The following is a 111,957-nucleotide window of genomic DNA, read 5'->3' as shown; positions in this document are numbered from 1 at the left end:
CGGCCTCCAGATACCCCTGCGTGTCGGTGACCAGGCGGTCCCAGAGCCGCCGGGCGAGGTCGCCGCCCTCGTTCAGCGTCCGCATCACGTAGGGGACGAGCGGCGCCAGGTGGGGCGTCCGATTGATCAGGTCCAGGGTGTCGCCGGCCCCCAGGTTCTGCGCGGCCTCCCGGGTCAGGACCTCCATCAGGTCGGTGACATACGCGTCGCAGGACTCGCGCAGGCCGTCCTTGGAGCCGAAGTGATGGATGACCAGGGCCGGGGAAACCTCGGCGTCGGCGGCGATCGCCCGCAGGGTCGCCGTGCGGAAACCGTGCCGGCCGAAGTACACGATGGCCGAATCCCGGATCCGGGCCCGGGCCGTCAGGTCGTCCTGGGCCACCCGCGCTGAACGCATGGTTAACATACTAAACACGTGTTCAGTCGGCGGGCAAGAGGTGGGTCGCGGGCCGCGAACCCCGGCCGGGGTCGGGCCTACTCGCCGGGGTAGGTGACGCCGACCTGGCGGCGGATCTCGTCGATGGTGCGCAGGGTCCGCACCGTCTCGTCCAGCGGTAGCAGCGGCGACTCGGTGGCGCCGTCGGCGATCAGCTGGGCGAGGTGGGCGGCCTCGTGACAGAGCCCCAGATGCCCCGCGATCGGGTCGGGCGGCCGGACCGACCGACCGTCCGCGGTGGTCAGCGCCAGCGTGGCGGGCGCGTAGAACGGCCCGGAGATCTCCAGCGAACCGGTGGTTCCCGAGATGGAGGCGGTGGTCGGCGTCCTGGCCAGCAGCGTGGTGTTCAGGCACGCCTGCGCGGACCCGGTGACCAGGGTCATCGACACCTGCGCGTCCACCCCGGCGTCGGTGAGCGAACCGGTCGCCACCACCGCATCCGGCGCGCCGAGCACGAATGAAGCGAAGGAGATCGGGTACACCCCGAGGTCCAGCAACGCGCCGCCGGCCAGTGCCGGGGCGAACAGCCGGCTCTGCGGATCGTGGGTGAAGTACTGGCCATGGTCCGCGAGCACGGTCGTCACCTCGCCGAGCGCCCCGTCGGCGAGCAGCTGGGCGATGACGTCGGTCTGCGGCAGGAAGCGGGTCCACATCGCCTCCATCGCCGGCACGCCTGCGTCGCGGGCGGCGGCCGCCACCCGCTGAGCCTCGGCGGCGTTGCGGGCGAACGCCTTCTCGACCAGGACGGGCTTGCCGGCGGAGATGGCCAGCTGCGCCTGCGTGGCGTGCTCGCTGTGCGGCGACGCGATGTACACCACGTCCACCGCCGGGTCGTCGACGAGCGCGGCGTACGACCCGACGGCCCGTTCGATGCCGTGCGCGGCCGCGAACGACTGCGCCCGGTCGAGCGAACGGGACCCCACCGCCACCACCCGCTGCCGGGTGTACCGGGACACCGCCGTCACGAACGCGGCGGCGATCCGGCCGGGCGCCAGCACGCCCCAGCGCAGCGGCGGCGCGTCCAGCGGGTTCGGGGTTCGGGCCGTCGGGAACGCGGGCGTCATGCCCGGAATCGTGTCATGCCCGGGCAGACTGAACCGCGTGCAGCACCTCACGTTCGCGTCGTTCGGGCCGTCTACCTGACGTGTCCACGGCCCCGTTCGAGCGCATCGTGGTGGAACACGGCCCCACCGTGCTCCGCGTGTGCCGGGCTTTGCTGCGCCCGGAGGACGCCCAGGACGCTTGGGCGGAAACCTTTCTCGCCGCGCTCCGGGCCTATCCCGAGTTGCCCGGGGACGCGAATGTGCAGGCCTGGTTGGTGACCATCGCCCATCGCAAGGCGATCGATCTGCTGCGGGGCAGCGCCCGGCGGGCGGTCCCGGTCGGCGACCTGCCCGAGCGGACGTCCACCCTCGGGCTACCCACCGAACCCGCGGACGACCTGTGGGCCGCGGTCCGGGCCCTGCCGGACCGGCAGCGGCACGCCGTCATCCACCACCACGTGGCCGGGCTGCCGTACCGGGAGGTCGCCGAGATCCTCGGGGGTACCCCCGAGGCCGTGCGCCGGGCCGCCGCCGACGGGATCAGGTCGTTGCGGCGCACCCTGTCGGATCAACTGCCGGCCGTACCCCAAGGAGTTCGATGATGACCGTCGACGTGGAATCGGCCCTGGCCGGCGCCGGCCCCACCGACCGGGCGATCCTGGCCGAGTTGCACGGCCGGCTGGCCACCGCAGCACGCGACCGGGGGCTGCTCGACATCTCGTACCGGACGCTGGAGAGCCCGCTGGGCAGCCTGCTGCTGGCCGCGACCCCGGTCGGCCTGATCCGGATCGCTTTCGCGGTCCAGGGGCACGAGCAGGCACTGGACGAGCTGGCCCAGCGGGTGGGACCGCGGATCCTGGCCGACGCCCGGCCGCTGGACGGCGCGGCCCACGAACTCGATGAGTACTTCGCCGGCCGCCGCCGTGCCTTCGACCTGCCCCTGGACCACCGGCTGACCAGCGGATTCCGCGCGGACGTGCTGGCCCAGCTGCCACGCATCGGGTACGGCACCACGGCCAGCTACGCCGACGTCGCTCGCGCCGCGGGTCACCCGCGGGCGGTCCGGGCCGTCGGCTCGGCGTGCGGGGCGAACCCGCTGCCCATCGTCGTGCCGTGCCACCGGGTGGTGCGGTCCGACGGCACCCCCGGTGGCTATGCCGGTGGCGCCGAGGCGAAGCGGATGCTGCTCAGATTGGAGGCCGGGCCGGCGTAGCGCCTGGACGCCGGCAGGCCTGGCCTCCGTCGACCGGCGTCGGGTCAGACCGGATCCTCAGCCCTCGATCGGGCCGATCGTCAAGCGGAACGTGTGCTCGCCGCCCGGCGGCAAGGTGATCAGGTCCACCCCGGAATTGAACGCGTCCGGTGGGCAGGTCATCGGTTCGACCGCCAGGGACTGCCGGGTCATCGTCGGGTTGTGCTCGTCCGGGATGCACAGCTGAACCCATGGGGCGCCGCGGTCCCACGTCAGCGCGACCCCACGGCCGCCGGGGCCGACCAGCCGCAGCGCCACGGTGCCCGCTTCGTCGAAGGTCAGGTCGGTGAACGCGTGATCGACCTCGATCCCGCGCAGGGAGGTGGGGGACCGGAAGTCGTAGCCGGCCGGCCCGACCGGCGCCGTTCCGACCGGCAGGAGCCGGTCCGGATCGACGGCCAGGTAGGTGGCGGCCGGGAGCTGCACGGTCCAATCGTCGACCCGCCCGCCGCCGGCGATCAGATAGGGATGGAACGACGCGCCGTAGGGCGCCGGGGCATCACCGGAATTCACCGCGGTGAGGGTGAACGTCAGTCCGTGGTCCGACAGCTCGTAGCGCGCGCGCAGGTCCAGCGGGAAGGGGTACCCGCGTTGCGGCCAGAGCCGATGGGTGAGCGTGACCGATTCGGCGTCGCGGTCGGCCACCTGCCAGGGGGCGAAACACACCAGGCCGTGTAGGGCGTTGAGTCGTTCGGGTTCGGAGAGCGGGAGCCGGTAATCGTCATCACCCCACCGGTATCGGCCGCCGGCCAGGCGATTCGGCCAGGGGGCGAGCACGGCGCCCTGGTAGGCGTGCGGGAGATCGTGCCGCCCGAAACCGGCAACGAGTGGTCGACCCTGCCAGCTCAGCTCGCGCAACGTCGCGCCGACCTCGGTGACGATGGCGGTCAGTCCGCGGCCGTGCAGGACGATCTGGGTACCGGTGGGGATCACCGGACCAGAATGACCGATCAGCCGACTCCGGCAACCGGGGCGCGTCGATGCCGGCGGACCGGCGCCTTGGTTTCCACCATCCGCGTCAGGTGCGCGGGCGCGGTCCGGCTCGGTCGCTCGGCGAGTGCGTCGGCGGCCGACAGCACCAGGTCGGTCACTTTGCGTTTGCCCTTGCGCAGCGAGGCGACCTGTTCCTTGGTGACCACCTGATCGCCGAGATACAGCACCGCCCACATGACCCCGTCGGCGTCACGCTCGACCTGGCCCACGTAGCTCGCCGCTGACAGTCGTTCGTTCACCTCGACTCCGTTCGGGTCGGACTGCCGGGATCGGACGGACGGCAGGTCACGAAATTGCCAAGCCGACGCCGGGCGTTGTGGAGCGTCTTCTACTCCATTCGGCCTAGGCCAATTGTCCGGGATCCTGCATAACGACGCCAGGGTCCGATGGGATGCACCTTCCGATACCGGCGTGACACGCAGTGGTGGGATTCTGGCCAATCCGCCCACCGAACGCATGGCGACAGGGTGCCCGCCCGCCGTCTGCGCCGTTTCGGTGACGGTGCGACAAGATCGCCTGGTCCGGCCATACCGGCACGATGGGCGGCGGGGCGGCCCTGTCCCCGGCGCCGACCGCGACCTAGAGTTGGCCGAGCTTGCGAGGCCGCCATGTCGGCAGTAGGACCGGGCGCAGGCAATCTGGCGACGCAGGAGCCTGATTGTCCAGCGCGGTCCTACACTCGCCGAGGTCATGGGTTCCGGAGCGGCCGAGCCCGTTCGACGACGGGAGCAGCGGCGTGCAGCGATGTAGCGGCTGAGCGATCTGCACAGTCCCTCGAACCCCCTCGAAACCCTCCGACCGTCATCGACCCACCCAGGAGATATACCCCAATGTCCGCACCGCTATCCGCCCAGTGGTCCTTCGAGACCCGCCAGATCCACGCCGGTCAGACCCCGGATCCGACCACCAAGGCCCGGGCGCTGCCGATCTACCAGACCACGTCCTATGCCTTCGACTCGTCCGAGCACGGGCGCAAGCTGTTCGCCCTGGAAGAGCTCGGCAACATCTACACCCGGATCATGAATCCCACCCAGGCCGTGGTGGAGGACCGGATCAACTCACTGGAGGGCGGCGTCGGCGCCCTTTTGGTGGCGTCCGGCCAGTCGGCGGAGACCCTGGCCATCCTGACCCTGGCCGAGGCCGGCGACCAGATCGTGTCCTCACCCCGGCTGTACGGCGGCACCTACAACCTCTTCCACTACACCCTGCCCAAGCTGGGCATCACGGTGGACTTCGTGGAAGATCCGGACGACCCCGAGTCGTGGCGGGCGGCGGCCAAGCCGAACACCAAGGCCTTCTACGGCGAATCCATCTCCAACCCGGCGCTGGATGTGCTGGACTTCGCCGCGGTGTCCGCGGTCGCGCACGAGGTCGGCGTGCCGCTGATCGTCGACAACACGGTGCCATCGCCCTACCTGATCCGCCCGATCGAGCACGGCGCCGACATCGTCGTGCACTCGGCAACCAAGTACCTGGGCGGGCACGGCACCGCCATCGGCGGCGTCATCGTCGACTCCGGCCGGTTCGACTGGGTGGGCCACGCCGACCGGTTCCCCAGCTTCAACACCCCCGACCCGAGCTACAACAACCTGACCTGGGGCGTCGACCTCGGTCCGGAGGGGCTGTTCAAGACCAATGTCGCCTACATCTTCAAGGCTCGGCTGCAGGGGCTGCGCGACATCGGGCCGGCGATCAGCCCGTTCAACGCCTTCCTGATCTCCCAGGGCATCGAGACGCTCTCCCTGCGGGTCCAGCGGCACAACGACAACGCCGGCCGGGTGGCCGAGTTCCTGGCCGGGCGCGACGAGGTCGAGTCGGTGTCGTACCCGGGTCTGGCCACCAGCGCGTGGCACCCCCTGCAGGAGAAGTACTCCCCGCTCGGCGGCGGCCCGCTCGTCTGCTTCGAGATCAAGGGCGGCGTCGAGGCCGGGCAGACGTTCACCGACGCGCTGGAGTTGTTCACCAACCTCGCCAACATCGGTGACGTGCGGTCGCTGGTGATCCACCCGGCGTCGACCACCCACGCGCAGCTGGCGCCGGCCGAACAACTGACCACGGGCGTGACGCCCGGGTTGATCCGGCTGGCCGTCGGCATCGAGCACATCGACGACATCCTGGCCGACCTGGAGGCCGGATTCCGGGCCGCGAAGGGGCAGTGACCGCCCTGGCGGGGTCGCCGGTCGGGACCGACGCCCGGGTCGATCCACGGCGGTACGTCGACATCGGGTCGTTGACGACCGAGTCCGGTGCGCGGCTGGACTCGGTCACCCTGGCCTACGAGAGCTGGGGCACCCTCAACGAGGCCGGCGACAACGCGGTGCTGGTGCTGCACGCGCTGACCGGTGACGCGCACGTGGTCGGTCCCGCCGGGCCGCACCAACCCACCCCGGGCTGGTGGGACGGGCTGATCGGGCCCGGCGCCCCGGTGGACACCGATCGGTACTTCGCCGTCGCCGCCAACGTCCTCGGCGGCTGCCGGGGGTCGACCGGGCCGTCGTCGCGGGCGCCGGACGGCCGGCCCTACGGATCCCGGTTCCCGCGGGTGACGATCCGCGACCAGGTCGCCGCCGAGGCGGCGCTCGCCGACGCGCTGGGCATCGCCCGGTTCGCCGCGGTCGTCGGCGGGTCGATGGGCGGCATGCGGGCCCTGGAATGGGCGGTCGGTCTTCCCGACCGGGTGGACCGGTGCCTGGCCCTGGCCACCTGCGCGTTCTTCACCGCCGACCAGATCGCTTGGGGCGCTGCACAACTCGCGGCGATCCGGGGCGATCCGGACTTCCGGGGCGGGGACTTCTACGACGGGCCGGCCCCGCTCGCCGGGATGGCGATCGCCCGGCAGATCGCGCACACCACCTACCGGTCGGCGCTGGAACTGAACACCAGGTTCGGCCGGGCACCGCAGGGTGACGAGGACCCGCTGCGGGGTGGCCGGTTCGCGGTGGAGTCGTACCTGCAGCATCACGGCCGCAAGCTGGGTGCCCGGTTCGACCCCAATTCCTACCTGGTGCTGACCGAGGCCATGCATACGCACGACATCGGCCGTGGCCGGGGCGGGGTCGACGCCGCGCTGCACCGGATGACGGCCGAGTTGACCGTGTCCGTGGTCGACTCGGACCGGCTGTTCCTCCCCGCCCAGGGCGAGCTGATCGCCACCGCACCGACCGCTCGGCCGCTGGTCGTCATGCACAGCGACTACGGGCACGACGGCTTTCTGATCGAGGCCGACGCGATCGCCGGTGTGGTTCGGGAGGCGCTGGCCCGGCCGGTCGGTCGGCCGGGGCCGGGACCAAAGTCCTGATTGTCATTGCGTCGGGACGGCCGATCGGCCCTCCACCTGCGGTAACTCCGGAGATCGGTCGACGGGCCACGATCGCGGGGCGAGTCCGACGCGACCGCGTCGGCGTTCGCCTCTAGGCTTGATGCGGCTCGGATGCCGGCCTCGCCGTGCGCCCGGCCGGCCCTACGTAGTTCCGTATCCGCAAGCGAAGGGATGTGCCCAGTGGCGGCCATCGAACTCATCGGTGCACGCGAGATTCTCGATTCCCGGGGTAACCCCACCGTCGAGGTGGAGGTCGCGCTCGACGACGGGTCGCTGGCCCGCGCGGCGGTGCCCTCCGGCGCGTCGACGGGTGAGCATGAGGCGGTCGAGCTGCGGGACGGCGATTCGGCCCGCTACCTCGGCAAGGGCGTGCTCAAGGCCGTCGACGCCGTGCTGGAGGAGATCGGTCCGGCCCTGATCGGGTACGACGCGATCGAGCAGCGCGTGATCGACCAGAAGCTGATCGACCTGGACGGCACCCCGGACAAGGGGCGGATCGGCGCCAACGCGATCCTGGGCGTCTCCCTGGCCGTCGCCAAGGCCGCCGCCGAGTCGGCCGAGCTGGAGCTGTTCCGCTACGTGGGCGGCCCCAACGCGCACATCCTCCCGGTGCCGATGATGAACATCGTCAACGGCGGTGCGCATGCCGACAGCGGCGTCGACGTCCAGGAATTCATGATCGCGCCGATCGGTGCGCCGACGTTCCGCGAATCGCTGCGCTGGGGTGCCGAGGTCTACCACTCGCTCAAGTCGGTCCTGAAGAAGGCCGGCTTCTCCACCGCGCTCGGCGACGAGGGCGGGTTCGCGCCGGCCGCATCGTCCAGCAAGGCCGCGCTCGACCTGATCTCCGAGGCGATCACCAAGGCCGGTTTCGGCTTCGGCACCGACGTCGTGCTGGCCATGGATGTGGCCGCCACCGAGTTCCACAACGACGGCGCCTACACCTACGAGGGCGGCCAGAAGAGCTCCGACGAGATGATCGCCATCTACGCCGATCTGATCGCCAACTACCCGATCGTCTCCATCGAGGACCCGCTGTCCGAGGATGACTGGGACGGCTGGATCTCGATGACCACCCAGCTCGGGTCGAAGATCCAGATCGTCGGCGACGACCTGTTCGTCACCAACCCGGAGCGGCTGGAGGACGGCATCGCCCGCGGCGCCGCGAACGCCCTGCTGGTCAAGGTCAACCAGATCGGCACCCTGTCCGAGACCCTGGACGCGGTCACCCTGGCGCACAACGCCGGTTACCGCTGCATGATGAGCCACCGCTCCGGCGAGACGGAGGACGTCACCATCGCCGACCTGGCCGTGGCCACCGGTTGTGGGCAGATCAAGACCGGCGCGCCGGCCCGGTCCGAGCGGGTCGCCAAGTACAACCAGTTGCTGCGCATCGAGGAGAACCTCGGCGACGCGGCGCGGTACCTCGGTGAGCTCGCCTTCCCGCGGTACTCTGCCGGTTCCTGAGGCCGGTGGTTTCGCCGGTTCCCGACTGGAGGAATCTGCGAACGAATGAGTGAAACACCGCAGCGGCGACCGGGTTCCGGGTCACGTCCGACCGGGAACCGGTCGTCCGCCGCGGGGGCCAAGGGCCGGACCGGGCGGTCGCGCTCCGGTTCGTCCCGCCCGTCGGCCTCGCGGCCCGGTACCGCCCCGACCTCGGCGGCGCCGGGTACCGCGCGCCGGTCCAGCCGGAGCTGGCGGACTGCCGTGTTGCCGGGGCGCAGTCTCATGCCGCAGTCGGCGTTGGCCCGGCAGGTCGCCATCCTGGGTCTGGTGCTCTGCGCGGTGGCCCTGTCCGTCGCGTTCCCGCTGCGCAACTACCTGGAGCAGCGGGCGGACCTGGCGTCGGCCGTGGCCTCCCAGCAGGATCTTGAACAGCAGCGGGCCGAGCTGCAGGCCCGCAAGAACGCGCTGCTGGACAACGACTACGTCGCCGCCGAGGCGCGTCGCCGCCTGCAATTCGTCACCCCGGGGGACGTCGTGTTCGTGGTGCACGCCCCACCGCTGGCCGCCGCCGACGACGGCTCGGCCGTTGCCCCGGCGAACACCGGCCCCTGGTACGGCGGGCTGTGGGACACGCTGACCGAGGAGGGGCAGTAGCGCTGCGCATCGCGCCGGCGACGGACGACGATGTCGCCCTGCTGACGCGCGAACTGGGCCGGCCCCCGCGCGGGCTGCTGGGTGTCGCCTACCGCTGCGACCACGGCGTGCCCGCGGTGGTGCAGACCGCGCCGCGGCTGCCGGACGGTACCCCGTTTCCCACCCTGTTCTACCTGTGCTGCTCGGTGCTGAATTCGGCGATCGGGCGGATGGAGGCCGGGGGACTGATGCGGGAGATGACCGACGAACTCGCGGTCGACCCGGACCTGGCCACGGACTACCGGGCGGCGCACGAGCAGTACCTCGCCCTGCGCAACGGGATCGACGATCTCGGCATCGCCGTCACCGCCGGTGGGATGCCCGACCGGGTCAAATGCCTGCACGTGCTGGTGGCGCACTCGCTGGCCGTCGGCCGCGGCGTCAACCCCCTGGGCGACCGGGCCGTCGACATGCTGGGTGACTACTTCCGCGGGGCCGTGCCGTGTGCCCGGCTCGATCCGATCGATACTCGTCAGCTGCGCTGATCGTGACGTCGATCGTGCCCCGACCTTCTTGGTTTCCCGATGTGGAGCCGGCTTTCGTTGCCGAACTCGGCTCAGCCGGTCGACGGCGTGATGGCCTCCACGATTCTCCTGGTCGGGTAGCCGGCGGGTAGTTCCCCGAAGACCCGGTCGCCGGTCCAGCCGAGCCGGGTGACGCAGTACAGGTCCGCGACGTCCGGCGGGGCCTGCCGGATCAGCAGACCGGCGGCGAAGGTGCGCGCGGCGAGCGAGCACAACCGGCGCGCCGCCGCGGGATCCGGCTCCTGCCGCAGCGCAGCGGTCAATGCGGTGACGCTCGCGTCGTAGTCCGGGTGACCGCCCCCGGCGGCGGCCAGGTCGGAGAGCAGCGCCGCGGCGCTCTCCGGGTTGCGCTGCACGGCGCGGACGGCGTCCAGCGCGGTGACGGTGCCGGAACCTTCCCAGATGCCGTTCAGCGGTGATTCGCGCAGTAGCCGGGCCATCGGGAACGTCTCCAGGTATCCGTTGCCGCCGAAACACTCGAGCGCTTCGGCCGTGACCGGAACGGCCCGCTTGCAGGTCCAGAACTTCGCCGCGGGCAGCGCGATCCGCAGCAGCGCCGCGGCCTCCCGCGAGCCGGCGGTGGAGCCGTCGACCAGGTCGGCCAGCCGGAGCGCGGTCAGCGTCGCGGACCACGATTCCACCGCCAGGTCGGCCAGCACCGCGGCCATCGGCGCGTGGTCGGCCAGCGGCCGACCGAACGCGTGGCGGCGCGCGGCGTAGAACGCGGCCTGAGACAGGCCGGCCCGGATCTGGCCGGCCGAGCCGAGCACGCAGTCCATCCGGGTCATCGTCACCATCTCGAGAATGGTGGCCACACCGCGTCCCTCGTCGCCCAGCCGCCAGCCGAAGGCACCGTCGTACTCGAGCTCGGCGGAGGCATTGGAACGGTTGCCGAGCTTGTCCTTGAGCCGAACCAGGGTGATTCCGTTGCGGGCGCCGTCGGGCAGCACCCGCGGCACGACGAAGCAGGTGACGCCGCCCGGTGCCTGCGCCAGGGTCAGGAACAGGTCGTTCATCGGGGCGGAGGTGAACCACTTGTGCCCGGTCAGCCGGTACTCACCGTCCGGCCCGGCCGGGACCGCCGCGGTGCTGATGGCCCGCACGTCCGACCCGCCCTGCTTCTCGGTCATCGACATGCCCGCCAGCAGGCCCTGTTTCGCGGCCGCCGGCCGAAGTCGTAGGTCCGGGACCGTAGGCCGGGCTCGAACATCCCGGCCAGCGCCGGGTCGTGACGTAGCGCCGGCACCGCGGCGTAGGTCATCGACAGCGGGCACATCTGGCCCGAGTCCGTCTGCGTCCACAGGTAGAAGCCGGCGGCCCGATTCAGGTGCGGGTGCACACCCGCGTCCGGCGCCCACGGCGCGGCCTGCAGGCCGGCACCGACCGCCCGGGTCAGCAACGCGTGCCACGACGGGTGGTACTCGACCTCGTCGATCCGGTGGCCGGCCCGGTCGTGGGTGTGCAGCACCGGCGGGTACGTGTCGGCCAGCCGAGCGTGCTCGTTCCACTCGGCAGAGCCGGCATCGACGGCCAGCGCTTGCAGCTCAGCGGTCGGCCCGGCCCCGGCCGCGGCCAACCCGGCGGCCAGCGCGGGGTCAGGTGCGGCGGCGTCGAACCCGACCAACGGATCCACGGTGTTGGTGACGACGTGAGTGGGCGGCACCCGACCAGTTCTACCCGCCCGCCGGGCCGCCCCTTCGGTCCAGCGCCCCCCATCGGCACGGACCCGGTTCCGCGGCGACCAAGGTGCTCGGTCCCGGGATGTGGGGTCATTTGCGGAAAGTTGGCCGGGCTCGGGGCGTCCGTTGTTCCGCGGGCGACGCGCCGGGCGCTGCCTGGCCGGGTGTGGAGTGCGGGAGCCCGCGGCGAGGGGTACTCGCAGAAGGGTGGTCGGGCTCGGGGCGTCCGGCGTTCCGCGGGGAGGGGCGTGGGTGCGGGGCTTCGGGGTCGGATCAGCGGCGGGTACCGTCCGGTCCGTGACGACGACCGGTGGGAGCGGCATGACCGGTGAACGGGGCATGCGGGTCGCCGCGATCGACTGCGGCACCAACTCGATCCGGCTGCTGGTCGCCGACGTCGCCCCGGAAGTGGACGGCCGGCTCCGACTGACCGATGTGCACCGGGAGATGCGGGTCGTTCGGCTGGGCCAGGGGGTGGATGCCACCGGTCGGCTGTCCGAGGATGCGCTGGACCGGACGTGGCGCGCGCTGGCCGATTACGCGGCGGTCATCAGGACATCGGGTGCGGTGCGGACGCGGATGGTCGCCACGTCGGCCACCCGGGACGCGCAGAACCGGGGAGACTTCGTCGAGATGGTCCGGTCCACCCTCGGCCAGGACCCGGAGGTGATCTCCGGGCAGGAGGAGGCCGAGCTCTCCTTCGCCGGGGCCGTCGGCGACCTCGAACCGTCGACCGGTCCGTTCCTGGTCGTCGACATCGGCGGCGGCTCCACCGAGTTGGTCGTCGGCGAGCGTGACGGGGCCACCAACCGGTTGGCCGGCGGCACCAGCCTGGACATCGGCTGCGTGCGGATCACCGAACGGATCCTGCGCGGCGATCCGCCGACGGCCGCCGAGCGGGACGAAGCTCGCCGGTGGGCCCGGCAGATCCTGGGCGACGGACTCGATCGCCTCCCGATCGAGCGGGTGCGCCGACTGGTGCCGGTGTCCGGCACCGCGACCACCGTGGCCGCGGCCGCGTTGCGGTTGCCGACCTATGACCCGGCCCGGATCCACCTGTCCGAGATCGCTGTCGACCGGGTGCACGCCGTCGCCGACACGCTGCTCGGGGCCACCCGGGCGCACCGGGCCGCCCTCGGGTACATGCATCCGGGCCGGGTCGACGTCATCGGTGGTGGAGCGTTGATCCTGTCCACGATGGTGGCGCTGGTCGCCCACCGGGTCCGGCACCCGCTGGCATCGGTGACGGTCTCCGAGCACGACATCCTGGACGGCATCGCCCTGTCCGTCGGCTGAGTCCATGGACCACCGGGCCCGGGCTCTAGGCTCCTTCCGGGCGCCCCCGTAGCCCAATCGGCAGAGGCAGACCACTTAAAATGGTTGCAGTGTGGGTTCGAGTCCCACCGGGGGCACCATTGGTCAGCATCGCTCGGCCAGGATCGTGACACCCCTCGCCCGTGAGATCGGGGCAGCACGCCGGCCGGTCATCGGCCAGAGCTCACGATCGTTCGTCATCATCAGGTCCGCGCCACGCGGCCCGGACGCTCCTCGACCTGCCGTCGGGGCAGAACCCGTCGCTCGGGAACCAACGGGCCGTTGCCTGCGTTGGACTCGTGGGAAGCCCGAGTCGTCACCGCACGGTGATGTTCGTCGGTTAGGTTCCCAGGAAGTTCGCTCACAGATTGTTCCCATCGCCTCATCGGAGGGCAGCGTGCAAGGCTCCAGCAATCCCGCCTTCAGAAACATGGAGAAGGTGATCGGCTCGCAGCAGCAGGCGGCACCCAGTGCCCAGTACCTCGACCAGATGTACAACCAGCCTGCGTACCAGGCGCCTGCCCGCGAGCGCGGTCATTCTGGTCCTGGCCGTCGTCGCCGGCTTCGCCACCGCCTGGTTCCAGGCCTACTACCTGGCTCTGCCCGGCGCACTCATCGGCTTCGTGCTGGCCCTGGTCATCATCTTCAAGCGGATGATCAGCCCGCCGCTGATCCTTGCCTATGCCGTCGCTGAAGGCGTCTTCCTCGGCGCCATCACCGGCGTGTTCAACCAGTGGTATCCGGGGATCGCCGCGCAGGCGATCGTCGGCACGCTCGGTGTGTTCGGCGGCATGCTGGTGATCTACAAGACCGGCGCCATCAAGGTGACCCCGCGCTTCACCAAGATGATCATCGGCGGCGTCATCGGCGTCGCCGTACTGATGCTGTTCAACCTGGTCATGGGCCTGTTCGGATTCGACGTGGGGCTGCGCAGCGGCGGGCCGGTGGCGATCATCTTCTCGATCGTCTGCATCGCCCTGGCCGCGTTCAGCTTCCTCATCGACTTCGACGCGATCGACGCGGCGATCAAGCAGGGTGCGCCGGCCAACACCGCCTGGTACTTCGCGTTCGGTCTGATGGTGACCCTGGTCTGGCTGTACCTGGAGATCCTGCGACTGCTGGGTTACGCCAGACAGTAGGGACTCCGCGCGGTCCTGACGGACGAAACGGCCCCGACCGGGATTGGCCCGGTCGGGGCCGTTGCACGTGAGCGTCAGGCCGACAGCGGGCGGACGAACCCGGCGTCGGGTGGATCCAGGTCCGCCAGCTCGGCGATCGCGGCCGGCACGAGGACCTGCATGGCCCGGCCGTAGCCGGCGCCCGATGGATGGAAACGGTCGGCGGCGAACAGATCGGGCTGCCCGACGAACTGTGGACTCACCAGGCGGGCCAGGGCGACCGGCCGTCCACCCGCGGCGTCGACGGCGCGTTCCTGCATCGCCGCCAGCCGCAGCGACCAGGTGCTCAGCACACTGCGCAGCGGCTGCGGGATCGCGGTGATGACGCCGAAGTCCGGGCAGGTGCCGACGACCACCGGGATGCCCCGGCCGGTCAGGGTGGCCGCGGCCTGTCCGAGCTGCGCGGCCGACCGCCACGGCGGGACCCGGTCCCGCAGATCATTGCCGCCGATCAGGATGACCACGATGTCCGGGCGATCGGCGAAGCAGAGCTCCAACTGACGGGGCAGGTCCGCCGTCCGCGCGCCGGTCAGGCCGTGCGACCGCAACCGCACCGGACGGTCCAGATGGGCGGCCAGTCCGCGAGCGATGATCACGCCCGGCAACTCGTCGGCGGTCCGGACGCCGTACCCCACGGATGTCGAGTCGCCCAACATGACCAGGGTCAGCGGTGGCTCGAACGGATCGTCGTCACCGGCTGCGCTTCCGTCGGGTCGGTAGACGTCCGCGCCCTGGGGCAGCCGGACGTGCACCAGATGGTCGGCGACCTGCTGCTGGGCGACGGTCGCACCGGGAACGGGTGGCGGGACCAGGGTGCCGTCGGCCAGGGCCGCGGCCAATGCCGCCTTCTCGATGGAACGGGTGGTGGTCCAGGCCTGCCCGATCAGGCCGACCAGGGCGCTGCTGAGGCCGGCGAGCACGCTCAGCCCGGCCACGGCGGCCACGCCTCGGCCGGGGACACCTCTGGGCGCAATGGATCGTGACGGTGCGAAGTTCTCGGCCGATCCCGACGCCCTTGTCGGGAAGATGCTCATCAATCCCCCTCTCCCGTGCGGTTGGCCCGGCGCGCTCCTTGTCGATCTGAGACTTCTTCCGGTATGAACACCGGTCAGCGTCTCGATGTTTCCCGTCGTTCACATTTCAACTTCTATTTTGCGCCGCGATGGCCTCGTCGCGCTGCTCCACGAAATGACGAGAATGTGTGGGGGAGCAGTCGCTGCGACGAGCGCGGATGCACATTCTTCACCCTTATGGGTGAAAGATACGGTGACTCTGCGTGCTCGATCGGTGGTGAGCGATCCCCCAGGAACCCCCCGCTCATGAGAGCCATGTCCGTTCCGTGCTGATACCGGACGGCGCGATCACCGTCCTCCCCGGCCGAACGGCTCCTGTGTCGCCGAATCGCCCCCAGGTGCCCTCCTGCTGTGCTCGATGGTGGCCTCGCAGGCTCGGCCGATCAGGACGGCACCGGGTGGCGATCCGGCTCCTGTGTCGCCGAATCGCCCCCAGGTGCCCTCCTGCTGTGCTCGATGGTGGCCTCGCAGGCTCGGCCAACTAGCCTGACGGGCGTGCGCTACGCCCAGTCCGTCGTGGACCTCATCGGCAACACCCCACTCGTCAAGCTCGGCCCGCTGGCCGCCGGCGTCGCCCCGTTGGTGCTGGCCAAGGTCGAGTACGTCAACCCCGGTGGGTCGGTCAAGGACCGGATCGCGGTCCGCATGATCGATGCGGCCGAGCAGTCGGGCGCACTTCCGCCCGGCGGCACGATCGTCGAGCCGACCAGCGGGAACACGGGCGTCGGCCTGGCCCTGGTGGCCCAACAACGGGGCTACCGCTGCATCTTCGTCTGCCCGGACAAGGTCAGCGAGGACAAGCGGAACGTGCTGCGTGCCTACGGGGCGGAGGTGGTGGTCTGCCCGACCTCGGTGGCCCCGGAGGACCCGACGTCGTACTACTCGGTGTCCGACCGGCTGGTCCGGGAAACCGCGGGCGCCTGGAAGCCGGATCAGTACTCCAACCCGCAGAACCCGGCCAGCCATTACGAGTCGACGGGCCCCGAGATCTGGCGGGACACCGACGGGCGGATCACCCATTTCGTCACCGGGGTCGGGACCGGCGGCACCATCTCCGGCACCGGTCGCTACCTCAAGGACGTCTCGGCCGGGCGGGTGCAGGTGATCGGGGCCGACCCCGAAGGCTCGGTCTACTCCGGCGGAACCGGCCGGCCCTACCTCGTCGAAGGCGTCGGTGAGGACTTCTGGCCGAGCGCCTACGACCGGACGGTCGCCGACGAGATCATCGCGGTCTCCGACGCCGAGTCGTTCGCCCTCACCCGTCGCCTCGCCCGGGAGGAGGGCCTGCTGGTCGGCGGCTCCTGCGGGATGGCGGTCGCCGCGGCGCTGCGGCTGGCGCAGCGGCTGACCACCGACGACGTCGTGGTGGTCCTGCTACCGGACGGCGGCCGCGGTTACCTGTCCAAGATCTTCTCCGACCCGTGGATGGCCTCCTACGGGTTCCTGGCTCGGGAGGGCGCGGCGACGGTCGGGCAGGTGCTGCGCGGCAAGAGCGGTGAACTCCCTGCCTTGGTGCACACGCATCCCAACGAGACGGTGCGGGACGCCGTCGAGATCATGCATGAGTACGGGGTGTCCCAGATGCCAGTGGTCAATGCCGAGCCGCCCGTGATGTCCGGTGAGGTCGTCGGCTCGGTCTCCGAACGCGAACTGCTCGACGCGCTGTTCGCCGGTACTGCCTCGCTCGCCGACGCCGTCGCCAAGCACATGGCCCCGCCGTTCCCGCTGGTCGGCTCCGGGGAGGACGTGCCCACCCTGCGGACCGCGTTGCAGGAACGGGACGCCGTCATGGTGATCGACGACGGCAAACCGGTGGGCGTGCTGACCCGGGCCGACCTGCTCGCGTTCGTCGCCTCGGCCTGACCAACCCGGGCCGACCTGCGGACATCGCCCCGGCCCGACGGCACCCGTGATCGCTTGGCGCGGCCTACCATCGGTAGCGGTGACCGGTTCGGCCGAGCGCGGAAGTCGTCCGTCCGGCATGTCCGGGCGCCGGCAATCCGGTGACGATGGACCGGATTGGTCAGTGCGGTCCTCAGGAGGCGTCGTGACGTACCTTCCCGCTCCGTACGAGACGCCCCAGCAGGACGATCTGGTGGCGACGCTGGCGGCCGTCCTGACCACCACCGTGGCCGGGCTGACCTCCTGGCTGCTGGGCTCCTGGGCGTACACGACGATTCGATCGCTGTACGACGTCTTCACGGTGAACGATCCGCCGGACGCGTCGACCGGCCAGGTCGAGTCGGCGGTCGTGGCAGCCGGCTGGGGTGTCGCGGCGGTGTTCCTTGGTCTGGGTGCCCTGTTCGTGCTGTTCCGGCGGGGCCGGAAGGCGGCCGTGCTCGGCGGGCTGATCGCCGTCGGCACCACGGCGTTGGCCCAGTTCGGCTTCGGATACGGGGATGTCGGCGCCGCGGTGCCGATCCACAACTGGCCGCTGTACTGGGGTGGCATCGTGGTGGTCGTTCTGGCCCTACTGCCGGCCACCGGGCGGTGGCTGGGTCGCCGCCGACGGACGCGCAGGTCCCCGGAGGTCCTGGGCACCACTGCGTCCGGGGCGATCCTGTGGCCGGGTACCTGACCGCGCCCCGGCCGGCCGAACCGGCCAGGCCAGGGGTATACCGAGCCTCCTAGGGTGACGGTATGACTGACGCCGCCGGACCTCGCGCCGCGCATCTCCCGGGCTTTGCCACCCGCGCCATTCACGCCGGCCAGGAACCCGACCCGCTGACCGGTGCGGTCGTGGTGCCGATCTATCAGACGTCGACGTTCGCGCAGGACGTGGTGGGCGAAACCCGGGCCGGCTACGACTACTCGCGCGCCGGGAATCCCACCCGGACCGCGCTCGAGCAGGCGATGGCCGCGCTGGAAGGCGGCCGTTCGGGGTTCGCGTTCGCCTCCGGAATGGCCGCGGCGGACACCTACATCCGAGCGGTGCTGCGTCCGGGTGACCACCTGATCTTGCCCGACGACGCGTACGGCGGTACCTTCCGGTTGATCGACAAGATCTGCGTGCCTTGGGGTCTGACCTATTCGACGGTGCCGCTGGGCGACCTCGACGCGGTCCGGGCCGCGATGCGCCCGGCCACCCGGGTGATCTGGTGCGAGACCCCGACGAATCCGTTGCTGAACATCGCCGACATCGCCGGGCTCGCCGAGATCGCCCACGGCACGGGGGCACAGCTGGTGGTGGACAACACCTTCGCCTCGCCGTACCTGCAGCAGCCGATATCCCTCGGCGCTGACGTGGTGCTGCATTCGACCACCAAATACGTCGGCGGGCATTCCGACGTGGTCGGCGGCGCGCTGGTGACCGACCGCGCCGATCTGGCGGAAGCCCTTGCCTTCCACAACAAGTCGATGGGTGCCGTGGCCGGTCCGTTCGACTCCTGGTTGACCTTGCGCGGGCTCAAGACGCTGGCGGTGCGGATGGACCGGCACTGCGACAACGCCGAACGCGTCGTCGAACTACTGGCCGGGCATCCGCGGGTGAGTCGGGTGTACTACCCGGGCCTGCCCGGGCACCCCGGGCATCAGGTGGCGGCGCGGCAGATGCGTCGTTTCGGCGGCATGGTGTCGTTCAGCGTGCGTGACGGCCAGGAAGAGGCACTCAAGGTCTGCCGGCGCACCCAGCTGTTCACCCTGGGCGAGTCCCTGGGCGGGGTGGAATCGCTGATCGAGCACCCCGGGCTGATGACGCATGCCAGCGTCGCCGGTTCGGCTCTGCAGGTGCCGGACGACCTCATCCGGCTCTCCGTCGGCATCGAGGACGCGGACGATCTGCTCGCCGACCTGCGCGACGCCCTGGACTGACCGCGTTCGGCCCGACCGCGCGCTCTCGACCCGCGCGGATCAACTGCGCGGGCGCGGATGAAGTCGCCAACTTCGGTCCCACCCGTCTCAAACGGCGCCAGTTGATCCGCGCGGTGGTAGTTGATCCGCGCGGGGACCCGACCACCGCGCCGGAACTTGATCAGCGCGGCGCCGGGCGCGGCCGGGGCGGCGGGTCCGCGACCGCTGGGGCAGGATGCACGGCATGGAGCGGGTCGATGTGGCGCAGGTCCGGGCGGCCGCGCGGGCGCTGCAGCCGATCGTGCGGTACACGCCGGTGGAGACGTCCCGGCCGCTGCAGGAAGCCGTCGGCGGCCCGGTGTTCCTCAAATGTGAGAATCTGCAGCGGACCGGCTCGTTCAAGATTCGCGGCGCCTACCTGCGGATCTCCCGGCTGTCCGCGGCGGAGAAGGCGGCCGGGGTGGTCGCCGCCTCGGCCGGCAACCATGCCCAAGGCGTCGCATTGGCCGCGTCCCTGGTGGGCGCCTCGGCCACGGTCTTCATGCCGGTCGGCGCGTCGATCGCGAAACTGACCGCGACCCGCGCCTACGGCGCGCACGTCGAACTGGCCGGTCAGACCCTGGATGAGGCTCTGGACGCCGCGTTGGAGTTCGCGGCCCGCACCGGAGCCGTGATGGTGCACCCGTTCGACCATCTGGACGTTTTGCTCGGGCAGGCCACGGTGGGGCTGGAGATCGCCGAGCAGGTGCCGGACGTCGCGACCGTCGTGGTGGCCGCCGGCGGCGGCGGGCTGATCTCGGGAGTCGCCGCGGTCCTCAAGGAACTCAAGCCGGATGTGCGGGTGGTCGGCGTGCAGGCCGAGCAGGCGGCCGCCTGGCCGGGATCACTCGCCGCCGGGCAACCGCTGCGGCTGCGGGAGATGTCCACGCTCGCGGACGGCATTGCCGTCGGGGAACCGTCCGCGCTCACGTTCGCGCACGTGGTCGACCTGGTCGACGAGATCGTCATGGTCACCGAGGACGAACTGTCCCGGGCCATGCTGCTGTGCCTGGAACGGGCGAAGCTGGTGGTCGAGGCCGCCGGCTGCGCGGCCGTCGCCGCGATCATGGCCCGCCCGGAGATGTTCACCCCACCGGTCGTCGCCGTGTTGTCCGGCGGAAACATCGACCCGCTGGTGTTGTTGCACGTCACCCAGCACGGCTTGGTGGCGGCGGGGCGGTTCCTGTCCCTGCGGGTGGACATCGTCGACCGTCCGGGTTCGCTGGCCGCACTGCTCGGGTTGGTCGGCGACCTCGGCGGCAACGTGCTGGACGTCGAACACTCCCGGGTGGGCTCGTCGCTGTCCCTGGGTGATGTCGAGGTCGCGCTCCGCCTGGAGACCCGGGGCGCCGAGCACTGCGACACGATCGTCGAGGCGCTCGGCAACGCCGGGTTCCGGGTGTTGGAAAGGCGGTGAAAGTGCAGGTCAGCCGCTGAACGGCGTGGCCTCGACCACGCTGACCTTCTGCGTCCGCCCGTTGGGCAGGATGTACTCGCGGGACTCGCCCCGGCTGGCGCCGAGGATGGCCTGGCCGAGCGGCGACTGCGGTGAGTACACGGGCAGCGAGCCGTGCACGCCCTCCTCGCGGGAGCCGAGCAGGAAGGTCTCGCGGTCATCGTCGTCGCCGTCGTAGGCGATGGTGACGACCATGCCGGGCTCGACGACGCCGTCGTCGGCCGGGGCTACGCCGACCTCGGCGTCGCGCAACAGTTCCTGCAGGTGGCGGATGCGGGCCTCCTGCTTGGCCTGTTCGTCCCGCGCGGCGTGATAACCACCGTTCTCCTTGAGATCGCCTTCTTCGCGCCGCTCGTTGATCTCGGCGGCGAGCACGGGGCGATGCGCCACGAGCTCGTCCAGCTCGTGCTTGAGACGGTCGTGGGCCTCCTGGGTCAACCAGGTCACGCCGGTGCCGGTCATGGCAACTCCTTTACTACAGATAGCCGTCTGTACCGCCGAATTCCGGTGGTACGTACGCGGGTGCCGCGAGCCGGTCGCGACGCGCGTGCCCGCACTCGATTTGGCACAAAAACACCTCACGGCCCCCTCGGGGGCCGCTTTGTTGAACCCATGGTAACACGACCGGCCGGGCCGGTGTCCGATTCCGCCGACCGGGCGGGCCGGGATCGCCGACGTCGTAGGCGACGATCCGGTGATCAATTCGAGCCCTCCCACCTGCGGCGATGCCGGATCGGTCGGTCGGCCGGGCGGTCCCGGCGGGGATGTCGGTGCGGCCGTGGACAATGGGGTCGTCCGCGGACGGCCGTGCTCCTGGACCGTGCCTCCGGCCGCGGACGGGAAAGGGAAGGAAGAACAGATGGTGAGCGATGCGATCCCCGCGCCCGAGGCGCTGGATGCGGAACATCCGGTCGCGCACACCGACTCGGAGGAACTGATCGCCACGGGGGCCGATGCGGCCATGGTCGACGCCGCGCAGGCCCGCGACGAGGCGGCGTTGGTCGCTCCGCTGCGGCTGATGGCGGTGCACGCCCACCCGGACGACGAATCCAGCAAGGGCGCGGCCACGCTGGCCAAGTACGCCGCCGACGGCGTCGGGGTCGTGGTGGTCTCCTGCACCGGCGGTGAGCGTGGCGACGTGCTGAACAAGAAGCTGTCCATCGACAGCGCGGAGATCCCCGCGTTGCGGGTCCGGGAGATGGCGCGGGCGGCGGAGATCCTCGGGGTCGCGCACGTGTGGCTCGGTTTCCACGACACCGGGTACCACGAGGGCCCGCCGGAGTCGTGGGACCTGCCGGCGGATTCGTTCGGGGTGATCGACCCCGACCTGGAGATCGAGGCGCTGGTCCGGGTGGTGCGCCGGTACCGGCCGCACGTCATGACCACCTACGACGAGAACGGCGGGTACCCGCATCCGGACCACATCCGGTGCCACGTCGTGTCGGTCGGCGCGTTCGAGGCGGCCGGCGACCCCGAGGCCTACCCCGACGCCGGCGAGCCCTGGCAGCCGTTGAAGTTGTACTACAACATCGGGTTCACCCGATCGCGCATCGTCGCGATCAACGAGGCGGTCCGGGCCCGCACGGGTGAAGGCCCGTACGACGAGTGGATCAAGCGGTTCGCCGATAACCAACGGCCGGACAACAGCACTCGGATCACCACCCAGGTCACCGTCGACGATTACTTCCATGTCCGGGACGCGGCCCTGCGCGCGCACGAGACGCAGATCGACCCCGACTCGGTCTGGTTCGCCGTGCCCCGGGATCTCGAGGCGCAGGTGTGGGCGACCGAGGACTACGAGCTGGCGCGCTCCTTGGTGGACACGACGCTGCCGGAAGTCGACCTGTTTGCTGGTGTCCGGGAGCGGGTGGCGCAATGAGCACGGTGATCGCCTCGATGCTGCTGGCCGCCCCGCAGCCGGGGGATTACGACCCCAGCACGGGCAAGGGCTCCGAGTGGGGCAAGGCCGCACCGATCGGCCTGCTGGTGATCCTGCTGCTCGGGGTCGCCATGTTTTTCCTGCTCCGCTCGTTCACCCGCCAACTGAAGAAGGTGCCGGCCACCTTCGACCCGCCCGAGCCGACCGACACCGGGCAGGCCGAGAACGGAGTGAGCCGGACCGCCGGTGCCGCCCGCGTGCCGGCGTCGCCGGTCGACCGGTCGACGACGCCGGATGACGGGCCGGGGCCCGGCGAAGGGCGACGGGGCGGCGCCGACAAGCCTCCCGGCTGAGACGGCGGTCCTCGGCGACCTGGCCGGCGGGCCTTGTCCCACGGACGTGGCTCAGATCGCCCCGGTCCGCCGTCCGATTCGTTCAGTACATGAATCGGCCCCACCGGACGTCTTGCGATGCCAGCACCAGGATGTCGCCGGTGCCGGTTTGCCACTCGGTTAGCTCACCGTGGCCGCGATTGCGGCGCTTGGTCGGCCGGCGAAGCTCGGGTGGTCCGGTCCGGACGAACTCTGCCTGGTCAGCGGCTGCGAACCAGTTCATGTCGCAGTATCCGAGGCAGCCGCAAGAGTCCCAGGCCACGATGGCGCCCGCGGCGACCAGGTCAACGGCCTCGGCGGGTGCCAGGCTGCGCCCCGTACGGAAGAAGCGATTGCCGTCGGGGGCGACCAACGACGGCGGCGGAGGCGATGGCAACGAGGCGGCGATCTTTGCCTCGATGACGAGGTCGGCGAAAACAGGTCGCGCTCGCCTGTCTCGCTTGTTCATGGGGTGAGTGTGACCGGCGATGGCCGTCGGCGCAGGTGCTTTCCTGAGCCACCCTGGGCTGGTCCGGCGGCACTATCGGTCCCGGGCTCGGGACGGCAGTGCCGCGTGCGCCGTATTCGTTGGCCGGAAAATGAACGCGTCGAGGACGCGGGGCCGGCTGGAGCGGCCGATCATCGTCACCCCCGTCCACGGCTCAGGACATGAGCTAGTTGATCATGACTCGGCCACGCCGGACATCACGCCCACAGGACCTACCGACAGGGACTCCCACCCTGGATCACTGCGCTGGTGGGGACTGACCCCATTGCCGCAGGGGCGCTGCCATCTGGCTGGCGTCGGTGAACATGGACAGTGACACAGGTCACAATCGCTTGATGGAATCATTCGGGCTCCCGGTGCGTAGTAAGCTTTGTAACGTTGTAATCAACAACGTCAAGAACGAAGGAGGAGATCCCATGAGAGGGAACTTCGCAGCGTGGGCCGAGGGCGAATCGTCCGACGGCCCCGAACAACGTGGCCCGCACGGACGCGGGCGTGGCGGCCGAGGCGGCCCCGGTGGACGGGGACGCGGGCCGGGTGGTCCGGGATTCGGCCCGGGCCGCGGCATGGGCCCGCGCGGACGCGGGCGGGGCGGCTATCCCGAGGCGCCGGACGCCTCGGAGGCGCCGGGCTGGTTCGCCGGCCGGTTGCCGGACGACTGGTTCGTCGGTGCCCCGGACGTGCGGACCGACCGCGACGAGATCATCGTCGTCGGGCAGCTACCCGAGCTGACCGAGGAATTCGCCGATGACGCGGCTCGTGCGGCCGCCGAGTCCGGTCGGATCTCCCGGTTCCGGGAGGAGACGCGCGAGCAGCGGATCGAGATCGCCCGGCAGGCTCAGCACCGGTACGGCCGGGAGATCTCCTGGGGTGCCCGGCTGGGCGCCACCGAGGAGCTGTTCACGACGCTGTCCGCCCCGGTGATGACCCGGCTCCGGCAGCCCGAGCGGCAGGTGCTCGACACCCTCGTCGATGCCGGCGTCGCCCGCAGCCGGTCCGACGCGCTGGCCTGGGCGGTGCGGCTCGTCGGCGAGAACGCCGAGAACTGGCTCGGCGACCTGCGCCAGGCGATGCAGGAGGTCAACCGCCTCCGGGAGTCCGGCCCCGACCTGGGCTGACCCGCTGCCGGCCGTTCTGAACCGCCGCCTCCCGACAGATGCCCGCTGCGCGGCTGAACGCGCGCGGCGCGCATCGAGGTGGAAGGCGGCGGAGTGGACGGACAGTGAACCGGTTCGTCCGCGCGGATTCCGCACGGATGAACGTGCACCGAATGTGACGGGTGGGACGCAAGTCGGCCATGTCGGCCGCGCCGGCCCAGATGATCCGCGCGGTCAGGTGAGACGCGAGTCGGATGCGCCGCGAGTCGGGTGCACCGCGGGGTCAGCTGACGCGGAACAGGACCAGCCAGATCGCCACGCAGTGGCAGAGGGCGGCGAGCGACACGCAGGCGTGGAAGTACTCGTGGTAGCCGAACGTGGCGGGCCAGGTGTTGGGACGGCGCGTCGCGTAGAAGATCGCGCCCATCGAGTACAAGAGTCCACCGATCACCAGCAACACCAGTACCGCGACCCCGCCGCTGGCCAGCAGGTCGGGCAGCACGAACACTGCGACCCACCCCAGGGCCAGGTAGAACGGCACCCCCACCCAGGCCGGGGCGTGCGGCCAGAACATCTTCAGCGCGACCCCACCGGCCGCACCGATCCACACCGCCGTCAGCACGATCGTGCTGGTCGGCGGCTGGATCGCCAGCACCGTCAGCGGGGTGTAGGTGCCGGCGATGAACAGGAAGATCATCGAATGGTCCGCCCGGCGCATCCACGTCCGCGTCCGCTTCGATTTCCAGGTGTGCCGGTGGTAGGTCGCGCTGACCGTGAACATGCCGATCAACGTGACGGCATAGATGGAGCAGGCGAACGCGGGGCCGGCGCCGGCGAACACGCCGGCCAATGGAATCAGGGCCAGGCTCATCGCCGTGGCGATGAATGCCGAATACACGTGGATCCAACCCCGGGCCCGGGGCCTGACCGGGACCGAGGCGGCGGCAGGCACCGTCACACTCATGAGGCCATCTTCCTCCACGAACGTGGTGGCGCACCCGTCGAACGGGCGTGATCCTTTCGCGGGAACCGGCGTAGCGCGCGACGCAACCGGCCCGACCGGCCCGACCGGCCCGACCGGCCCGACCGGCCCGCCCGGCCGACCGGCCCGCCCGACCGACCGGGCCGGTCGCGGGCTCGCGGGCTCGCGGACTCGCGGACTCGCGGACTCGCGGACTCGCGGACTCGCGGACTCGCGGACTCGCCCGACGGTGTCGATCGCGGGCCGCGCTGGTTCCCCCCGACTAGGGTCGAACCTCGTGAGGCTGCCCGCTCTGGTCTATCGCGTCTACGAGCGCAGATTGACCCGGGAACTGGTCGGGGCGCAGATCCCGCACCACGTCGGCGTCATGCTCGACGGCAATCGTCGATGGGCCCGCAAGGCGGGCTTTTCCAACCCGACCGAGGGGCATCGGGCCGGCGCCGCGCACATCGCCGACCTGCTCGAATGGTGCCAGGAGACGGGCATCGGGATGGTCACCCTGTGGCTGCTGTCGACCGACAACCTGCGCCGGCACGACGACGAGCTGCAGCCACTACTGGCGATCATCACCGACGTCGTCGACGAACTGGCCGCCCCCGATCGGCCCTGGAAGCTGCGCATCGTGGGCGCCCTGGACCTGCTCCCGGAGGTCATGACCACCCGCCTCCGCGCCGCCGAGATGCGGACCGAGCACCGCGCCGGCCTGCAGGTCAACATCGCCGTCGGCTACGGCGGGCGGCAGGAGATCGTCGACGCCGTCAAGTCGATGCTCGAGGCCGGCATCGAACAGGGTCACGGCATCCAGGAGGTCATCGACTCGCTGGACGTGGACACCATCGGCGAGCATCTGTACACCTCCGGCCAGCCCGACCCGGATCTGGTGATCCGGACGTCCGGGGAGCAGCGGCTGTCCGGGTTCCTGCTCTGGCAGAGCGCGCATTCGGAGTTCTGGTTCTGCGAGGCCTACTGGCCCGATTTTCGCCGGGTCGACTTCCTGCGCGCCCTGCGCGACTACGCCGCCCGGCACCGCCGGTACGGGGAGTAGCGGCGTCACCAGCGGTAGTCGGCCAGCCCCAGATCGCCGATGGTGCCGGTGCTCGTCCGGACCCGCGCGGCCGGGATCAGTTCGCTGGTTACCAGGCCCCGTTCGCTGGTCAGCTCGTCGATGATCGGGAACACCGCCGCGATCCGGTCCGGAGTGTCGATCACCACGGTCAAGGTCGGCACCCGCCGACCGAGCTGGAACGGTCGATCACCGTGCGGCGGGCTGTCCCCGTGGAAGCCCCACACCCCCCGCAGGGTGGTGGAGCCGCTGGCCCCGGCCTGGCGCAGCCACCGGGTGAGCTGCCGGTGGATGGGCCGACCCTGGTAGGTCGCGTCCTCCGAGGTGAAGATCATGATCTTCTGGAACAGCGGCCGTCCCTGACCGTCGGTGGCCGGCAGCATCTGCATTCGACCCCGCAGCTGCCCGTCCCGTTTGCAGATGCGGAGCCGCTCCAGGGTCAGCAGCGGTTGCCCCAGCATCCGATCCAGTTCGGGGAGCACGGCCGCGATGCGGTCGCCGCTGCCAACGGCCAGGATCATCACCGGCACGTCGGAATTGCGGTGGAAGAACTGCGCCCGCTGCCGACGTCCCCGGACCGTGCCGTCGACGCCGAGCAGCACGGTGGCGCCGTCGATGCCCCGGCTGTGCAGCAGGTCGCAGACCGCGACGAAGCCGGGCACCCGGCCGACCCGCTGCGCTCGCCCCAGGTAGATGGTCAGCCGGGTGGCCTCGGCGAGGTCGTCCGGCAGCGGCATCCGCGCCCCCCCGTCCTCGAGCAGCCGGGCCCGTTCGAGGGTGATCAGGCCGATCGTCGGGATCGCGGCGACCTCGTCGACGACGGCTTCGATCCGCGGGCGGACGTCGACCGCGATGGCCACGGCGGGAAGATCCTCGGACAGGGTCAGCGAGGTGTCACTGCGCAGGCGGTGCTTGAGGCCGAAGCCCTCGACGCCGCGCATCATGATGCTGGTGGCCAGTTCGCCCCGGCCGAACACGTCCAGCAGCTGGTCGGCGACGAACCCGGACGCGGTGCGATGCCGCTCGCCGAAGTAACAGGTCAGCTTCAGGCATTCGGAGTTCACAGGGCGGCCCCCACGGCCTGACCGAGGGCGGCGGCGGCCACCCCGAGCACCAGGCTCACGATGATGTTCAGGGACGCGTTGCGGACCTGCCGTTCCTCGGTCAGTCGTTGCGATTCCAACATCCACGTGGAGAACGTGGTGTACGAGCCGACGGCCGCGGTCCCGGCGAGCAGCGCGGCGTCCCCGGCCAGCGCCAGGCCGGTGAGCAGGCCCAGCACCACGGCACCGCTGATGTTGACCACCATCGTCCCGTACGGGAACGCGCGCCCGGTGCGGGCGGAGACCATGCCGTCGACCAGGAACCGCAGCACCGACCCGGCGCCGCCGATCAGCACCACCCCGGCCCACACCAGCACGTTCATCCGCGGACCCGGACGCGACGGACCGCGGCGGTCGTCAGATGGATGCCGGCGTACCCGCAGACGACGCTGGCCACCGTGTACCCCGCGGCCAGCAGGAACGCCCCGGCCTCGAGCATCTTCAGGATCTCCACCTGCATCGTGGAGAAGGTGGACAGACCACCGCAGACGCCGGTGCCCAGGAGCGGGCGACGGTAGCTGGACAGCGGCAGCCGTTCCTGCAGCCGCGTCACGAAGTAGCCCAGCAGCACGACGGCGACGATGTTGACGATGAACGTCGCCCATGGCCATTCGGTCGGTGAGTGCGGCAGCGCCTGGGCCAGGCCGGCTCGGGCCAGAGTGCCGATCGCCCCGCCGGCGAAGATCGCCGCGAGCTCGCGCCGGTCCAGTGTGGGCAGCAGGCGACCGTGGCGCGGGGCCCCGACGACGGCCGTCGACGGCGCGCGGACGGCCGCCGGGTCATCCGGGGGCTGGGCAACCGGGCTCACGCGCAGCCTCCTCCGAGTCGTGCGGGCGGGTCGGCGCCGTTCATGATGCAGCACCACGACGCTTCCGGCTTGGATCCGTCGACCAGGCCGGCCACCTGCGTCGTCCGGCCTCGCCCGGGCCCGACTCGCCATCTTCCGCCTCGACCGCCACCGCAGTGGGCCGATCGGGGTCCGGGCACCTGCCCGTTCGGTCCCCGCCGCGCCACGGCGCCGACCGGACGCGCCGTCCCTGACCTACGGTGGACCACCATGAGCAGGGACAACGACGCCGACGTGACCGCCGACCAAGCGGTCACCGACTATCTCAAGCTCGGCCTGCGGTTCGGCCGGGTGGTCGACGGCTTCGTCGACGCGTTCACCGGTGACGAGGACCTCAAACGGCAGGTCGACGACGAGCCGGCACCCGACCCGAGCGAGCTGTCCCGGCAGGCCGCCGCGTTGTCCGCCCGGGTGCCGCAGGCCGGGCTGAGCCCGACCCGCACCGACTACCTCACCGCGCACCTGGACGCCCTCGTCGTGGCCGGCCGGCGGCTGGCCGGCGAGCCGATGTCGTTCGTCGACGAGGTGCGCAGCTACTTCCAGGTGGACATCGACCTGGTCGACACCGACGTGTACGCCGCCGCGCACGACGAGATCTCCGCGCTGCTCGGCGGCGCCGGCTCGCTGGCGGACCAGCTGCGCGCGGTGCGGGAGGCCGAGGCGTGCCCGCCCGATCTCGTCGAGACCGTCGTGCGGACGGTCGCCGCGGCGCTGCGGGAACGGGTCGCCGGGCCGACCGGCATCGCCGAGGTCTCCGAGCACATCGACTTCGAGATCGCCCGCGACGTCGCCTGGAGCGGGTTCAACTACTACCTGGGCGACTTCCGGTCACGGGTGGCGGTGAACGCCGACATCGGGCATCGGATGAGCCAGTTCGGCGTGCTGGTGGCCCACGAGTGCTACCCGGGGCATCACACCGAGCACTGCCGCAAGGAGGACCTGCTGGTCAACCGGGGTGGTGCGCGGGAGCACCAGATCTTCCTGGTGAACACGCCGCAGTGCGTGATGGCGGAGGGCCTGGGTGACCTGGCCTTGACCGCGGCCGTGGGCCCGGGCTGGGGCCGGTGGCTCGCGGAGGTGCTGGACGGCCTCGGCCCGTCGTTCGACCCGGACCTGGTGGAGGCACTGGAAGTCGCGTCCCGACCGTTGAACACGGTCCGGCAGAACGCGGCGATCCTGCTGCACGACCGCGGGGCCGATCCCGAGGAGATCGTTGCCTACCAGCAGCGGTGGGGGCTGGCCGACGAGAAGCAGGCCCGGCAACGGCTACGGTTCCTGACCGATCCGCTCTGGCGCGCCTACACCTCCACCTACGTCGAGGGCGACCGGCTGCTGCGGCCCTGGCTGGCCGCGCGCCCGCCCGGCCAGTCACCCCTGGACCGGTTCCGGCGACTGCTGGACGAGCCGCTGACCCCGCGGGAGATCCGTCGTGAACTCACCCTCGTCGGATAGGCCGCACGTGCCCGTTCCCGTGTCCCTCACATGAGATTCTTGCGCTCTGTCGGGTGCGGGTGCGATCAACTGGAGCCGCCGGCCGTGCCCGTCGCGGCGGCCGTTGACGAGGGGAAACCGTAGACATGAGTAGTGCGGCCAGGCTGCTGGTGGTCGATGACGAGCCGTCGCTGCAGGACATCGTGGCGACGTCCATGCGGTTCCTGGGCTACCAGGTCGCGGTCGCCGGGACCGGTCGGGAGGCGGTACGCATTGCCACCGACAGTCACCCGGACCTGATCATCCTGGACGTCATGTTGCCCGACTTCGACGGTCTCGAGGTGATGAAGCGGGTGCGGGCTGCCGGCGTCGAGTCCGGCGTCGTCTTCCTGTCCGCCCGGGACACCCCGGCCGACAAGATCGCCGGTCTGACCGCCGGCGGCGACGACTACGTCACCAAGCCGTTCGGGCTCGAGGAGCTCGCCGCCCGGGTCGCCGCCGTGCTGCGCCGGATCAAGCCCGATCCGAGCGACGACGGAGTGCTGCGGGTGGCCGACCTGGAGCTGGACCCGGAGACCTACCAGGTCACCCGGGCCGGGGCGCCGATCGAGCTGGCCCCCACCGAGTACAAGCTGCTGCGGCACCTGATGGTCAACGCCAACGTCGTGCTGTCCCGGCAGCAGTTGCTGGACGCAGTCTGGGGTACCGACTTCTACGGCGACGATTCCGTCGTCGCCACCTACATCTCCTACCTGCGGCGCAAGGTCGACGCGACCGGGGAGCCGCTGATCCACACCCACCGGGGCTTCGGCTACGTGTTGCGCGGCCCGCGGACCTGACCGTCAAGGGCTGACGATGGACCCGACGCTGCAGTCCGCGGCGCAATCACCGCCGGCGCCCGGTGCCCCCGTCCACCCGGGGGAGGCGGGGGACGGCGGACCGGTCGACCCCGGCCGGGAGCCGCCCAAGGAGCGAACGGGCCACCGGCGTCCCGACCCCACCGGCCAGCCGCGGCGTCGCTGGACGTTGCGCGCGCGGCTGATCGCCTTGGTCGTGGCCACCGCCGCGGTGGCCCTCGTCGCGGTGGACATCGTCGTGCCGCTGGTGGTGCGGTCGGAATCGATCAACTCCAAGGACGTCACCCTGGCCGCGGCCAACTCGCAGGCCCGACAGGGGTTGACCGCCAACGACCTGCCCCCGGCGATGCTCAACGACGACTCCGGACTCAAGGGCGAGGTCGGCTGGTCGTTCGTGACGCTCGGCGGTGTGAGCCGCGTCCTGCTGGCGCCGGCCAGCGACGAGGGCGCCAACCCCGACATGAGCAGCGGAGCCTGGCTGTACGAACCCAGCACCGTCGGCAGCGCATCCAACACCGACCGGCGGTACCGGGCCCTTGGGTTCTCCGGGGTCACCTACAACCAGCAGCCCGGCTACCTGGTCGCCTGGATCCCCATGAGCGACCTGGACGAACAGCTGCGCCGGTTGGTGCTGGCCGAGCTGCTCATCACCGCGGGACTGTTGGTGCTGCTCGGGGCGACCGCCGGGCTGGTCATCCGCCGAGAACTCCGGCCGTTGGAGTCGATCGCCTCCGCGGCCGATGCGATCGCCCGGGGCGACCTGACCCGCCGGGTGCGGGAATCGGACCCGTCCACCGAGATCGGACGCCTCGGCTACGCGTTCAACGACATGCTGGACGGAATCTCGTCCCTGCTCGACGAGCGGCGACGCAACGAGGACAAGCTGCGCCGGTTCATCGCCGACGCCTCCCACGAATTGCGCACACCGGTGGCCGCGGTGCGCGGGTACACCGACCTGTACCGGGCCGGCGCGCTGCCCGACGAGAGTTCGGTCGACCGGGCGATGGAGCGCATGGGGTTCGAGTCCCGCCGGATGGGCGCCCTGGTCGACGACCTGCTCACGCTGATCCAGGCCGACGCGGAGCACGCCGTCGGGCACGAGCTGGTCGACCTGAACGTGCTGCTGACCGGCGTGGTCGACGACGCCGCGGTGATCGATCCGGCCCGCACCTGGCGATTGATCTCCGGCAACCAGCCGGTGGACGTCGTCGGTGACCGGCTGCGCCTGCACCAGGTGTTCGCAAACCTGCTCTCCAACATCCGCACGCACACGCCGGAGGGAACGACCGCCACCACCTCGGTGCTGCCGGGCTCCGGGGAGATCGCGGTCAGCGTCAGCGACAACGGTCCGGGCGTGAGCGACGACGACCTGGACCGGCTGTTCGACCGGTTCTACCGGGTGGATCCGTCCCGCAGCCGGGAGCGCGGCGGGACCGGCCTGGGGCTGTCCATCGTCGCGGCCATCGTGCGCGGTCACGGCGGACGGATCGCGGCCTCGCACGCCCCCGGCGGCGGCTTGACGATCACCGTGGTGCTGCCGCGGGCGTCCGGGACGGCGGCCGTGCGGGCGACCCCCTTGGCAGTGGCCGAGGACGACCCGCGAACCGTGGGGTGATGTCCGCGAAACCTGATGTTCACCGGGTTGTTTTGCGTGTTTGACGGGACCCGGACGGGGGTCGGGGTACCGTCCGAATTGTGGGCAGCGTGCCGAGCGCTCCCGCACGGGAGGCCCCGAAACGTGCGTGCCGCGAATGCAGCGCCGAGCACGAGGGGGCCGGTCCGGGCCCTCGTGCCCGCCGGCGCAGCGCCGGTCCGGGTTTTCGGGGAACCGCCGGTCCGCCTCGAGAAGCCGGATGTGGTGGTCCGCATCCGCCAGGGAGCCGTCCGTGGTCACACACAGGTCTGCCCGAGCGAACGCCGCTGCTGAACCGGCGCCGGAATCCGGTGCGGGGGAGGGGGCGCGCTGCACCTATGTCATCGACACCTCCGTCCTGCTGTCCGATCCGTGGGCGCTGAATAGGTTCGACGAACACGAGGTGGTGTTGCCCCTGGTCGTGATCGGTGAGCTGGAGGCCAAGCGGCACCATCCCGAGCTCGGATATTTCGCCCGGCAGGCGCTGCGGCTGCTGGATCAGCTGCGGATCGAGCACGGCCGGCTGGACGCCCCGGTGCCGGTCGGCACCGCGGGGGGCACCCTGCACGTGGAGCTGAACCACACCGACGCCACCGTGCTGCCGGCCGGGTTCCGCAACGACAGCAACGACTCGCGCATCCTGGCGTGCGCGTTGAATCTGGCCAAGGAACGGCCGGCCGGCCGGGTCACCCTGGTCTCCAAGGACATGCCGTTGCGGGTGAAGGCGTCCGCGGTCGGCCTGGCCGCCGACGAGTACCGGGCGCAGGACATCGTGCCGTCCGGCTGGACCGGGATGGCGGAGGTGCCGGTCGGCGCCGAGCAGGTGGACACGTTGTTCCACGCGGGCCTGGCCGACATCGACGAGGCGCGCGAACTGCCCTGCCACACCGGGGTCAAGCTGGTCGGGCCGTCCAGTTCGGCGCTCGGCCGGGTGACCGCCGGCAAGCAGGTCCGGCTGGTCCGCGGCGAACGGGAGGCGTTCGGTCTGCGCGGCCGGTCCGCGGAGCAGCGGATCGCGCTGGACCTGCTGATGGACGACGAGGTGGGCATCGTCTCGCTCGGCGGCCGGGCCGGCACCGGCAAGTCGGCGCTGGCGCTGTGTGCCGGTCTGGAGCTGGTGATGGAGCGCCGGGCGCATCGCAAGGTGGTGGTCTTCCGGCCGCTGTACGCGGTCGGCGGGCAGGAGCTGGGCTACCTGCCGGGCAGCGAGAACGACAAGATGCAGCCCTGGGCGCAGGCGGTGTTCGACACGCTGTCCGCGGTGGCCTCGCCGGCCGTCATCGACGAGGTCATCGAACGCGGCATGCTCGAAGTGTTGCCGCTGACCCACATCCGCGGCCGCTCGCTGCACGACTCGTTCGTCATCGTCGACGAGGCCCAGTCGCTGGAACGCAATGTGCTGCTCACCGTGCTGTCCCGGCTCGGCACCAACTCGCGGGTGGTGCTCACCCACGACGTCGCCCAGCGGGACAACCTGCGGGTCGGCCGGCACGACGGGGTGGCCGCCGTCATCGAGACGCTCAAGGGACATCCACTGTTTGCACACGTCACGCTCACCCGGTCGGAACGGTCGCCGATCGCCGCGTTGGTCACCGAGCTGCTGGAGCTCCCCGAACACGGGTGACCGAACGCCTGAGGACGGTCCGCCGGCCGGAGGCGGGATGCCTCCGCGGACGGTTGAGCGGCGGCACACTGCGGTGCGGGGCGGGATGGCGAGGTGAGGGACGCGCCCGGTGCCAGAATGAACCCGGCGCCACCGAGACGGGTGCCGGTGGCGAAGGGACGCAGCACGTTGCCAGCAGGTCGGACGGCGGACGACGACGCCCCGGGACGGTTCAGCGCGTGGCGGGAGCGGCACCTGTTCGGCGACCGGCCGCCGTACGGGCTCATCCTGATCGCGTTCGTCGTGATCAGCGTCGTGTTAACGGCGGCGGTGACCATTGCCGGAAAGTCAACCGCTCTCCCGGCAGTTCTGTCCGGACCGGCCTGGCTGGACAGTTGGTTCGGGTTCGACGCCGGCTGGTATTACCGGATCGCCACAGAAGGCTATTCCTACACCCCTGACGGCCAGTCCAGCATCGCCTTCTTTCCGACGTATCCCGTTCTGGTTCACCTGCTCGGCTCGCTCATCGGTGACTACCAGATTGCCGGCACGATCATTGCGGTCGCCGGTGGAATGGTCGCCGTCTGCCTCTTTGCCGCATGGGTCTGGCCGCGCCTGCCCAGGCCGGCGGCCGTCGTCGCCGTCGCTTTCATGATGCTCTATCCGTACTCGTTCTTCCTGTACGGGCCGATGTATTCCGATTCGACCTTCCTGGTGGCCGTCTTCGGATCGTTCCTGCTGCTGGAAAGGCGCCTCTACTGGCTGGCCGGGCTGGTCGGTATTCTCGCCACTGCGGGTCGTCCGGTGGGGATAGCAGTGACGATCGGGCTGGTGGTGCGCATGCTCGAGCTCCGCGCCCGGGACCGCCAGGATCTGGAACAGTCGGATTCTCGGGGCGGCGAACGACGAATCACGTTCGGCCAATTGGTCCAGGCGATTCCCACCGTTCGTTGGCGGGAAATGGGCGTACTCGTCTCCGGTTTGGGCCTGGCCGGATGGTGTGCGTACTTGTGGATCGTTTTCGGCGACCCGCTGATCTGGATCGAGGCGCAGGCCGCCTGGGGTCAGGGAAGTGGGCCCAGCACGTGGTTCAAGTTGCAGTACTTCGACACTCTGTTCCACGGCGGCCCATGGTGGAAGTGGGCGCTGACCGGGCAATTGATCATGTGCGGCATCGCCGTGGCGATGTTGCCGGCGGTTCGCCGCCGTTTCGGCCTGGGCTACCTGTTCTACGCGGTGACGACACTGGCGATTCCGTTGATCGGCACGAAGGACTTTTACGGAGTGGGGCGATACGTCCTCGCCGCCTTCCCGGTCGTCGCCGCGGGATCCGTCTGGCTGGTGGAGAGCCACCGGCGATGGGTGATTCCGCTCCTGGTCGCATCAGCATTGGGCATGGTGTTCTGTGCCTGCCTGTTCGCCATGGGTCTGCCCGTTTCCTGATCGATCACCGGCCCGGCGGATGTCGCGGGCTCGAGCTCGAATGATCGAGGCGCGGCCGGCCGGTCGCGCTCCGGGTCGGTCAGCCGATCGGCAAGGTCGCGGGCTCCTCGCGGCCGTCCGCGCCGGCCTCCGGGGCGCCGAACCGGGCCAACGCCAGTGCACCGACCAGCACCAGGGCGAACCCGGCGGCGGCGGGGACACCGAGCCCGGGGCCGGGTCGGTCCCCACAGACCAGCATGCCGAGCACCGAGCCCAGCACCGTTTCGACCGCCACCATGGCCGCGGTGACGCTGACCACGGACGCCCGTTGCAGCGCCAACGCACCGCAGAGCAGGCCGAGCGCGCCCGCGCCGGCCATCGCCCAGGCGGCCGGGTCGGCCAGCAGCGCGCCCGGGTCGAAGCCGCGCAGGATCCGCGCACCGAGGGCCAGCAGTCCGAAGCCGGTGCCGGCGAGCACCGCCAGGAGCAGGCCGGACCGGGGCAGGTCGCGCATCCGCAGCAGCATCGCGGCCACCGGCAGCATCGCGACCACGGCGGCCAGCAGGACAAGGCGACCGGCCGTGCCGACATCAGCGGATGCCTGCTCGCCGGCCGTCCAGCCGACGACGACCAGGCCCGCGCCGATCGACAGCACGGCGACCAGTTCGGCCCGACGCAACCGCACGCGCAGGATCAGCACCGACAGCACCGCGGTCACCGCCAGGCTGGACGCCCGCCCGGCCTGCACCACGAACAGCGGCAGGCTGCGCAGGGCCACGAACGACAGGCCGAAGCCGATCACGATGAGCCCGAGCGCGGCGAGGTAGCGGGGGCTGCGGGCCAGCCGCACCACGAAGGTCCCGCTGACCGACGTGGTCCGGGGCAGATGGGCGACGGCGGACGCCTGCAGCACGGCGGCCGTGCCCGAGCAGAGCGCGGCGCCGGCGACCGCCACCAACGAAAGGTTCATCGCCGACATGGTTTCATGTTCGAAATCGGATCGAGGGGAACGAATCGATATGCAGCAGGGACCTGGCCGACGATGACGCTGCCGCTGGTGCCGGAACGGTTCGGCAAGCTGTCGATCTTCTTTCCGATGTGGAACGAGGAGCAGTACATCCATCGGGCTGTCCGGGCGGCCAAGGAGATCTGCGATCAGCTGGTGGCGGACAAGGAGGTCGGCGACTACGAGCTGATCATCGTCGACGACGCGTCCACCGACCGGACCGGCGAGTATGCCGACGAGCTGGTCGAGGCCGATCACCGGATCCGGGTGGTGCATCACGACCGCAACCGCAAGCTCGGCGGCAGCATCAAGAGCGGTCTCGCCGCGGCCACCGGCGACGTCGTGCTGTACACCGACGCCGACCTGCCGTTCGAGATGATCGAGCTGGTCCGGGCCCTGCGGGTGCTGCGGAACTACGAGGCCGACATGGTCAGCGCCTACCGGCTGGACCGCACCGGCGAGGGGCTGCGCCGGGCGGTCTATTCCTGGATCTACAACTGGCTCATCCAGCTCTCCTTCGGCACCCGGCTGCGGGACATCAATTTTGCGTTCAAGCTCTGCCGGCGGCGGGTGCTGGACGCCGTCACGCTGTCCAGTGAGGGGTCGTTCATCGACGCCGAGCTGGTCATCCGGGCGCAGAACGCGGGTTTCACCATCTTGCAGATCGGCGTCGACTACTTCCCCCGCACCCGCGGGGTGTCGACGCTGTCGTCCCCCGCGGTGATCCGCACGATGCTCGGCGAGATGACCCGGCTGCGGTCGGAACTCAAGGCCGGTCCGGCGGCGTGAGCGATGGGATGGGTCGGGCGAGCGGCCCGGGTCTGAGTGGTCCGCGCCTGGCCGGCCGGTCCGCGGGTGACCGGCCCGGCGGGGCTGATCAACTCGGCAAGTGGGGCCCGAATCGCCGGTGTCGACGCCGAGTTGATCAGCGTGCGATGTCGTCCGGGCCGAACGGTTCGTCGTGACCGCGCTGCTGATCGTCTCGGCCGACGACTTCGGCCTGACCGACGGGGTCTGCCGGGCGGTGCTGCGTGGCCATCGCGAGGGGCTGGTGACGGCCACGTCGCTGCTGGCGGTGGGCCGCTCGTTCGACCTGGCCGCGCGCATGCTGGTCGATCACCCCGGCCTGGACGTCGGCGCGCACCTGGCGATCGTCGGCGAGGACCCGCCACTGCTCACCGCCGCGGAGATTCCGACGCTGGTCGACCGGCGGGGCGCCTTCCCGCTGTCGTATCGGACAGTGGTGGCCCGCGGCGCGACCGGCCGGCTCGACCCGGACGACGTACGGCGCGAGTTCACCGCCCAGCTGGACCGGATCGCCGGGGCCGGCGTCGGGGTCTCACATCTGGACACCCACCAGCACACCCACCTGTGGCCGTCGGTGGCGGCCGTGGTCGTCGAGTTGGCGGTCGAGCGAGGGGTGCCGGGTGTCCGGACCCCGAGCAGCGCCGGGCTGCTGCCGGTCGGCGCGCCGGTCAACCTGCTCTCGGCCCGGCTGCGCCGCCGCATCGCCCGGGCCGGGCTGGTGACGACCACCGGCTACGCGGGCCTGGACGAGGCCGGTGCGATGGATCTGCTCGCCTTCCGAGCCGCGGTCACCGGGCTGACCGGGTCGCTGCCGGCCACCGGCGGCTCGGTGGAGATCAACACACACCCGGGCGAGGCCGGCGACCCCGATCTGTCCCGATTCGACTGGGGCGGGTACCGCTGGTCCGACGAGCTGGACATGCTGGGCGACCCGGTCGCCCGGGCGCTGGCGACCAGCCTGGGCTACCGGCCGGGTTCGTTCCGGGACCTGACCGGCGGTGCGGCACAGTGATCCCGTGCTGCTGATCGATCGCCGACCCACCGGGGCGGGCCGCGCCGCGCTCCGTGCGTTTCGCGGACTGCCCGCATCGGCCCGCGGGCACGCCGCCGTCCGCTGGTGGAGCGCGCCGCTCCCGCGGGTCGCGCAGGCCCTGCCGGCGACCGGGCGGGTGCTGGAGATCGGCTGCGGGCACGGGTTGTTCAGCGCCTTCGCGGCGCTGTCCGGGGCACGGTCGGTGGTCGGGGTGGACATCGACGCGGACAAGATCGCCCTGGCCCAGCGGGTGGCGGCCAACCTGCCCGCGGCCGACCTGACGTTCCGGGTCGCCGAGTCCGGGGCCGTGCCGACCGGCCCATGGGACGCGATCGTCGTCGTCGACGTGCTCTACCTGCTGCCCGCGGCCGCGCAGCGGTCGCTGCTCGCCGATGCCGTCGCGCAACTCGCCCCCGACGGGGTGCTGCTGGTGAAGGAGATGAGCCCGACGCCCCGGTGGAAGGCCCGCTGGAACCGGTGGCAGGAGACCATGGCCGTGTCGGTGCTGGGCATCACCGAACGGGCAACTGCCCGCGACGACACCGCGTCGGGCGAACCCTTCACCTTCGTCGACCCGTCGACGATGGCGGGTTGGCTGGGGGACGCGGGGTTGTGGACGGCGCAACAGCGGCTGGACCGGCGTCGTCTGCACCCGCATCACCTGCTGCTCGCGCGGGCTTCCGACCCGGCGATCCCGTGACGGCGGGTCGAGGTGCGGCGACCCCGACGGGCAGGCACAGTGTGCGCGGGGAATCACCGGGGCCGGCCGCCCCGGCCGGTGGAGCGATCAAGGGATGTCGATGATGCGGGCACGATTCGGTGCGTTCGGACTGGCCGTCGCGGCCGCCGGCACGCTGGCGGTCACCGTCGCGCTCGTGCCCGCGCAGGCCACCACCGCTCCCGGTGCCGTTCAGCGAGTTGCCGCGGCCCCGGTGACCAGCAGCAACGGGGCCGCCAAGCTGGTCGTGGACCCCACCACGGACCTGCCCGACGGTGGAGCCACCATCACCGCCAAGGGGTCGGGTTACCCCGCGGACACCAAGATGTACGTCGCGATCTGCCCGTCGGGGGAGCGGGCGCCGGCCAACCTGACCGGGTGCATCGGCGGCCCGGCCAGCGGCGAGCCCGCGAGCGGGCCCTGGGTGGTGGCCCAGAGCGACGACAAGGGGGCGTTCACCGCCACGCTGAGCCTGCCGTCGGACGCCTCCGCGTCCGCGGCCTGCGTGCCCGACAAGTGCGCCCTGTACACCGTGAAGACGGATGGTCAGGCGGGCGCCGACATGAAGGTGCCGGTGGCGTTCAAGACGCCGGCCTCGACGAGTTCGGTGCCGTCGACCCCGTCCAGCGCGATCGTCCAACAGGTCGCATCCGCGACCATCGCCCCCGGCGCCACCCAGCAGGTCATCTTCTCCGGGTTCAAGGGCGGAGAACAGGTCAACCTGACCCTGTTCTCCGAGCCCGTGACGTTGTCACCGGTGACTGCCGACCCGACCGGCGTCGCCCGGGTGGACTTCGTGGTGCCCGCCGACTTCGTCGACGGCGCTCACCGGCTCGAGGCAATCGGGGCCCAGTCCGGGACCGTCGGCGTGGCTACCTTCCAGGTGGTCGTCCCGACCCCGACCCCCTCGCCCACGCCCACCCCGTCACCGACTCCGTCCCCGACGCCCTCGCCGACCAGCGTCAGCTCCTCGGCGTCCAGCGTGGCCCCGACCACGGCCGTCACCACCACGTCGGCGGCGGCCGGCGGGGACAGCGGCAGCAGCACCTGGTGGATCTGGCTGATCCTGGCCCTGATCGTGCTGGCCGGGCTGATCACCTGGTTCGTGGTCTACCGCCGCAACAAGGAGGTGGCCCGGGCCGAGCAGGAGCAGCAGTTGGCCACTGCCGCGTCCCGCGAGCAGGCCTACGACCCGAACGCCGACGCGCCGACGATGGTCCTGCCGCCGACCAACCCGCCGCTCGGCGGCCCGCCGCCCGGTGCCGACCCCTACGGGCTGCTGTCCGGTCGCAACCATCCCTACGGTGTCGATCCGAACGCCCCGACCCGATACGACCCGCCGCCGCCCGGTCCGACGCAGTTCATCCCGCCGGGCCCGACGCAGTTCATCCCGCCGGGTTCCCGCGGGCCCGGTACCCCCGGCGGCCCCGGTACCCCCGGCGGCCCCGGTGCTTCCGGCGGCCCCGGTGCTTCTGGCGGCCCCGGCGGGCCGGGGCGGACCAACCCGCCGACCCGGCCGAACCCGCAGCAGGGTGCCCCGGGCCAGGCCGGTGGTGGGCCGCAGAACTGGAATGTGCCGCCCGAGTTCGCCGGCGACGCCGGCAGCGGGCCGGGTCAGGGCCCGGGCGGTCCGGCCGAGCCGCCGAGGACGCAACAGTTCAGGCCGGACTTCGGTGATGAGGAGGACGATCCGGGCACCACCCCGCGCTCCTGACGCCGGCCCGGGTCAGGTGTCGGCGAGTGGCGCGTGGCCGGTCTACTTGCGCCGGTGGTGTGCCGGTCGCCCGGGGAGCTGGGTGGCCGCGGGAACGCCGGCCCGGGTCGGTGTCGACGAGTGGCGCGTGGCGCGGTCGACATTCCCGGCCACGCGCCCGCCCGATCGAGCCGCAAACCCTACGGGTGCGTCATGGACAGCACGTCGAGTGCCGCGTCGAGTTGCTCGGCCGTCAGCGTGCCGTTGTCCACATGGCCACGCTCGAGCACGACCTGCTTGATCGTCTTGCTCTCCTTCAGGGCGAGTTTGGCGATCTTCGCGGCTTCTTCGTAGCCGATGTACTTGTTCAGCGGCGTCACGATGGAGGGCGACGACTCCGCGTAGGCCCGGCACTTCTCGACGTTCGCCACGATGCCTTCGACGCACCGGTCGGCCAGCACCCGGCTCGCGTTGGCCAGCAAGGTGATCGACTCGAGCAGGTTCCGGCCGATGACCGGGAACATGACATTGAGCTCGAAATTGCCCTGCGAGCCGGCGAAGGCGACCGTCGCGTCGTTGCCGATCACCTGCGCGCAGACCATCAGTGTGGCCTCGGGCAGGACCGGGTTGACCTTGCCGGGCATGATCGACGATCCCGGCTGGAGGTCGGGCAGGGCGATCTCACCCAGCCCCGCGGTCGGACCCGAGCCCATCCACCGCAGGTCGTTGCAGATCTTCGTCAGGCTGACCGCGATGGTGCGCAACTGCCCGGAGGTTTCCACCAGTCCGTCCCGGGAGGACTGCGCCTCGAAATGGTTCCGTGCCTCGGTGAACGGCAGTGACGTCGACTTGGACAGCTCGGCGATCACCGCGGCGGAAAAGCCGGGCGGTGTGTTGATCCCGGTGCCGACCGCGGTGCCGCCCAGCGGCAGCTCCACCAGGCGGGGCAGCGATGACTTGAGCCGTTCCTGGCCCAACCGGATCTGCGCCGCGTAACCGCCGAACTCCTGGCCGAGAGTCACCGGGGTGGCATCCATCAGATGGGTGCGGCCCGACTTGACGACGTCGGCCCATTCGTCGGCCTTGCGCTGCAACGCCGCCTCGAGGTGGGCGAGGGCCGGCAGGAGCCGGTAGACGACCGACTCGGCGGCCGCCACATGGATGGACGTCGGGAAGACGTCGTTGGACGACTGCGAAGCATTGACGTGGTCGTTGGGATGCACCTTGCGGCCCAGCGATTCGGTGGCCAGCGTCGAGATGACCTCGTTGGTGTTCATGTTCGAGCTCGTGCCGGAACCGGTCTGGAAAACGTCCAGCGGGAAGTCCTCGTAGTGAGCGCCCCCGGCGATCCGGGTCGCCGCCTGCTGGATGGCGTCGCCGATGTCGGCCGGGATGACCCCGAGCCCGGCATTCACCTTGGCCGCCGCCGCCTTGATCAGGGCCAACGCCCGCACCTGGGTGCGATCCAGGGCGCGACCGGAGATGGGGAAGTTCTCCACCGCCCGTTGGGTCTGGGCCTGGTACTTCGCGTTCTTCGGGACCCGTACCTCGCCCATCGTGTCGTGTTCGATGCGGTACTCGATGGTCACGTCGTCGTGTTCAGCCATGAGGGAAACGCTAGCGGGGTCGGTGCAGGCCGGGCTCCCCGCACCGGGCAAGCCCACAGCGGATTTCGGTCACATTTCGAAGGCGCGGGCTCGACCGCTCCACCCAAACCCCGGCGGAGCGCCTCGGGAATGCGCCGAACCCGGTCATCGGCGGGCCCGGCTGGCGTCCGCGCCACCGGTCCGCTCCACCCGGTCCGCTCCACTCGGTCGCTCACCGTGGGACGATGGCGGCGTGGCAGTGACCCGACCCAAGACCCTGAGCAGCATGGCTGTCGCCGCGGCCGTGCTCGGCCTCATTGCCTTCGGGTTGATGTTCATGTACGGCAACGCCAGCTTCGCCCCGGCCGGCCCGAGCGACGGGCAGGCACCCACCGCGGACGTCGACGGTGGACTGACCCGGGCAGCGCCGTTCGTCGGTTTCCCGGTCGTCATCCCCAAGGGTCTGCCCGACGATTGGCATCCGAACTCGTTCTCGTTCACCGCGGCACCGGGCACCACCGACGCCCCGGCCGCGGTCCGAGCGGGCTGGCTCACCGAGCAGGGCCGATTCGTCACCGTCGTGCAGTCCGCCGGCAAGCTCGACGACGTCCAGAAGGCCGAGCTGGGCGACGTGGGTTCGGCGACGGGCCACGCGGACGTCGACGGCGTCACCTGGACCGAGGTGCCCGGCCGACGGACCGAGGTGGCCTGGGTGCGCACAGACGGCGACGTCACGCACACCCGCCACGTCCTGACCAGGGTTCGCCCGCCCCCGCACCGCCCTTGACCCCGGCCCGTCGCGCCGCCGCCCCTTCCCGCGCGGATCAACTGCGCCCGCGCGGATGAAGTCGTTGACTTTCGTCCCACCGTTCACATTCCGGGTTGGATGATCCGCGCCGGCCCAGTTGATCCGCGCGGGCAGAGGAGGGTTGTCCCGGAGGGGGGGTGGGCCGCACGCCCGATCAGGAGTGGCGGTTGGTCCAGTCCAGCAGCCGATCCAGCGGCCAGGTGTTGACGATCCGGTCGACCGGCACGCCGCACTCGGCGGCGCGGGCGCAGCCGTACTGCTGCCAGTCCAGCTGGCCGGGGGCGTGCGCATCGGTGTCGATGCTGAAAAGGCAGCCGGCGGCGACGGCTTGGGCCAGCAGCGTGCGGGGCGGGTCGAGCCGCTCCGGGCGGCTGTTGATCTCCACCGCCACCCCGCGCTCGGCGCAGGCGTCGAACACGGCCGCCGCGTCGAACTGGCTGGGTGGCCGGGTGCCCCGACCGCCGGTGACCAGCCGGCCGGTGCAGTGCCCCAGGATGTCGGTGTGCGGGTCGGCGATGGCCCGCAGCATCCGGCGGGTCATCGCCGCGGAATCCGACCGCAGCTTCGAGTGCACCGACGCCACGAGCACGTCGACCGCGCCGAGCATGACCTCGGTCTGGTCCAGGGTGCCGTCCTCGTTGATGTCGCACTCGATCCCCGACAGCAGCCGGAAGCCGTCGAGGTGCTCGTTGAGGGTGGCGACGATCGCCAGTTGCCGGCGCAGCCGCGCCACCGACAGGCCGTTGGCGACCGTCAGCCGGGGTGAGTGGTCGGTCAGCGCCTGGTACTCGTGGCCGAGCTCCATCGCCGTCACGGCCATCTCCTGGATGGGGCTGCCGCCGTCGCTCCAGTCGCTGTGCGAATGCAGGTCGCCGCGCAGCTGTTCGCGGATCGTTTCGCCGCCGGTGGCCAGCGGCGCGACCCGGGATTCCAGGTCGGCCAGATAGTCCGGAACCTGGCCCGCGATCGCCTGGGCGATCACCGCCGATGTGGTCTTGCCGATGCCCGGCAGCTCGGTGAGAGTGCGGTCCGCACTTCGCCTGTCGAGTTCGTCCGGGCCGAGACCGGCCAGGGTCAGCGCCGCATTGCGGAAGGCGCGGACCCGATAGGTGGGCGCCCGCTCCCGCTCCAGCAGGAAACCGATCCGGCGCAGCGCGGCGATCGGGTCCATGGACTGCAGATTAGGCGACGGTGGGAGTGCCGCGGGCCCATTGCGGGCACCGTGGGCACTTCGTAAGGTCGGGGCATGCTCCACCGTTCGTGGCAGGGGCTTGACCGGGCGCGGCCCGGGCAGGTCGACGGCATCGTCGGCGTGGTCGGCTCGGTCGGCGGCGGGGATGACGCCCCGAAGCCGGTGGACGGGTTCCGCCTCGACCTCGCGGTGTCCGACCTCTACGGGTCCCCGTCGGTGGAGCCGGTGCTGGACCGCCTCCTCGAGCACAGCCGCAGCCTGCTGGGCACCGTCGCGGGCAGCATCTCGATGGTCGACACGACCCGTGGTCACTACGACAAACTGGCCGAGCAGGGCATCGCCTGCCGGCTCGGGATGAGCTTCCCGCTGGACGAGGGCGCGACCGGCCAGGCGGTGACCCGCCGGATGCCGATCGTCATCGACGATTACAGCGATCTGCGGGCCGGCCACCTGCCCCCCGACCATCCGGCGAGCCGCGGCGCGGCGGCCGCCGTCCCGCTGTGGTGGCGCGGTGAGGTGATCGCGGTCAACGTCGCCTTCGCCGGGCATCGACGAACCTTCACCGCACAGGAGATCGACGCCTTCGAGCTGCTCACCCAGAGCGTCGCGCCCGCGATGGTCAAGGCCGGGTCGGTCGCCCCGTCGCTGGCCGGGGTGCTGCGGGAGTACGGCCGGGTGGTCGACCCGGGCCGCGGGCCGTACACCGTCACCGAGGTCGGTCCGGCCCGGCCGGTGCCCGATGTGGTGGCCGCGGCGGCGACCGATCTGGTGGCGCTCATCGGCCGGGCCGCCTCGATGCGGGCGGCGCAGTCGCGGCTGAACATCGCGGTGGTCAACCGACCCGGCGGGGTCCGGCTGCTGGTGCAGGACGACGCCGCCGAGGCGGTCCCGGCCGCGGCGGATCCGCTCGGTCTGGGCACCCGCACCTGGAACGAGCTCCTGGCGGTGACCGGCGGCGGCCTCGGAGGGCAGATCGGGGTGGAGCACGTCGCCGGCTGGGGCACCTTCCTGTCGGCCGATTTCCCGGACCGCGCGACCGCCGATCCTTCCCCGCTGACCCGGCGGGAGCGGCAGGTCCTCGGGCTGCTCGCCGACGGCCTGACCGACCGGGAGATCGCCGCCCGACTGGTGATATCGCGCAAGACCGTCGAGAAGCACGTCGGCGCGTTGCTCCGCAAGACGGCGGCGCCCAGCCGCACCGCGGCGGTGGTGCAGGCACTGGACCGGGGCTGGCTGTCCTGGGGACCGCCAGGTGCTTCGCTCGAACCGGCAGATCGCCACTGATCGGTCGTCGCGCCGGCCCGGAGATGGGGGATTCACCCCATGGCGGCCTGGGCATCATGTCCCTTGAATGGCGGTGCAGTGACGGTTCGACCAAGGACCGGCCCGGACGGCAATCCGGAAAAGACCCTCAACGACGAGGAGGCGCGGGTGCCGGTTGTTTCGACCAACGAGATCGTGGACCGCGCGTGTACCGAACGGTACGGCGTCGGTGCGTCCAACATCCTGGACGACCTGACGATCGACGCGGTGCTGGCCGCGGCCGAGGCGGAGCGGGCGCCGGTGATCCTGCAGACGTCGGTGACGACCGTGCGGGCCTACGGGCGGGACCGATTGCTCGCCGAGTTCCGGGCGATGGCGAAGGACGCACGGTGCCGGTGACCCTGCACTTGGACCACTGCCCGTACCGGGACGTGATCTCCGAGTGCCTGCGGGCGGGTTGGATCTCCGTGCTGTTCGACGCGCACGAGCTCGACGTGACCGAGAACCTCGAAAAGACAAAGGAAGTCGTGGCCGAGGCGCGCGCCAACGGGGCCCATGTCGAGGGCGAGATCGAGGGCTCGAGGACGGCTTCGGGTCGGACGAGGCGTCGACCCTGCGCAAGCTCGAGGTTGCCGTCGACTTCATCAGGGCCACCGGGGTCGACGTCGTCGCCCCTGCCATCGGTCACGCGCCCGGGCGGTACTTGCGCGGTCGTCGCGACGACCCGTGAGCACATCGCGCTGTTCGGCGGATCGGGTCGGGTCTGGTGATCAGGGCGGTGGAGGGCTCCCGGAATGGCGCGCGGGCCGCACCGTCGCCGGGCCGCCGCGGATCGGTCGCGCTCGGCAGCACGCCCGTCACCACTCGCGCCAGGTCATCCGCGCAGTCTCGTAGGAGAGGACAACTGTATGAGTCAGGATCACGTCGAACTGGTCGTCCGGACGATCGCCCGGACCGCGGTCGACAACGAAAAGTACTTCGGGGATCTCGATGCGGTCGTCGGTGACGGCGACTTCGGGTACTCGCTCGCCCGTGGGTTCGAGAAGGTGCTCGAAGGCTGGGACGGCATCGACCGCACCGACTCGGGCACCTTCCTGAAGAAGACCGGGATGATCATCTCGTCCCGGATCGGCGGCACCTCCGGGCCGATCTGGGGCACCGCGTTCATGCGGGCCGGGATGACCGCCGGCAGCGACAATGTCGACGGCGAGAAGGCCGTCGCCATGCTGCGCAACGCCATCGAGGGCATCAAGGCCCGCGGTCAGTCCGACGTCGGCGACAAGACCCTGCTGGACGCCCTGGTGCCGCTGACCGACCGGCTCGAGCAGGAGGTCAAGAACGGATCCGACGCGGCGACGACGTTGGCCGCGGTGGCCGCCACCACCCGCGAGGCGGCGGAGGCCACCAGCGATCTCGTTGCCCGGCGGGGCCGCGCGTCCTACACGGGCGAGCGGAGCAGGGGTTCGGTCGACGCCGGCGCGATGGCCGTCGCCGTGATCGTCGAACAGATCAAACAGGCCTGGAAGTAAGGGAGCACGGATCATGAAGAAGTTCGTCAACGACCCGAAGTCGTTCGTCGCCGAGATGCTGGAGGGCATCGCGCTGGCGAATCCGAACACCATCGTGTACGAGCCAGAGTGGAACCTGATCATGCGCGCGGACGCCCCGCGGGATGACAAGGTCAGCATCGTCCAGGGATCCGGTTCCGGTCACGAACCCGCCCACGTGATGATCGTCGGCAAGGGCATGCTGGACGCCGCTTGTCCGGGCGACGTGTTCGCCGCGCCGCCGATGGACTACGTCTACGAGACGGCCAAGAAGCTGGCCTCGCCCAAGGGTGTCCTGCTGCTGGTGAACAACTACACCGGCGACCGGATGGCCTTCGAGATGGGCAAGGAGATGGCCGAGTCCGAGGGTGTCAAGGTCGAGATCCTGATGATCAACGACGACGTCGCCGTCAAGGACTCGCTGTACACGATCGGCCGCCGGGGCGTCGCCGGGAACTTCTTCGTGATCAAGGCCGTCGGCGCCGCCAGCGAGCGGGGCGACAGCCTCGAGGAGGTCATCCGGATCGGCAAGAAGGTCAACGACGTCACTCGCACCATGGGTGTCGCGCTGACCGCCTGCACCCCGCCGGCCAAGGGCGAGCCGCTGTTCGAGATGGGCGGCGACGAAATGGAGGTCGGCGTCGGCATTCACGGCGAGCCCGGCCGGGAGCGGACCAAGATCAAATCGGCGGATGAGATCGCCGACCTGCTCCTCGATGCCGTCGTGCCCGACCTGCCGTACGCCGCCGGCGACCGGGTCGCGTTGATGATCAACGGCCTCGGCGGCACGCCGATCAGCGAGCTGTACATCCTGTTCCGGCGCGCCCACCAGCAGCTCGCGGCAAAGGGCATCACCGTGGGCCGAAGCTACGTCAACGAGTACTGCACGTCCTTGGACATGGCCGGCGCGTCGCTGACGCTGGTCAAGCTGGACGACGAGATCGAGGAGCTGCTCGAGGCTCCGGCGGAGATCCCGAACCGGGTCTTCTGACCCGGCGATCCCGAGCTGATCCCGGGAGTCCGGCCGCTTCGGGCGGTCGGCTCACCGGGACCAGGAAGCCCGGGCACCGCTTCTCGGCGGAGGCCACCGGTCACCGCCGCGATGACACCTGCCCGCACGGCACGCACCACCCACCATCCCAAGGAAAGGGGAACCTTATGGGACGCAACATCACTCTCGAACAGGCCGACGCGATCGTGACCGCGTGCAAGTCGGAGGCGCAGACCGTCGGTCAGCCGATGAACATCGCCGTCGTCGATGACGGCGGCAACCTGGTCGCGTTCGCCGCGATGGACGACACCAAGCTGATCGGTGAGAACATCTCGCAACGGAAGGCTCTCACCTCGGTGATGTTCCAGATGGACACCCGGGACCTGGTGCCACTGGTCCAGCCCGGCGCCGCGTTGTACGGCATCGAGTCGACCAGCGAGGGCAACCTGGTCGTCTTCGGCGGCGGCGTGCTGCTGCGGGATCGCGACGGCCACGTCGCCGGCGGGGTCGGCGTGAGCGCGGGCACCGTCGTCGAGGACCATCAGGTCGCCGACGCCGGACGCAAGGCGTACACCGGCTGACCTGTGGGAGCATCGGAACCCGGTGAAGGCCCCCGCCTGCACCGGGTTCTTCGCGGGAAAGGGAGGGGTCCTGACGATGCAACAGGTTCGGGTCGCGGTGGTGACGGGCGGCGGGAGCGGCATCGGACGGGCGGCCGCGCTGGCGTTGGCCGGCGACGGGTGGACGGTGTTGCTGGTCGGCCGGCGGGTCGACGCCCTCGAATCGGTGGTCGCGGACGGCGCGGAACTGCGGGGCCGGCTCGTCGCGCGTCCGGCCGATGTCACCGACGAGTCCGCGGTGACCGGCGTTTTCGACCGTGCGATCACCGAATTCGGCCGGGTCGACCTGTTGTTCAACAACGCGGGGACGTTCGCACCGTCCCGCGAGATCGACGAGATCCCATTGGCCGAATGGAATTCCGTCGTCGCGGTGAACCTGACCGGCGCGTTCCTGTGCGCCCGAGAGGCGTTCCGGGTGATGAAGCACCAGGATCCGCGGGGTGGCCGGATCATCAACAACGGCTCCATCTCGGCGCAGGCGCCGCGGGTCAAGGCGGTGGCCTACACCGCCACGAAGCACGCCATCACCGGGCTGACCAAGTCGTTGTCGCTGGACGGCCGGGCCTACGACATCGCTTGCGGGCAGATTGATGTCGGCAACGCGGCCACCGATCTCACGGCCCGGTGGGAAGAAGGCACCCCGCAGCCCAACGGCACCTTGATGGTGGAGCCGAAGATGGACGTCCGCGACGTCGGCCGGACGGTGGCCTTCATGGCCTCGCTGCCGTTGGACGCGAACGTGCAGACGATCACGGTCATGGCCACGGCGATGCCGTTCGTCGGGCGGGGCTGAGCCGGTCCCGCCCGCCGAGTTGGACCCCTCCGCGTCCCCGGACGGTGCCCGGGTGCGACGGATTGTTCGAGCCGGGTGCCCAATCGGCGTGGTCACCCGGCCGCGCATCCCCCTGGAGGTGGTCCGCCGCCGCGTCGTGTCCGGACCCGCGCCTCGGCCGGAACCTCTGCCGGAACCGCTGTCGATGCCGATGCCCGAGTCGGCCGTCGATGTGCACCCGTGGACCGCGGTCGGCCCATCCGGGAACCCAACCCCGCGGAGATGCCCGCCGGGCCGGGCGGCGATGTCCTGGCCGCGAATCCGGACCCGAAGCCGGCCGGGGGAGTTGAGACCGGCGTTCGGGGATCGGAACGTCGAGTGGGCGGGGTGTGGCGGACACCTCGGACCCGATCGTGTGACCACCCTCACCGCAACCTGAGCGCGACCTGCCGCGATACTGGTAGCGCCGCGGCAACGTCGCCGCGGTTTCCACCGATGCTCCGACCGGACCCGGGAGGCGTGATGTTGCGACCGATGTTGCTCGGCAAGATCCACCGGGCCACCGTCACCGAGGCGAATCTGGATTACGTCGGGTCGATCACGATCGACTCGGACCTGCTGGATGCGGCCGATCTGCTGCCCGGCCAGCAGGTGGACGTGGTCGACGTGACGAACGGAGCCCGGTTGAGCACGTATGTGATCGCCGGGGATCGGGGAAGCGGGAAGGTCGGCATCAACGGTGCTGCCGCCCACCTCGTGCATCCCGGCGACATCGTGATCATCATCGCGTACGGGCTGCTGACCGATGCCGAGGCGCGGTCCCGGCAGCCGCGGGTGGTGTTCGTGGACGCCGCGAACGAGATCGTCCGGCTCGGGGCCGACCCGGGCGACGTGCCGTTAGGCTTCGGGCTCATCCCCACCGGTATCGGTCGTTCCTGACCGCAGTGCCTTCTCCACCCGTTCCCGGGCCCCGTCCAGGAACCGGGTGCAGATCGCGGCCAGTTGCTCGCCGCGTTCCCACAAGGTCAGCGATTCGTCCAGCGACAGGCCACCGGACTCCAGTCGGGCGACGACCGCGGCGAGTTCGTCCCGCGCGTGCTCGTAGCTGGCCGCGCGGTCCGCGGGGCTCTCGGTGTCGTCGTCGGCGGTCGCCATCGGTACTCCCTGGTCAGTCAGTCAGTCACGGGTGATTCTGGTCCGGAGCTGACGGCCAGCAGGGCCCCGTCGGCCACCCGGATCCGCAGGTCGGCGCCGGCCGGGGCATCGGTGATCGACCTCAACACGATGCCGTGGCTCTGCACGACCGCGTAGCCGCGGGCCAGGGTGGCGGCCGGGCCGAGCACGCTCAGCTGGGCCCGACGATGAGCGATGTCCCGCTCGATCCGTTCCAGGCCGATCCCGATCGCCGACCGGCCACGCTCGCGCAGGCTGCGTACCTCGGTCTCCCGGCGGTCGATCGGCGTCAGCGGATCGACCAGGACCGACGCGGACGTGAGCCGGCGCAGTCGCGCCTCCTCCGTGGTCACCCAGCCGGTCAGCGCCCGCCGCGCCCGGGCCTGCAGCTGATCGACCTGACGCCGTTCCGCCGCCGCGTCGGGCACTACCCGCTTGCCGGCGTCGGTCGGCGTCGAGCACCGGACGTCGGCCACGTCGTCGACGATCGGATGGTCCGGCTCGTGCCCGATCGCCGAGATCACCGGGGTGCGGCAGTGCGAGACGGCCCGGCACAGCGCCTCGTCGGAGAACGGCAGCAGGTCCTCCATGCTGCCGCCACCCCGCGCGAGGACGATGACGTCGACGGCCGGGTCCGTGTCGAGGCGGGTGAGCGACTCCATGATCTGCGGCACTGCCGTCACCCCTTGGACGGCCGGGTTCTCCACCCGGAACCGGACCGCCGGCCAGCGCGCGCGAGCGTTGGCGAGCACATCGGATTCGGCGGCGCTGGCCCGCCCGGTGATCAGCCCGACGACCCCGGGCAGGAATGGCAGCGGTCGCTTGCGCTCGGGCGCGGTCAGCCCCTCCGCGGCGAGCAGCCGGCGCAGCCGCTCGAGGCGGGCGAGCAGTTCGCCGATGCCCACCGGGTGTACCTGGTCCACCCGGAAGTTCAGGCTGCCCCGGGCCGGGTAGAACTCGAAGTGGCCGTGCACGACGATCCGGGAGCCCTCGGACGGCGGGGGATCCATTGCGGTGAGCAGCGTGCGCGAGCACACGACCTGGACCGACATGGGCACGGATGGGTCGCGCAAGGTGACGAACGACATCTGCGAGCCGGACCGCATGCTCACCTGGGCGATCTGACCCTCGATCCAGGCGGCGGGTGACCGGGCGATGTACTCGGTCATCCGCTGGGCCAACGTCCGCACCGGCCAGGGGTTCTCCCGCGTGGTATCGCCTGCCCGCCCAGGGAAGGGCGGGCGGGATTGATCGGGCGGGCGGGATTGGTCGGGTGGGCGGGTTTGGTCGGGTGGGCGGGTTTGGTCGGGTGGGCGGGTCACGACTCCTGGGCGCCCAGGGTGACCAACCGGTTGGACAGCAGGGTGAGGAACGGAGCGCGGTTGTCGCCGGACTGCTCGTAGTCCAGCAGCGCCGTGACGTCGGCGGCCGACAGCTCACGCAGGTGCCCGCGGACCTGGGCCAGCGTCATCCCGTCGTACCCGGGCAGGACGGCCGGGCCGTCCGTGTCGGCGCTCTGCTCGGCGGCCCGTGGCGCCGTTTCGTCGCCGGCCCTGTCCACGTCGAGGGGAGCCGGTGCCCCCTCGGTGTCCGTGGGGACCGCCGGATCGCTGTCGGGGGTCGCCGCCCCGGCCGCGGCATGGGTGGCCAGTTCGACGACCGACTCGTCGACGTGCGCGGCCGCCTCCATGGCGGTGGTGTCCGGATCGGGCAGCGAGGAGGCTTCGGGCTCCGGCCGGCTCCTCGGCTCGATCACCGGTTCGGCCGGGGTGCTGCGCACCGGCTCGGGTCGGCTCGGACCAGTGTCCGGCTTCGGCCGGCCCGCACCGGCCACCGGCGACGCCGCCCGACGGGGCGGCTCCCTGTCCTCGTCGAAGGTTGCCCATTCGGGACTTTCCTGCGGCCGGCCGCCGACCAGGCCGCCGAGGAGCTCATCCCCCCGGGTGGCCAGGGTGGTGATCTCCTGCTGCACCTTCATGGACAAGCGCATGGCGTTACCCACCAGTGTCACCGGGATCGCCGGCAGCTCCTCGGGCAGCGAACGGACCAACTGGATGCCGGTCGCGAGGATGCCGGCGGCAACCCGGACCGGGAAGGGCAACGTGAAGGCCATGGTGACCAGCCTGCCGCATCGTCGGCCGGGCGTGCACGCCGGTCGGTCGCGAATCCCGGCCCGCGGACGCGCACTTACGATTGAGCCATGACTGCTTCGACCGTTCCGCCCACCAAGCGCATCCTGTTGGCCAGTCCCCGCGGCTACTGCGCCGGGGTGGATCGGGCCGTGGTGACGGTGGAGAAGGCGCTCGAGCAGTACGGCGCCCCGGTCTACGTGCGCAAGCAGATCGTGCACAACAAGCACGTGGTGGCCAACCTGCAGGCCCGCGGCGCGATCTTCGTCGAGGAGACCGACGAGGTTCCGGAGGGTGCTCTGGTGGTGTTCTCGGCGCACGGGGTGTCCCCGGCGGTGCACGAGCAGGCCGCTCAGCGCCGGCTCCAGGTGATCGACGCCACGTGCCCGCTGGTGACCAAGGTGCACAAGGAGGCCCGCCGGTTCGCGGACGAGGACTACGACATCCTGCTGATCGGGCACCGCGGGCACGAGGAGGTCGAGGGGACCCAGGGTGAGGCGCCGGAGGCGATCCAGCTGGTCAACGACGCCTCCGACGTCGACTCGGTCACCGTGCGGGACCCGGAGAAGGTCATCTGGCTGTCGCAGACCACCCTGTCCGTCGACGAGACGCTCGGCACCGTCGACCTGCTGCGCAAGCGGTTCCCGCTGATGACCTCGCCGCCCAGCGACGACATCTGCTATGCGACCCAGAACCGCCAGGAGGTCGTCAAGCAGATCGCCCCGGACTGCGACCTGGTGATCGTCGTGGGGTCCAAGAACTCCTCGAACTCGGTGCGGCTGGTCGAGGTGGCCACCGGCGCCGGCGCGGACGCCGCGTACCTGGTCGACGACGCCGGTGAGATCGATGAGGCGTGGCTGGACGGGGTCGACACGGTCGGGGTGACCAGCGGCGCGTCCGTGCCCGACGACCTGGTCAGCGGCGTCCTCGACTACCTGCAGGAGCGGGGATTCCCCGCGGCCGAGGAGTTCACCGCGGCCACCGAGACCCTCACGTTCTCGCTGCCGAAGGAACTGCGTCGGCCGGCAAACCGGAACTGACGCGGGCCGGTCCGGATCAGCCGTGCGCGGGCGGCGTGGACCGCCGTGACTTCGGTCGCAGCGGCTGGGCGACGATCCGGATCAACCCGATCAGCACTGCGGCGGCCGTGCCCATCGCCATCGTCGGGAAGGTGGCGATGATGCGCAGCGCCGTGCCGTACAACCCGCCGATGTTGGTGAACAGCATGCCGCCGATGACCAGACCGACCACGAGCACCAACGGCGGCTGCACCATGGCGGTGAAGATCGATCCCCGTCGCACCAGCAGTGCCGCCCCCAGCACACCCAGGTAGAAGCCGATCCGCAGCCCCCAGGACAGGACCCCGACGGTCAACCCGTCGATGGCCGCGCCGGCCAGAGTGCTGCCGAGCGCGAGGATGATGACCGCCCAGGACGGCCAACCCCGAACCGAGGACACCACCGACGCGTCGGCCAGGCGCGGTCGAGCCGCGGTGTTCGTGGTCACCCGTCAACGGTAGCGTCCCGGGTGCGTGCCGGGTGGTCGGACAAACGCGCGACATACACCGACTCGGCCGCCTCGCGCTGCAGGGCGGCGTCGGCGGTGGCGTCCGCGGCCGCCGCGATCGGGTCGGGCGGCCTGCTCTCCTGTGGCACCAGCGGGGCCGTTTGCACCTGGCCGGGGCTCGTCAGTTCCTCGCCCGTCACCCCGAGGTCGGCCATCCGGCGAGCCGAGACCAGCACCCGCGTCTCCAGCGAGCGGACGGTGTTGTTGTAGGACCGCACCGCGCGGTCGAGGCCGGTGCCGACGGCGGCCAGATGCCCGGATAACGTGGCCAGCCGCCGATGCAGGTCCCTTCCCAGTTCGTAGACCTCGGTCGCGGTGGCCGACAACCGTTCCTGACGCCACACGTGCGCCACCGTGCGGAGCAGGGCGATCAGCGTGGTGGGCGTCGCGATCACGACGTTGCGGGCGAACGCGTGGTCGGTCAGGCCGGCGTCCACCGACAGCGCAGCATCCAGCAGCGGATCTCCGGGAACGAAGAGCACGACGAATTCCGGCGCGGGCTGGAAGTGTCGCCAGTACGCCTTGCCGGCGAGCGCGTCGACGTGGGCGCGCAGGGCCCGGGCGTGCGCGGCCAGCAGGGCGGTCCGGCGGCGCTCGTCGGGGCATTCGGCGGCCTCCAAATAGGAGGCGAAGGGAACTTTGGCGTCGACCGGGATCTGCCGGCCGCCGGACAGCCGGATGATCATGTCCGGCCGCACCCCGGACGCCTCGGGATCGGCCGATCGCGCGCCGACCTGGGTGTCGAAGTCGCAGTGCTCCACCATTCCGGCCAGCTCGACGACCCGCTGCAACTGCATCTCGCCCCACCGTCCGCGCATCTGGGGAGCGCTGAGCGCGCCGGCCAGGGCACGGGTGTGCCGGTTCAGGTCCGCCGACGTCAGGTGCAACGCGGACACCTGCTCGCGCAGCCCTGCATACGCCGCCGCCCGGTCCCGCTCCACGTCGTGCAGGTGCTCCTCCACCCGTTGCATCGCGTCCGACGCCGGCGCCAGCAGTGCGTCCAGCCCGGGACCCGCCGTCCGGTCGCGGGGATAGGCACGACCGAGGAGCACGCCGACCACGATGCCCGCGACGAGCAGCAAACCGCCGATGAGGAGCGCCGAGGTGTCCATGACCGTGATGATGCCCGGGCGGTCCGACACTGCCCGGGATGGCGCGGCCGGGCCGACGCCGGCGCGGAGGAAGCCCGGTATGTGGCGGGATGTGGATGTCTTCGACGAGTCCGACCCACGGCGGACCTGAGTCGATGGAGCCGGTCAGGAGCCGGGATTGCTCGGCCGTGTTCCCGGATGCTCCGCATGCGGGGGAGCAGGGGCCGGCCGATGCGCTACGCTCCCGGGCCATGGTGACCGAGGGCCTGCGGCTGGTCTGCCGCCGCGAGGTCGACCTCCAGCGCGTGACCAGCGCCGCCTGTTCCTGACGTTCTCGCGTCCGCCCGCCGCTTTCCGGCACCGTCCGCGGATCGCTTCGCCCATCACCGTGTTCGGTGTGCACCGTCGCGCGCCCGCACCCACTGCCGTCACCGACACCGGAGCAACCCCATGGCCCTGCCCGATTTCCTCATCATCGGCTCGCCCAAGTGCGGATCTACCGCATTGCATGACGCGCTCGTCCCGCACCCGGAGCTATTCCTGTCCACGCCGAAGGAACCGAAGTTCTTCATGTGCGACGAGCGCCGACCCGATCCCGCGCATCAGCGAGGTCCGGGCGACGCGCACAGCGCCCGGGAATGGGTCTGGGACCGCGCCGCCTACGAGAAGCTGTTCGACCCGGCTCCGACCGGCACCCTGCGGGGCGAATCGACGCCGTTCTACCTGTGGGACACCGCGGCCCACCGGCGCATCCACGCGCTGATTCCGGACGTCAAGATGATCGCCATCGTGCGGGACCCGGTGGATCGCGCCTACTCGAACTGGGTCCACCTCTGGTGCGACGGCCTGGAACCCGAGGCCGACTTCCTGACCGCCTGCCGGAAGGAACCCGAGCGGATCGCGGCGGGCTACGCGCCGTTCTGGCGCTACCTGGAAACGGGTCTTTACGGGCGGCAACTCGAGCATCTGTACAGCACTTTCCCGCGCGAGCAGGTTTTCGTGTTGCGCTACCGGCAGCTCATCGACGACACCGCGGCGGTGCTGGACCGGATCACCGAGTTTCTGGGCGTGCAGCCGGGGGTGGTCCGGACGATTCCCGGCGCCAACGTCAAGGATTGGGTGCCGGACACGCCCGTCAACCGGCTGCTCCGTTACGGCGTCCAGGCGGGCGCCGCCGCCGGCGCGTTCCTGCCCCCTCAGGTCTGGCGGCAGGGCGAACGGGTGGCGCTGTCGGTCCTGCAGCACGGGCATCACCGGCGTCCGTCGTTGTCGGTGGAGCAGCGCGCCGAATTGCTGCCCTATTTTCAGGACGACAACGCCTTGTTGACGGAGCTGACCGGTGTCGATCACGCCGACTGGCAGAACCCGAAGGGTCGGGGCGCGTTCACCGATCGCACCCCACCTGCCTGACCCGGCTCGACTTGCCGGTTGAGGCCCCGCGGACGCACGGCGGAGGGCCGAGAACGGCAAGTCGAGCGTGGTGAACGCTTCGGGTCAGCGCGGGGTGCCGGGCATCTAGTTGAACTCGTCCGGGTTCGGCCCGGTGCGCTCGTCCCGGTTCAGCGCCGAGATCAGCGCCATGTCGTCGTCGGCCAGCTCGAAGTCGAAGATGGCGAAGTTCTCGGCCATCCGCGCCGGCTTGAGCGATTTCGGGAAGACGATGGTGCCCAGCTGGATATGCCAGCGCAGCACGACCTGGGCCGCGGTCCGGCCGACCCGGCCGGCGATCTCGGCGATCACCGGGTCGTCCAGCACCAGCCCCTGGGCGATCGGCGACCAGGCCTCGGTGGCGATCTCGTGCTCGGTGTCGAAGGCGAGCAGATCGGCCTGGGTCAGGTAGGGATGCAGCTCGATCTGGTTCACCGCGGGCCGGATGGTGAACTCCTCGTGCAGCCGGCGCAGGTGGTGCGGCTGGAAATTCGACACCCCGATCGCCCGCAGCTTGCCGTCGGCGTAGCCCTTCTCCAGCGCCCGCCAGGCGTCGTCGAAGCCGACCTTGGGCAGCGGCCAGTGGATCAGGAACAGGTCGATCTGCTCGCGCTGCAGGTCGGCCAGGCTGGCGTCGATGGCGCGCTGCGCGTCGTCGTAGGCGTGGAATCCGTTGTTCAGCTTGCTGGTGACGAAGACGTCGGTCGGATCGACGTCGTAGGCGGCGATGGCGTCACCGACCTGCTTCTCGTTGCCGTACATCTCGGCGGTGTCGATGTGCCGGTAGCCCGCGTCCAGGGCGGCGGTCACCGCTGCGGCGGTGTCGTCCGGCTTGATCTGGAAGACGCCGAAACCCAGCTGGGGGATCTCGACGCCGTTGTTCAATGTGATCGTGGGGACGGTCATCCCGGTTCACCTCTCGTCGACTTGCTCGGTCGTGCCGCAAAACAGCCTCGACCGTACGCGCGCGTCCGATCAGGCCGGGACGAACACCGTCCGCAGATCATTCGACCCGTCGGGCCGCTGCGCCTCGAAGTACACCCGCAGTCCGCCGGGGATCCGAGCGATGGTCACGTACCGCAGGGTGTGCCCGTCCCGGTCGAGCGGCCCGGCCACCGGGGTGAGGTCATCGGGCGTCGAGCCGGCCGCGAACCCGGTGCGTTCGAACCAGTTCTCCGCGGCACTGGCCCGGCCGTCATAGGTGGCCAGCCACTGCCCGTCGGACTCCCAGGCACTGGTGATGCGCACGCCGCGGGCGTCCCAGGAACCGACGGACGGCCCGAGCGCGATTCGCTGCGGGGTCCAGGACAGGCCGTCGGTGCCGGTCAGGTAGACCGAGCGCATCCGGTCGGCCTCGTCGTCGCCGCGGTCGAGCAGGTGCTCGCACGCCCACATCCGCCAGTCGTCGCCGTCGCGGGTGACCACGACGTCCTTCCAGGCCGACTTCGCGTCACCCGCCAGCACGACCGTCCGGGTGCCGGTCGCGAGCTCGCTGACGTCGCCGCCCGGGGCCGTGTCCACGGCTTCGACCCACCAGTGCTTGGACCCGAATGTGGAACAGCTCACATAGAGCCGCCAGCCGCCGTCGGGCCGGCGGATCAACGCCGGCCGCTCCAGCGAGGCGCAATCGAAGGTCTCCGCGGCGATCGTCGCCACAGTGTCGAAATGGACGCCGTCGGCCGAGCGGGCGACCACGTTGGCGTAGCCGCGGCCCTGGTCGACGGGCCGGCGCAGGCGATAGGCCAGGTGGAACACCCCGTCGGAATGGACGACGCTGGGTCCACCGGCCCAGAACCCGGGACCCCGACCGGGCGGCTGGATCACCACGGTGGCCGGCCCCGCCGACAGCGCCTGGCCGATCTTGTCGAGCATCGTCATCCGGGTCAGCACGGGCCAGAGCATACGGACGGGGTGCACGGTCGAGTGCCGGCCCGCCCTTTCGGCCGATCGGACATGGCGGGTTCGCGCGGTATGATTCCGCCATGTCTGTGCAGGGAGTGTTCTTGGTGTGCCGCCGCGAGGTCGACCTCGTGCGCGTCGCCAGCGCTACCTGTTGCCTCGCCGCCTGACAATCCGCCGCCGCACCCTGCGCCGGGCTGTCATCCCGGCGCGATCGCCCACCAGCGGAATCATCGTGTCGGCCTGACGGCGCCCGGCTATCCCCGCCAAGGACATCGATGCCCACCGCACAGCCCATCACCGAGGCCTCGGACGGTCACGCCCCGCAGTCGACCGACGCCGCAGCGCAATCGACGACCGAGCGTCCGGCTCGCCGTCCGGCGCCGGCCCGCGACGGCGCACCCGCCGCGTCCGGTGCCGCCGCCCGCGGTGCTCGGGCGCATCGCCGGCCCGGTGGGCAGGGCCAGTGGGCGCTCGGGTACCGCGAGCCGCTGAACCCCAACGAGCGGATGAAGAAGGACGACGACGGCCTGCACGTCCGCGCCCGTATCGAGAACCGGTACCGCCACACCGGCTTCGACGACATCGACCCGGGCGACCTGAGGGGCCGTTTTCGCTGGTGGGGGCTGTACACGCAGCGCGCGCCGGGCATCGACGGCGGCCGCACCGCGGTGTTGGAGCCCGAGGAACTCGAGGACAAGTACTTCATGATGCGGGTGCGCATCGATGGTGGCCAGCTGTCGGTGGACGCCCTGCGCACCGTCGGCGAGGTCTCTCAGAAGTACGCGCGAGACACCGCCGACCTGACCGACCGGCAGAACATCCAGCTGCATTGGGTGCAGGTCCAGGATGTGCCGGACATCTGGGAGGCCATCGAGGGGGTCGGCCTGACCACCGCCGAGGCCTGCGGCGACGTGCCCCGGGTCATCCTCGGTTCGCCGTTGGCCGGCGTCGCCGCCGACGAGATCATCGACGGCACCCCGGCGGTCCACGAGATCCTTCGTCGGTACATCGGCAGCGAGGAGTTCTCCAACCTGCCCCGCAAGTTCAAGACGGCCATCTCCGGATCGCCTCGGCAGGACGTCGCCCACGAGATCCACGACATCGCGTTCGTCGGCGTCGTGCACCCCGAGCACGGTCCCGGATTCGACCTGTGGGTCGGCGGCGGGCTGTCGACGAATCCGATGCTCGGCCAGCGACTGGGTGCCTGGGTGCCACTGGACGAGATCCCGGACGTGTGGGCCGGCGTCGTGTCGATTTTCCGCGACTACGGCTACCGGCGGCTGCGCAACCGGGCCCGGCTGAAGTTCCTGGTCGCCGACTGGGGTGTGCAGAAGTTTCGCGAGGTGCTGGAGACCGAGTACCTCAAGCGGACGCTGGTCGACGGTCCCGCGCCCGAGGACTACGACGGTCCGCGCGACCACGTCGGGGTTCACCTGCAGAAGGACGGCAAGTTCTACGTCGGGGTCAACCCGACCGTCGGCCGGGTCAGCGGCACGATGCTGGTCGAGCTGGCCGAACTGGTGCGGGCACACGGTTCCGACCGGATCCGGATGACCACCGACCAGGGCCTGGTCATCCTCGACGTCGAGGCCGACCAGATCGACTCCCTGGTGCGGGGGCTCGCCGGCCTTGGCTTGTCCGTCAGGCCGTCGACGTTCCGACGGAACATGATGGCCTGCACCGGCCTGGAGTTCTGCAAGCTGGCCATCGTCGACACCAAGGCCCGGGGCATTGCCCTGGTCGACGAGTTGGAGACGCGGCTGGGCGACCTGGCGACGGAACTGCCGTCCATCACGATCAACATCAACGGGTGCCCGAACGCCTGCGCACGCACGCAGATCGCCGACATCGGGCTCAAGGGCATGATCGTCACCAACGACGCGGGCGAGCAGGTCGAGGGCTTTCAGGTGCACCTGGGCGGCGGGCTGGGCCTGGACGCCGGTTTCGGCCGGAAGGTTCGCGGCCACAAGGTGACCGGCGACGAGCTGCCCGACTTCGTCGAGCGCATCGTCAAGTCCTTCGACGCCCAGCGCGAGCAGGGCGAACGGTTCGCCCAGTGGGTGGCCCGGGCCGACGAAGCGGTGCTCCGGTGAGCGGCGGTCGTGATGAGTGAAAATCGTGCCCCCGCCCAGTACTGCCCGTACTGCGGCGAGACGAACCTGTGGCCGAGCGAATCCGGCCACGGCGCCTGGAGCTGCCGCGACTGCCTGCGGGTGTTCTCGGTGAAGTTCATCGGGCTGGCCGGGCGCAACTCGACGGCACCGGTTGCCGGGTCGATGCCGGTGCAGGTGACCCCATGACGACGGCGGCCGCGCTGCGGTCCCCGGCCGAGCTGGAGGCGATCGCCACGAAGGCGGCGGTCGATCTCGCCGACGCCTCGGCGGAGGAGATCCTGCGCTGGGCCGCCGACACCTTCGGTGCGACCTTCGCCGTCGCCGGGTCCATGCAGGACAACGTGCTCGTGCACCTGGCCGGTCAGGTGATCCCGGGTGTCGATGTGTTGTTCCTGGACACGGGCTACCACTTCATCGAGACCATCGGCACGGCCGATGCGGTCGAGGCGGTCTACCCGGTGACGCTGCGCCGCCTGCTGCCGCTGCAGACGGTGGCCGAGCAGGACGCCGAACACGGCAAGGACCTGTTCGCCCGCGATCCGGATCTGTGTTGCGCACTGCGCAAGGTGGCGCCCCTGAACAAGGCGCTGCGCGGGTACGAGGCCTGGGCCACCGGGATGCGGCGGTCCGAGGCCGTCACCCGGGCGAACACCCCGGCCGTGCAGTTCGACGCCAAACGCGGGAAGGTCCGCATCGCCCCCCTGGCCGCGTGGTCCGACGACGATGTCGCCCACTACATCGAGAACAACAACGTTCTGGTCAACCCGCTGCTGTCCGACGAGTACCCGTCGATCGGCTGCGAGCCCTGTACCCGGCGGGTGCTGCCGGGCCAGGACTCCCGGTCCGGCCGATGGGCCGGACTGACCAAAACCGAATGTGGGATCAATACATGACGACAACTCAGACCCTCGCCGAAGGCGGTGCCGCGGCCGGGAATCGATCCCGGCCGGGCGCCACCCTCTGGCTCACCGGCCTGCCCAGCGCGGGCAAGACCACCCTGGCCCGCGCGCTGATCGGGGTGCTGGCCCAGCGCGGGATCGACACCGAACTGCTCGACGGCGACGAGGTGCGCACGCACCTGTCCGCGGGCCTCGGCTTCTCCAAGGCCGACCGCGACACCCAGGTCACCCGCATCGGTTTCGTCGCCGAGCTGCTGGCCCGGCACGGGGTGCTCGTGCTGGTGCCGGTCATCGCGCCGTACGCCGACGCCCGGGACAAGGTCCGCGCCCACCACGCGGAGCGCGGCACTGAGCTGGTGCAGGTGCACCTGTCCACGCCGGTCGAAGTCTGCGCTGACCGCGACGTGAAGGGCTTGTACGCCAAGGCCTACCGCGGGGAGATCAGCTCGATGACCGGGGTCGACGACCCCTACGAGATCCCGGCCGATCCCGACCTGCGCATCGACACCTCGACGGTCGACCAGGCGCGGTCGATCGCCCTGCTGCTGGATCTACTGACCGAAAGAGGACTGGCATGACGGCCACCGCGGACGGCCTGGCCACCCGCCGGGTCGCCAGCCCGCATCTGCGCGCGCTGGAGTCCGAGTCGATCCACATCCTGCGGGAGGTGGCCGGCCAGTTCGACAAGCCCGTCATCCTGTTCTCCGCCGGCAAGGACTCGGTGCTGGTGCTGCACCTGGCCCGCAAGGCGTTTCATCCCGCCCCGCTGCCGTTCTCATTGCTGCACGTGGACACCGGCCACAATTTCCCCGAAGTGATCGCCTATCGCGACCGGGTGGTGGCCGCCGGCGGGCTCCGGTTGGCCGTGGCCAAGGTGCAGGATTGGATCGACGACGGCCGGCTCGCCGAGCGCCCCGACGGCACCCGCAACCCGCTGCAGACGGTGCCGCTGGTCGACACCATCGCCGCCGAGAAGTACGACGCGGTGATCGGCGGGGCCCGCCGCGACGAGGAGCGGGCCCGGGCCAAGGAGCGGATCTTCTCACTGCGCGACGCGTTCGGCGGCTGGGACCCGCGCCGGCAGCGCCCTGAGTTGTGGGGGCTGTACAACGGCAAACACGCGCCGGGCGAACACGTCCGGGTGTTCCCGCTGTCCAACTGGACCGAGCTGGATGTCTGGAACTACATCGAGGCCGAGAACATCGACCTGCCGGAGATCTACTACGCGCATCGGCGGGACGTCTTCGCGCGCAGCGGAATGTGGCTGACCCCGGGTGAGTGGGGCGGCCCGGCGAAGGGTGAGGTGCTGGAGAACCGGTGGGTGCGTTACCGGACCGTCGGCGACATGTCCTGCACCGGCGCCGTCGACTCGCAGGCCACCGATGTGCGCGCGGTGATCGAGGAGATCATCGCCACCCGGATCACCGAACGCGGGGCCACCCGCGCCGACGACAAGCTCGGTGAGGCCGCCATGGAGGACCGTAAGCGTGAGGGGTACTTCTAAATGACGACCGCCATCAACGGTTCCGCCGACCTCGGCGTCGAGGCGCACGAACTCGCCGAGGAACTCTCGCACTCGCGCGGCCTGCTCCGGTTCGCCACCGCCGGTTCGGTCGACGACGGCAAGTCCACCCTGGTTGGCCGGCTGCTGCACGACTCCAAGTCGGTCCTGTCCGACCAGTTGGACGCGGTCCAGCGCACGTCGGAGGCGCGCGGCCTGGAGACCGTCGACCTGTCGCTGCTGGTCGACGGGCTGCGGGCGGAACGCGAGCAGGGCATCACCATCGACGTGGCCTACCGCTACTTCGCCACGCCGGCCCGCACCTTCATCCTGGCCGACACCCCTGGGCACGTGCAGTACACCCGGAATACGGTCACTGGCGCGTCCACCGCGGATCTGGTGGTCGTGCTCACCGATGCCCGCACCGGCGTCGTCGCGCAGACCCGGCGGCATGCCGCGGTGGCCGCCCTGCTCGGCGTGCCGCACCTGCTGCTGGCCGTCAACAAGATCGACCTGGTCGACTACGACCAGACGGTGTTCGACGCCATCGCCGCCGAATTCTCGGCCTACGCCAAGGGTTTGGGTATTCACGAGATCACCGCGATCCCGATCTCGGCGCTGAACGGGGACAACGTGGTGGCCCGATCCGAGCGGATCAGCTGGTACGACGGGCCCAGCGTGCTCGAGCACCTGGAGACGGTGGAGCTGGAGAACAGTTCGGCCGCCGAGGATCTGCGGTTTCCGGTGCAGTACGTCATCCGGCCTCGCTCGGACGAACTGCCCGACTACCGCGGCTACGCGGGCCGGGTCGCCGCCGGCACCGTGCATCCGGGCGACGAGGTGGTTGTGCTGCCGTCGGGCCGGCGGACCACGGTCACCGGGATCGACACCGCCGACGGGCCGCGGGAGTTCGCGGTCGCCGGCGAATCGGTCACGCTGCTGCTGTCCGACGATGTCGACCTGTCCCGCGGTGACCTGATCGCCGCCGGCCAGGTGCCGGAACCGGTCACCCAGTTCACCGCCACCGTCACCCAGCTCGCCGAGAATCCGCTGAAGCCAGGGGCGCGGGCGCTGCTGCGCTACGGCACCACCATCACCCGGGCGCTGGTCACCTCGCTGGACCACCTGCTGGACATCGGCACCCTGGCCTACGGGCCGGCGCCGGAGTCGTTGGCGCTCAACGACATCGCTCAGGTCACCATCCGCACCGCCGACCCGGTGCCCGTCGAGGCTTACCGCCCGGGCGGGGCCGTCGGGTCGCTGCTGATCATCGACCCGGCCGACGGAACCTCGCTGGCCGCCGGCATGGTCGGTGACCGGCTCGCCGCCCTGCACCCCCAGACCACTGTTCCCGCAACCCCCGCCGATGCCGAGGAGGACTGGCTGTCATGAGCCGTCACGAAACGATCCACCTGGAGCGATGTCCGCAGCCGGCCTGTACCGGCCGCGCGTACCCGCTCACCCCCAGCAACGCCCACACTCCCGGTCCGTGACCGGGGTCTCGCCCTGAAGGAATCGTTCGTGTCGATCCGCCGCACCTCCACCCGCCTCAAATCCGTCGCCGTGCTTGGTGGCGCCGTCGCCGCGCTGCTCGCGCTGGCCGCCTGTGGCTCCTCCTCCTCTTCCTCCGGCACCACCAGTTCAGCGGCCACTTCGGCCGCCGCCGGGTCCGGTGCCGCCAGCGGTTCTGCCGCCGCGGGCGGTGGCACCGCTGCCGACACCCTGCGCCTGGGCTACTTCCCCAACGTCACCCATGCCGCCGCCGTCCTCGGCGTGAAGAACGGCACGTTCCAGGAAGCCCTGGGCGACACCAAGCTCGAGACCACCACGTTCAACGCCGGCCCGGCCGCCACCGAAGCCCTGCTGTCCGGCGCCATCGATGCCACCTTCATCGGCCCGAACCCGGCCATCAACTCCTTTGCCAAGTCAAACGGTGAGGCCATCCGGATCGTGGCCGGGGCCACCGACAACGGCGCGAGCTTCGTGGTGGCCAAGGACATCAACGGGCCCGCCGACCTGACTGGCAAGACGCTGGCCACCCCGCAGTTGGGCGGCACCCAGGACGTCGCCCTGCGCAAGTGGTTGCTGGACAACGGACTCAAGACGCAGACGACCGGCGGCAGCGACGTCGACATCGTCAACCAGGAGAACGCGCAGACCCTGGACCTGTTCAAGTCCGGGGAGATCGCCGGCGCCTGGTTGCCGGAGCCGTGGGCATCGCGGCTGGTCAACGAGGCCGACGGCAAGGTGCTTGTCGACGAGAAGACCCTGTGGCCGGACGAGAAGTTCCAGACGACCATCCTGATCGTCGCCACGCCGTTCCTCGAGCAGCACCCGGACACCGTGAAGGCGCTGATCGGCGGCGAGATCAAGGAGATCAAGGCGATCGAGACCGACCCGGCCACCGCGCGGACCGATCTGAACGCGGCGCTGGCTGAGCTCACCGGCAAGCCGCTGGCGGACGCCACCATCACGTCGGCCTTCGCCAACATCGAGCCGACCTGGGATCCGCTGGCCGGAACCCTGGACACGATCGCGGAGAACGGTCTGGCGGCGGGCACGCTCACCAGCAAGCCCGACCTGAGCGGCATCTACGACTTGCGGCAGTTGAATGCAGTGCTCACCGAGCTCGGTGAGAAGCCGGTCAGCGCGGCCGGTCTCGGCCAGGAGTAAGGGGAAGCAGATGACTCTCGTCGACGAGTCCGAGATCGGTTACGCCGAGGATGACCCCCGGGTCGTGCCGCTGCTGGCCGACAAGGCCGAGAGCGCCGATGACGCCGTCCACATCGACCACGTCACCAAGGTTTTCCGGAGCCGGCGGGGCGCGGTCAAGGCGTTGGACGACGTCAGCCTCTCGGTGGCTCCCGGCGAGTTCGTCTGCCTGCCTCGGGCACAGTCACCAGCGCCGGTCGGCCGGCGCTGATGTTCCAGGAGTCCGCACTGTTCCCATGGTTGACCGCCGGCCAGAACATCTCCCTCGCGTTGAAGTACGCCGGGGTCGCGCGGAAGCAGCGCCCGGCGCGGGTGGAGGAACTTCTCGACCTGGTCAGACTGTCCGGGCATGCCGACCGGCGGGTGCACGAGCTGTCCGGCGGCCAGCGCCAGCGGGTCGCGCTGGCCCGCGCCCTCGGCCAGGACAGCGATGTGCTGCTGATGGACGAGCCGTTCGCCGCGCTCGACGCGATCACCCGGGACGTCATGCATGACGAGCTGACCCGGGTGTGGAAGGCGACGGGCAACAGCATCGTTTTCGTCACCCACAACGTCCGCGAGGCCGTCCGGCTGGGACAGCGGGTCGTGCTGCTGTCCTCCCGGCCGGGCCGGGTCGTCGGCGAGTGGGAGATCAACATCCGCGGACCGCGGACGATCGAGCACCCCGCGGTGGGCGCCCTGGCGGCGGAGATCACACTGCGGCTGCGCGAGGAAATCGCCAGCCACGCCGCCCCGACCGGACCGGTCGCCGCCGCCGCGCCGGCCCGATCCGGACTGCCCCGCCAGCTCACGAAGGACGACGCCCATGCCCGCGCTTGACGACTCCGTCATCACCAAGGAAGAGGTCGAGCGCGAGGACACGGCGGCGGTCGGCGCCGGCCTCGACGCGCTCGAGGAACCGGAACGTCATCGCGACCCCTGGTGGAAGCGGCTGGGCACCTCGATCGTCCCGCCGTTCCTCGCGCTGGTCCTGGTCCTGGTCATCTGGGAGATCGTCTACCTGCTCGGTGTCAAGCCGGAGGTGATGCTGCCGTCGCCGGTCGCCGTGTTCGGCGAGCTCGGCCGGCTGCTGGAATCCGGGCAGGCCTGGCAGACGATCTGGACGAGCCTGTCGCGCGGCCTGTTCGGGTTCGCGATGGCCATCGTGCTGGCCGTGCCGATCGGCCTGGCGGTGGCCCGGTTCAAGTGGATTCGGGCCTCGGTCGGTCCGCTGCTGTCCGGCCTGCAGTCGATGCCGTCCGTGGCGTGGGTGCCGCTGGCCATCCTGTGGTTCCAGATCAGCCCGGCGATGATCTACATGGTCGTGCTGCTCGGCGCGGTGCCGTCCATCGCCAACGGGCTGACCGCCGGCATCGACCAGGTGCCGCCGCTGTACACCCGGGTCGGCAAGGTGCTCGGCCTGGGCTGGTGGGGTCAGGCCCGGCACGTGCTGATTCCCGCCGCGCTGCCCGGCTTCCTGGCCGGCCTGCGGCAGGGCTGGGCCTTCTCCTGGCGGTCGCTGATGGCCGCCGAGCTGATCGTCACCTCGTCCAAGCTCGGGTTCGGGCTCGGCCAGCTGATGAACCAGGGTCGCGACCTGTCGGACGCGCCGCTGCTGTATGCCGGTCTGATCCTGATCTTCGTCGTGGGGGTCGGCGTGGAGCTGATCATGTTCCGGCCGCTGGAGCGGGCGATCCTGGAAGCCCGGGGGCTGACCGGCAATCGCTAGCACTGCTCGCCGCAGGGGCTTGACCATCGGGATTTGATTCGTTCGATCGCGGGAAAGCGGGTTCGGTTCGCCGGGCCCGCTTTCCCGTCCTAGCCTGTTCGAGTGACCGTTCGTCCTCTTCCTCCGCTGATCGGGTTGGCGCACGGCAGCCGGGACCCTCGGGCCGCCGTCGTCATCGGTCAGGTGATGGACGCGGTCGCCGTGATGAAACCGGGCCTGCGGGCGATCCCGGCGTTTCTCGATCTGTCCGAGCCCGACCTTTGCTCCGCGATCGCGGCCGCCCGGGCCGCCGCGGACTTCGACACCGCCATCGTGGTGCCCCTGCTGTTCACCGACGCGTTCCACGCGACCGTGGACGTGCCGACCGCAGTCGGGAACGCCCAACTCGACACCGGCGTGGCGCTCCGGCTGGCCGGAATCCTGGGCATGGGCGAGGAAGTCTTGCTCGCCCTGGAGGAGTCGGCCGCGCGCGCCCACATCGCCGCCCACGAAGCGATCCTGCTGTATGCCGTGGGTTCCAGCCGCGACTCGGCCAATGCCGCCGTGCACGACCTGGCCCGCCGGTGGAGCGAACGCCGGCTGGGGCCCGTCTGGGCCGGGTTCGGCACCGTCGGCTCGCCGTCGGCGGCCGAGGTCCTCGACCGCGCCACCGAGGAGGGCCGGCGGATCGGAGTGGTGCCCCTGTTCCTGGCGCCGGGATTGCTGCTCGATCAGGTCACCCGATCGGCAGCGCAGATTGGGGCCGAGGTCGCGGCGCCGCTGGGCACGGCCCTGGGCGAACTGGTGCTCATGCGTTACCTGGAGGCGCTCGCCACCTCGCCGTGAGCGGAAGGCCCGCCGTTACAGGGCGGTGACGATGATGAAGATCAGCACGATGACCAGCACCGCGGCGATGCCGATCCAGATCCAGAACTGAACCTTGGGCCGCGCCTCGACCTCGGCGCCGATCCACTCGAGTTCCTCGCCGGCGGATCGATGGTGCTCTTCAGCCGGCTTCTCGTCGTCCGCCTGATTGCCGTCCGGGGTGGTCGTCACGCAGCGGAGTCTAGTCGGCCGGGCCGAGGCGGCCTCCACTCCACTCCGAGCGACTCCACGTCAGCGGGACCATGCGTGGAGTCGGCCCGGCCGGGATGGGTACGGCCGGTCGATCGACCGCGCGGGCCGACCACGGCCGGTCCCATCAGCCGGCCGCGGCCCACAGGTGCATCCCGGCATACGACCGGAACGGCCGCCACTCCAGTCCACGGGCGGCCAGGTCCTTCGCCTCCGCCGGCAGGCCGAGGGCGGCCGCGCCGCGGCGGATGGCCAGGTCGTCCACCAGCAGTACGTCGTGGTCGCCGAGCACCCGCATCGCCACGTAGTCGGCCGTCCACGGGCCGATGCCGGGTAGCGCCAGCACCGCAGAGCGGCTGCGTGGATCGGCTGGGTCCAGGGTCACGGTGCCGTCGGCCAGGGCCGTCGCGGCGGTGACGATGGCCTGGGCGCGCGCCCGGGGTCCGGCGAAGGCCATCGGTCCGAGGGCGGCGATTCTCGCCGGTTCCGGGAACAGGTGGGTGAGGCCGTCGATCGGCCGGGGCAGCCGGTCGTCCGCCATCGCGACGAGCCGGGTGGCCGCGGTTCGGGCGCCGGCCACCGAGACCTGCTGGCCGAGCATCGCCTTGACCAGCGTCTCCTGCGGGTCGGTCGTGCCGGGAACCCGCAGGCCGGGACGCTGCCGCACCGACGCCCGCAGGCTCGGGTCGGCGTGCAGCATCCGGTCGACGGCGGCGCCGTCGGTGTCCAGATCCAGCAGGTGCCGGCAGCGGTCGACGGCCGCCTCGAACTGCGCCGCGAATCGGATCGTGGCGTGGACGGCCGGCGGGTCCGCCGGACCGGGCAGGCGCAGATGGATCGTGCCGACCTCCGCGTCCTCGCCCGAGCCGATCCGCAGTGCCCGGGCGTACTCCCGCCCACGGACGTACTCCACCCCGGGCACCGATCGCCGGCCCAGGAAGGCCAGCAGGTCGTCGGCGGCGAATGGGCCGGTGACGGGCAGGTCGAGGACAACCGGGTCGGGCGGGGCGAGGCTCATCCGTGCCATCATGCGCCGGTGACCGATCAGCCAGCACCGCCGACCCGCTGGGAGCTGACCGTCGTCGGCGAGAAGTGGGACTGGTACGTCGACCGGTTCGACCGGCAGTACCGCGAGGGCGCCGATCTGGAGGGCGAGGCGCGGTTCATCGACATGATGGCCGCCCGGGGGTCCACGATCCTGGACGGCGGCTGCGGCACCGGCCGGGTCTCCGGTGCGCTGCACCGGATGGGGCACCAGGTGATCGGCGTCGACCGGGACGCCGGGCTGATCGACATCGCCCGTTCCCGGTATCCGGGACCTACTCTCCTGGTCTCGGACCTGCTGCGGGTGCCGGCGGCGCTGGGCACGGCGGAACTGCCGCGTTCGTTCGACATCATCGCGCTGCCGGGCAACGTCATGGTCTATCTGGCGCCCGGCACGGAGCGGGACGTGCTGCGGGTGCTCGCCGGCCTACTGGTGCCGGGCGGGCGGCTGGTCACCGGCTTCCACACCGACCGGGACTACCGGGTCGACGCCCTGGACACCGACGCGGTGGCGGTGGGGCTGGTCGTCGAGCATCGGTTTGCCACCTGGCACCTGGACCCCTGGCGGGACGGCGCCGACTGGGCCGTCACGGTGCTGCGCCGGCCGGCCTGATCTTCAGCCCCGCGGCTGGGGCGATGTGACGATCGCCGTCAGCTCGGCCCGCAGTTGGGTCATCGCCCAACCATCGTCCTGGGTGTCCTGGAACAGATGGAATGCCAGCCCGTCCACCAGGACGTGTAGTCGCCGGGCCGTCGCCTCGATGGCATCGTCGCCGTCCTCCGGCCGGAGGGAGCCGACCACGACCCGGCACAGCCGGCGCAGATCGTCGTAGGTCTGCCGGCGGATGCCGGCCAGGGCCGGCACCGCGGGTTCCTCCGCCACCAGGGCAAGGTTCACTGCGAACTCGATACGCCGCTCCGGGTCCAGCGGGAGTGCCTGGGCCAGAGCACTTTCGGCGAATTCGATGGGTAGGACGTCCCGGGGGAGAGACATGATGCGGCGCTCCACGTTGTGCAGCATCTGCTCGGCCGCCGCAATGACGAGCTGCTCGCGGGTGGGGAACAGATGCCGCAGTGAGCCGGCCGAGACGCCGGCGGTCGCGGCCACCTCGCGGATGGACACGGCGCCGATGCCCTTGCTCGTGACCACCTGCCAGAGGGCCTGGGCGAGCTCCTCCCGTCGCTGATCGTGATCGATGAGCCGGGGCACGAGCTCATTCTATGTCAGCACGACTGTGTTACTTTAACTAGCACAGTCGTGCTGACAAGGAGGCGCAATGATCTACTCGGTGATCCTGGCCTGCGAGATCGGTTTCTGGGTCGCGATCGTGCTCGGGCTGGCGGCGCGGTACCTGCTCCGGCGTCCGGTGCTCGGCGCGGCCCTGCTCGTCATGGCACCCGTCCTGGATCTGGTGCTGCTGGTGGCCACCGCGCTGCACCTGCGATCCGGGGCGGAACCGGGGGCGGCGCACGCCCTGGCGGCGATCTACCTCGGGTTCTCCATCGCCTACGGGCACGCAATGATCAGCTGGGCCGACGTGCGGTTCGCGCACCGGTTCGCCGGTGGACCGGCTCCGGTGAAGCGGTACGGCGTTGCCCAGACCCGCGCCAGCTGGCTCGATGTGGGCCGGACCGGGCTGGCCGCCCTCATCGCCGTGGCCGTCATGGCCGGCCTCGCGTGGTTCGCCGGTGTCTCGTTCGATCCGTTCGTGTCCACCGTGCAGCTGTTGGGTCTGATCCTGGCCATCGAGGTCGCGGTGGCGGTCTGCGACACCGTCTCGCCCCGGAAGCCGCCGGCGGTGATCGCCGGCACCGCACGTCGGGGACGGTCGGAGGATCGGGCGGCAACCGTAGACTGACGCCTCGTGAGTCTGACCCTCGGCATCGTCGGCCTGCCCAACGTGGGCAAGTCCACCGTGTTCAACGCCCTGACCAAGGCCAACGTGCTGGCCGCGAACTACCCGTTCGCGACGATCGAGCCGAACGTCGGGGTCGTGCCGATCCCCGATCCGCGGCTGGACCGGCTCGCCGAGGTCTTCGGGTCGGTCAAGACGGTGCCGGCCGTTGTCTCGTTCGTGGACATCGCCGGCATCGTCAAGGGCGCGAGCGAGGGGGCCGGGCTCGGCAACAAGTTCCTGGCCAACATTCGTGAGGCCGACGCGATCTGCCAGGTGGTCCGGGTCTTCGCCGACGACGACGTGGTGCACGTCGACGGCCGGGTCGACCCGCTGTCGGACATCGAGACGATCAACACCGAGCTGATCCTGGCTGACCTGCAGACGCTGGAGAAGGCGATCCCGCGGCTGGAGAAGGAGGCCCGCAACGCCAAGGACCGGGCGCCGGTGCTGGCCGCGGCCAAGGCGGCCAACGAGGTCCTGAACGACGGCCGGACGCTGTTCTCCGTCCGGGACAAGCTGGATCTGGCGCTGCTGCGGGAACTCTCGCTGCTGACCGCGAAGCCGTTCCTGTACGTGTTCAACGCCGACGAGGCGGTGCTGACCGACGAGGCGAAACGGGCCGAGCTGGCCGCCGCGGTCGCGCCGGCGGATGCGGTGTTCCTGGACGCGAAGGTCGAGCACGAGCTGCTGGAACTCGACGAGGAGTCCGCGCGGGAGCTGCTGGAGTCGGTCGGGCAGTCCGAGCCGGGCCTGCATGCGTTGGCGCGAGCGGGTTTCCACACCCTGGGCCTGCAGACCTACCTGACCGCCGGCCCGAAGGAAGCCCGGGCCTGGACCATCCACAAGGGCGACACCGCCCCCCAGGCTGCCGGTGTCATCCACACCGACTTCGAGCGCGGCTTCATCAAGGCCGAGATCGTGTCCTTCGACGATTTGATGACTGCCCGCTCGATGGCCGCGGCCAAGGCCGCCGGGCGGGTGCGGATGGAGGGTAAGGACTACGTGATGGCCGACGGCGACGTGGTCGAGTTCCGCTTCAACGTTTGACCGCGTGTCGCACCGTTCACCGGGCGGACCGACTCCGGCCAGTTCGTCGTCGCGGTGGTAGTCAGTTTCATCGTCCAGGTCGACGGTTGGCTTCGTGACATCTTGGCGCTGCCGTGATGCGCGGTCGGCATGAGGTTGCGTGGCAATTCGAGGATGGGGCAGCGGGAGTGGTCTGCCGTTGCCGCGCCAGCGTCGACCTGGACCCGCAGCTGATCGAGCGCGCCATCACCCCGCACGGGGAGTGCTCGCGGCATCACCGGTGATGCGGACATGCGCACCACCGTGGATCTCCCGCCAGCCGTGCATCGACGCGCACTCGATATCGCCACACGCACGGGACGGTCGCTGTCGGCCGTGGTGGCCGATCTGACCGTTCGCGGGCAGAGTCAACTCGACGTGCCGGTCACCATCGCCACCGATGAACGGTCCGGATTCCCGGTGATCAGTGTCGGTCGTCGGGTGACGTCGGAACAGGTCACGGCCGCGCTGGACGAGGAGTGACGACCTACCTTTTGGATGCCAACGTGCTCATCGCGCTCACGGTGGCCGAACACGAACACCATGGGCGAACGTCAACCTGGTCGGCCGGAATCGAACGGTTTGCCGTGTGCCCGGTGGTCGAGGGCGCGTTGGTGCGGTTCCTGATCCGCATCGGCGAAAGCGTCCGGGTGATCGTTAGGACGCCAACCGGTCCAGCTGCTGCTCGCGCTCGATCCGATCGGTGACGTCGAGCTGGTGGCCGATGTAGTGGGTGACCCGACCGGCCGCGTTCCGCACCGGTGAGAGGTGGAATTCGTTCCAGAACGCCCGACCGTCACGGCGGTAGTTCAGGATCAACGAGTCAACGGCCCGACCGTCGGCGATGGCGGCCCGGATCGCCGCCCGCTCCTGCGGGTCATGCTGACCGGCTTGCAGGAACCGGCAGTTGCGGCCGAGAACGTCGGCCGCCGGGTACCCGGTGAGCCGTTCGAAGGCGTGGTTGGCGTACACGAGCGGCTGGTCGGGCGCGGTCACATCGGCGACGGTGATGGCCACCGAGGCGTCCTGCGCGGCCCGGGTCAGGATCCCGGGCAGCAGCGCCGGCGGGATGAGGCTGGCTGCGGCGGCGACCTCCACGGCGGGCACGGTCCGACCGGACGGCATCGCCTTCGGACTGCCGAGGTCGGTGAAGACCGTCGCCAGCCGCTGACGCAACGGGCGCTCGGGGTGGGCCGACGACAACCGGACGATCAGTTCCCCGGACAGGTCTCGCAGCTTGCGGTTGCTGTGCGACGAGTGCCACGTGAGCAGCGCGAACGCCTGCTCGGCGTCGACGTCGAAGGCGGCCATCACGATGCCCTTCGCCTGGTCGATCTCGCTGCGGGTCGCCGCCGAGGCGCGGACCGCCGTCCCGATCTCGACGTCGGTGACGGTGCGGAGCTGATGGCTCAGGTCGGCGACGACGCCCGTCACCGACACCACCCGGCCGTGGTCGCAGTGCGCGGTGAATGTGGTGGTGGCGGGCCGCTCGCTGCGGTCGGCCGTCACCAGCCGGTGGGCGACCACCTGCGGAAGCCCGGTCTCCAGGCACCGCTGCACACCGGCCTGCCACCGGGCCTGGTCGGCCGGGTGGAGGTGCGAGGTCACCATCATCGCGGTCAGCACCACGTCGCCCGGGGTGAAGCCCAACACGGATGCCAACTCCTCCGACCCGACGAATCGGGCGGTGCCCGCGTCCAGGACGAACGAACCAAATGCCACCCGCTCAGCAGGCTGGTCCATCTGCACGAACAGTCACGCTCCAGCACTCTTGGCACTGTTGGACCGGCACGCTGCTCGACCGGTACGCCACCCAGGGTAGGCGGTGCCCGGTCATGATCGGGTCGTCAGGGGATCGGCAGAATGCTGCACACTGTGCCGGTGCAGGGTGACGGGAACGGGTGGGCCCGGTGCGGGCTGGGTCACCGGCACTGGGGTCGATTCGGCGCGGCCGGTCTGCTGCTCGTCCGGCCCGTCACCGTCGAGTTCCAGGTGCTGCTGCAGCATCGCGCCGTCTGGACCAGCGACGGCGACACCTGGGGGGTGCCCGGCGGTGCCCGGGACAGCCATGAGACGTCGGTTCAGGCAGCCCTGCGGGAGGCCGCCGAGGAGGCCGGGATCGTCGCCGACGACGTCGAGGTCGCCGGCCTGTGGCACGACGACCATGACGGCTGGGAATACGTGACCGTGGTGGCGTCCGCGCTGGCCGAGATCATTCTCGAGCCGAACGCCGAGAGCGCCGACCTACGCTGGGTCGAGCTGGACGAGGTCGAGAACCTCCATCTCCACTCCGGTTTCGCCAAGACCTGGCCCCGGGTGCGGGAGACGTACCTATCCCGTTGACGACGAACGGCGCACCCGGATTCAGCGGGCGCGCCGTCCGTCGCTCGGGGTGTGCCGTCAGATCGTGGCCGGGCGCCCGTCCGGGTCGTCGCCGGTGGCTTGGGTCTCGTCGGGCGCACCTTCGGCCGCACCGGGACCGCCGACCAGGATCAACTCGGCCTCCCGCGCCTCGAACTCGCGGTGCAGTGCGTCGGCGGACTCGGCCGCCTTGTCCTTGACGTACTGGTGCACCGAGTAGGCGATCGCGGCGGCCCAGACGACCAGGATCGGCCCGTAGAACAGCCACTGCACCGTGCTGGACGCCTCGATCCAGTCCGACCGCAGCAGGCTCCGGGTGTTGGTCAGGATGATCATGCCGCCGACCAGGGAGCCGAGCAGTCGCGGCGGAACGTGCCGCACCAGGTAGGCCGCCACCGGAGCGGCGGCCACACCGCCGAGCAGGATGGCGCCGGCCCACGCCCAGTTGATGCCCTGCGAACCCAGGCTGAGCAGAAAGCCGAGGCTGGCGGCCAGGGCGACCAGGAACTCGCTGGTGTCGATGGAGCCGATCACCTTGCGCGGCTCGATCCGGCCGCTGGCCAGCAGCGCCGGGGTGCCGACCGGCCCCCAACCGCCGCCGCCGGTGGCGTCGACGAAGCCGGCGAACAGGCCCAGCGGACCGAGAAACCGCTTGCGCAAAGGCTTGCCGAGGTTGCCCTTGGGTAACCCGAAGGTGGTGAACCGGACCAGGATGTAGACGCCGAGGGTCAGCAGGATGATTGCCATGATCGGGGCGGCGATCTCGGTGGACAGGTTCGACAGCACAGTGGCGCCGACGAAGGCGCCGATCGCGCCCGGGATGCCGATCTTGGCGACGACCTTCCAGTCGACGTTGCCGAACTTCCAGTGCGAGGCGCCGGAGACCAGGGTGGTGCCGATCTCGGCCAGGTGGACAGTGGCGGACGCGGCCGCGGGGTTGGTGCCGATGGCCAGCAGCAGGGTCGTCGTGGTGACGCCGTAGGCCATGCCGAGGCTGCCGTCGACGAGTTGGGCCACGAATCCGACGACTGCGATCAACAAAAGGGTGGGCATTGCGGACTCCAGATGAACGGGTACGAAGGAGGGGCCCGCGGTTCATGGAGTCGTCGGCTCGATCGTGCCGTCGCCGTCCTTCATGAACGCGGGGAGCGTTCCAGGTGCGCGGTGGCGGCGACGGTGCCGCGGGTCGTCAGCGACCCGGACAGGCGGCGGAGGTCACGCGGCCGAGGTCGACAGCCCGGCGGCTGACGAGCGGGACGCGTGCAGTCATGCGGAGTTTCTTACCATTCGTTCCGGCCCGATCCAAGCCCGCACCCCGGACGGCCCAGAGCGGTGGGCCGGCCGTTACGGCCGGTCGAGCTTGGCCACGCTCAGTAGGATGACCGCGTCCTCCAAGGACAGCAGGGAGTGACGGGTCGGTGGGACCAGGAGCAGATCGCCCTGCCGGCCTTCCCACTGGTGCCCGTCGGCGTCGAGCCGAACCCGGCCGGACAACACCTGGATGGTGGCCTCACCGGGGTTCTCATGTTCGGCCAGCGCCGAACCGGCGGTCAGCGCGATGAGCGTCTGCCGCAGCACCCGCTCGTGACCACCCCAGACGGTCTTCGCGCTCCGGCCGCTGCCGGCGACGCGCGCCTGTTCGAGCTGGGTCCGGGCCAACGCGGTCAACGACAGTTTCTGCACGCGTCCAGTGTGAACCGCGAGCGGGTTGCCGTCGATCCGGCGTCGTCGCGGTGACCACCGTTTCCCCGGACGGTCGACACGAACGATCCATTCGGACGTCTCCGCAGGTCTGACCAATCGGCCGTGATGCACTGACCGGATGCCCGCACCGTCAGGCCCCGGCTGGGGACGCGTCGCGGTCTTCGGCGACGTGGGCGGTCAACGGCACGCGCTGGCCGACCGGCTGGTCGCGCTGGGCGCCGACCCGGACACGTTCGCCCTCCCGCCGGACCTCACCGTGGTGCAGGTGGGCGATCTGATGCATCGCGGTCCCGACTCGCCGGGCGTCATCGATCTGGTCGATCGGGTGATGAGTGAGCAGCCGACTCAGTGGGTGCAGCTGGTCGGCAACCACGAGGCGCTGTATCTGGGCCTACCCCAGTTCCACTGGCCCGAGCGGCTGCCGGGGTCGTCCCAGGAGGTGATCAACCGGTGGTGGGGGACGGCCAAGCTCCGCCTGGCCGCCGCGATCGAGGTCGACGGCCAGGACGCGCAGTGGCTCGTCACCCACGCCGGACTGACGCAAGGCTTTTGGCGACACTTCCTCGGCATGCCGGGCAGCGGCGTGGATGCGGCGCTCTCGCTGAACCGGCTGGTCGGCAGCCTGCACGAGAAGTGGCTGTTTCGGCCGGGCGTCATGGTCACCGAAGCGATCGACCTGTCGGCCGGACCGATGTGGGCCTCGGCGCCCGATGAGCTGATCCCGTCCTGGCGGGAGGCGGCCCTGCAGATGCCGTTCCAGCAGGCGCACGGGCACAGTTCGCTGATCGACTGGGCGACCGGCCGCCATCTCGGGCTGGCCGACCGGGTCGGGCCGTTCACCGCGGATCCGGCGCTCCGGCACACCACGTCGGAGGTCGGTGACCGGCGAATCGTCGGGATCGACCCCGGGCACGGCCGGCGTCCCGCGCCGACCTGGGGTCCGCTGGTGCTGGACGACGCGCGGGTGGTCGCGCGCTGACCGTCCTCGTCAGGCCGCCAGTGTGCAGAAGGTGCCCCTTCCACACTCGCCGTGCGGGTCAGCCGACCGACTCCTTCGAGGCGGACCGGTCGGCGGCCACCGGGTCCTTGTCCGAGGCGCGGGCGCCCAGCGGCTTGGCCCGGTTCCAGATGATCTGCGCCTGGAAGGCCACCATCAGCGCGATCATCAGCAGCACCTCGCCGAAGCCGCCGCCGTCGCTCAGACCCAGGAAGTAGGCGGCCGTGCCCATCGCGAACTTGGCCAGCACCAGCAGCAGGAACAACGAGATGGTGAACGCGGTGCCCTGGCTGTAGACCCGACCGTCCTGTGCCCACACGCGGGTGTACTTGCCGCGGACGAGGCCGACCCCGATGCTCAGCAGCAGGCCCACGACCAGGAAGCCGATTTCGAACGGCTGATCCGGCAGGTTCAGCCCGCCCATGACCAGGCCGACGATCGCGTAGATGATGGCCAGCTTGAACCGGCTCTCGCCGATCACCTCGTGCCGCTTGGTCTGCATGTAGATCGCGTACGCCATCATCGCAATCAGGATGGCGATCTGGGTCAGGGTCATCGGGGGCTCCTCGGGTCTGTCTCTTGTTCCTCGTTCTTGCTGATGACGACGTTATGAGGGCGGCTGAGCAGAAACATCCGCCATCATGCGGATATGTGGGAGCGCTTCCATCCGGCCACCCGGGATGGAGTCGTCGGGGCGCGCCGAGGACGCGGTGAAACTACGCTGGCAAGCGTCCGGGGATCGTCACCACGAACGCCCGAGGGGGGACCGGCCATGTCCGCACTGGTCGTCGGAGTGCCGTCGGAGATCAAGGACAACGAGAACCGCGTCGCCATGCAGCCCGACGGGGTGTACGAACTGACACACAGCGGCCACCCGGTGCTGGTGCAGGCGGGGGCCGGGCTGGGATCCAGGTTCTCCGATGCCGACTTCGCCCGCGCCGGGGCGACGATCGTGCCCACCGCGGACGACGTCTTCGCCGGGGCCGATCTGATCGTCAAGGTCAAGGAGCCGATCCCGGCGGAATACCACCGCTTCCGCGAGGGCCAGCAGCTGTTCACCTACCTGCACCTGGCCGCCGACCGGGGGCTCACCGAGTTCCTGCTCGAACGATCGATCGACAGCATCGCCTACGAGACCGTGCAGACCCCGGACGGCCGGCTGCCGCTGCTGGCCCCGATGAGCGAGGTCGCCGGCCGGCTCGCGGTCCAGGCGGCCGCCCATCACCTGGAAAGCCCGGCCGGTGGCGCGGGGATCCTGATCGGCGGGGTGCCCGGAACTCCGGCCGCGCGGGTGACGATCATCGGCGGCGGGGTGGCCGGGACCGAGGCGACGAAGATCGCCGTGGGCATGCGCGGCATCGTCCGGGTGTTCGACACCAACCCGTCGCGGCTGGCGTACCTGTCCGACATCTTCGGCGGCCGGGTCGACCTGGTGACGCCGAATCGGGCGCGCATGGCGGCGTACATCGCCGAGTCCGACGTGCTGATCGGTGCCGTGCTGGTGCCCGGGGCCAAGGCGCCCAAGTTGGTCTCCCGGGAGATGATCGCGTCGATGCGGCCGGGCAGCGTGGCCGTGGACATCGCCATCGATCAGGGCGGCTGCTTCGAGACCAGCCGGGCCACCACGCATTCCGACCCGACCTACCTCGAGGAGGGGGTGGTGCACTACTGCGTGGCCAACATCCCCGGCGCGGTCGCCCGGACCTCGACGCTGGCCCTGACGTCCGCGACGCTGCCGTATCTCGTGAAGGTCGCCGGCCTCGGCGTGCGCGGGGCGGTGGCCGCCGACCCGGTCCTCGCCCACGGGCTGAGCACGCTCGGCGGGGCATTGACCAGTGCGCCGGTCGCCGCCGCCCACGGTCTCCCGTACGCCGACCCCGCCCGGCACTGACCGGCCGAGCCGGCGTCGAGCACCGAAGAAGGCTCTGGAATCAAGCCGGCGACGATGACGCCGAATTGCTGAAGGCCCTCCCGGGCTGATCACCCACCCGGGGTGGGCGGGGCTTGACAAGTGTGCGCACGGTGACGACAGTCGTGGTCGTGTCGGGTGACCTGGGCGCGTCGAGGGATCCGCGCCGCGTGCTCGTTCGCCGGCGTGCGGTCGACCATATGCGGGTCTGCACCGCCATCTGTCGCTAGTTGAATGCCTCGGCCGCGCCGGGGCGTCCGGTGATCTGAGCGCACCTTCCTCCACCCAACCCATCGAAAGGTCCCTGCCGCCATGTCCGTCACCGATGAACTGCTGTCCAACGCCGAGCGGTACGCGGCGACCTTCGACAAGGGCGACCTGCCGCTGCCGCCCGGCCGCGGCGTGGCCGTGCTCGCCTGCATGGACGCCCGGCTGAACGTCTACGGCCTCCTCGGTCTGTCCGAGGGCGACGCCCATGTGATTCGCAACGCCGGCGGCATCGTCACCCAGGACGAGCTGCGCTCGCTGGCCATCAGCCAGCGTCTGCTCGGCACCACAGAGATCATCCTGATCCATCACACCGACTGCGGCATGCTGACTTTCACCGACGACGAGTTCCGCCGCGGCATCGAGGCGGAGACCGGGGTCAAGCCGGCGTGGGCGGCGGAGGCGTTCACCGACCTGGACGCCGACGTCCGGCAGAACATCGGCCGGATCAGGGCCGACACCGCCATCCCGGTCAAGGATTCGGTCCGCGGATTCGTCTACGACGTCAAGGACGGCTCCCTCCGCGAGGTGCACTGACCGCGCGGATCAACTCCGCCGGCGCGGCTGAACTCGTCGACTCCCGTCCCACAGTTCACATTCGAGGCAAGTTGATCCGCGCAGCCTTCCCCAGTGACGTCCGTGACGTCAGTGACTCCGGAGACGTCAGTGATGCCGGCCACCCGGGGAAGCCGAGCCCGCCGATCGACGTTGGGACTCGCGATATCAACGAAAGGCATGAGCGATGACGAACGGGCTGTTCCGGTTTCCGAACCCGGTGAATGAAAAGGTGGCCCGCACGGTCGCGGGGCTGGTGGTGGTGCTGACGGTGGCCGTGCTGGCCCTCCAAGCGGCCTGGTTGCTCTGGGCCCTGGCTCTCGGATTCTGGCTCAGAGTCCTTTTCGGGCCGCGGGTGTCGCCGTTCGCCCTGCTGGCCAGCCGGGTGATCGCGCCGCGGCTCGGGGCGCCCAAATTGGTCCCCGGCCCCCCGAAGCGGTTCGCTCAGAGCATCGGCGCCGCGCTGTCCACCGGGGCCCTGGTCGCGTACTACGTCGGCGCGTCGACGCTCTCGTGGGTGTTGGTGGGGATGATCACCATCGCGGCATTCCTGGAGTCGGTCTTCGCGATCTGCCTGGGTTGCCTGATCTTCGGCCAACTGCAGCGGATCGGGGTCATCCCGGCATCGGTCTGCGAGGCGTGCAACGACATTCGACTGCGTCCCGGCCGGCAGGCGGCCGGAGCTGCCGGCCGGTAACGGCTTCCGAGACCTTCGACCTCGTTCGACCTGTCCATCGGCCCGTCGACCGGCCGGTCCACCACCGTGAGCGTGCAGTCGATGACGTCTGCGACGTCCACGCCTCCGGTGGGTGGACGCCCGTCCCCGACGCCGCGAAGGTGGCGTCGGCCCCACCGGTGCCGCCGTGTCCGGCCAGGCCCGCGGTGATGACCATCATCCTGGTGCCGTCGGTGCAGGACCTGGGTTCCCGGCCGTACCGCGAGGCCCTCGGCCTGAAGTCGTGAGGCGCCATCCGGTGGAGAGACCAGTCTCCCCGCTCTTGGGAGACGGGCTCTAGTGGCGGCTCGGCCGGCCGTCCTCCAGCTCGCGGACCAACGACGACACGACGGCCTTGAGGCTGCCGTGGTTGGCCTGGGCGACCCGGAGCTGACGCTGGTAGCTGGCACCGTGGGCGGCGATCTGGAGGACGTCGGCCAGTTCGCTCACGCAGCCGAGGTCGGCCGCCACCGGTTCCAGCGCCGGCACCAGGGCGCGCAGGTCGTCGGTGACCAGCCGTTCGTCTCCGGCGGCGTTCTGAATGATGATGGCGTCCATGCCGTAACGAGCGGCCCGCCATTTGTTCTCGCGGACGAACCAGGGCTGGAGGGTGGGGACCGGCCGTCCGGCGTCGAGTTCGCGGGAGAAGTGCTCCACCAGGCACTGGGTGAGCGCGGCGATCGCGCCGATCTCGCTCGCGGTCGAGATCCCGTCGAAGGTGCGGACTTCGATGGTGCCCCAGCGTGGCGACGGCCGGATGTCCCAGCGGAGTTCGCTGAGCACGTCGATGACGCCGGTGTGCGTCAGATCGGCCACCAGGTGCTCGTACTCGGACCAGTTCGGCAATTGAGGCGGCAGCCCGGCGGTCGGCAGCTGCTGGAACATCAACGCCCGATTCGAGGCGTACCCGGTCGTCTCGCCGGACCAGAACGGACTGGAGGCGCTGAGCGCCTGGAAGTGCGGCAGATAGGTGAGCAGGCCGTCGATGATCGGCAGGACCTTGTCGCGGTCGTCGACCGCGACGTGCACGTGCACGCCCCAGATCATCATCTGCCGGCCCCACCAGCGGGTGCGGTCGATCAGGGTGGCGTAACGGTCGTTGCCCGGGGTGACCTGCTGCTGGAACCACTGGCTGAACGGGTGGGTGCCGGAGGACATCAACTGCACGCCCATGGGTTCGGCCAGCCGGTGGACCTGTTCCACCATCCTGGTCAGATCCGCCACGGCATTGGCCGCCTTGTGGTGCGGAGCACTGACGATCTCCACCGTGTTGGTCAGCAGCTCACCCGTGACGTGTGGGAACTCCGTCGGTGGCGCGAGCCGGGCCAGCAACTCCGGCGCGGCGGGCGACAGCTCGCCCGATCGCCGGTCGACACAAGCGATTTCCCATTCCAGCCCGAGCCGGGAACGGGTGGACCGCGCGAAGTCGATCGTGCTCATCGGGTCATTAAAGCAGCGGGCGACGCCGTTCCGGGGCCGGCGGCCGCCAGCCCATGCTCGTGGAGCGGCCGCGGGAATATCGCGTTCCCGTCCGCGGTTGCGCAGGTGCACGCGAGGGGGGACCGGGCGGCCGCCGGAGTTCGCGGCGCGCGGTCCGTCCCCACCGGGAGAGGAGATCGGACATGCCTGCAGTGGTGTTTCACGAGTTCGGCGGCCCCGAGGTACTGGGCCTGGAGGAGGTGCCGGAGGTGCATCCGGGTCCCGGCCAGGTCCGGGTGGCGGTCCGAGCCTCGAGCGTGAACCCGTTGGACTGGAAGCTGCGGGCCGGTTACCTGGCCCAGGGCAAACCCCTGGTCGATCCCGGCATCGTCGGGTTCGACGCATCCGGGGTCGTCGACGAGGTCGGCGAGGGGGTCACCGATGTGGCCGTCGGCGACGACGTGTTCGGGCTCGGCTCCGGCACCGCCGCCGATCGGGCCGTACTCGACGTCTGGGCGCTCAAGCCTCCGTCGGTCGACTGGGCCGTGGCGGCGGCCGCGGGAGTGGTCGGGGAGACCACGATCCGGGTGCTCGATCTGGTCGGCGTGGGTACGGGTGGCACGGTGCTCGTCGACGGCGGGGCCGGTGGGGTCGGCGCGGTCGTCGTGCAGGTCGCCCTGGCCCGCGGGGCCCGGGTCATCGCGACGGCCGGCCCGGACAACCAGGACTACCTGCGGGAGATCGGGGCGATTCCGGTGCAGTACGGCGACAGTCTGGCCGATCGGGTGCTCGAGATCGCCCCCGACGGGGTCGATGCGGTGGTCGACGTGGCCGGCAAGAGCGCACCGGAAGTCCTGGTCGGGCTGGTGCCCGCCGCGTCGCAGGTGGTGACCATCGCCAACTTCGCGGCCGGTGATTCGGGGATTCGGCTGACCTCGGGACGCTCGCCCCGCGCGCGGGAGGCGTTGGAGACGATCGCCGCCCTGCTGGCCGACGGAAAGTTGGTGATCAAGCTGCAGACCTTCCCGTTCGCCCGGGCGGCGGAGGCCCACCGAATCAGCGAGGGCGGGCATGTTCGTGGGAAGCTGGTGCTGGTGCCCCAGGGCTGACCGTTCGCACCCGAGAACCGTTCGGACACGGTTCGTCCCAGAACGGCCGGCAGTGGCCCGCGGGCCGGCGCGACGGAAGGAGCACCTGTGCCGAACCCGGGGATTCCGCTGCGGCGGCTGGGTTTTCTGACGATCGGGCTGTTCGATCCGGCCGATCCGGCCGCAGGCCACCGCGCGACGCTCGAGATCATCGAGCTCGGCGAGCAACTCGGATTCGATAGCGCGTGGTTGCGGCACCGGCACCTGCAGTACGGGATCTCCTCGCCCGTCGCGGTCATGGCGGCGGCCGGTCAACGGACGAGCCGGATCGAACTGGGCACCGCGGTGACCCCGCTCGGTTGGGAGAACCCGCTGCGGCTGGCCGAAGATCTCGCGACGGTCGATCTGCTGTCCGGTGGCCGGATCAACCCGGGCGTCAGCGTCGGGGTGCCGATGCAGTACGAGCATCTCAAGGCGGCGCTGTACCCGGACTCGGCGGACGTCGAGGACTTCACCTATGCCCGGGTCGAGCGCCTGCTGGGCTTTGTCGAAGGGCGCCCCGCGTCGGACTTCGCCGGCCGGCAGGGCTTTGAGGAGTTCTCCGACCGCGTGCAGCCACACTCACCGGGGTTGCGTGCCCGGATGTGGTACGGGGGCGGGAGTCTGCGATCCGCCCGGTGGGCCGGCGCGCACGCGATGAACCTGCTCTCCAGCAGCGTGGTCTTCGCCGAGCCCGACGGGCCGACCGAGTTCGCCCAGATCCAGCGGGATCAGATCCTCGCGTTCCGGGCCGCGCATCCGGCCGGATCCGCGGCCCGGGTGTCCCAGGGACTGGTGGTCATCCCGACCGATTCCGCCACCGCGGAGCAACGCGCGAAGTACGCCGCCTACGTCGACGCCCGGCACCCGCGGACCGCGGCTCCGCAGGGCCCCCGCGGGATGCTCTTCGCCCGGGACCTCATCGGTAGCAGTGCGCAGATCGCCGAGCAACTGTGGGCGCACGCCGGCTTCCGGGAGGTCGACGAGGTCGCCTTTGCCCTGCCGTTCTCGTTCGAACCGGCCGACTACGAGCAGATTCTCACCGATATCGCGACGCGGCTGGGTCCGGTTCTGGGCTGGCGCCCGACCGGGTGACTCGTGACGCGAGGTGGTTGCCGGTCACCGTTTGCCGGCGCAGGACACGCAGCGGGTGGCGGTGGGCAGAGCCTCCAGCCGCCCGGCGGCGATGCTGCCGCCGCAGCGTTCGCAGATCCCGTAGTGCCCGGCGTCGAGATTGGCCAGCGCCTGGTCGACGTCGCGGACGCGCTGCTGGGCCGCCCGGTGCATCCCGTCGATCCGGTACCACTCGCCGGACAGCGGCGAACCCTCCGGGTCGTGTTCGTCGTCGTCCGACCGGTCGGCCCGCAGCCGGCGGATCGCCAGTAGGGCCTCGTGGTGCGCCGCCAGTTCGTCCATCAGCCGCGCCCGCAGCTGCTCGAGCGCCCCGCGCGGGCCGACATCGGCGGCGGTCACCGGTTCAGTCCGCCGTCCGGTTCGCTCGCGTGCCATCCGTTCACTTCGACCGACTCTACCCCGGCCGACCCCGCGTCCGGGGGCGGATGCCAAGCGGTGGGCCGCTTCCCGCAGTTCGACCGGCGTCCGATCGCCGTCGGCGAGCGCAGATGGCGAGAGGGTTCCCCGGTGTCGGGGTCGGACGAGAAGAAACGCGCCCTGCTGGTACAGCACCCCCGCTCCGCGGGCGGCGAAGGCAGCGACCCGGTGCGGTGGCCCGAGTGCGCATAGATCCGGTGGGCCGGGGAGAGGACCCGATCGAACCAGCCGGCGTCGGCGAGCACCAGGTGCTCGACGAGAGTCTGCATCACGGTGCAGGAGTGGCCGTCGAGCCGGTTGCGCAACCGGATGACGGGTTCCGCTGCTCGGGCAGCACCGACCACCCGTTCGCCCACCCCCCGACCCAGCGTCATCTGAAAGTGTTGACCACGACCGCCCGGTCGGAGTCATGGAATGTTTGGCTGCCCCGGTCCTTGCCGGCGAAACGCATCTCCAGGTAGGGAATGTCGATCGGCAACCAGAATCCGTACTGTTCGGCAAGGTCATCGACTGCATCCAGCGGCAGCCCAAGGCGTCGGGGCCGACGTCTGGCTGTGGACCGGGACATCCCGGATCCTCGGGTCGGCATTGAGGCGGGTTCTGTCGACCTGGTGTGGTCCAACCGGGCCCGGGCGGTGACGGACGCGCTCGTCAGCGGCAGATTCACGCCGTCCCCGCGGCCGGGACGACCCGGACGCGGCTGCGGCGCACGCGGACCGCGGGGTGGTGCGTGCCTCGATCATGCGGGACGTGGCGGGGTGGCGGGGTCGGCCGGCCCGTCGGGTCCGTCAGCCGGGCCCAGGTCGCTCGTCGGAGCGGCCAGGACGGCGGCCAGCAGGCCGGGGAACCGCGCGTCGACGTCGTCCCGGCGCAGCTCGATGGTCCGCCGCCGGCCGTCGGGGATGCTCCAGATCAGGCCCGCCTCGCGCAGCGTCCGCAGGTGATGGGAGAAGGTCGACTTCGGCACGTCGCCGCCGGCCGCCTGGCACTGAGCGACCGACAGCGGTCCCTGCGCGGCCAATTGGCGGACCAGGTCGAGCCGGGTCGGATCGCTCAAAGCGAACAGCACCTGGGGCAGCGTCACGTCCGCGAGGTCCGGGTGCGGCAGGTCTCGCGCGGTCGGCGACATTTCAGTTCCACTTTCTTGGAACAATTGGCGGAGCGGCTCGGTTGCAACCGTTCGATACGACTCGAACGGTAATCGATCGGAGCCACCATGACAGCGTTGCGGATGACCACACCGGTCGCAGCGGCGAGCCCAGCCGGCCACCGTGCCCGCCGGTTCGTCCCGCTGCTGTCCCGCCCGGCGGCCTTCTGGATGGTCGGCGTCACCGTCACGACGTTGCTGGCCGCGTCGAGTGCGCCGAGCCCGCTGTATCCGGTCTACCAGGCCGAGTTCGGCTTCACCTCGGCCACCCTCACCGCGGTCTTCGCCGTGTACGTGCTGGCGCTGCTGCTGAGCCTGCTCACGGTCGGGCGGTTGTCCGACTTCGTCGGCCGGCGGCCGGTACTCGCCGTCGCGCTGGTCGTCCAGGCCGCGGCGATGGTGATCTTCCTCGGCGCCGACGGAACCGGAGCGCTCTTCGCCGCCCGGACGGTCCAGGGCCTGGCCACCGGTGCCGCGATCGGCGTCCTGGGGGCGTACCTGCTGGATCTGCAGCCGCCCGGCGGGTCACGGTTGGGTTCGTTGATCAACAGCGTCGCCGCGACCGGCGGGTTGGGTGTCGGGGCAGTCCTGGCCGGCCTATTGCTGCAGTACGGCCCGCAGCCGACCCGACTGATCTTCGAGATCTTTGTCCTGGCGTTCGTGGTCCTGGCTGCGGCCACGGCGGTGTTGCCCGAGACCGTGCGTCGGCGCCCCGTGGCCCGGGCGGCCCTCCGGCCGCGAGTGTCCGTCCCCGTTGCCGCTCGGGGCGCCTTCTGGCGGAGCACGCCCACCATGGTCTCGACCTGGATGCTGGGCGGTCTGATGCTCTCGGTCGGCGGATCTCTGCTGGCCGGTGTCTTCGGTCAGCAGAATCACGCCGTCATCGGTGCTGTGCTCGGCTCGTTCGCGGGAGCGGCCGCCCTGGCGTCCACCCTGTTGCGTCACCGGTCCCCGGAGTTCATGACCACGGCGGGCTCGGGCCTGCTGGTCGTCGGTGCCGGGGCGGTCGCGCTGGCGGTGGCCACGGCGTCGGCACCGCTGTTCGTCGTCGGCACCGTGGTGGCCGGGACCGGGTTCGGTCCCGCGTTCCTCGGCGCGTTCCGGTCGGTCAGCCAGCTCGCTGCGGATCACGAGCGGGCGGCGCTCATCTCGGCCATCTTCGTCGTCAGCTACCTGGCGTTCAGCATCCCGGCGGTGGTCGCCGGCATCCTGATCGCCGTCGTCGGGCTGGCCCCGACCACCCTGGGCTACGCGGCCCTGGTCACGGCTGTGGCCGCGGGGACGCTGCTCGACCAGCTGGCGACCCGGCGTCGGGACGGCTGACCCGCCGACGACCGCCCGCTCAGCGGTCCGCGGGCGGTCGTTCGAACCGCAACACGGTGGCGTCCGGCGAGAGTTCCTCGCGGGTCCGGCCGAGCGGGGGCAGCGCCCGTTCCAGCGCGGCCGGGGGCTCGTCGTCCATCGGTGGTCGCGCGGACAGCCGTGGCGGCAGCGGGCGCCGCGGCTCCCGGTCGCCGGAGCCGTCGCCGCCGTCCCGGCGCAGCGTCACGACCACCGTGTCGCCGCGGAACCGGGTGGCGCCGGCGGGCGGTTCCTGGGTGTCGACCACCCACCGTCCGGACATCCGCAGGGTCGCCGGGTCGGCCGGCGGGTCGGCAATGACCAGGGTGAACCCGGTGAGCTCCGCCTGGCGCTGCGCGCCGATCACGATGGCCCCCACCAGGTCGGGGATCACGATCCGGTCCGGGGCGGGATTGTCGGCGGGCGTGCGGCGGGAGCGGGCCATGCGAACCTCCGAATGACCTCGGAATGGTCGAAAATCCTGAGCCCGAAGGTACCCCCGCTGTCGTCGTTGCCCGGCCGGCTCGGCTCAGGGCAGAACGGCTTCGCCGGGCGATGGGCGCGTGTGGACAACCGCGCGGATCAAATCACCCCGGATGTGACGGGAGGGACGCGAGTCGATCAGTTCAGCCAGGCGGGCGTAGATGATCCGCGCGGGGAGGGGGCGGCCCTACGATCGGGGCGGCCCGGCGTCGTCGGGTTCGGGCCGGATGGGGAGGTCAGGCGTGCTTGGCGCCATGCAGCGGTTCGTGGCGTCGTCGTGGGCCCCCTGGGCGCTGCTCGCCCTCACCCTGGTCCTGCACGTGCTGGCCACCCTGGCCGGCACCGACGCGTTCGCCATGGTCGACCTGCGGGTGTACCTGGAAGGCGCCCAGCACCTTTTCGACGGCACCCTGTACGACTTCTTCTCCGAGCCGCTGCACCTGCCGTTCACCTATCCGACGTTCTCCGCGATCATCTTCACGCCGATGACCTGGCTGCCCTGGACGGTATTGCGAGTGCTGTGGCAGGTGGCTTCGTTCGGTGCCATCGGGTTGATCGGCTACTGCACCCTGCGCCTGCTCGGCCGGGCCGGGCCCCGGGCACCGCAGCCGATCGCGAACGTGCGCGGCATCGTCGTCACGATCACCGCGTTGGGCCTGTGGCTGGAACCGGTGCGCACCACCTTCAACTACGGGCAGATCAACCTGTTCCTGTGCGCCCTGCTGCTGGCCGGCGCGGTGGCGAGCAAGGAATGGCTGGCCGGGGCGTCGGTCGGGCTGGCCGCCGGGATCAAGCTGACGCCCGCCATCACCGGGCTGTATTACCTGCTGCAACGCCGCTGGTCGGCGGTCGTGTGGGCGGTGGTGTTCTTCGCCGGCACCATCGCCATCGGGCTGCTGCTGGTCCCGGCCGAGACGGTTCGGTTCTTCACCCAGCTCATGTTCGACCCGGCCCGCACCGGGCCGGTCTGGTCGGCGATCAACCAGTCGCTGCGCGGTGCGATCGCCCGGCTGGCCGGACAGGACCTGACCACGGTGTGGCTGGTGGCGGCGGCCGCGGCGGCGGCCCTCGGCGTCTGGGCGGCGTGGGCGTGCCTGCGCGCCGGCGACCGCACCGCCGGATTCCTGGCCGTGCAGATCACCGGACTGCTCGTCTCGCCGATCTCCTGGTCGCACCACTGGGTGTGGGTGTTGCCGCTGCTGCTGTGGTGCCTGTTCGGTCCGCGGCAACGACTCGTCCCGGTTCGGGTGCTCGCCGTCGCCTGGTTCGTTGCGACGTGCAGCTATGTGGTCAGCCTGCTGATCGCCCAGCAGTACATCGACCAGCCGGCGTCGCGGCCGGGCTGGCAATCGGGCCTCGGCACGGTCTACCCGCTGCTCGGAATCATCACATTGGTGGTGCTGGGCGTGCTGGCGGCTCGGGCGATTCCGCCATCCGGGCCAAGTTCGGACGATCCCGTCACCCCTGTGGCCGACGAGGGAGTCGGACCGGCCTGACCGGCCCCTACGATGTCAACTGACACGGGAGTCCGGTGCGCCGGGCTGAGAGCGGGACACGAAGCCCCGGACCGTCGAACCTGATCCGGGTCATGCCGGCGCAGGAACGTCCTCTCAGCCGGTCGATGCGGCCCGCCGCGGATTCCCGGTCGCCGACCGTCGGGGCTCTGTTCGGCCGGGATCGTCGACCTTTAGGGGTGGTCGACGCTCCCGGCCGGCCACGGAATCCGGTCTGCGCCCTGGGGTCGTAGGGTGTGCCGTCGTGGTGATCCCGCTCCGCGCAACAATGCTGCTCGACTCGCCGGTGGACACCGTGCGTCGAGTGCTCGGTCGAACCGACGTGTGGACCCGGACCGCGCGGGCGCTGGGCCGGCACGCTTTCGTGGCGGGGTCCGACCGCCCGCCTTTCGCGCCGCTGGGCCACGGTGACCGGATCGAGGTCCTGCCGGCCGGTCGGTCCCACGCGTTCGGCCTCGCCGTCGACCTGCGGACCGACGCGCCGGCCGGGGATCCCCGCCTGGTGGCCCCGACGCTCGACCTGGCCGCCGCAGTCGGGCCGGTCGGCGACTGTCGGGTCCAGTTGTACGTCGCCGGCACGCCGGCCGGCACGCTGGTCACCGTCGACACCCGGCTCAAGCCCGGACCTCGACGAGCACTCTTCATGGCCGCCTGGCCGATGCTCCGTCGGCGGGTGCTGCGGGCCGAACGCATCCTGCTGGGCATCGTGGCCCTGGCCGCCGATGAGGTGACCGTTGTCGTCGCCGGCGCGATCCTCCACGAGGGCCGGGTGCTGGTGGCCCGCCGGACCCGACCCGCCGACCTGGCCGGACGGTGGGAGCTGCCCGGCGGCAAGGTCGAACCGGGGGAGTCCGACGCCGCGGCGCTGGTCCGCGAGCTGCGGGAGGAGCTCGGGGTCGACGTCGAGGTTGGCCGGCGGATCGGGCCGGACGTCGACCTGGCCGATCGGAGGGTGCTCCGGTGCCTGGCCGCTCGCCCGGTCGACCCGGCGGCGTCGATCGTCCCCGACGAACACGACCAGGTGCGGTGGCTGTCCGCCGACGAACTGGACGATCTCGACTGGCTCGACGCCGACCGGGCGCTCATCCCGCCGCTACGTGACGCACTCGGTAACGATTAACCCGGTTGGAATACGCCGGACGGGGCGGGCGTGGCACTATGCGGGAACGTCAACGGCCGCTCACCTGGCCGGTTCCGTCGCTCGTCAGGAGTAAATCTTGCTGTCGCTCAAGAAGTCGCGCGTACGTTCTGCGCTGCTCGGCACCGCCGCCGTCGGAATTCTGCTGGCTACTGCCGCCTGCGGGGCGAGCACCACGCCGCCCGGTTCCACCACATCGGCCGCCGCGTCCGCCGCCGCCTCCGGGTCGGCCGCGCCGTCGGGTGGTGGCGATGTCGCCGGGGCCGAGCCGACGTCGCTGAACCTGAACCTGGCCAAGGTCGATTCGCTCAACGCGATGCTGCCGGACAAGCTCAAGCAGTCGGGCACGATCACCGTGGCGACCGACCCGACGTATGCCCCGAACGAGTTCCTGCCGGAGGGCTCGGACACGCCGACCGGCATGGGCATCGACGTGGCCAACGCCCTCGGCCAGGTGCTGGGCCTGAAGGTCACGGTCGAGCCGGCCAGCTTCGACGGCATCATCGCCGGTCTCAACGCCGGCCGGTACGACATCGGCATGTCGTCGTTCACCGACACCAAGGAACGCGAGCAGTCGGTCAACTTCGTCACCTACTTCACCGCCGGCACCTCGATCATGGTCCCGGCCGGCAACCCGAAGAACATCCAGGGTCCCACCGACCTGTGCGGGCTTCCGGTGGGCGCGCAGAACGGCACCACCCAGCTGGCTCAGCTGACCGACGCGACCGTTGATGGCTCGGTCGTCAAGGCCTGCCAGGATGCCGGCAAGGCGGCGCCGGTGGCCCAAGGCTTCCCCAAGCAGACCGACGTGAACGCGGCCCTGGTGGCCGGCCGGATCGACGCCTACATGGCCGACTCGCCGGTCGTCGACTACGCGGTCAAGATCACCGGCGACCGGTTCGAGAAGGTCGGCGGCGACGCGGGCGCAGCGCCCTACGGCATTGCGATCCCCAAGGAGCCGGCCGAGCTGACCCCGGCCCTGCAGGCGGCGATGCAGCACCTGATCGACACCGGCGCTTACACCAAGATTCTGGACAACTGGGGCCTGACCGGTGGCGCCATCACCACGTCGCAGATCAACGGCGCCATCTACTGACCGCGAGGGCCCGACCGTGACCGCGACCCAGGACCCGACGGTCCCACCCCGTGACGCGCCCGTCCCGATCACGGCCGTGCCCCTGCGCCATCCGTGGCGCTGGGTCTCGGCCGTGGTCCTGCTGGTGCTGGTGGCCATGCTGGTCAGCAGCCTGCTCACCAATCCGGCCTGGGACTGGCCGACCGTCTGGCAGTACCTGTTCTCCCCGCAGGTACTCCGCGGGCTCTGGCTGACCGTCTGGGTCACGGTCGCGGCCATGGTGATCGGCATCGTGCTCGGCGTCGTCCTGGCCGTGATGCGACTCTCGTCCAACCCGATCGTCAAGGGTGTGGCCTGGGTCTACATCTGGTTCTTCCGCGGCACCCCGGTGCTGGTCCAGATCATCTTCTGGGTGTTCCTGGGCCAGCTCTACAAATTCATCAGCCTGGGCATCCCGTTCGGGCCGCAGTTCCTGTACTTCAACACGACCGAACTGATCCCGGTGCTGGTCGGCGGGCTGCTCGCGCTGGGCCTGAATGAGGCCGCCTACATGGCCGAGATCGTGCGGGCCGGCATCTCCTCGGTCGACGCCGGGCAGACCGAGGCGGCGGAGGCCCTGGGCATGACCCGGCTCCGGGTGATGCGGCGCATCGTGCTGCCGCAGGCGATGCGCATCATCGTGCCGCCGACCGGCAACGAGACCATCTCGATGCTCAAGACCACCTCCTTGCTCTCGGTGGCCGCCATCCTCGAGCTGTTCGGCACCGCCCAGCTCATTTACGGCAGCAACTACAAGCAGATCCCGCTGCTGGTCGTCGCCTCGATCTGGTACCTCGCGTTCACCTCGGTGATGTCGGTCGGCCAGTACTTCCTGGAGAAGCGGTTCGGCCGGGGCGCCAACACGGTGGGCCGGGCCAAACAGAAGGCCAAGTTGAGTGCGCGACGGGAGGGGCCGTCATGACATCGCTGTCCAAGGATCCGGTGCCACCCGCGGCCGAGCGGGTACCGCTGGTCGTCGCCGAGCAGGTGCACAAGCGGTTCGGCAACCTTGAGGTGCTCAAAGGCATCGACATGACCGTGATGCCGGGGGAGGTGGCCTGCCTGCTCGGCCCGTCCGGGTCGGGCAAGTCCACCTTCCTGCGCTGCATCAACCACCTGGAGAAGGTCGACGGCGGGCGGCTGTCGGTCGACGGCCACCTGGTCGGCTACCGGCAGAAAGGCGACAAGCTCTACGAGCTGAAGGACTCCGAGGTCGCCCAACGCCGCCGGGAGATCGGCATGGTGTTCCAGCGATTCAACCTGTTCCCGCACATGACGGCGCTGGGGAACGTGATGGAGGCGCCGGTCCAGGTGCTGGGTCGCAAGCGCAAGCAGGCCCGGGAGGAGGCGCTGACGCTGCTGGACCGGGTCGGCCTGGCCGACCGCTGCGACCACTACCCGTCGCAGCTGTCCGGTGGGCAGCAGCAGCGGGTGGCGATCGCCCGGGCGTTGGCCATGCACCCGCAGCTGATGCTGTTCGACGAGCCGACGTCGGCGCTCGACCCCGAACTGGTCGGCGAGGTGCTCGACGTGATGCGGGACCTGGCCGAGGGCGGCATGACGATGATCGTGGTGACCCACGAGATCGGCTTCGCCCGCGAGGTCGGCGACACGCTGACCTTCATGGATCAGGGCGTGGTGATCGAGTCCGGGCCGCCCAAGGACGTCATCGCCAACCCGCAGCACCCGCGCACCCGGGATTTCCTGTCAAAGGTGCTGTAGCCCGGTCAAGGGTGCGGTCGTCCGGACGCTCCCGCCCCTAGAAGTTGATCATGGCGTTCTCTGCTCGACGGTCGGCGTGTCGCCGGCGTGTCGAGCAGAGAACGCGAGGATCAACTCCGGGGGGCGGTGGGGGGATCAACTCCGGGGCGGTGGGGGATCAACTTCGGGGCGGTGGGGGATCGGTGCGCTCGAGGTCGGCGAGTTCCTCCTCGGGCCGGGGCGGGACGTTCTCGTCCTCCTCGAGGACGTGCAGGGGCAGGTCGGGCAGCCCGTCGGGTCCGATCGGGAAGTCATCCGCTGCGTCGCTGGCCATGTCCGGACTCTAATCCCGGCGGCGATCCGTCGGCGTGCGCCGTCCGATGTCCGGCAGCGGGCCGAGAACGGGTTCGACCCCGATCCAGCTCGATGTCGGGGCCGCGGTTGTGGACGGATCAGCGCGCCGGTGCGTGATCCGGGTCGCACACCGCGCCGCCGGATGGCCAATCTCGTGATCGCGTCCGAGGTTGCGGCCACCGGGCTCCCGCTCGACACCGCCAACCCGGGCCCCGTCGCCGACCTGGTCGAGATCGTCCGCGTCGCAGCGGTTCCGCGTCCGCGGCCGCAGGCGGGCGCGTCCGGGGGATCGACGGTCGGCCCGTCGGGCGGACGACGATGAGGTCGAGGACCCGCCCGGCGGTCCGGCTCGGCAGCGTCGGTGCGGTCCGGCGGTCGGTAGGAGGTCGATAGAATCGACCGCCGCCCCAACAAAGGATGTCTTGCCGTGTCAGAGGACCGTTCCACGCGCACCGACCTGCGCAACGTCGCCATCGTCGCGCATGTCGACCACGGCAAGACCACTCTGGTCGACGCGATGCTCTGGCAGTCCGGCGCCTTCCGCATCGGTTCCGCGGTCACCGACAGGGTGATGGACTCCGGTGACCTGGAGCGGGAAAAGGGCATCACCATCCTGGCCAAGAACACCGCGGTCCGCCGGGGCGACATGGTCATCAACATCGTCGACACTCCCGGCCACGCCGATTTCGGCGGCGAGGTCGAGCGGGCGCTGATGATGGTCGACGGCGTGGTGCTGCTCGTCGACGCCTCCGAGGGGCCGCTGCCGCAGACCCGGTTCGTGCTGCGCAAGGCGCTGCAGGCGCGGCTGCCCGTCGTGCTGGTGATCAACAAGACCGACCGGCCGGACGCCCGGATCGACGAGGTCGTCGACGAGACCTACGCGCTGTTCCTGGATCTGGACGCGGACGACGAGCAGATCGAGTTCCCGATCGTCTACTGCGCCTCCCGGGCCGGCCGGGCCTCGTTGACCAAGCCGGCCAACGGCGAGTTGCCCGATTCGCCCGACCTGGACCCGCTGTTCGACGTCCTGCTGGAATCGATTCCGGCGCCGTCGTTCACCCCCGGGGCGCCGCTGCAGGCACAGGTCACCAACATCGACGCCTCACCGTTCCTGGGCCGGATCGGCATGTGCCGGGTGATCGAGGGCGTGATCCGCAAGGGCCAGCAGGTCGCCTGGATCAAGCAGGACGGCACGACGACCCGCACCAAGATCACCGAGTTGCTGATGACCGAGGCGCTCGACCGGGTGCCCGTCGATTCGGCGTCCGCGGGCGACCTGATCGCCGTTGCCGGCATCGCCGACATCACCATCGGGGAGACCCTGGCCGACCCGGAAAATCCGGTCGCGCTGCCGCCGATCCACGTGGACGAGCCGGCCATCTCGATGACCGTGGGCATCAACACCTCGCCGCTGGCCGGGAAGGACGGCGGCACCAAGCTGACGGCCCGGCAGGTGAAGAACCGCCTCGATGCCGAACTGGTGGGCAACGTGTCCATCCGGGTGCTGCCGACCGAGCGGCCGGACACCTGGGAGGTGCAGGGCCGCGGTGAGCTCGCGCTGGCCATCCTGGTCGAGACCATGCGCCGGGAAGGGTTCGAGCTGACCATCGGCAAGCCGCAGGTCGTCACCAAGACGGTCAACGGCGTGTTGCAGGAGCCGTTCGAGCGACTCACCGTCGACGTGCCCGAGGAGTACCTGGGCGCCGTCACCCAGGTGCTGGCGGTTCGCAAGGGGCGAATGGAGGCGATGAGCAACCACGGCACCGGCTGGGTCCGGATGGAGTTCCACGTGCCGTCCCGCGGACTCATCGGTTTTCGTACCGAGTTCCTCACCGACACCCGCGGCACCGGCATCGCACACCACGTGTTCGACGGGTACGAGCGCTTCGCCGGCGAGATGCGCGGCCGGCCGACCGGGTCCCTGGTCGCCGATCGGTCCGGCAAGGCGACCCCGTTCGCCATGTTCAACCTGCAGGAGCGCGGGACGATGCTGGTCCCGCCGACCACCGAGGTCTACGAGGGGATGATCGTCGGCGAGAACTCGCGGGCCGACGACATGGACGTCAACATCACCAAGGAGAAGAAGCTCACCAACATGCGCCAGTCCAGCGGCGACGAGCTGGTGCACCTGGTGCCACCGCGGTCGCTCTCGCTGGAGCAGGCCCTCGAGTTCTGCGCCGACGACGAGTGCGTGGAGATCACCCCGAAGGCGGCCCGGATCCGCAAGTTGGTGCTCACCGCGACCGACCGGGCCAAGCTGCGCTCCCGGTCCCGCTGACCGTCCCACGGCCGGCCCGCGCCGCCTGACCCCGCTCGCGCCGCCTGACCCTTCGCGCGGCGCCTCACCCCTCGCGCGGCGCCTGACCCCGCGCACGACGCCTGACTGCGATCGACCTGCCACCTTCCGCCCTGATGAATCGGTCAAGAGCGGGCCGAATACGGCAGGTCGATCGAGGGGACGGGGCGGACGCGGTGGAAGAGACCTGGCCGTCGACGGTCCGTAGGGTGAACGCCGTGGTGCGTGCTGCTGGGGTCCGGGCCGGGTCCGCCGGTCGGACCCGGCCCAGCCGGCCGTTCTGGGGATCCGGTCGGACCCGGGCTCGTCCCCGGTCGGCCGAGCGGAACCCGCCCACCCGGTCACTGTGCGGATCGGGGCGGTTGCGGCGGCCCGGGTGGCTCATCGCCGTGGTCGCGTTGTTGACGATCACGGCGTGCACCCCGCCGAACCTGCCTGCGCCGATCGCCCCGACGGGCGGTACCTCGGTGTCGAGTGCACCTCCGGCGCCGGGGACGCTGGTGGTCGGTCTCGACGGCACCTCCGGCCCGATCACCGGGTTCAATCCGTACGCCGTCGCGGACTACTCGCCGGCGTCCCAGGCGGTCGCCTCGCTCGTGCTGCCGTCGGCCTTCGTGATGGCCGCCGACGGCTCCGTGGGCACGGACGCCGACGTGGTCGACTGGGTCGCGGTCACGTCGTTGAATCCGTTCACCGTCACCTACCTGCTCGACCGCAAGGCATCGTGGTCGGACGGCACCCCCATCACCGCCGAGGACTTCTCCTACCTGCGGGATCAGTTGCTGGTCCAACCGGGCACCGTCGCCTCCGCCGGCTACCGGCTGATCAGCGCGATCCGGTCCCGGGATGCGGGTAAGACGGTCGACGTCGAATTCTCCGCGCCGTTCCCGGACTGGCGCAGCCTGTTCTCCCCGCTCCTGCCCAGTCACCTGCTCAAGGACTCGCCCGGCGGCTGGTCGTCCGCGCTGGACTCCGACCTGCCGCTGTCCGGCAACCGGTACCGGATGACGTCGTACGACCCGGTCACCGGTCAGGTCGCGTTGGCCCGCAACGACAAGTATTGGGCCACCCCGCCGGGCCCCGCGGCGGTCGTGCTGCGACTCGGTCGGCCGTCCGACCTGCTCGCGGCGTTCAACCGAGGGGACGTGCAGGCACTGTGGTTCGCCCCCGACGCCGCCACCGCCCAGGACATCGCCGATCAGGTCCCCGGTGACCAGCGGACCGCACTGCCGACCCCGTCCTCGATGCAGCTGGTGATGAACAGCGCCGCCGGGCCGACCGCCGACGTCGACATCCGGACCGCGATCGCCGCCGGGCTCGATCCGACCGCCCTGGCCGGTGCGCTGACCGCCGGCTGGGCCGACGGCGGGCGGACGGTCACCTCGCAGGTCGCCCTGCCGCTCGAGGCGTCCGGCGACGACGGCGAGGCGACGGCCGGGCCGCCGATCGTGACCAACGATCGAGTCGCGGCGCAGGCCGCGTTGACCCGTGCCGGTTACTCCAGCAACGGCCTGTACGTCGCGCGGGCCGGCCAGATCCTGCGGCTGCGGCTGGGGTATCCCAGTGGCCGGCCGCGGCTGGCAGCCGCGGCCCGGCTGATCCAGCAGCAACTCGGCGGCATCGGCATCGAGGTGGATCTGTTCCCGGACGCGGCTCCCGACTTGATCGAGAACAACGTCGCCGCCGGCACTCTCGACCTCGCGCTGATTGACCTGACTCGTGGTTCGACCGACTCGGTCGCCGCCGCCACCGCGTTCGGCTGTCCCCGGACCGACCCGTCTGGCATCGGCAGTACGGCCGCCCCCGCGGGCGATGGTTCGCCCCCCACGACACCGGCCGCGGCCCCTGTTCCGCGGACCGGCAATCTGTCCGGCTATTGCGGGGCCGGGACCCAACGGGTGCTGGTCGAGGGGCTGACCGGGCAGCTCCCGGTGGCCGAGGCGGACCCGGGGCTCTGGGTCGACCTCCCCGTTTTTCCCCTGATCCAGCCGCAGGCCGTGTTCGCGGTGGCGCCGACATTGCGGCCGGTGCTCGTCGGTGACCACTCGGGTTGGTCGTGGACCGGGCCCCTGGCCGGACTCGCGGGTTGGCCGGTCCGGTAGCGGCTCGTGCGGGCCTATCTTTCCTTCGCGAAGGGGTTAACGACCGGTAACCCGATGTGGTAGCGTCTGCGGTCGGTCGAAGTATTTCCCGCGGGCAACCTGGGTGACAACAAGATGCCCGAAATCGGACGATCAGGCGGGCGTTTTGCCGGGTCTTCGAGGGGGTACCTGTCCAGCAACTCCGCACCCCAGCTTGGGGTGAGACCGCCGGTCACCCTTGGGTCACGATTCGGCTGGTTAACGATCTTCCCGCGCGGTCCACTCGTAGAGTCTGGGAATCTGACGCTACGTGACGGTCGCGTGGGCGCAGGGTGGTGCAGTCGGTCAATGTTGACCGACCGAGGACGGCAGTCGTTCCACGAGGAGGAATGTCAATGAGGAGAACCCGAGCGGTGGCCATCACCGCTCTCGCCGCGGCCACTGTGTTGGTGATTGCCGCGTGCGGGACGGCCGAACCGACGTCAAAGGCCAGCGACACAACGTCCGCCGCCGCGAGTAGTTCCAGTTCGGCCGCCGGCGAGGACGGTGTCTTCACCCGGCCCGCGGTCGCGTCCAGTCCGAACGTCACCGTTGCGGTGGAGGAACCTCCGCACGACTACAACAACAACACGGGCGCGGCCAACAACTTCTCGAATTCCCTGGTCACTGCGCTGACCCTGCCGTCTCCCATCTTCACCACCAACAAGCTCGATCTCCTGGTGGACGGCGACCTCATGTCCTCGATCGAGCAGACCAGCACCAGCCCGCAGACCGTCGTCTACAAGATCAACCCCAAGGCCGTCTGGTCCGACGGCACCCCGGTCAGCTGCAATGACTTCTACCTGCAGTGGCTCGCGGCCAACTCCAAGGCGACGACCACCGGCGAGGACGGTCAGCCGGCTCCGTCGTTCGACCCGGCCAGCACGACCGGATACGACCAGATGGAGGCCCCGACCTGCTCCGACAATGGGCAGACGGTGACCACGGTCTATACGACGCCGTTCGCCGACTGGAAGGGTTCGTTCAGCGGAAACGCCCCGCTGTACCCGGCCCACCTGCTGGAGAAGGCCGCCGGCATCTCCGACATCACCACGATCAAGCCGGACGACAGCTCCGATCAGGTGACCAAGGCGGCCGAGTTCTACACCAAGGGCTGGGCCGGATTCAATATGGCCAACGTGCTGTCGGCCGGGCCGTACATGATCCAGTCCGTCAGCGACGAGCAGACCGTGCTGGTTCGGAACCCGAAGTGGTGGGGCAATCCCGGCGGTCCCGAGTCGATCACCCTGGTGACCAACAGCAACGGTCAGTCGCAGGTGCAGGCGTTGCAGAACCAGGAAGTCCAGGTGATCCAGCCGCAGCCGGACGCCGCGCTGGCGCAGCAGCTGCGATCCACGGCGAACGTGACGTTCAACGCCTACGCCGGCCAGACCTACGAGCACATCGACTTCAACATGGGGCTGCCCCTGTTCCAGGGTGACGACGGCAAGGCATTGCGCGAAGCCGTCTTCGAATGCGTCGACCGGACCGACATCATCGACAAGCTGGTCAAGGACGTGAATCCGGACACGGTTCCGCTGGGCAACTTCCAGTACCTGCCCAGCGAGGCCAATTACGTCGACCACTACGCCGACTACACCACGGCCAACATCGATAAGGCCAAGCAGACGATGGAGGCGGCCGGCTGGACGCTGGGCTCCGACGGGGTCTACACCAACGGCAGCAAGCGGGCCGAGTTCCGGCTCGGTCACAAGGTCATCGACAACCGCGCGAAGATCAGCCAGTTGGTCGCCGGTTCCTGTGCGAAGGCGGGCATCAAGATCACCGACGATCAGGATGCGCAGTTCAACGCGACGCGGCTGCCGGCCAGTGATTTCGACGCCGCGCTGTTCGCCTGGGTGGGCACCCCGTTCAAGTCCAGCGCGACCGGCAACTACAGCACCGGTGGCGGAAGCAACTACAACAAGTACTCCAACCCCGAGGTCGACACCCTGTTCCAGCAGGCCAACGTCGAACTGGATCCGGCCAAGCGGGTCGAATTGCTGAACAAGATGGACCAGGTCATGGCCGGTGACTTCGCTTCACTGCCGCTGTACCAGTTCAGCGACATGGTCGCGCAGACCAGCCAGATCAGTCCGGACCTGACGTACCTGGGCCAAGGTGGCGGCGCGATGTGGAACGCGTTCGAGTGGGTCTACCAGCAGTAGCGATCCTGACGTGGCCAGGTCCTGACCGGCCTGAACACGTGTCTCATCTCGACCGGGGGTGGACCGAAATCGGTCCACCCCCGGTCGGGGTGCCCATCCCGCCACGAAGGCGGACACTCATTGACAGGCGTCGCCGATCGTCGGACGGTCGCCGACCGTTGAACCTCGTGCTCAACCGAGGAGCTGGTGGAGATGGCCCGCTTCGTCTTGCGGCGCTTCCTGATTTCAATTGTGCTGCTGGTGGTCGCGTCCTTCCTGTGCTTCCTGCTCGTGCAGGCGTTGGGCGACCCGATCGCGGAATGGGCGGCGGGCCAGCGTCAGCGCAACCCCAACGGGGCCGACGCGGCCATTGCGGCGGCCTACCAGCGGGCCGGGTTGGACCAGCCCCTGCTCACCAGATACTGGCAATGGCTCACCGGTTTCGTGGGTGGGGACTGGGGCACCACGGTCAACCCGGGACAGACCGCCCAAGAGGTTGAGCCCAAGGTCATGCATTCGCTGTGGATCACCATCCGGCTGGTGCTGGGGGCCGAACTGTTGGCGATTGCGCTGGGCGCGGTCGTCGGTGTGATCTCCGCGGTCAAGCGATACAGCTGGTTCGATTACGTGCTGACGGCGTTCTCGTTCCTGATGTTCGCCCTGCCGCTGTTCTGCGTCGCCGTTCTGCTGAAGATCGGCGGGATTAATTTCAACAACTTCCTGCAGGCCAACGGCATGGATCGCTGGCTCGTGACCTCCGGGTATCCCCCCGGAGGCTTCACCGGATCGTTCTGGAATCAGGCGTATCAGTACATCGGGGTTTACCTGCTGCCGACGTTGACCCTGATGGCCATTTCATTCGCCCTGTACGCGCGGTACCAGCGGTCATCGATGCTCGATGTGCTCGGCTCCGACTACATCCGCACGGCCTACGCGAAAGGGCTGACGAATCAGCGGGTGATTTGGAAGCACGCGTTCCGCAACGCTCTCATCCCCCTGGTCACGGTCGGTTCGCTGCAGGTCGGCGCGGTCTTCGCCGGTGCGATCATCACCGAGACCGTCTTCGGGTGGCAAGGCATGGGGTACATCCTGGTGCAGAACGTCAATCGCAAGGAGCCATACATGATCCTGGCCTGGATGATGGTCGTGGCGGTTTTCGTGATTCTGTTCAATTTGATTGCCGATATCGCCTACACCCTGCTCGACCCGAGGATTCGCCTTGACTGAGACCCTTGCAACGCAGGTTGCCCCGGAGGGCACCGAGCGCGAATTCACCGTCCAGGCCCGCAGCCGGGGCAGGACCGTCGCCCGCCGTTTCGTGCGGCACCGCACGGCCCTGATCGGCGCGATCACCTTTCTGATCTTGCTGCTGTTCGCATTTCTCGGTGGGCTCTTCTGGCACGCCGGCATCAATCCGGACTACGGCAGCTTTGAACCCCCGTCGGCCCAGCACCCCTTCGGCACCGACCAGCTCGGCCGCGACATGCTCGCCCTGATCATCAGGGGGACCCAGTTCTCGCTGCTGATCGCAGCCGTCGTCGCGGTGATCGTGACGGTGGTCGGCGTGACCCTGGGAGCGATCGCCGGCTATCTCGGTGGGCCGGTCGACTCGCTGGTCAACCGAGCCGTCGACCTGATGCTCATCCTGCCGGCCATCGTGATCGTCGGGGTGATGGCCGTCCAGTTCCAGGGCAGCTGGATCATGGTGGCGATCTTCCTGGGTCTGACCCTGTGGATGACGCTGACCCGGGTGATTCGAGGCATGGTGCTGTCCCTGCGGGAGAAGGAGTTCGTCGAGGCGGCCAAGGCGTTGGGGGCGTCGACGCCACGCATCATCTTCAAGCACATCGTGCCCAACTGCGCCGACGTGATCATCGTCAGCGCCACCCTGCTGATCGCCCAGGCGGTGCTGCTGGAGGCGGCCTTGTCGTTCATCGGGCTCGGCGTTCGCCCACCGGACACGTCGTTGGGTCTGTTGATCAACGAGACGCAGTCCTACCTTCCGACGTCGAACGCCTGGTTGTTCTGGATCACCCTGCTGTTTATCGTGCTGATCAGTCTGTCGGTGAACTTCATGGGCGATGGGCTCCGGGATGCCCTGGATCCCAAGGCGAATCGGGTGCGGGCCTGATGACCGTCACGATGGATGTCTTTCCCCCCGATGGGCTGCCGCCGGCGGCCGACGCTGCGCTGGCGGTGCGTGACCTGTCGGTCGCCTTCCCGACCGAGGACGGTACCGTGCACGCCGTCCGCCACATCTCCTTCGACCTGCGGCCCGGTGAGGTGCTCGGGGTGGTGGGTGAGTCGGGGTCGGGCAAGTCGGTCTCGTCCATGGCGCTGATGGGGCTGCTGCCCAAGACGGCGAAGATCACCGGGTCGGTGAAATTCGGCGACACCGAGCTGATCGGCATGTCGGACAAGCAACTGCGCAAGATCCGCGGCAACGGCATCGCGATGATCTTCCAGGATCCGATGACGTCGTTGAATCCGGTGTACACGGTCGGCTGGCAGCTCGCCGAGGCCTACCAGGCCCATCACAAGGTGAACAAGCAGCAGGCCTGGCGCCGGGCGATCGAGATGCTGGACATCGTCGGGATCCCCCAGCCGGACCGGCGAGCCAAGCAATACCCGTTCGAATTCTCCGGCGGCATGCGACAGCGGGCCATGATCGCCATGGCGGTGATCAACGATCCGTCGATCATCATCGCCGACGAGCCGACCACGGCCTTGGACGTCACCGTGCAGGCGCAGGTGCTGGACACCCTTCGCCAGATGCGGGACGAGTTCTCGGCGGCGATCATCATGATCACCCACGACCTCGGCGTGGTCACCGGGATCGCCGACCGGGTGCAGGTGATGTACGCCGGCACGATGGTCGAGTCCGGTTCTGTGTCCTCAGTTTTCGTCCGCCCGCGGATGCCGTACACGGTCGGCCTGCTGTCCTCCATCCCGCGGGCGGAGACAGTGGGCACCCGGTTGACCCCGATCAAGGGTGCACCGCCGTCGCTGGTGAACATGCCGCCCGGTTGCCCGTTCAGTCCGCGCTGCCCGTTGGCTCGAGCGGACTGCCTGGACGGCGAGCCCGAACTGGTCGAAGTCGACGAGATCAACCACCTGGCGCGATGCAAGCACTGGGACGAGGTCGCCACGTCCGACCCCCGCCAGATGTTCGTCGCGGCGGCCGAGACCGACGTGGACGACACGCTTCCGGACACCGATGCGGCGACGGAGCTGATGACCGAATGAGTACCGAATCCCAGCCCGAATCAGCGACCGAGCCCGGTCCCCTGCTGTCGGTGACCGACCTCGTGAAACGATTCCCGGTCAAGCGCGACAGCCTGTTCGGCCGGGTCAAGGGCTACGTGCACGCGGTAGAGGGCGTGTCGTTCCAGGTAGCCAAGGGGGAGACGCTCGGCCTGGTCGGTGAATCCGGCTGCGGGAAGTCGACCACGGGCCGCGCGGTGCTGCAATTGCACAAACCGACCTCAGGTTCGGTTCGGTTCGACGGTCGCGAACTCACCACGATGTCCACCGCGGACCTGCGCGCGGTTCGGCGGGACATGCAGATCGTGTTCCAGGACCCGTATGCCTCGCTGGACCCCCGCTGGACGATCAACGAGATCATCGCCGAGCCGTTTCACATCCACAAGGTCGGCGAGCGGAAGGAGATCGACGGACGGGTGCAGGAACTGCTCAGGCTGGTCGGACTCAACCCGGAGCACCGCAACCGGTACGGCCACGAGTTCTCCGGTGGCCAGCGGCAGCGGGTCGGGATCGCTCGCGCGCTGGCCCTGAACCCCAGGTTGCTCATCCTCGACGAACCGGTGTCCGCTCTGGACGTCTCCGTGCAGGCCGGTGTGGTCAATCTGCTGGAGGATCTGCAGGACCAGCTCGGGTTGGCCTACGTGTTCATCGCCCACGATCTGTCCGTCGTCCGGCACATCTCGGACCGGGTGGCGGTGATGTATCTAGGCAAGATCGTCGAGATCGGCGCCCGGGACGACATCTACGCGCGTGCCCAACACCCCTACACGGTGGCGTTGCTGTCGGCGGCCCCGGAACCCGATCCCGGCGTGATCAACGCCGCCGACGACCGCATCATCCTGACCGGCGACGTGCCGAGCCCGATCGATCCGCCGTCCGGCTGTCACTTCCGGACCCGATGCTGGAAGGCCCAGGACAGGTGCGCGACCGAGGCGCCCGCGCTGGTCGACCGTGGCGCGGGTCACCCGGTGGCGTGTCATTTTCCGGTCGAGGACGTCGAGCGGGAGGTGCAGGCCGCCAAGGAGCACCGGGCGACCAGTGATGAGGCCGTGTTCGCGGCGAGCGCGAGTGGGTCCGCCGGGCCGGGTGATCCGCCCGCCGACATCGGGCTGACCGGCGGGGGCGCGGACTGACCCCACTCGGCCCGCCGCCTATTCTCCGGACCGTGCCCGCCCGCCTGCTCGCCGTCCACGCGCACCCCGACGACGAGTCGCTGTCGATGGCCGGCACCCTGGCCACGGCCGCGCTCGGCGGAGCGCAGGTGGTGCTGGTGACCGCCACCCTCGGCGAGGAGGGCGAGGTCATCGGCAACGAGGAGATGCAAGGCCTGGTGGCCGCCCGGGCGGACCAACTCGGCGGGTATCGGCTGACCGAACTGCGGTCCGCCTGCGTGGCGCTGGGGGTGGGGGAGCGGCTGATGCTGGGCGGCCTGGGGGCGTTCCGGGACTCCGGGATGGCCGGCACCCGGTCGGCCGAGCATCCGCGGGCGTTCATCCGGGCCCAGCGCGGCGGGCCGTCGCACGGTCGGGCGGTGGCGGCGCTGGCCGAGGTGATCGATCGGGTCCGGCCGCACGTCGTGCTCACCTACGACGCGGACGGCGGGTACGGGCACCCTGACCACATCGCCGCGCACCAGGTCGTCATGGGGGCGTGGCCGGCGGCCGGCTGGCGGGTCCCGCGGGTGCTGGCGGTGGTGCGACCGGAGTCGATCACCCGGGCGGCTTTCGCGCAGGTCGAGGTGCCGCCGGGTTACGCGGCGGCTCCGATCGACGAGCCGGGCTTCCTGGCCGGCTTCCTGGCCTCCGACGAGGTGGTGGCGGTCGCGGTGCCGACCGCGCCGGTGGCGGCCGCCCGGCGTCGTGCGTTCGCGGCCCATGCCACCCAGGTGGAACTCCTGGCCGGTGACCTGTGGGCGCTGTCCAATCGGATCGCCCAGCCGCTGCCGGCGGCCGAGTATTTCCGGGTGCTGGCGGGGGCGCCGGTCCCGGCGGGGGCGGATGGTTCGGTGGTCGGTGACGTGTTCGCCGGGCTCGACCTGGATCGGCTCGATGGGCCCCGCTGATCAAAGGCCCATGGATTCGGGCGAATCGGGCGCGGATGTGGAACTTGGATCAGCGGGGCCGTCCGGCTGGGGTGGGCAGGTCTCGGGCGACCCGGCCGCCGGCCCCGCGGGCGCCGGGGCCGCTACGCCGGCCGAGCCGGTCCGGCCGGGCGCGGTCGATTGGTTGCTGGTGGCGTTCGTCACACTGCTGTCCGCGGGCACGGCACTGGTCGGGGTGGCCTATCTGCCCTGGCATGTCGGCCCGGTGCCGGTGCCGGTGAGTGCGCTGCTCGGCGTCGGGGCCATGATCCTGGCGCCGCGGGCCTGCTACCGGTTGACGGGGTCGATGGCGGCCGCGGCGTTGCCGGTGGCCGTCTGGTTCGGGGTGACGGTGTGGCTCGTGCTGCAGCGCAATCCGATGATGCTCAGCCAGGCCCTGAGCGTCGTGCAGGGCCAGTGGCGGGTGATGGTGCTGCTCGGGCTCGGTTCGTTGGCGGCCGCGGCGACGCTGACCCTGCTGTGGGCCGAACGCACCCAGGCCCGCTACGCGCGCACAGCTGCCGACGGCATGGCCGGGCCGCCGGGGTCGCGCCCGGCGGCGGCGGACCCGGCCACGCCCGATCCGACGCCGGTCGGCGCCGAAGCGGACGAACCGCCCGCCCGATCGACCTGATGCACCGGCCCGCGGCCTGCCGTGTGCAGGGCACGGCCCGCCGGGGGTGATACTTGACGGTGCCCATCGGCGGCCGCCCCTGCGCCACCGGACCGAGCTGGAGAACCGAAGTGACCTATGTAATCGCCGAGCCCTGTGTCGACGTGCTGGACCGCGCCTGCGTCGAGGAGTGTCCGGTCGACTGCATCTACGAAGGCGCCCGGATGCTGTACATCCACCCCGACGAGTGCGTCGACTGCGGGGCGTGCGAGCCCGTGTGCCCGGTGGAGGCGATCTTCTACGAGGACGACGTGCCGTCCGAGTGGGCCGACTACACCCGGGCCAACGTCGACTTCTTCGACGACCTGGGGTCCCCGGGCGGCGCCTCCAAGACCGGGAAGCTCAGCAAGGACGACCCGATGGTCGCCGCGCTGCCCCCCATGGGCGAGGACCACTGAGCATGGCCGACGACCGGGCGCCGGCACCGACGTCCGGGACGGCGTCGGCATCGGCCACTGGATCGGCGCCGGTGTCGGCCACGGCAACCTCGTCCGGGCTCCGGTTGCCGGCCGCGGTCAACCGGTTGCCCGAATTTCCCTGGGACTCCCTGCTACCCGCCCGGCAGCGGGCGGCTCAGCACCCGCAGGGCATGGTCGACCTCTCCATCGGCACCCCGGTGGACCGCGTGCCGCTGCCCATCCGGCGGGCGCTGGCCGACGGTTCCGAGGCGCCCGGCTACCCGACGGTGCACGGCCGCGCGGCCCTACGTGCGGCCTATGCGAATTGGCTGGAACGGGCGCACGGCGTTGCCGGGCTGGATCCGACGAACGTGATGCCGACGATCGGATCGAAGGAGTTCGTCGCGGCGTTGCCCACCCTGCTGGGCCTGCGCACGGGCGACGCCGTGGTCATCCCCGAACTCGCGTATCCGACGTACGAGATCGGCGCGATCATGGCCGGTGCCACCGTGCTGCGCTCGGACTCGCTGACCGCGGTCGGCCCGGACCGGATCGCCCTGCTGTGGTTGAACTCCCCATCGAACCCGACCGGCAAGGTGCTGCCGGTCGAGCATCTGGCCAAGGTGGTGTCGTGGGCCCGGTCCCGCGGCACCGTCGTCGCCTCCGACGAGTGCTACATCGACCTCGGCTGGGAGTCCGCGCCGGTGTCGATCCTGCACCCCGAGGTGTCCGGCGGAGACCACACCGGCCTGCTGGCGGTGCATTCGCTGTCCAAACGATCGAACATGGCCGGCTACCGGGCCGGTTTCGTCTCCGGTGATCCCACCATCGTCGCGTCCCTGATCGCCGCTCGCCGGCACCTCGGCGCGATGATGCCCACGCCGGTGCAGCTCGCCGCGCAGGCCGCGCTGGAGGACGACGCGCATGTGCTGGCGCAGCGCAGCCGGTACGGCCGCCGCCGGGAGATCCTGCGCGACGCGTTGGACGGCGCCGGCTTCCAGGTGTCGTCGGAGGCCGGCCTGTACCTGTGGTGCACCCGGGGTGAGCCGGCGATGCGGACGGTCGACTGGTTCGCCGAGCGGGGCATCCTGGTTGGCCCGGGCACGGTCTACGGGCACGCCGGGCTCAATCACGTGCGGATCGCGTTGACCGCCCCGGATGAGCACGTCGCCGCTGTCGCCGAGCGGTTGGAGCGCCGCGGTCGCCGCTGACGACGGCCGGCCGCCGTGCCGGAACCACGGGCGCTCCTAGCCGGCCGGCACGGGCGGCGCGGGCCGGGCGAGTGCGGATGCGGATGCGGATGCGCGGAGCGCCGCATTGTCCGTGGCCAGCCGGGTGTTCTGGGCGCGCAGCGCCGTGTTGTCGCCGCGCAGGGTGTGATTGTCGTCGCGAATGGCGCTGTTGTCGGCCTCCAGCCCGAGGACGCGGGCAATACCGATCAGGTTGATGCCGTCGTCGATGAGCTCGCTGATACGGCGGAGCCGGCCGATATCGGTGTCGCTGTAGCGCCGGGTGCCACCCGACGTGCGATCGGGTTGCAGGAGACCCTTGCGTTCGTACAGGCGCAGCGCCTGGACGCTCATCCCGGACAGTTCGGCGGCCACGGTGATGCCGTAGACACCGGTGGTTCCGTCGCTGGCGGCCGGGACCGGCATCGGTTCACCTGGGTTGCCGGCCACTCTCGCCACCTCTTGCTTAGGGGTTTCCTCGGTGCTATAACGAATCTACACCAGATGACACAGATCCGAGTAGCGATCGAAGATGTGCACAGGATGGTGAGATCGAGATGGTGTGTGTGGAGTCCGGTCCGGCCCTGGACGCCGATGCGGTGGACGCCCGGTTCTGGGCGCTCGTCGGCGGTGACGAGGCGTGGCTGGGCGCTGAACCGGGGGAGTTCGCGTCCGAACCGGGGGAGGTCCCGGCGATGCGGCGCTCGCGATGCTCGGTGGCGGTGGATCGGGAGTATCTGCCGCCCGTACGACCGGCGGGCCCGGTCATGTCCCGCGGGAGGCGATCCGACCGGCGCGGTGGCGACGGATTCCTGCGCCGGCAGCGTTCCCCGCCGCGCCGGGCTTGGCCAGCGGTTGCTCGAGGAAGGGGTGATGCACTCGGTCAAGGTGGCGAATCGCTTTGCAGTCTTCATCTTTGGCCGGCGGGGTGACCGACGGCCCGTCCTGGGAGTGAGGTGATCGATGGGGTCTTGAGTACTGACGTCACTCCGAGTTGAGTCGCTGCGACCCAACCCGGGCAGGATTCGGCCGGGCGAATGATGCGGTCACACCCGACGAGGGGGGACAACCGCGCGCACACGGCAACCACGCCGATCCACGGCTCGGGAATTATTGGGTACGCAGCCCGCGGGGCGGCTGCCGGTCAGGCCGGCAGCCGCCCCGGTCGCATGTCCGGGCCGGCCGACGTCGGAGACCGACGGGTGACACCGGTGGATCGCCGTCCGGGCGCGAGAGTCCCTCGATACCAGTTGAGACCGAGACGCTTGAGTGGTATAAGAAATCTGTACCGCCAATGGGAGATTGGCGGACCAGAGAGCACACTGGAAGACCATGGGAGGTGGTTCGTGATGCTCATGCGTACCGATCCGTTCCGTGATTTCGACCGGATCACCCAGCAGTTGTTGGGCACCAATGCCCGCCCGTCGGCGATGCTGATGGATGCGTGGCGCGACGGGGATCGGTTCGTGGTCGAATTCGATCTGCCGGGGGTGGACCCGGGGTCGGTCGACCTGGACGTCGAACGCAATGTGCTGACCGTGACGGCGCAACGGCCGCCGGTGGACGACAAGTCCAGCTTCCTGGCCGCCGAGCGGCCTCGGGGAGTGTTCAGCCGGCAGCTGGTGCTCGGCGACAATCTGGATCTCGACCGGATCGAGGCGGGCTACCGGAGCGGCGTGCTGCGGCTGGTGATCCCGGTGGCGGAGCGGGCCAAGCCGCGAAAGATCACCATCAGCCACGGCGAGACCGGCGATCAGGCCATCGGCGGCGGCAACGGCGGCCGCCAGGGTGCCGGCCGGACGGTCGAGGCGAGCGCCGCCCACGCCTGACCCCGAGTCAGCAGGAACGGTCCCCGACCTCGAACTCGGGGACCGTCGCTGACATTCCGCGAGCGGGATGCCGGAATGAGCCCGGCCACCGAGCACCGTGCGACGACCGCCGTTCAGTCCGGAAAGGCCTTGCGGGCGGCCGTCTCCGCCTTCTTCCAGGCATCCGGATAGGCCGCGCGAGCCCGCACCCGGCGCTCCCGGCACCCCTGGATCACCCGGCCGGCGGCGACGCCGGCCTTGGGATCGCCGACCTCGATCACCAACTCCCGCAACCGATCCTCCAGCACGCAGGCGTCCTGATGGTCGCCGAGCACCTCCTGCAGCCCGGCGAGGGCCTCGAGAAATGAGCCGATGTCGCCTTTCTCGTGCAGTAGCTCGGCAGCATAGCGGGACCGCTTGCCGTAGATGCGCAACTCGTGCAGATCGTCGTCGGGCGGGTTCTCGCCGAAGGTCTTGTGCAGCTTGCGCCGGGCCTTGCGCAGGGTCCGCCACTCGGCGGCGGCCAACTCGTGCAGGTCGGCCCACGGGTCGGCGACCGGCGGCTGGGCGGCCGCCTCCTCCAGTTCGGCCAGCAGCGCCTGGTACGACGGGTCGTCGAGTTCGCTGACCAGCCGGTCCCGCCCGGCGACCCGCTCGGTCTCCAGCCGGCTGATCAGGTGCTCCAGGGCCCCGGTGTCCGGGTCGCCCAGCCCGGCCGCCTCCTGGTGCAGCCGGTCGATCATCACGTCGTGATCGCGGATGACGCCCAAGGTCCCGGCCAGTTCGCGGACGTCGCCACGCAGCCGGTCGGTGGCCGTCCGGTCCAGGGCGGGACGCGCGGCCTTCAGGTAGGCCCGCACCCGGCGGGTGGCCACCCGCATCTTGTGCACGTCTTCGATGTCGCCGCCGCGCCGGCTGCCGTCCTCGTGCGCCTTGATGTCGGCGACGGCCTTGCCCAGTACCGGGCCGATCGAGTCGGCGATCTCGGTGGGAATCAGGCCGGGGCGACGGGGGGCCGGCCGGGGCGGGGCGAGGGCCTGGTGGTCGAGCACCACCTCGTCGTCAACGACGAGGTGGGCCCGCTCCTCGGCCGGGGCGCTGGGGCCGGCCGGGACGGTCTTGCTCGGCCGTTTCCGGGGCGGCGCTGTGGCCGGTTCCTTCGGGCGGGTGTGCAGCGCGGCGTCGGTGAACATGTCCTGTTGCACGATCGGGGCCGGCCGCGGCACTGCGCGTCTGCGAGGTCGGGGAGGCACCCCGGGAGTATCCCTCACCGGCCCGGTCGGATGGGGTGGACCCGCCGGATCGGCGCTGGGACGGCACCCCGATCGCGGCGGACGAAGCGGGTCCTACTGCGCATGCAGGGTGGCGTTGAGCCCACCCCAGGATCCCGCCCGGGGGACCGCCTCGACCCCACCGGTCAGCGAGTTCCGGCGGAACAGCAGCCCGGCCGCGCCGGACAACTCCCGTGCCTTGACCGTCCGCTGCTCGCCGTCGGCGATCAGCGTGAGCTTGGTTCCCGCGGTCAGGTACAGCCCGGCTTCGACGATGCAATCGTCCCCCAACGAGATGCCGACTCCGGAGTTCGCGCCCAGCAGGCAGCGCGCGCCGATCGTCACCTGCTCCTTGCCACCCCCGGACAGGGTGCCCATGATCGACGCGCCGCCGCCGACGTCGCTGCCGTCACCGACGACGACGCCCTGCGAGATCCGGCCCTCGACCATCGACGTGCCGACGGTGCCGGCGTTGTAGTTGCAGAATCCCTCGTGCATGACGGTCGTGCCGGCGGCCAGGTGCGCGCCCAGCCGGACCCGGTCGGCGTGGGCGATCCGCACCCCGGACGGCACCACGTAGTCGGTCATCCGCGGGAACTTGTCCACCCCGAACACCGCGAGCCGGATCCCGGACTCCAATGCCCGCAGTCGCACCCGCTCGACATCGTCCGGCGGCACCGGGCCGAGCGAGGTCCAGACGTTGTTCGGCAGGACGGCGAAGATGCCGTCCAGGTTGATGGTGCGCGGTCGGACCAGGCGGGCGGAGAGCAGATGCAGCCGCAGGTACGCGTCCGCGGTGTCCGTGGGCGCGTCGGCCAGGGAGGCGATCCGGGTCTGCACCACCCGGAGCGCGACGCCGCGGATGTCGTCGGTGCGCTCGGCCAGCCGGAGCTCGGGCTGTGCGGTGACCGGGGCGCCCGGC

At 70.4% G+C, this 111,957-nt stretch carries 112 protein-coding genes, 1 tRNA gene, 3 pseudogenes and 1 riboswitch (2 of these 117 running past the window's edge); of the genes and pseudogenes, 77 read left to right on the top strand and 39 right to left on the bottom strand.

Translation table 11 applies throughout. The features are described 5' to 3' along the window. Positions 1 to 397, bottom strand: the 5' portion of a protein-coding gene (locus ACILSK_RS07015; RefSeq protein ID WP_395726418.1) for a TetR family transcriptional regulator. The gene continues 296 nt to the left of window position 1, outside the view; 397 of the gene's 693 nt are visible here — the first part of the coding sequence; the start codon lies at positions 395 to 397; its stop codon lies off the left edge, out of view. Between the two features lie 77 nt (positions 398 to 474). Then, the gene (locus ACILSK_RS07010; RefSeq protein WP_395726417.1) at positions 475 to 1,500 is read right to left on the bottom strand and encodes a Gfo/Idh/MocA family protein; all 1,026 of its coding nucleotides are present in this window, start codon (positions 1,498 to 1,500) and stop codon (positions 475 to 477) included. Positions 1,501 to 1,580: 80 nt separating this feature from the next. On the opposite strand from ACILSK_RS07010, the gene ACILSK_RS07005 reads away from it, so the two are divergent. Together ACILSK_RS07005 and ACILSK_RS07000 are read left to right on the top strand one after the other, a co-directional pair. Continuing rightward, complete coding sequence (locus ACILSK_RS07005) at positions 1,581 to 2,081, top strand: RNA polymerase sigma factor (RefSeq protein ID WP_395726416.1); 501 nt, start codon at positions 1,581 to 1,583, stop codon at positions 2,079 to 2,081. After that, positions 2,078 to 2,692 carry a methylated-DNA--[protein]-cysteine S-methyltransferase gene (locus ACILSK_RS07000; protein ID WP_395726415.1) on the top strand — a complete coding sequence of 205 codons (615 nt, stop codon included), beginning with the start codon at positions 2,078 to 2,080 and terminating at the stop codon, positions 2,690 to 2,692. The genes ACILSK_RS07005 and ACILSK_RS07000 overlap by 4 nt, the downstream gene beginning before the upstream one ends. 57 nt (positions 2,693 to 2,749) lie before the next feature. Here ACILSK_RS07000 and ACILSK_RS06995 read toward each other — a convergent pair whose 3' ends face one another. Continuing rightward, positions 2,750 to 3,664, bottom strand: a complete 915-nt coding sequence (locus ACILSK_RS06995; RefSeq protein WP_395726414.1) for an aldose 1-epimerase family protein — start codon at positions 3,662 to 3,664, stop codon at positions 2,750 to 2,752. A 17-nt stretch (positions 3,665 to 3,681) separates the two neighbouring features. Then, entirely contained in the window at positions 3,682 to 3,963 is a 282-nt protein-coding gene (locus ACILSK_RS06990; RefSeq protein ID WP_395726413.1) for a hypothetical protein, read from the bottom strand. 591 nt (positions 3,964 to 4,554) lie between these two features. On the opposite strand from ACILSK_RS06990, the gene ACILSK_RS06985 reads away from it, so the two are divergent. The 5 genes from ACILSK_RS06985 to ACILSK_RS06965 all read left to right on the top strand — a co-directional run bounded on the left by ACILSK_RS06985 (position 4,555) and on the right by ACILSK_RS06965 (position 9,670). Continuing rightward, a complete protein-coding gene (locus ACILSK_RS06985) occupies positions 4,555 to 5,883 on the top strand; it encodes a bifunctional o-acetylhomoserine/o-acetylserine sulfhydrylase (protein ID WP_395726412.1) in 1,329 nt (442 codons plus the stop codon). Positions 5,884 to 5,888: 5 nt separating this feature from the next. Next, positions 5,889 to 7,022: a homoserine O-acetyltransferase gene (locus ACILSK_RS06980; RefSeq protein WP_395726455.1), complete on the top strand. Its 1,134-nt coding sequence runs from the start codon at positions 5,889 to 5,891 to the stop codon at positions 7,020 to 7,022. Positions 7,023 to 7,223: 201 nt separating this feature from the next. Beyond that, positions 7,224 to 8,510: a phosphopyruvate hydratase gene (eno, locus tag ACILSK_RS06975; RefSeq protein ID WP_395726411.1), complete on the top strand. Its 1,287-nt coding sequence runs from the start codon at positions 7,224 to 7,226 to the stop codon at positions 8,508 to 8,510. Between the two features lie 264 nt (positions 8,511 to 8,774). Next, the gene (locus ACILSK_RS06970) at positions 8,775 to 9,146 is read left to right on the top strand and encodes a septum formation initiator family protein (protein WP_395726410.1); all 372 of its coding nucleotides are present in this window, start codon (positions 8,775 to 8,777) and stop codon (positions 9,144 to 9,146) included. Continuing rightward, positions 9,116 to 9,670: a DUF501 domain-containing protein gene (locus tag ACILSK_RS06965; protein WP_395726409.1), complete on the top strand. Its 555-nt coding sequence runs from the start codon at positions 9,116 to 9,118 to the stop codon at positions 9,668 to 9,670. The genes ACILSK_RS06970 and ACILSK_RS06965 overlap by 31 nt, the downstream gene beginning before the upstream one ends. A gap of 71 nt (positions 9,671 to 9,741) precedes the next feature. Here the strand turns inward: ACILSK_RS06965 and ACILSK_RS06960 are convergent. After that, positions 9,742 to 11,372 (bottom strand): annotated as a pseudogene (locus ACILSK_RS06960) (acyl-CoA dehydrogenase family protein). Between the two features lie 337 nt (positions 11,373 to 11,709). Between ACILSK_RS06960 and ACILSK_RS06955 the strand changes: the two are divergent. From ACILSK_RS06955 to ACILSK_RS06945, 3 genes and pseudogenes are all read left to right on the top strand, one after another. Beyond that, positions 11,710 to 12,684, top strand: a complete 975-nt coding sequence (locus tag ACILSK_RS06955) for an exopolyphosphatase (RefSeq protein ID WP_395726454.1) — start codon at positions 11,710 to 11,712, stop codon at positions 12,682 to 12,684. 42 nt (positions 12,685 to 12,726) lie between these two features. Continuing rightward, positions 12,727 to 12,803, top strand: a tRNA-Leu gene (locus ACILSK_RS06950). Between the two features lie 296 nt (positions 12,804 to 13,099). Further along, positions 13,100 to 13,841: pseudogene (locus tag ACILSK_RS06945) on the top strand (Bax inhibitor-1/YccA family protein). A 74-nt stretch (positions 13,842 to 13,915) separates the two neighbouring features. On the opposite strand, the gene ACILSK_RS06940 reads toward ACILSK_RS06945, so the two are convergent. Beyond that, positions 13,916 to 14,824 (bottom strand): SGNH/GDSL hydrolase family protein, encoded by a 909-nt coding sequence (locus ACILSK_RS06940; protein WP_395726408.1) that lies wholly within the window; start codon positions 14,822 to 14,824, stop codon positions 13,916 to 13,918. Between the two features lie 624 nt (positions 14,825 to 15,448). Here ACILSK_RS06940 and ACILSK_RS06935 point away from each other — a divergent pair. From ACILSK_RS06935 to ilvA, 4 genes are all read left to right on the top strand, one after another. Further along, positions 15,449 to 16,816: a cystathionine beta-synthase gene (locus tag ACILSK_RS06935; RefSeq protein WP_395726407.1), complete on the top strand. Its 1,368-nt coding sequence runs from the start codon at positions 15,449 to 15,451 to the stop codon at positions 16,814 to 16,816. Between the two features lie 184 nt (positions 16,817 to 17,000). Further along, on the top strand, positions 17,001 to 17,531 hold the full coding sequence (locus tag ACILSK_RS06930; RefSeq protein WP_395726406.1) for a hypothetical protein: 531 nt from the start codon (positions 17,001 to 17,003) through the stop codon (positions 17,529 to 17,531). 62 nt (positions 17,532 to 17,593) lie between these two features. Next, on the top strand, positions 17,594 to 18,763 hold the full coding sequence (locus tag ACILSK_RS06925; RefSeq protein ID WP_395726405.1) for a cystathionine gamma-synthase: 1,170 nt from the start codon (positions 17,594 to 17,596) through the stop codon (positions 18,761 to 18,763). A gap of 223 nt (positions 18,764 to 18,986) precedes the next feature. Then, complete coding sequence (gene ilvA, locus ACILSK_RS06920) at positions 18,987 to 20,198, top strand: threonine ammonia-lyase (protein ID WP_395726404.1); 1,212 nt, start codon at positions 18,987 to 18,989, stop codon at positions 20,196 to 20,198. 9 nt (positions 20,199 to 20,207) lie between these two features. Here the strand turns inward: ilvA and greA are convergent, their stop codons facing one another. Further along, the gene (greA, locus tag ACILSK_RS06915; protein ID WP_395726403.1) at positions 20,208 to 20,699 is read right to left on the bottom strand and encodes a transcription elongation factor GreA; all 492 of its coding nucleotides are present in this window, start codon (positions 20,697 to 20,699) and stop codon (positions 20,208 to 20,210) included. A gap of 397 nt (positions 20,700 to 21,096) precedes the next feature. Here greA and mca point away from each other — a divergent pair, with 397 nt between their 5' ends. Both mca and ACILSK_RS06905 read left to right on the top strand, forming a co-directional pair. Beyond that, a complete protein-coding gene (gene mca / locus ACILSK_RS06910; RefSeq protein ID WP_395726402.1) occupies positions 21,097 to 22,116 on the top strand; it encodes a mycothiol conjugate amidase Mca in 1,020 nt (339 codons plus the stop codon). After that, on the top strand, positions 22,113 to 22,469 hold the full coding sequence (locus tag ACILSK_RS06905) for a hypothetical protein (RefSeq protein WP_395726401.1): 357 nt from the start codon (positions 22,113 to 22,115) through the stop codon (positions 22,467 to 22,469). The genes mca and ACILSK_RS06905 overlap by 4 nt, the downstream gene beginning before the upstream one ends. Before the next feature lie 82 nt (positions 22,470 to 22,551). On the opposite strand, the gene ACILSK_RS06900 is transcribed toward ACILSK_RS06905, so the two are convergent. Next, a complete protein-coding gene (locus ACILSK_RS06900; protein ID WP_395726400.1) occupies positions 22,552 to 22,956 on the bottom strand; it encodes a hypothetical protein in 405 nt (134 codons plus the stop codon). A 605-nt stretch (positions 22,957 to 23,561) separates the two neighbouring features. Between ACILSK_RS06900 and ACILSK_RS06895 the strand changes: the two genes are divergently transcribed. After that, on the top strand, positions 23,562 to 24,113 hold the full coding sequence (locus ACILSK_RS06895) for a hypothetical protein (RefSeq protein ID WP_395726399.1): 552 nt from the start codon (positions 23,562 to 23,564) through the stop codon (positions 24,111 to 24,113). Positions 24,114 to 24,375: 262 nt separating this feature from the next. On the opposite strand, the gene ACILSK_RS06890 is transcribed toward ACILSK_RS06895, so the two are convergent. Next, positions 24,376 to 25,056: a hemolysin III family protein gene (locus tag ACILSK_RS06890; protein ID WP_395726398.1), complete on the bottom strand. Its 681-nt coding sequence runs from the start codon at positions 25,054 to 25,056 to the stop codon at positions 24,376 to 24,378. A gap of 301 nt (positions 25,057 to 25,357) precedes the next feature. Here ACILSK_RS06890 and ACILSK_RS06885 point away from each other — a divergent pair, with 301 nt between their 5' ends. Next, positions 25,358 to 26,119 carry an isoprenyl transferase gene (locus ACILSK_RS06885; protein WP_395726453.1) on the top strand — a complete coding sequence of 254 codons (762 nt, stop codon included), beginning with the start codon at positions 25,358 to 25,360 and terminating at the stop codon, positions 26,117 to 26,119. A gap of 5 nt (positions 26,120 to 26,124) precedes the next feature. Here ACILSK_RS06885 and ACILSK_RS06880 read toward each other — a convergent pair whose 3' ends face one another. From ACILSK_RS06880 to crcB (ACILSK_RS06870), 3 genes are read right to left on the bottom strand one after another with little or no spacing between them, the layout of a single operon-like run. Then, on the bottom strand, positions 26,125 to 27,201 hold the full coding sequence (locus tag ACILSK_RS06880) for a DUF190 domain-containing protein (RefSeq protein WP_395726397.1): 1,077 nt from the start codon (positions 27,199 to 27,201) through the stop codon (positions 26,125 to 26,127). After that, a complete protein-coding gene (crcB, locus tag ACILSK_RS06875; protein WP_395726396.1) occupies positions 27,198 to 27,563 on the bottom strand; it encodes a fluoride efflux transporter CrcB in 366 nt (121 codons plus the stop codon). The genes ACILSK_RS06880 and crcB (ACILSK_RS06875) overlap by 4 nt, the downstream gene beginning before the upstream one ends. Further along, the gene (gene crcB / locus ACILSK_RS06870) at positions 27,560 to 27,958 is read right to left on the bottom strand and encodes a fluoride efflux transporter CrcB (protein ID WP_395726452.1); all 399 of its coding nucleotides are present in this window, start codon (positions 27,956 to 27,958) and stop codon (positions 27,560 to 27,562) included. The genes crcB (ACILSK_RS06875) and crcB (ACILSK_RS06870) overlap by 4 nt, the downstream gene beginning before the upstream one ends. Before the next feature lie 339 nt (positions 27,959 to 28,297). Between crcB (ACILSK_RS06870) and ACILSK_RS06865 the strand changes: the two genes are divergently transcribed. From ACILSK_RS06865 to ACILSK_RS06845, 5 genes are all read left to right on the top strand, one after another. Then, entirely contained in the window at positions 28,298 to 29,539 is a 1,242-nt protein-coding gene (locus ACILSK_RS06865) for a DUF885 domain-containing protein (protein ID WP_395726395.1), read from the top strand. A gap of 125 nt (positions 29,540 to 29,664) precedes the next feature. After that, on the top strand, positions 29,665 to 30,357 hold the full coding sequence (locus tag ACILSK_RS06860; protein WP_395726394.1) for a response regulator transcription factor: 693 nt from the start codon (positions 29,665 to 29,667) through the stop codon (positions 30,355 to 30,357). Positions 30,358 to 30,373: 16 nt separating this feature from the next. Next, positions 30,374 to 31,990 (top strand): sensor histidine kinase, encoded by a 1,617-nt coding sequence (locus ACILSK_RS06855; protein ID WP_395726393.1) that lies wholly within the window; start codon positions 30,374 to 30,376, stop codon positions 31,988 to 31,990. 238 nt (positions 31,991 to 32,228) lie between these two features. Beyond that, a complete protein-coding gene (locus tag ACILSK_RS06850; RefSeq protein ID WP_395726392.1) occupies positions 32,229 to 33,632 on the top strand; it encodes a PhoH family protein in 1,404 nt (467 codons plus the stop codon). A 168-nt stretch (positions 33,633 to 33,800) separates the two neighbouring features. After that, complete coding sequence (locus ACILSK_RS06845) at positions 33,801 to 35,054, top strand: hypothetical protein (protein WP_395726391.1); 1,254 nt, start codon at positions 33,801 to 33,803, stop codon at positions 35,052 to 35,054. Positions 35,055 to 35,133: 79 nt separating this feature from the next. Here the strand turns inward: ACILSK_RS06845 and ACILSK_RS06840 are convergent, their stop codons facing one another. After that, positions 35,134 to 36,003: a hypothetical protein gene (locus ACILSK_RS06840; RefSeq protein ID WP_395726390.1), complete on the bottom strand. Its 870-nt coding sequence runs from the start codon at positions 36,001 to 36,003 to the stop codon at positions 35,134 to 35,136. A gap of 72 nt (positions 36,004 to 36,075) precedes the next feature. Here ACILSK_RS06840 and ACILSK_RS06835 point away from each other — a divergent pair, with 72 nt between their 5' ends. From ACILSK_RS06835 to ACILSK_RS06820, 4 genes are all read left to right on the top strand, one after another. After that, positions 36,076 to 36,828, top strand: coding sequence for a glycosyltransferase family 2 protein (locus ACILSK_RS06835; protein ID WP_395726389.1), 753 nt, complete (start codon positions 36,076 to 36,078; stop codon positions 36,826 to 36,828). A gap of 172 nt (positions 36,829 to 37,000) precedes the next feature. Next, complete coding sequence (locus tag ACILSK_RS06830; RefSeq protein ID WP_395726388.1) at positions 37,001 to 37,858, top strand: ChbG/HpnK family deacetylase; 858 nt, start codon at positions 37,001 to 37,003, stop codon at positions 37,856 to 37,858. 4 nt (positions 37,859 to 37,862) lie between these two features. Further along, a complete protein-coding gene (locus ACILSK_RS06825; RefSeq protein WP_395726387.1) occupies positions 37,863 to 38,579 on the top strand; it encodes a class I SAM-dependent methyltransferase in 717 nt (238 codons plus the stop codon). 100 nt (positions 38,580 to 38,679) lie between these two features. Further along, the gene (locus ACILSK_RS06820) at positions 38,680 to 40,311 is read left to right on the top strand and encodes a hypothetical protein (protein ID WP_395726386.1); all 1,632 of its coding nucleotides are present in this window, start codon (positions 38,680 to 38,682) and stop codon (positions 40,309 to 40,311) included. Positions 40,312 to 40,490: 179 nt separating this feature from the next. Here the strand turns inward: ACILSK_RS06820 and ACILSK_RS06815 are convergent, their stop codons facing one another. Continuing rightward, the gene (locus ACILSK_RS06815; RefSeq protein WP_395726385.1) at positions 40,491 to 41,897 is read right to left on the bottom strand and encodes a class II fumarate hydratase; all 1,407 of its coding nucleotides are present in this window, start codon (positions 41,895 to 41,897) and stop codon (positions 40,491 to 40,493) included. Positions 41,898 to 42,129: 232 nt separating this feature from the next. Between ACILSK_RS06815 and ACILSK_RS06810 the strand changes: the two genes are divergently transcribed. Continuing rightward, complete coding sequence (locus ACILSK_RS06810) at positions 42,130 to 42,663, top strand: DUF4245 domain-containing protein (protein ID WP_395726384.1); 534 nt, start codon at positions 42,130 to 42,132, stop codon at positions 42,661 to 42,663. Positions 42,664 to 42,838: 175 nt separating this feature from the next. Here the strand turns inward: ACILSK_RS06810 and ACILSK_RS06805 are convergent, their stop codons facing one another. Continuing rightward, positions 42,839 to 43,855, bottom strand: a complete 1,017-nt coding sequence (locus ACILSK_RS06805) for a PHP domain-containing protein (protein WP_395726383.1) — start codon at positions 43,853 to 43,855, stop codon at positions 42,839 to 42,841. A 75-nt stretch (positions 43,856 to 43,930) separates the two neighbouring features. Between ACILSK_RS06805 and ACILSK_RS06800 the strand changes: the two genes are divergently transcribed. The 8 genes from ACILSK_RS06800 (at position 43,931) to panD (ending at position 50,008) form a co-directional block, all read left to right on the top strand. Further along, positions 43,931 to 45,160 (top strand): LuxR C-terminal-related transcriptional regulator, encoded by a 1,230-nt coding sequence (locus ACILSK_RS06800; RefSeq protein WP_395726382.1) that lies wholly within the window; start codon positions 43,931 to 43,933, stop codon positions 45,158 to 45,160. Positions 45,161 to 45,238: 78 nt separating this feature from the next. After that, positions 45,239 to 45,538, top strand: a complete 300-nt coding sequence (locus ACILSK_RS06795) for a class II fructose-bisphosphate aldolase (RefSeq protein WP_395726381.1) — start codon at positions 45,239 to 45,241, stop codon at positions 45,536 to 45,538. Further along, positions 45,529 to 45,909: a class II fructose-bisphosphate aldolase gene (locus ACILSK_RS06790; RefSeq protein WP_395726380.1), complete on the top strand. Its 381-nt coding sequence runs from the start codon at positions 45,529 to 45,531 to the stop codon at positions 45,907 to 45,909. The genes ACILSK_RS06795 and ACILSK_RS06790 overlap by 10 nt, the downstream gene beginning before the upstream one ends. Before the next feature lie 138 nt (positions 45,910 to 46,047). Next, on the top strand, positions 46,048 to 46,668 hold the full coding sequence (gene dhaL / locus ACILSK_RS06785; RefSeq protein ID WP_395726379.1) for a dihydroxyacetone kinase subunit DhaL: 621 nt from the start codon (positions 46,048 to 46,050) through the stop codon (positions 46,666 to 46,668). A gap of 13 nt (positions 46,669 to 46,681) precedes the next feature. Beyond that, the gene (gene dhaK, locus ACILSK_RS06780; RefSeq protein ID WP_395726378.1) at positions 46,682 to 47,677 is read left to right on the top strand and encodes a dihydroxyacetone kinase subunit DhaK; all 996 of its coding nucleotides are present in this window, start codon (positions 46,682 to 46,684) and stop codon (positions 47,675 to 47,677) included. Positions 47,678 to 47,844: 167 nt separating this feature from the next. Next, entirely contained in the window at positions 47,845 to 48,258 is a 414-nt protein-coding gene (locus ACILSK_RS06775; protein ID WP_395726377.1) for a heme-binding protein, read from the top strand. A gap of 76 nt (positions 48,259 to 48,334) precedes the next feature. After that, complete coding sequence (locus tag ACILSK_RS06770) at positions 48,335 to 49,090, top strand: SDR family oxidoreductase (RefSeq protein ID WP_395726376.1); 756 nt, start codon at positions 48,335 to 48,337, stop codon at positions 49,088 to 49,090. 501 nt (positions 49,091 to 49,591) lie between these two features. After that, on the top strand, positions 49,592 to 50,008 hold the full coding sequence (panD, locus tag ACILSK_RS06765) for an aspartate 1-decarboxylase (protein WP_395726375.1): 417 nt from the start codon (positions 49,592 to 49,594) through the stop codon (positions 50,006 to 50,008). On the opposite strand, the gene ACILSK_RS06760 is transcribed toward panD, so the two are convergent. The 3 genes from ACILSK_RS06760 to ACILSK_RS06750 all read right to left on the bottom strand — a co-directional run bounded on the left by ACILSK_RS06760 (position 49,967) and on the right by ACILSK_RS06750 (position 52,355). Beyond that, positions 49,967 to 50,224, bottom strand: coding sequence for an exodeoxyribonuclease VII small subunit (locus tag ACILSK_RS06760; protein WP_395726374.1), 258 nt, complete (start codon positions 50,222 to 50,224; stop codon positions 49,967 to 49,969). The two genes, panD and ACILSK_RS06760, sit on opposite strands and share 42 nt — an antisense overlap. Before the next feature lie 17 nt (positions 50,225 to 50,241). Next, positions 50,242 to 51,432: an exodeoxyribonuclease VII large subunit gene (xseA, locus tag ACILSK_RS06755; protein WP_395726373.1), complete on the bottom strand. Its 1,191-nt coding sequence runs from the start codon at positions 51,430 to 51,432 to the stop codon at positions 50,242 to 50,244. 128 nt (positions 51,433 to 51,560) lie between these two features. Beyond that, positions 51,561 to 52,355 (bottom strand): lipid droplet-associated protein, encoded by a 795-nt coding sequence (locus ACILSK_RS06750; protein ID WP_395726372.1) that lies wholly within the window; start codon positions 52,353 to 52,355, stop codon positions 51,561 to 51,563. Between the two features lie 87 nt (positions 52,356 to 52,442). Between ACILSK_RS06750 and ACILSK_RS06745 the strand changes: the two genes are divergently transcribed. Then, positions 52,443 to 53,411: a 4-hydroxy-3-methylbut-2-enyl diphosphate reductase gene (locus ACILSK_RS06745; protein ID WP_395726371.1), complete on the top strand. Its 969-nt coding sequence runs from the start codon at positions 52,443 to 52,445 to the stop codon at positions 53,409 to 53,411. Between the two features lie 16 nt (positions 53,412 to 53,427). Here the strand turns inward: ACILSK_RS06745 and ACILSK_RS06740 are convergent, their stop codons facing one another. Both ACILSK_RS06740 and ACILSK_RS06735 read right to left on the bottom strand, forming a co-directional pair. After that, positions 53,428 to 53,877 carry a DUF6542 domain-containing protein gene (locus ACILSK_RS06740; protein ID WP_395726370.1) on the bottom strand — a complete coding sequence of 150 codons (450 nt, stop codon included), beginning with the start codon at positions 53,875 to 53,877 and terminating at the stop codon, positions 53,428 to 53,430. Next, the gene (locus ACILSK_RS06735; protein ID WP_395726369.1) at positions 53,874 to 55,049 is read right to left on the bottom strand and encodes a DNA recombination protein RmuC; all 1,176 of its coding nucleotides are present in this window, start codon (positions 55,047 to 55,049) and stop codon (positions 53,874 to 53,876) included. Before ACILSK_RS06735 ends, ACILSK_RS06740 begins: the two co-directional genes overlap by 4 nt. A 429-nt stretch (positions 55,050 to 55,478) precedes the next feature. On the opposite strand from ACILSK_RS06735, the gene ACILSK_RS06730 reads away from it, so the two are divergent. Next, positions 55,479 to 56,438 (top strand): sulfotransferase, encoded by a 960-nt coding sequence (locus ACILSK_RS06730; protein ID WP_395726368.1) that lies wholly within the window; start codon positions 55,479 to 55,481, stop codon positions 56,436 to 56,438. Positions 56,439 to 56,543: 105 nt separating this feature from the next. Here ACILSK_RS06730 and ACILSK_RS06725 read toward each other — a convergent pair whose 3' ends face one another. Further along, positions 56,544 to 57,362 carry an aldo/keto reductase gene (locus ACILSK_RS06725; RefSeq protein WP_395726367.1) on the bottom strand — a complete coding sequence of 273 codons (819 nt, stop codon included), beginning with the start codon at positions 57,360 to 57,362 and terminating at the stop codon, positions 56,544 to 56,546. 69 nt (positions 57,363 to 57,431) lie between these two features. Then, positions 57,432 to 58,346, bottom strand: a complete 915-nt coding sequence (locus tag ACILSK_RS06720; RefSeq protein ID WP_395726366.1) for a hypothetical protein — start codon at positions 58,344 to 58,346, stop codon at positions 57,432 to 57,434. A gap of 287 nt (positions 58,347 to 58,633) precedes the next feature. Between ACILSK_RS06720 and ACILSK_RS06715 the strand changes: the two genes are divergently transcribed. From ACILSK_RS06715 to ACILSK_RS06670, 10 genes and pseudogenes are all read left to right on the top strand, one after another. After that, a complete protein-coding gene (locus ACILSK_RS06715) occupies positions 58,634 to 60,451 on the top strand; it encodes a nitrite/sulfite reductase (protein WP_395726365.1) in 1,818 nt (605 codons plus the stop codon). A gap of 12 nt (positions 60,452 to 60,463) precedes the next feature. Next, on the top strand, positions 60,464 to 60,658 hold the full coding sequence (locus ACILSK_RS06710) for a hypothetical protein (RefSeq protein WP_395726364.1): 195 nt from the start codon (positions 60,464 to 60,466) through the stop codon (positions 60,656 to 60,658). Further along, entirely contained in the window at positions 60,655 to 61,365 is a 711-nt protein-coding gene (locus ACILSK_RS06705; protein WP_395726363.1) for a phosphoadenylyl-sulfate reductase, read from the top strand. Before ACILSK_RS06710 ends, ACILSK_RS06705 begins: the two co-directional genes overlap by 4 nt. Then, positions 61,362 to 61,949: an adenylyl-sulfate kinase gene (gene cysC, locus ACILSK_RS06700; protein WP_395726362.1), complete on the top strand. Its 588-nt coding sequence runs from the start codon at positions 61,362 to 61,364 to the stop codon at positions 61,947 to 61,949. The genes ACILSK_RS06705 and cysC overlap by 4 nt, the downstream gene beginning before the upstream one ends. Further along, the gene (gene cysD, locus ACILSK_RS06695) at positions 61,946 to 62,875 is read left to right on the top strand and encodes a sulfate adenylyltransferase subunit CysD (RefSeq protein WP_395726361.1); all 930 of its coding nucleotides are present in this window, start codon (positions 61,946 to 61,948) and stop codon (positions 62,873 to 62,875) included. The genes cysC and cysD overlap by 4 nt, the downstream gene beginning before the upstream one ends. Continuing rightward, positions 62,876 to 64,264 (top strand): sulfate adenylyltransferase subunit 1, encoded by a 1,389-nt coding sequence (locus ACILSK_RS06690; protein ID WP_395726360.1) that lies wholly within the window; start codon positions 62,876 to 62,878, stop codon positions 64,262 to 64,264. A gap of 129 nt (positions 64,265 to 64,393) precedes the next feature. Continuing rightward, positions 64,394 to 65,545, top strand: coding sequence for an ABC transporter substrate-binding protein (locus ACILSK_RS06685; protein ID WP_395726359.1), 1,152 nt, complete (start codon positions 64,394 to 64,396; stop codon positions 65,543 to 65,545). Positions 65,546 to 65,555: 10 nt separating this feature from the next. Further along, positions 65,556 to 66,403 (top strand): annotated as a pseudogene (locus ACILSK_RS06680) (ABC transporter ATP-binding protein). Beyond that, the gene (locus ACILSK_RS06675; protein ID WP_395726358.1) at positions 66,390 to 67,292 is read left to right on the top strand and encodes an ABC transporter permease; all 903 of its coding nucleotides are present in this window, start codon (positions 66,390 to 66,392) and stop codon (positions 67,290 to 67,292) included. Before ACILSK_RS06680 ends, ACILSK_RS06675 begins: the two are co-directional and overlap by 14 nt. A 102-nt stretch (positions 67,293 to 67,394) precedes the next feature. Continuing rightward, positions 67,395 to 68,117 (top strand): sirohydrochlorin chelatase, encoded by a 723-nt coding sequence (locus ACILSK_RS06670; protein WP_395726357.1) that lies wholly within the window; start codon positions 67,395 to 67,397, stop codon positions 68,115 to 68,117. Positions 68,118 to 68,132: 15 nt separating this feature from the next. On the opposite strand, the gene ACILSK_RS06665 is transcribed toward ACILSK_RS06670, so the two are convergent. Then, entirely contained in the window at positions 68,133 to 68,327 is a 195-nt protein-coding gene (locus ACILSK_RS06665; protein WP_395726356.1) for a hypothetical protein, read from the bottom strand. A 145-nt stretch (positions 68,328 to 68,472) separates the two neighbouring features. Continuing rightward, positions 68,473 to 69,363 carry a DNA-3-methyladenine glycosylase 2 gene (locus ACILSK_RS06660; RefSeq protein ID WP_395726355.1) on the bottom strand — a complete coding sequence of 297 codons (891 nt, stop codon included), beginning with the start codon at positions 69,361 to 69,363 and terminating at the stop codon, positions 68,473 to 68,475. Between the two features lie 18 nt (positions 69,364 to 69,381). Between ACILSK_RS06660 and ACILSK_RS06655 the strand changes: the two genes are divergently transcribed. Further along, a complete protein-coding gene (locus ACILSK_RS06655; protein ID WP_395726354.1) occupies positions 69,382 to 70,002 on the top strand; it encodes a class I SAM-dependent DNA methyltransferase in 621 nt (206 codons plus the stop codon). 3 nt (positions 70,003 to 70,005) lie between these two features. Here ACILSK_RS06655 and ACILSK_RS06650 read toward each other — a convergent pair whose 3' ends face one another. Continuing rightward, positions 70,006 to 70,599, bottom strand: coding sequence for a TetR/AcrR family transcriptional regulator (locus ACILSK_RS06650; RefSeq protein WP_395726353.1), 594 nt, complete (start codon positions 70,597 to 70,599; stop codon positions 70,006 to 70,008). Between the two features lie 67 nt (positions 70,600 to 70,666). On the opposite strand from ACILSK_RS06650, the gene ACILSK_RS06645 reads away from it, so the two are divergent. The 3 genes from ACILSK_RS06645 to ACILSK_RS06635 all read left to right on the top strand — a co-directional run bounded on the left by ACILSK_RS06645 (position 70,667) and on the right by ACILSK_RS06635 (position 72,835). Then, positions 70,667 to 71,248, top strand: a complete 582-nt coding sequence (locus ACILSK_RS06645) for a hypothetical protein (protein WP_395726352.1) — start codon at positions 70,667 to 70,669, stop codon at positions 71,246 to 71,248. 6 nt (positions 71,249 to 71,254) lie between these two features. Beyond that, positions 71,255 to 72,334, top strand: a complete 1,080-nt coding sequence (gene ychF, locus ACILSK_RS06640) for a redox-regulated ATPase YchF (RefSeq protein WP_395726351.1) — start codon at positions 71,255 to 71,257, stop codon at positions 72,332 to 72,334. 270 nt (positions 72,335 to 72,604) lie between these two features. Next, positions 72,605 to 72,835, top strand: coding sequence for a hypothetical protein (locus ACILSK_RS06635; RefSeq protein ID WP_395726350.1), 231 nt, complete (start codon positions 72,605 to 72,607; stop codon positions 72,833 to 72,835). A gap of 174 nt (positions 72,836 to 73,009) precedes the next feature. Here ACILSK_RS06635 and ACILSK_RS06630 read toward each other — a convergent pair whose 3' ends face one another. Next, complete coding sequence (locus ACILSK_RS06630; RefSeq protein ID WP_395726349.1) at positions 73,010 to 74,095, bottom strand: PAS domain S-box protein; 1,086 nt, start codon at positions 74,093 to 74,095, stop codon at positions 73,010 to 73,012. A gap of 120 nt (positions 74,096 to 74,215) precedes the next feature. Between ACILSK_RS06630 and ACILSK_RS06625 the strand changes: the two genes are divergently transcribed. Further along, positions 74,216 to 74,695 carry an NUDIX domain-containing protein gene (locus ACILSK_RS06625; protein ID WP_395726348.1) on the top strand — a complete coding sequence of 160 codons (480 nt, stop codon included), beginning with the start codon at positions 74,216 to 74,218 and terminating at the stop codon, positions 74,693 to 74,695. 57 nt (positions 74,696 to 74,752) lie between these two features. On the opposite strand, the gene ACILSK_RS06620 is transcribed toward ACILSK_RS06625, so the two are convergent. After that, a complete protein-coding gene (locus ACILSK_RS06620; RefSeq protein ID WP_395726347.1) occupies positions 74,753 to 75,766 on the bottom strand; it encodes a sulfite exporter TauE/SafE family protein in 1,014 nt (337 codons plus the stop codon). Between the two features lie 291 nt (positions 75,767 to 76,057). After that, positions 76,058 to 76,396, bottom strand: coding sequence for a cupin domain-containing protein (locus tag ACILSK_RS06615; RefSeq protein WP_395726346.1), 339 nt, complete (start codon positions 76,394 to 76,396; stop codon positions 76,058 to 76,060). A gap of 139 nt (positions 76,397 to 76,535) precedes the next feature. Between ACILSK_RS06615 and ACILSK_RS06610 the strand changes: the two genes are divergently transcribed. Next, positions 76,536 to 77,396: a metallophosphoesterase gene (locus tag ACILSK_RS06610; RefSeq protein WP_395726345.1), complete on the top strand. Its 861-nt coding sequence runs from the start codon at positions 76,536 to 76,538 to the stop codon at positions 77,394 to 77,396. Between the two features lie 58 nt (positions 77,397 to 77,454). On the opposite strand, the gene ACILSK_RS06605 is transcribed toward ACILSK_RS06610, so the two are convergent. Continuing rightward, entirely contained in the window at positions 77,455 to 77,970 is a 516-nt protein-coding gene (locus ACILSK_RS06605; RefSeq protein WP_395726344.1) for a DUF1453 domain-containing protein, read from the bottom strand. 216 nt (positions 77,971 to 78,186) lie between these two features. On the opposite strand from ACILSK_RS06605, the gene ald reads away from it, so the two are divergent. From ald to ACILSK_RS06590, 3 genes are all read left to right on the top strand, one after another. After that, the gene (gene ald, locus ACILSK_RS06600; protein ID WP_395726343.1) at positions 78,187 to 79,305 is read left to right on the top strand and encodes an alanine dehydrogenase; all 1,119 of its coding nucleotides are present in this window, start codon (positions 78,187 to 78,189) and stop codon (positions 79,303 to 79,305) included. 330 nt (positions 79,306 to 79,635) lie between these two features. Then, complete coding sequence (locus tag ACILSK_RS06595) at positions 79,636 to 80,127, top strand: beta-class carbonic anhydrase (RefSeq protein ID WP_395726342.1); 492 nt, start codon at positions 79,636 to 79,638, stop codon at positions 80,125 to 80,127. A gap of 205 nt (positions 80,128 to 80,332) precedes the next feature. After that, positions 80,333 to 80,842, top strand: coding sequence for a DUF4395 domain-containing protein (locus ACILSK_RS06590; RefSeq protein WP_395726341.1), 510 nt, complete (start codon positions 80,333 to 80,335; stop codon positions 80,840 to 80,842). A gap of 315 nt (positions 80,843 to 81,157) precedes the next feature. Here ACILSK_RS06590 and ACILSK_RS06585 read toward each other — a convergent pair whose 3' ends face one another. Next, positions 81,158 to 82,300 (bottom strand): glutamate--cysteine ligase, encoded by a 1,143-nt coding sequence (locus tag ACILSK_RS06585; RefSeq protein ID WP_395726340.1) that lies wholly within the window; start codon positions 82,298 to 82,300, stop codon positions 81,158 to 81,160. Between the two features lie 182 nt (positions 82,301 to 82,482). Here ACILSK_RS06585 and ACILSK_RS06580 point away from each other — a divergent pair, with 182 nt between their 5' ends. Beyond that, positions 82,483 to 83,388 (top strand): NADP-dependent oxidoreductase, encoded by a 906-nt coding sequence (locus ACILSK_RS06580; protein WP_395726339.1) that lies wholly within the window; start codon positions 82,483 to 82,485, stop codon positions 83,386 to 83,388. An 87-nt stretch (positions 83,389 to 83,475) separates the two neighbouring features. After that, a complete protein-coding gene (locus ACILSK_RS06575) occupies positions 83,476 to 84,501 on the top strand; it encodes an LLM class flavin-dependent oxidoreductase (protein WP_395726338.1) in 1,026 nt (341 codons plus the stop codon). Between the two features lie 24 nt (positions 84,502 to 84,525). Here ACILSK_RS06575 and ACILSK_RS06570 read toward each other — a convergent pair whose 3' ends face one another. From ACILSK_RS06570 to ACILSK_RS06555, 4 genes are all read right to left on the bottom strand, one after another. After that, a complete protein-coding gene (locus ACILSK_RS06570; protein WP_395726337.1) occupies positions 84,526 to 84,879 on the bottom strand; it encodes a TraR/DksA family transcriptional regulator in 354 nt (117 codons plus the stop codon). Then, positions 84,876 to 85,331 carry a hypothetical protein gene (locus tag ACILSK_RS06565; protein WP_395726336.1) on the bottom strand — a complete coding sequence of 152 codons (456 nt, stop codon included), beginning with the start codon at positions 85,329 to 85,331 and terminating at the stop codon, positions 84,876 to 84,878. The genes ACILSK_RS06570 and ACILSK_RS06565 overlap by 4 nt, the downstream gene beginning before the upstream one ends. After that, positions 85,328 to 85,525, bottom strand: coding sequence for a hypothetical protein (locus tag ACILSK_RS06560; protein WP_395726335.1), 198 nt, complete (start codon positions 85,523 to 85,525; stop codon positions 85,328 to 85,330). The genes ACILSK_RS06565 and ACILSK_RS06560 overlap by 4 nt, the downstream gene beginning before the upstream one ends. A 171-nt stretch (positions 85,526 to 85,696) precedes the next feature. Next, a complete protein-coding gene (locus ACILSK_RS06555) occupies positions 85,697 to 86,086 on the bottom strand; it encodes an ArsR/SmtB family transcription factor (protein ID WP_395726334.1) in 390 nt (129 codons plus the stop codon). A gap of 102 nt (positions 86,087 to 86,188) precedes the next feature. Here ACILSK_RS06555 and ACILSK_RS06550 point away from each other — a divergent pair, with 102 nt between their 5' ends. Continuing rightward, positions 86,189 to 87,427, top strand: coding sequence for an MFS transporter (locus ACILSK_RS06550; protein ID WP_395726333.1), 1,239 nt, complete (start codon positions 86,189 to 86,191; stop codon positions 87,425 to 87,427). A 19-nt stretch (positions 87,428 to 87,446) separates the two neighbouring features. On the opposite strand, the gene ACILSK_RS06545 is transcribed toward ACILSK_RS06550, so the two are convergent. Beyond that, positions 87,447 to 87,890: a PASTA domain-containing protein gene (locus ACILSK_RS06545; protein ID WP_395726332.1), complete on the bottom strand. Its 444-nt coding sequence runs from the start codon at positions 87,888 to 87,890 to the stop codon at positions 87,447 to 87,449. A gap of 280 nt (positions 87,891 to 88,170) precedes the next feature. On the opposite strand from ACILSK_RS06545, the gene ACILSK_RS06540 reads away from it, so the two are divergent. From ACILSK_RS06540 to ACILSK_RS06520, 5 genes are all read left to right on the top strand, one after another. After that, on the top strand, positions 88,171 to 89,424 hold the full coding sequence (locus ACILSK_RS06540) for a mannosyltransferase (protein ID WP_395726331.1): 1,254 nt from the start codon (positions 88,171 to 88,173) through the stop codon (positions 89,422 to 89,424). Positions 89,425 to 89,439: 15 nt separating this feature from the next. Continuing rightward, positions 89,440 to 89,548: riboswitch (TPP riboswitch) on the top strand. Between the two features lie 138 nt (positions 89,549 to 89,686). Further along, on the top strand, positions 89,687 to 90,562 hold the full coding sequence (locus ACILSK_RS06535) for a (deoxy)nucleoside triphosphate pyrophosphohydrolase (RefSeq protein ID WP_395726330.1): 876 nt from the start codon (positions 89,687 to 89,689) through the stop codon (positions 90,560 to 90,562). Positions 90,563 to 90,659: 97 nt separating this feature from the next. Next, positions 90,660 to 91,676, top strand: coding sequence for an ABC transporter substrate-binding protein (locus ACILSK_RS06530; RefSeq protein ID WP_395726329.1), 1,017 nt, complete (start codon positions 90,660 to 90,662; stop codon positions 91,674 to 91,676). 16 nt (positions 91,677 to 91,692) lie between these two features. Continuing rightward, complete coding sequence (locus ACILSK_RS06525) at positions 91,693 to 92,616, top strand: amino acid ABC transporter permease (RefSeq protein WP_395726328.1); 924 nt, start codon at positions 91,693 to 91,695, stop codon at positions 92,614 to 92,616. Beyond that, positions 92,613 to 93,416 carry an amino acid ABC transporter ATP-binding protein gene (locus ACILSK_RS06520; RefSeq protein ID WP_395726327.1) on the top strand — a complete coding sequence of 268 codons (804 nt, stop codon included), beginning with the start codon at positions 92,613 to 92,615 and terminating at the stop codon, positions 93,414 to 93,416. Before ACILSK_RS06525 ends, ACILSK_RS06520 begins: the two co-directional genes overlap by 4 nt. 157 nt (positions 93,417 to 93,573) lie before the next feature. On the opposite strand, the gene ACILSK_RS06515 is transcribed toward ACILSK_RS06520, so the two are convergent. Further along, entirely contained in the window at positions 93,574 to 93,729 is a 156-nt protein-coding gene (locus ACILSK_RS06515) for a hypothetical protein (RefSeq protein WP_395726326.1), read from the bottom strand. A 447-nt stretch (positions 93,730 to 94,176) separates the two neighbouring features. Here ACILSK_RS06515 and typA point away from each other — a divergent pair, with 447 nt between their 5' ends. The 11 genes from typA to dapC all read left to right on the top strand — a co-directional run bounded on the left by typA (position 94,177) and on the right by dapC (position 107,938). After that, entirely contained in the window at positions 94,177 to 96,027 is a 1,851-nt protein-coding gene (gene typA / locus ACILSK_RS06510) for a translational GTPase TypA (RefSeq protein WP_395726325.1), read from the top strand. Between the two features lie 380 nt (positions 96,028 to 96,407). Then, on the top strand, positions 96,408 to 98,147 hold the full coding sequence (locus tag ACILSK_RS06505) for an ABC transporter family substrate-binding protein (RefSeq protein ID WP_395726324.1): 1,740 nt from the start codon (positions 96,408 to 96,410) through the stop codon (positions 98,145 to 98,147). Between the two features lie 374 nt (positions 98,148 to 98,521). Beyond that, positions 98,522 to 100,333: an ABC transporter family substrate-binding protein gene (locus ACILSK_RS06500; RefSeq protein ID WP_395726323.1), complete on the top strand. Its 1,812-nt coding sequence runs from the start codon at positions 98,522 to 98,524 to the stop codon at positions 100,331 to 100,333. Between the two features lie 192 nt (positions 100,334 to 100,525). Beyond that, on the top strand, positions 100,526 to 101,539 hold the full coding sequence (locus ACILSK_RS06495; protein ID WP_395726322.1) for an ABC transporter permease: 1,014 nt from the start codon (positions 100,526 to 100,528) through the stop codon (positions 101,537 to 101,539). Then, entirely contained in the window at positions 101,532 to 102,443 is a 912-nt protein-coding gene (locus ACILSK_RS06490; protein WP_395726321.1) for an ABC transporter permease, read from the top strand. Before ACILSK_RS06495 ends, ACILSK_RS06490 begins: the two co-directional genes overlap by 8 nt. Continuing rightward, positions 102,443 to 103,558 carry an ABC transporter ATP-binding protein gene (locus tag ACILSK_RS06485; RefSeq protein WP_395726320.1) on the top strand — a complete coding sequence of 372 codons (1,116 nt, stop codon included), beginning with the start codon at positions 102,443 to 102,445 and terminating at the stop codon, positions 103,556 to 103,558. Before ACILSK_RS06490 ends, ACILSK_RS06485 begins: the two co-directional genes overlap by 1 nt. After that, complete coding sequence (locus tag ACILSK_RS06480) at positions 103,555 to 104,709, top strand: ABC transporter ATP-binding protein (protein WP_395726319.1); 1,155 nt, start codon at positions 103,555 to 103,557, stop codon at positions 104,707 to 104,709. Before ACILSK_RS06485 ends, ACILSK_RS06480 begins: the two co-directional genes overlap by 4 nt. A gap of 32 nt (positions 104,710 to 104,741) precedes the next feature. Further along, positions 104,742 to 105,638: an N-acetyl-1-D-myo-inositol-2-amino-2-deoxy-alpha-D-glucopyranoside deacetylase gene (gene mshB, locus ACILSK_RS06475; RefSeq protein WP_395726318.1), complete on the top strand. Its 897-nt coding sequence runs from the start codon at positions 104,742 to 104,744 to the stop codon at positions 105,636 to 105,638. Between the two features lie 10 nt (positions 105,639 to 105,648). After that, positions 105,649 to 106,290, top strand: coding sequence for a hypothetical protein (locus ACILSK_RS06470; protein WP_395726317.1), 642 nt, complete (start codon positions 105,649 to 105,651; stop codon positions 106,288 to 106,290). Between the two features lie 110 nt (positions 106,291 to 106,400). After that, positions 106,401 to 106,727: a ferredoxin gene (gene fdxA / locus ACILSK_RS06465; RefSeq protein WP_395726316.1), complete on the top strand. Its 327-nt coding sequence runs from the start codon at positions 106,401 to 106,403 to the stop codon at positions 106,725 to 106,727. A 2-nt stretch (positions 106,728 to 106,729) separates the two neighbouring features. After that, the gene (gene dapC, locus ACILSK_RS06460; protein WP_395726315.1) at positions 106,730 to 107,938 is read left to right on the top strand and encodes a succinyldiaminopimelate transaminase; all 1,209 of its coding nucleotides are present in this window, start codon (positions 106,730 to 106,732) and stop codon (positions 107,936 to 107,938) included. 36 nt (positions 107,939 to 107,974) lie between these two features. Here dapC and ACILSK_RS06455 read toward each other — a convergent pair whose 3' ends face one another. Continuing rightward, positions 107,975 to 108,382 carry a helix-turn-helix transcriptional regulator gene (locus ACILSK_RS06455; protein WP_395726314.1) on the bottom strand — a complete coding sequence of 136 codons (408 nt, stop codon included), beginning with the start codon at positions 108,380 to 108,382 and terminating at the stop codon, positions 107,975 to 107,977. Positions 108,383 to 109,305: 923 nt separating this feature from the next. Between ACILSK_RS06455 and ACILSK_RS06450 the strand changes: the two genes are divergently transcribed. Further along, the gene (locus tag ACILSK_RS06450; protein ID WP_395726313.1) at positions 109,306 to 109,785 is read left to right on the top strand and encodes an Hsp20/alpha crystallin family protein; all 480 of its coding nucleotides are present in this window, start codon (positions 109,306 to 109,308) and stop codon (positions 109,783 to 109,785) included. A 113-nt stretch (positions 109,786 to 109,898) separates the two neighbouring features. Here the strand turns inward: ACILSK_RS06450 and ACILSK_RS06445 are convergent, their stop codons facing one another. Beyond that, the gene (locus ACILSK_RS06445) at positions 109,899 to 110,957 is read right to left on the bottom strand and encodes a CHAD domain-containing protein (protein WP_395726312.1); all 1,059 of its coding nucleotides are present in this window, start codon (positions 110,955 to 110,957) and stop codon (positions 109,899 to 109,901) included. Positions 110,958 to 111,110: 153 nt separating this feature from the next. Continuing rightward, positions 111,111 to 111,957 carry the 3' portion of a 2,3,4,5-tetrahydropyridine-2,6-dicarboxylate N-succinyltransferase gene (dapD, locus tag ACILSK_RS06440; RefSeq protein WP_395726311.1) on the bottom strand. The gene runs 158 nt beyond the window's last position, so only the last 847 of its 1,005 coding nucleotides appear in the window; its start codon lies off the right edge, out of view; it ends in the stop codon at positions 111,111 to 111,113.

The sequence above is a fragment of the Nakamurella sp. genome (genome assembly GCF_044224575.1).
In the GTDB taxonomy this organism is placed as follows: Bacteria; Actinomycetota; Actinomycetes; order Mycobacteriales; family Nakamurellaceae; genus Nakamurella.
Note: the sequence above shows the minus strand (reverse complement) of the source record. Positions and strands in the feature narration are given on the sequence as shown.

Coding starts and splice junctions, on each gene's coding strand:
- dhaL (WP_395726379.1), top strand. CDS start 46,048: ATGAGTCAGGATCACGTCGAACTGGTCGTCCGGACGATCGCCCGGACC.
- greA (WP_395726403.1), bottom strand. CDS start 20,699: ATGACCGGCACCGGCGTGACCTGGTTGACCCAGGAGGCCCACGACCGT.
- ACILSK_RS06480 (WP_395726319.1), top strand. CDS start 103,555: ATGAGTACCGAATCCCAGCCCGAATCAGCGACCGAGCCCGGTCCCCTG.
- crcB (WP_395726396.1), bottom strand. CDS start 27,563: ATGAACGTGCTGGTGTGGGCCGGGGTGGTGCTGATCGGCGGCGCCGGG.
- ald (WP_395726343.1), top strand. CDS start 78,187: ATGTCCGCACTGGTCGTCGGAGTGCCGTCGGAGATCAAGGACAACGAG.
- ACILSK_RS06905 (WP_395726401.1), top strand. CDS start 22,113: ATGAGCACGGTGATCGCCTCGATGCTGCTGGCCGCCCCGCAGCCGGGG.
- ACILSK_RS06855 (WP_395726393.1), top strand. CDS start 30,374: ATGGACCCGACGCTGCAGTCCGCGGCGCAATCACCGCCGGCGCCCGGT.
- cysC (WP_395726362.1), top strand. CDS start 61,362: ATGACGACAACTCAGACCCTCGCCGAAGGCGGTGCCGCGGCCGGGAAT.
- ACILSK_RS06770 (WP_395726376.1), top strand. CDS start 48,335: ATGCAACAGGTTCGGGTCGCGGTGGTGACGGGCGGCGGGAGCGGCATC.
- ACILSK_RS06715 (WP_395726365.1), top strand. CDS start 58,634: ATGCCCACCGCACAGCCCATCACCGAGGCCTCGGACGGTCACGCCCCG.
- ACILSK_RS06760 (WP_395726374.1), bottom strand. CDS start 50,224: ATGGCGACCGCCGACGACGACACCGAGAGCCCCGCGGACCGCGCGGCC.
- ACILSK_RS06705 (WP_395726363.1), top strand. CDS start 60,655: ATGACGACGGCGGCCGCGCTGCGGTCCCCGGCCGAGCTGGAGGCGATC.
- ACILSK_RS06580 (WP_395726339.1), top strand. CDS start 82,483: ATGCCTGCAGTGGTGTTTCACGAGTTCGGCGGCCCCGAGGTACTGGGC.
- ACILSK_RS06495 (WP_395726322.1), top strand. CDS start 100,526: ATGGCCCGCTTCGTCTTGCGGCGCTTCCTGATTTCAATTGTGCTGCTG.
- mca (WP_395726402.1), top strand. CDS start 21,097: ATGGTGAGCGATGCGATCCCCGCGCCCGAGGCGCTGGATGCGGAACAT.
- ACILSK_RS06620 (WP_395726347.1), bottom strand. CDS start 75,766: ATGCCCACCCTTTTGTTGATCGCAGTCGTCGGATTCGTGGCCCAACTC.
- ACILSK_RS06750 (WP_395726372.1), bottom strand. CDS start 52,355: ATGGCCTTCACGTTGCCCTTCCCGGTCCGGGTTGCCGCCGGCATCCTC.
- ACILSK_RS06800 (WP_395726382.1), top strand. CDS start 43,931: ATGCTCCACCGTTCGTGGCAGGGGCTTGACCGGGCGCGGCCCGGGCAG.
- ACILSK_RS06815 (WP_395726385.1), bottom strand. CDS start 41,897: ATGGCTGAACACGACGACGTGACCATCGAGTACCGCATCGAACACGAC.
- ACILSK_RS06735 (WP_395726369.1), bottom strand. CDS start 55,049: ATGGACACCTCGGCGCTCCTCATCGGCGGTTTGCTGCTCGTCGCGGGC.
- ACILSK_RS06455 (WP_395726314.1), bottom strand. CDS start 108,382: ATGCCGGTCCCGGCCGCCAGCGACGGAACCACCGGTGTCTACGGCATC.
- ilvA (WP_395726404.1), top strand. CDS start 18,987: ATGGAGCGGGTCGATGTGGCGCAGGTCCGGGCGGCCGCGCGGGCGCTG.
- ACILSK_RS06730 (WP_395726368.1), top strand. CDS start 55,479: ATGGCCCTGCCCGATTTCCTCATCATCGGCTCGCCCAAGTGCGGATCT.
- ACILSK_RS06470 (WP_395726317.1), top strand. CDS start 105,649: ATGGATTCGGGCGAATCGGGCGCGGATGTGGAACTTGGATCAGCGGGG.
- ACILSK_RS06865 (WP_395726395.1), top strand. CDS start 28,298: ATGAGCAGGGACAACGACGCCGACGTGACCGCCGACCAAGCGGTCACC.
- ACILSK_RS06860 (WP_395726394.1), top strand. CDS start 29,665: ATGAGTAGTGCGGCCAGGCTGCTGGTGGTCGATGACGAGCCGTCGCTG.
- ACILSK_RS06515 (WP_395726326.1), bottom strand. CDS start 93,729: ATGGCCAGCGACGCAGCGGATGACTTCCCGATCGGACCCGACGGGCTG.
- ACILSK_RS06520 (WP_395726327.1), top strand. CDS start 92,613: ATGACATCGCTGTCCAAGGATCCGGTGCCACCCGCGGCCGAGCGGGTA.
- ACILSK_RS06550 (WP_395726333.1), top strand. CDS start 86,189: ATGACCACACCGGTCGCAGCGGCGAGCCCAGCCGGCCACCGTGCCCGC.
- ACILSK_RS06500 (WP_395726323.1), top strand. CDS start 98,522: ATGAGGAGAACCCGAGCGGTGGCCATCACCGCTCTCGCCGCGGCCACT.
- ACILSK_RS06445 (WP_395726312.1), bottom strand. CDS start 110,957: ATGTTCACCGACGCCGCGCTGCACACCCGCCCGAAGGAACCGGCCACA.
- cysD (WP_395726361.1), top strand. CDS start 61,946: ATGACGGCCACCGCGGACGGCCTGGCCACCCGCCGGGTCGCCAGCCCG.
- ACILSK_RS06605 (WP_395726344.1), bottom strand. CDS start 77,970: ATGACCCTGACCCAGATCGCCATCCTGATTGCGATGATGGCGTACGCG.
- ACILSK_RS06610 (WP_395726345.1), top strand. CDS start 76,536: ATGCCCGCACCGTCAGGCCCCGGCTGGGGACGCGTCGCGGTCTTCGGC.
- panD (WP_395726375.1), top strand. CDS start 49,592: ATGTTGCGACCGATGTTGCTCGGCAAGATCCACCGGGCCACCGTCACC.
- ACILSK_RS06925 (WP_395726405.1), top strand. CDS start 17,594: ATGACTGACGCCGCCGGACCTCGCGCCGCGCATCTCCCGGGCTTTGCC.
- ACILSK_RS06635 (WP_395726350.1), top strand. CDS start 72,605: ATGCGCACCACCGTGGATCTCCCGCCAGCCGTGCATCGACGCGCACTC.
- ACILSK_RS06725 (WP_395726367.1), bottom strand. CDS start 57,362: ATGACCGTCCCCACGATCACATTGAACAACGGCGTCGAGATCCCCCAG.
- dhaK (WP_395726378.1), top strand. CDS start 46,682: ATGAAGAAGTTCGTCAACGACCCGAAGTCGTTCGTCGCCGAGATGCTG.
- ACILSK_RS06900 (WP_395726400.1), bottom strand. CDS start 22,956: ATGAACAAGCGAGACAGGCGAGCGCGACCTGTTTTCGCCGACCTCGTC.
- ACILSK_RS06710 (WP_395726364.1), top strand. CDS start 60,464: ATGAGTGAAAATCGTGCCCCCGCCCAGTACTGCCCGTACTGCGGCGAG.
- ACILSK_RS06835 (WP_395726389.1), top strand. CDS start 36,076: ATGACGCTGCCGCTGGTGCCGGAACGGTTCGGCAAGCTGTCGATCTTC.
- ACILSK_RS06850 (WP_395726392.1), top strand. CDS start 32,229: ATGTGGTGGTCCGCATCCGCCAGGGAGCCGTCCGTGGTCACACACAGG.
- dapC (WP_395726315.1), top strand. CDS start 106,730: ATGGCCGACGACCGGGCGCCGGCACCGACGTCCGGGACGGCGTCGGCA.
- ACILSK_RS06485 (WP_395726320.1), top strand. CDS start 102,443: ATGACCGTCACGATGGATGTCTTTCCCCCCGATGGGCTGCCGCCGGCG.
- ACILSK_RS06595 (WP_395726342.1), top strand. CDS start 79,636: ATGTCCGTCACCGATGAACTGCTGTCCAACGCCGAGCGGTACGCGGCG.
- ACILSK_RS06745 (WP_395726371.1), top strand. CDS start 52,443: ATGACTGCTTCGACCGTTCCGCCCACCAAGCGCATCCTGTTGGCCAGT.
- ACILSK_RS06590 (WP_395726341.1), top strand. CDS start 80,333: ATGACGAACGGGCTGTTCCGGTTTCCGAACCCGGTGAATGAAAAGGTG.
- ACILSK_RS06630 (WP_395726349.1), bottom strand. CDS start 74,095: ATGGACCAGCCTGCTGAGCGGGTGGCATTTGGTTCGTTCGTCCTGGAC.
- ACILSK_RS06690 (WP_395726360.1), top strand. CDS start 62,876: ATGACGACCGCCATCAACGGTTCCGCCGACCTCGGCGTCGAGGCGCAC.
- ACILSK_RS06890 (WP_395726398.1), bottom strand. CDS start 25,056: ATGAGTGTGACGGTGCCTGCCGCCGCCTCGGTCCCGGTCAGGCCCCGG.
- ACILSK_RS06645 (WP_395726352.1), top strand. CDS start 70,667: ATGATCTACTCGGTGATCCTGGCCTGCGAGATCGGTTTCTGGGTCGCG.
- ACILSK_RS06805 (WP_395726383.1), bottom strand. CDS start 43,855: ATGGACCCGATCGCCGCGCTGCGCCGGATCGGTTTCCTGCTGGAGCGG.
- ACILSK_RS06840 (WP_395726390.1), bottom strand. CDS start 36,003: ATGAACCTTTCGTTGGTGGCGGTCGCCGGCGCCGCGCTCTGCTCGGGC.
- ACILSK_RS06895 (WP_395726399.1), top strand. CDS start 23,562: ATGGGCCCGCGCGGACGCGGGCGGGGCGGCTATCCCGAGGCGCCGGAC.
- ACILSK_RS07000 (WP_395726415.1), top strand. CDS start 2,078: ATGATGACCGTCGACGTGGAATCGGCCCTGGCCGGCGCCGGCCCCACC.
- ACILSK_RS06450 (WP_395726313.1), top strand. CDS start 109,306: ATGCTCATGCGTACCGATCCGTTCCGTGATTTCGACCGGATCACCCAG.
- ACILSK_RS06675 (WP_395726358.1), top strand. CDS start 66,390: ATGCCCGCGCTTGACGACTCCGTCATCACCAAGGAAGAGGTCGAGCGC.
- ACILSK_RS06560 (WP_395726335.1), bottom strand. CDS start 85,525: ATGTCCCGGTCCACAGCCAGACGTCGGCCCCGACGCCTTGGGCTGCCG.
- ACILSK_RS06585 (WP_395726340.1), bottom strand. CDS start 82,300: ATGAGCACGATCGACTTCGCGCGGTCCACCCGTTCCCGGCTCGGGCTG.
- ACILSK_RS06955 (WP_395726454.1), top strand. CDS start 11,710: ATGACCGGTGAACGGGGCATGCGGGTCGCCGCGATCGACTGCGGCACC.
- ACILSK_RS07010 (WP_395726417.1), bottom strand. CDS start 1,500: ATGACGCCCGCGTTCCCGACGGCCCGAACCCCGAACCCGCTGGACGCG.
- ACILSK_RS06820 (WP_395726386.1), top strand. CDS start 38,680: ATGATGCGGGCACGATTCGGTGCGTTCGGACTGGCCGTCGCGGCCGCC.
- ACILSK_RS06555 (WP_395726334.1), bottom strand. CDS start 86,086: ATGTCGCCGACCGCGCGAGACCTGCCGCACCCGGACCTCGCGGACGTG.
- ACILSK_RS06565 (WP_395726336.1), bottom strand. CDS start 85,331: ATGACGCTGGGTCGGGGGGTGGGCGAACGGGTGGTCGGTGCTGCCCGA.
- ACILSK_RS06970 (WP_395726410.1), top strand. CDS start 8,775: ATGCCGCAGTCGGCGTTGGCCCGGCAGGTCGCCATCCTGGGTCTGGTG.
- ACILSK_RS06545 (WP_395726332.1), bottom strand. CDS start 87,890: ATGGCCCGCTCCCGCCGCACGCCCGCCGACAATCCCGCCCCGGACCGG.
- ACILSK_RS06775 (WP_395726377.1), top strand. CDS start 47,845: ATGGGACGCAACATCACTCTCGAACAGGCCGACGCGATCGTGACCGCG.
- ACILSK_RS06985 (WP_395726412.1), top strand. CDS start 4,555: ATGTCCGCACCGCTATCCGCCCAGTGGTCCTTCGAGACCCGCCAGATC.
- ACILSK_RS06660 (WP_395726355.1), bottom strand. CDS start 69,363: ATGAGCCTCGCCCCGCCCGACCCGGTTGTCCTCGACCTGCCCGTCACC.
- ACILSK_RS06625 (WP_395726348.1), top strand. CDS start 74,216: ATGCTGCACACTGTGCCGGTGCAGGGTGACGGGAACGGGTGGGCCCGG.